This is a genomic window from Mucilaginibacter sp. P25 (assembly GCF_050859465.1).
In the GTDB taxonomy this organism is placed as follows: domain Bacteria; phylum Bacteroidota; class Bacteroidia; order Sphingobacteriales; family Sphingobacteriaceae; genus Mucilaginibacter; species Mucilaginibacter gossypii.
Genome location: NZ_CP193937.1, coordinates 6,718,369 through 6,830,674, shown reverse-complemented (window position 1 = coordinate 6,830,674; position 112,306 = coordinate 6,718,369). Strand labels below are relative to the sequence as shown.

134 protein-coding genes and 3 pseudogenes (2 of these 137 running past the window's edge) are annotated in these 112,306 nt (G+C 44.9%); 107 read left to right on the top strand and 30 right to left on the bottom strand.

Features of this window, described 5'->3' with window-relative positions:
* The 15 genes from ACRQ5D_RS34525 to ACRQ5D_RS34455 form a co-directional block, all read left to right on the top strand.
* Positions 1-1,913, top strand: the 3' portion of a protein-coding gene (locus tag ACRQ5D_RS34525; protein ID WP_432329964.1) for a non-ribosomal peptide synthetase. 1,378 nt of this gene lie to the left of the window's left edge; the window shows 1,913 of its 3,291 coding nt (coding positions 1,379-3,291); its start codon lies beyond the left edge, outside the window; its stop codon occupies positions 1,911-1,913.
* Between the two features lie 123 nt (positions 1,914-2,036).
* The gene (locus ACRQ5D_RS34520; RefSeq protein WP_432328219.1) at positions 2,037-7,574 is read left to right on the top strand and encodes an amino acid adenylation domain-containing protein; all 5,538 of its coding nucleotides are present in this window, start codon (positions 2,037-2,039) and stop codon (positions 7,572-7,574) included.
* Positions 7,571-8,503 carry a phosphopantetheine-binding protein gene (locus ACRQ5D_RS34515; protein ID WP_432329962.1) on the top strand — a complete coding sequence of 311 codons (933 nt, stop codon included), beginning with the start codon at positions 7,571-7,573 and terminating at the stop codon, positions 8,501-8,503. The genes ACRQ5D_RS34520 and ACRQ5D_RS34515 overlap by 4 nt, the downstream gene beginning before the upstream one ends.
* A 50-nt stretch (positions 8,504-8,553) precedes the next feature.
* Complete coding sequence (locus ACRQ5D_RS34510; protein ID WP_432328218.1) at positions 8,554-9,114, top strand: aspartyl/asparaginyl beta-hydroxylase domain-containing protein; 561 nt, start codon at positions 8,554-8,556, stop codon at positions 9,112-9,114.
* Positions 9,115-9,138: 24 nt separating this feature from the next.
* Complete coding sequence (locus ACRQ5D_RS34505; protein ID WP_432328217.1) at positions 9,139-9,675, top strand: TauD/TfdA family dioxygenase; 537 nt, start codon at positions 9,139-9,141, stop codon at positions 9,673-9,675.
* A 213-nt stretch (positions 9,676-9,888) separates the two neighbouring features.
* On the top strand, positions 9,889-10,149 hold the full coding sequence (locus tag ACRQ5D_RS34500; RefSeq protein ID WP_432328215.1) for a TauD/TfdA family dioxygenase: 261 nt from the start codon (positions 9,889-9,891) through the stop codon (positions 10,147-10,149).
* A gap of 601 nt (positions 10,150-10,750) precedes the next feature.
* On the top strand, positions 10,751-11,587 hold the full coding sequence (locus ACRQ5D_RS34495) for a glycosyltransferase family 2 protein (protein WP_432328213.1): 837 nt from the start codon (positions 10,751-10,753) through the stop codon (positions 11,585-11,587).
* Between the two features lie 287 nt (positions 11,588-11,874).
* Positions 11,875-12,720, top strand: a complete 846-nt coding sequence (locus tag ACRQ5D_RS34490) for an ATP-binding cassette domain-containing protein (protein ID WP_432328212.1) — start codon at positions 11,875-11,877, stop codon at positions 12,718-12,720.
* A 790-nt stretch (positions 12,721-13,510) separates the two neighbouring features.
* Entirely contained in the window at positions 13,511-13,903 is a 393-nt protein-coding gene (locus ACRQ5D_RS34485) for a GntR family transcriptional regulator (RefSeq protein ID WP_432328211.1), read from the top strand.
* Entirely contained in the window at positions 13,900-14,637 is a 738-nt protein-coding gene (locus tag ACRQ5D_RS34480) for a hypothetical protein (RefSeq protein WP_432328209.1), read from the top strand. The genes ACRQ5D_RS34485 and ACRQ5D_RS34480 overlap by 4 nt, the downstream gene beginning before the upstream one ends.
* A gap of 21 nt (positions 14,638-14,658) precedes the next feature.
* Positions 14,659-15,546: an ABC transporter ATP-binding protein gene (locus tag ACRQ5D_RS34475; RefSeq protein WP_432328207.1), complete on the top strand. Its 888-nt coding sequence runs from the start codon at positions 14,659-14,661 to the stop codon at positions 15,544-15,546.
* 11 nt (positions 15,547-15,557) lie between these two features.
* Positions 15,558-16,079 (top strand): hypothetical protein, encoded by a 522-nt coding sequence (locus ACRQ5D_RS34470; RefSeq protein ID WP_432328205.1) that lies wholly within the window; start codon positions 15,558-15,560, stop codon positions 16,077-16,079.
* 486 nt (positions 16,080-16,565) lie between these two features.
* Positions 16,566-17,225 carry a hypothetical protein gene (locus ACRQ5D_RS34465; RefSeq protein WP_432328204.1) on the top strand — a complete coding sequence of 220 codons (660 nt, stop codon included), beginning with the start codon at positions 16,566-16,568 and terminating at the stop codon, positions 17,223-17,225.
* 122 nt (positions 17,226-17,347) lie between these two features.
* Positions 17,348-19,192, top strand: coding sequence for a hypothetical protein (locus tag ACRQ5D_RS34460; RefSeq protein WP_432328202.1), 1,845 nt, complete (start codon positions 17,348-17,350; stop codon positions 19,190-19,192).
* A 56-nt stretch (positions 19,193-19,248) separates the two neighbouring features.
* On the top strand, positions 19,249-19,692 hold the full coding sequence (locus tag ACRQ5D_RS34455; RefSeq protein ID WP_432328201.1) for a hypothetical protein: 444 nt from the start codon (positions 19,249-19,251) through the stop codon (positions 19,690-19,692).
* Here ACRQ5D_RS34455 and ACRQ5D_RS34450 read toward each other — a convergent pair whose 3' ends face one another.
* On the bottom strand, positions 19,693-20,556 hold the full coding sequence (locus ACRQ5D_RS34450) for a hypothetical protein (RefSeq protein WP_432328200.1): 864 nt from the start codon (positions 20,554-20,556) through the stop codon (positions 19,693-19,695).
* Positions 20,557-21,354: 798 nt separating this feature from the next.
* On the opposite strand from ACRQ5D_RS34450, the gene ACRQ5D_RS34445 reads away from it, so the two are divergent.
* The 11 genes from ACRQ5D_RS34445 to ACRQ5D_RS34395 are packed head-to-tail and all read left to right on the top strand — an operon-like array spanning position 21,355 to position 27,127.
* Positions 21,355-21,768 (top strand): single-stranded DNA-binding protein, encoded by a 414-nt coding sequence (locus ACRQ5D_RS34445; protein ID WP_432328198.1) that lies wholly within the window; start codon positions 21,355-21,357, stop codon positions 21,766-21,768.
* A gap of 16 nt (positions 21,769-21,784) precedes the next feature.
* On the top strand, positions 21,785-22,348 hold the full coding sequence (locus tag ACRQ5D_RS34440; RefSeq protein ID WP_432328196.1) for a hypothetical protein: 564 nt from the start codon (positions 21,785-21,787) through the stop codon (positions 22,346-22,348).
* 15 nt (positions 22,349-22,363) lie between these two features.
* Positions 22,364-22,582: a PRTRC system protein C gene (locus ACRQ5D_RS34435; RefSeq protein ID WP_432328195.1), complete on the top strand. Its 219-nt coding sequence runs from the start codon at positions 22,364-22,366 to the stop codon at positions 22,580-22,582.
* A gap of 2 nt (positions 22,583-22,584) precedes the next feature.
* Entirely contained in the window at positions 22,585-22,761 is a 177-nt protein-coding gene (locus ACRQ5D_RS34430; protein WP_432328193.1) for a hypothetical protein, read from the top strand.
* Complete coding sequence (locus tag ACRQ5D_RS34425) at positions 22,725-23,192, top strand: hypothetical protein (RefSeq protein ID WP_432328191.1); 468 nt, start codon at positions 22,725-22,727, stop codon at positions 23,190-23,192. Before ACRQ5D_RS34430 ends, ACRQ5D_RS34425 begins: the two co-directional genes overlap by 37 nt.
* 16 nt (positions 23,193-23,208) lie before the next feature.
* Positions 23,209-23,733 (top strand): hypothetical protein, encoded by a 525-nt coding sequence (locus ACRQ5D_RS34420; RefSeq protein WP_432328190.1) that lies wholly within the window; start codon positions 23,209-23,211, stop codon positions 23,731-23,733.
* Positions 23,714-24,454 carry a PRTRC system protein B gene (locus ACRQ5D_RS34415; protein WP_432328188.1) on the top strand — a complete coding sequence of 247 codons (741 nt, stop codon included), beginning with the start codon at positions 23,714-23,716 and terminating at the stop codon, positions 24,452-24,454. The genes ACRQ5D_RS34420 and ACRQ5D_RS34415 overlap by 20 nt, the downstream gene beginning before the upstream one ends.
* Before the next feature lie 37 nt (positions 24,455-24,491).
* Positions 24,492-25,271 carry a PRTRC system ThiF family protein gene (locus tag ACRQ5D_RS34410; protein WP_432328186.1) on the top strand — a complete coding sequence of 260 codons (780 nt, stop codon included), beginning with the start codon at positions 24,492-24,494 and terminating at the stop codon, positions 25,269-25,271.
* An 11-nt stretch (positions 25,272-25,282) separates the two neighbouring features.
* A complete protein-coding gene (locus tag ACRQ5D_RS34405) occupies positions 25,283-25,507 on the top strand; it encodes a hypothetical protein (RefSeq protein ID WP_432328185.1) in 225 nt (74 codons plus the stop codon).
* A complete protein-coding gene (locus tag ACRQ5D_RS34400) occupies positions 25,494-25,943 on the top strand; it encodes a macro domain-containing protein (protein ID WP_432328183.1) in 450 nt (149 codons plus the stop codon). Before ACRQ5D_RS34405 ends, ACRQ5D_RS34400 begins: the two co-directional genes overlap by 14 nt.
* A gap of 17 nt (positions 25,944-25,960) precedes the next feature.
* Positions 25,961-27,127, top strand: coding sequence for a hypothetical protein (locus ACRQ5D_RS34395; RefSeq protein ID WP_432328181.1), 1,167 nt, complete (start codon positions 25,961-25,963; stop codon positions 27,125-27,127).
* 425 nt (positions 27,128-27,552) lie between these two features.
* On the opposite strand, the gene ACRQ5D_RS34390 is transcribed toward ACRQ5D_RS34395, so the two are convergent.
* A complete protein-coding gene (locus tag ACRQ5D_RS34390) occupies positions 27,553-27,762 on the bottom strand; it encodes a hypothetical protein (protein ID WP_432328179.1) in 210 nt (69 codons plus the stop codon).
* Positions 27,763-27,839: 77 nt separating this feature from the next.
* On the opposite strand from ACRQ5D_RS34390, the pseudogene ACRQ5D_RS34385 reads away from it, so the two are divergent.
* The 8 genes and pseudogenes from ACRQ5D_RS34385 to ACRQ5D_RS34350 all read left to right on the top strand — a co-directional run.
* Positions 27,840-28,016 (top strand): annotated as a pseudogene (locus tag ACRQ5D_RS34385) (AlbA family DNA-binding domain-containing protein); the annotation flags it as partial.
* Between the two features lie 71 nt (positions 28,017-28,087).
* A complete protein-coding gene (locus tag ACRQ5D_RS34380) occupies positions 28,088-29,170 on the top strand; it encodes an ATP-binding protein (protein ID WP_432328177.1) in 1,083 nt (360 codons plus the stop codon).
* Between the two features lie 238 nt (positions 29,171-29,408).
* Positions 29,409-29,693, top strand: a complete 285-nt coding sequence (locus ACRQ5D_RS34375; RefSeq protein ID WP_432328175.1) for a hypothetical protein — start codon at positions 29,409-29,411, stop codon at positions 29,691-29,693.
* Positions 29,642-30,523 carry a FecR family protein gene (locus ACRQ5D_RS34370; protein ID WP_432328174.1) on the top strand — a complete coding sequence of 294 codons (882 nt, stop codon included), beginning with the start codon at positions 29,642-29,644 and terminating at the stop codon, positions 30,521-30,523. The genes ACRQ5D_RS34375 and ACRQ5D_RS34370 overlap by 52 nt, the downstream gene beginning before the upstream one ends.
* A 166-nt stretch (positions 30,524-30,689) precedes the next feature.
* Complete coding sequence (locus ACRQ5D_RS34365; protein ID WP_432328172.1) at positions 30,690-34,250, top strand: SusC/RagA family TonB-linked outer membrane protein; 3,561 nt, start codon at positions 30,690-30,692, stop codon at positions 34,248-34,250.
* A gap of 2 nt (positions 34,251-34,252) precedes the next feature.
* A complete protein-coding gene (locus tag ACRQ5D_RS34360) occupies positions 34,253-35,653 on the top strand; it encodes a RagB/SusD family nutrient uptake outer membrane protein (protein ID WP_432328170.1) in 1,401 nt (466 codons plus the stop codon).
* Between the two features lie 16 nt (positions 35,654-35,669).
* Complete coding sequence (locus ACRQ5D_RS34355; RefSeq protein ID WP_432328168.1) at positions 35,670-35,948, top strand: hypothetical protein; 279 nt, start codon at positions 35,670-35,672, stop codon at positions 35,946-35,948.
* Positions 35,890-37,077, top strand: a complete 1,188-nt coding sequence (locus tag ACRQ5D_RS34350; RefSeq protein ID WP_432328167.1) for a TlpA family protein disulfide reductase — start codon at positions 35,890-35,892, stop codon at positions 37,075-37,077. Before ACRQ5D_RS34355 ends, ACRQ5D_RS34350 begins: the two co-directional genes overlap by 59 nt.
* 42 nt (positions 37,078-37,119) lie before the next feature.
* On the opposite strand, the gene ACRQ5D_RS34345 is transcribed toward ACRQ5D_RS34350, so the two are convergent.
* The 3 genes from ACRQ5D_RS34345 to ACRQ5D_RS34335 form a co-directional block, all read right to left on the bottom strand.
* On the bottom strand, positions 37,120-37,395 hold the full coding sequence (locus ACRQ5D_RS34345; protein WP_432328165.1) for a DUF6520 family protein: 276 nt from the start codon (positions 37,393-37,395) through the stop codon (positions 37,120-37,122).
* A 77-nt stretch (positions 37,396-37,472) separates the two neighbouring features.
* A complete protein-coding gene (locus tag ACRQ5D_RS34340) occupies positions 37,473-37,904 on the bottom strand; it encodes a MauE/DoxX family redox-associated membrane protein (RefSeq protein ID WP_432329960.1) in 432 nt (143 codons plus the stop codon).
* A 13-nt stretch (positions 37,905-37,917) separates the two neighbouring features.
* A complete protein-coding gene (locus ACRQ5D_RS34335) occupies positions 37,918-39,768 on the bottom strand; it encodes a lanthionine synthetase LanC family protein (RefSeq protein WP_432328163.1) in 1,851 nt (616 codons plus the stop codon).
* Positions 39,769-39,911: 143 nt separating this feature from the next.
* Between ACRQ5D_RS34335 and ACRQ5D_RS34330 the strand changes: the two genes are divergently transcribed.
* Positions 39,912-40,178: a hypothetical protein gene (locus ACRQ5D_RS34330; RefSeq protein ID WP_432328162.1), complete on the top strand. Its 267-nt coding sequence runs from the start codon at positions 39,912-39,914 to the stop codon at positions 40,176-40,178.
* Positions 40,175-40,390 carry a hypothetical protein gene (locus ACRQ5D_RS34325; RefSeq protein WP_432328160.1) on the top strand — a complete coding sequence of 72 codons (216 nt, stop codon included), beginning with the start codon at positions 40,175-40,177 and terminating at the stop codon, positions 40,388-40,390. The genes ACRQ5D_RS34330 and ACRQ5D_RS34325 overlap by 4 nt, the downstream gene beginning before the upstream one ends.
* Before the next feature lie 169 nt (positions 40,391-40,559).
* Here ACRQ5D_RS34325 and ACRQ5D_RS34320 read toward each other — a convergent pair whose 3' ends face one another.
* From ACRQ5D_RS34320 to ACRQ5D_RS34305, 4 genes are all read right to left on the bottom strand, one after another.
* Entirely contained in the window at positions 40,560-41,957 is a 1,398-nt protein-coding gene (locus tag ACRQ5D_RS34320) for a serine hydrolase domain-containing protein (protein ID WP_432328158.1), read from the bottom strand.
* 792 nt (positions 41,958-42,749) lie between these two features.
* Positions 42,750-43,841, bottom strand: coding sequence for a hypothetical protein (locus ACRQ5D_RS34315; RefSeq protein WP_432328157.1), 1,092 nt, complete (start codon positions 43,839-43,841; stop codon positions 42,750-42,752).
* An 18-nt stretch (positions 43,842-43,859) separates the two neighbouring features.
* Entirely contained in the window at positions 43,860-45,107 is a 1,248-nt protein-coding gene (locus ACRQ5D_RS34310; RefSeq protein ID WP_432328154.1) for a hypothetical protein, read from the bottom strand.
* Between the two features lie 28 nt (positions 45,108-45,135).
* A complete protein-coding gene (locus tag ACRQ5D_RS34305; protein ID WP_432328152.1) occupies positions 45,136-46,641 on the bottom strand; it encodes a M6 family metalloprotease domain-containing protein in 1,506 nt (501 codons plus the stop codon).
* A gap of 220 nt (positions 46,642-46,861) precedes the next feature.
* Between ACRQ5D_RS34305 and ACRQ5D_RS34300 the strand changes: the two genes are divergently transcribed.
* From ACRQ5D_RS34300 to ACRQ5D_RS34280, 5 genes are read left to right on the top strand one after another with little or no spacing between them, the layout of a single operon-like run.
* Positions 46,862-47,431, top strand: a complete 570-nt coding sequence (locus ACRQ5D_RS34300) for a hypothetical protein (protein ID WP_432328149.1) — start codon at positions 46,862-46,864, stop codon at positions 47,429-47,431.
* Positions 47,424-47,570, top strand: a complete 147-nt coding sequence (locus ACRQ5D_RS34295) for a hypothetical protein (protein WP_432328147.1) — start codon at positions 47,424-47,426, stop codon at positions 47,568-47,570. The genes ACRQ5D_RS34300 and ACRQ5D_RS34295 overlap by 8 nt, the downstream gene beginning before the upstream one ends.
* Positions 47,570-47,953, top strand: coding sequence for a hypothetical protein (locus ACRQ5D_RS34290; protein WP_432328145.1), 384 nt, complete (start codon positions 47,570-47,572; stop codon positions 47,951-47,953). The genes ACRQ5D_RS34295 and ACRQ5D_RS34290 overlap by 1 nt, the downstream gene beginning before the upstream one ends.
* Positions 47,935-48,717 (top strand): sensor histidine kinase, encoded by a 783-nt coding sequence (locus ACRQ5D_RS34285; protein WP_432328144.1) that lies wholly within the window; start codon positions 47,935-47,937, stop codon positions 48,715-48,717. Before ACRQ5D_RS34290 ends, ACRQ5D_RS34285 begins: the two co-directional genes overlap by 19 nt.
* Entirely contained in the window at positions 48,710-49,369 is a 660-nt protein-coding gene (locus tag ACRQ5D_RS34280) for a response regulator (RefSeq protein WP_432328142.1), read from the top strand. The genes ACRQ5D_RS34285 and ACRQ5D_RS34280 overlap by 8 nt, the downstream gene beginning before the upstream one ends.
* A 600-nt stretch (positions 49,370-49,969) precedes the next feature.
* On the opposite strand, the gene ACRQ5D_RS34275 is transcribed toward ACRQ5D_RS34280, so the two are convergent.
* On the bottom strand, positions 49,970-50,500 hold the full coding sequence (locus ACRQ5D_RS34275) for a hypothetical protein (protein ID WP_432328141.1): 531 nt from the start codon (positions 50,498-50,500) through the stop codon (positions 49,970-49,972).
* 856 nt (positions 50,501-51,356) lie between these two features.
* On the opposite strand from ACRQ5D_RS34275, the gene ACRQ5D_RS34270 reads away from it, so the two are divergent.
* The 4 genes and pseudogenes from ACRQ5D_RS34270 (at position 51,357) to ACRQ5D_RS34255 (ending at position 55,293) form a co-directional block, all read left to right on the top strand.
* Positions 51,357-51,956 (top strand): RNA polymerase sigma factor, encoded by a 600-nt coding sequence (locus ACRQ5D_RS34270; RefSeq protein WP_432328140.1) that lies wholly within the window; start codon positions 51,357-51,359, stop codon positions 51,954-51,956.
* A 74-nt stretch (positions 51,957-52,030) separates the two neighbouring features.
* Complete coding sequence (locus ACRQ5D_RS34265) at positions 52,031-52,258, top strand: hypothetical protein (protein WP_432328138.1); 228 nt, start codon at positions 52,031-52,033, stop codon at positions 52,256-52,258.
* A 325-nt stretch (positions 52,259-52,583) separates the two neighbouring features.
* On the top strand, positions 52,584-53,444 hold the full coding sequence (locus ACRQ5D_RS34260; RefSeq protein ID WP_432328136.1) for a lantibiotic dehydratase: 861 nt from the start codon (positions 52,584-52,586) through the stop codon (positions 53,442-53,444).
* A pseudogene (locus ACRQ5D_RS34255) lies at positions 53,444-55,293 on the top strand (thiopeptide-type bacteriocin biosynthesis protein). Before ACRQ5D_RS34260 ends, ACRQ5D_RS34255 begins: the two are co-directional and overlap by 1 nt.
* Here ACRQ5D_RS34255 and ACRQ5D_RS34250 read toward each other — a convergent pair.
* From ACRQ5D_RS34250 to ACRQ5D_RS34240, 3 genes are read right to left on the bottom strand one after another with little or no spacing between them, the layout of a single operon-like run.
* Positions 55,277-55,516 (bottom strand): LytR/AlgR family response regulator transcription factor, encoded by a 240-nt coding sequence (locus ACRQ5D_RS34250; RefSeq protein WP_432329958.1) that lies wholly within the window; start codon positions 55,514-55,516, stop codon positions 55,277-55,279. The pseudogene ACRQ5D_RS34255 and the gene ACRQ5D_RS34250 sit on opposite strands and share 17 nt — an antisense overlap.
* A 5-nt stretch (positions 55,517-55,521) precedes the next feature.
* The gene (locus tag ACRQ5D_RS34245) at positions 55,522-55,980 is read right to left on the bottom strand and encodes a LytR/AlgR family response regulator transcription factor (protein WP_432328134.1); all 459 of its coding nucleotides are present in this window, start codon (positions 55,978-55,980) and stop codon (positions 55,522-55,524) included.
* Positions 55,961-56,758: a sensor histidine kinase gene (locus ACRQ5D_RS34240; protein WP_432328132.1), complete on the bottom strand. Its 798-nt coding sequence runs from the start codon at positions 56,756-56,758 to the stop codon at positions 55,961-55,963. Before ACRQ5D_RS34240 ends, ACRQ5D_RS34245 begins: the two co-directional genes overlap by 20 nt.
* Before the next feature lie 381 nt (positions 56,759-57,139).
* On the opposite strand from ACRQ5D_RS34240, the gene ACRQ5D_RS34235 reads away from it, so the two are divergent.
* On the top strand, positions 57,140-57,298 hold the full coding sequence (locus ACRQ5D_RS34235) for a hypothetical protein (RefSeq protein WP_432328131.1): 159 nt from the start codon (positions 57,140-57,142) through the stop codon (positions 57,296-57,298).
* 515 nt (positions 57,299-57,813) lie between these two features.
* A complete protein-coding gene (locus ACRQ5D_RS34230) occupies positions 57,814-58,926 on the top strand; it encodes a hypothetical protein (RefSeq protein ID WP_432328129.1) in 1,113 nt (370 codons plus the stop codon).
* Here ACRQ5D_RS34230 and ACRQ5D_RS34225 read toward each other — a convergent pair.
* On the bottom strand, positions 58,901-59,143 hold the full coding sequence (locus ACRQ5D_RS34225) for a hypothetical protein (protein WP_432328127.1): 243 nt from the start codon (positions 59,141-59,143) through the stop codon (positions 58,901-58,903). The genes ACRQ5D_RS34230 and ACRQ5D_RS34225 overlap by 26 nt on opposite strands.
* 183 nt (positions 59,144-59,326) lie before the next feature.
* Here ACRQ5D_RS34225 and ACRQ5D_RS34220 point away from each other — a divergent pair, with 183 nt between their 5' ends.
* Complete coding sequence (locus ACRQ5D_RS34220; protein ID WP_432328125.1) at positions 59,327-59,641, top strand: helix-turn-helix domain-containing protein; 315 nt, start codon at positions 59,327-59,329, stop codon at positions 59,639-59,641.
* 455 nt (positions 59,642-60,096) lie between these two features.
* On the top strand, positions 60,097-61,200 hold the full coding sequence (locus tag ACRQ5D_RS34215) for a hypothetical protein (RefSeq protein WP_432328123.1): 1,104 nt from the start codon (positions 60,097-60,099) through the stop codon (positions 61,198-61,200).
* Positions 61,201-61,255: 55 nt separating this feature from the next.
* Here the strand turns inward: ACRQ5D_RS34215 and ACRQ5D_RS34210 are convergent, their stop codons facing one another.
* Both ACRQ5D_RS34210 and ACRQ5D_RS34205 read right to left on the bottom strand, forming a co-directional pair.
* Positions 61,256-61,483 (bottom strand): hypothetical protein, encoded by a 228-nt coding sequence (locus ACRQ5D_RS34210; protein ID WP_432328120.1) that lies wholly within the window; start codon positions 61,481-61,483, stop codon positions 61,256-61,258.
* Positions 61,484-62,153: 670 nt separating this feature from the next.
* Positions 62,154-62,297, bottom strand: a complete 144-nt coding sequence (locus ACRQ5D_RS34205; RefSeq protein WP_432328118.1) for a hypothetical protein — start codon at positions 62,295-62,297, stop codon at positions 62,154-62,156.
* A gap of 232 nt (positions 62,298-62,529) precedes the next feature.
* Between ACRQ5D_RS34205 and ACRQ5D_RS34200 the strand changes: the two genes are divergently transcribed.
* From ACRQ5D_RS34200 to ACRQ5D_RS33990, 43 genes and pseudogenes are all read left to right on the top strand, one after another.
* Positions 62,530-62,808, top strand: coding sequence for a hypothetical protein (locus ACRQ5D_RS34200; RefSeq protein WP_432328116.1), 279 nt, complete (start codon positions 62,530-62,532; stop codon positions 62,806-62,808).
* Positions 62,809-63,024: 216 nt separating this feature from the next.
* Positions 63,025-63,300, top strand: coding sequence for a hypothetical protein (locus ACRQ5D_RS34195; protein WP_432328114.1), 276 nt, complete (start codon positions 63,025-63,027; stop codon positions 63,298-63,300).
* Positions 63,301-63,311: 11 nt separating this feature from the next.
* On the top strand, positions 63,312-64,274 hold the full coding sequence (locus ACRQ5D_RS34190) for a toprim domain-containing protein (RefSeq protein WP_432328112.1): 963 nt from the start codon (positions 63,312-63,314) through the stop codon (positions 64,272-64,274).
* 162 nt (positions 64,275-64,436) lie between these two features.
* Positions 64,437-64,847, top strand: a complete 411-nt coding sequence (locus ACRQ5D_RS34185; protein WP_432328110.1) for a plasmid mobilization protein — start codon at positions 64,437-64,439, stop codon at positions 64,845-64,847.
* Positions 64,848-65,336: 489 nt separating this feature from the next.
* The gene (locus tag ACRQ5D_RS34180) at positions 65,337-65,696 is read left to right on the top strand and encodes a hypothetical protein (RefSeq protein WP_432328109.1); all 360 of its coding nucleotides are present in this window, start codon (positions 65,337-65,339) and stop codon (positions 65,694-65,696) included.
* A gap of 43 nt (positions 65,697-65,739) precedes the next feature.
* Positions 65,740-66,693, top strand: a complete 954-nt coding sequence (locus tag ACRQ5D_RS34175) for a relaxase/mobilization nuclease domain-containing protein (protein WP_432328107.1) — start codon at positions 65,740-65,742, stop codon at positions 66,691-66,693.
* Positions 66,694-66,709: 16 nt separating this feature from the next.
* The gene (locus tag ACRQ5D_RS34170) at positions 66,710-67,360 is read left to right on the top strand and encodes a ParA family protein (RefSeq protein WP_432328105.1); all 651 of its coding nucleotides are present in this window, start codon (positions 66,710-66,712) and stop codon (positions 67,358-67,360) included.
* Entirely contained in the window at positions 67,326-67,652 is a 327-nt protein-coding gene (locus ACRQ5D_RS34165) for a hypothetical protein (RefSeq protein WP_432328103.1), read from the top strand. The genes ACRQ5D_RS34170 and ACRQ5D_RS34165 overlap by 35 nt, the downstream gene beginning before the upstream one ends.
* Positions 67,649-67,933: a hypothetical protein gene (locus tag ACRQ5D_RS34160; RefSeq protein ID WP_432328102.1), complete on the top strand. Its 285-nt coding sequence runs from the start codon at positions 67,649-67,651 to the stop codon at positions 67,931-67,933. Before ACRQ5D_RS34165 ends, ACRQ5D_RS34160 begins: the two co-directional genes overlap by 4 nt.
* A complete protein-coding gene (locus tag ACRQ5D_RS34155) occupies positions 67,930-68,223 on the top strand; it encodes a DUF4134 family protein (protein ID WP_432328100.1) in 294 nt (97 codons plus the stop codon). Before ACRQ5D_RS34160 ends, ACRQ5D_RS34155 begins: the two co-directional genes overlap by 4 nt.
* Before the next feature lie 232 nt (positions 68,224-68,455).
* Entirely contained in the window at positions 68,456-68,761 is a 306-nt protein-coding gene (locus ACRQ5D_RS34150) for a DUF4134 domain-containing protein (RefSeq protein ID WP_432328098.1), read from the top strand.
* Positions 68,762-69,049: a plasmid transfer protein gene (locus ACRQ5D_RS34145; protein WP_432328096.1), complete on the top strand. Its 288-nt coding sequence runs from the start codon at positions 68,762-68,764 to the stop codon at positions 69,047-69,049. It begins immediately after the preceding gene.
* Complete coding sequence (locus ACRQ5D_RS34140) at positions 69,027-69,830, top strand: hypothetical protein (protein WP_432328094.1); 804 nt, start codon at positions 69,027-69,029, stop codon at positions 69,828-69,830. Before ACRQ5D_RS34145 ends, ACRQ5D_RS34140 begins: the two co-directional genes overlap by 23 nt.
* Positions 69,831-69,879: 49 nt before the next feature.
* A pseudogene (locus tag ACRQ5D_RS34135) lies at positions 69,880-71,450 on the top strand (TraG family conjugative transposon ATPase).
* Between the two features lie 60 nt (positions 71,451-71,510).
* A complete protein-coding gene (locus ACRQ5D_RS34130; RefSeq protein WP_432328093.1) occupies positions 71,511-72,173 on the top strand; it encodes a hypothetical protein in 663 nt (220 codons plus the stop codon).
* 128 nt (positions 72,174-72,301) lie between these two features.
* Positions 72,302-72,871: a hypothetical protein gene (locus ACRQ5D_RS34125; protein ID WP_432328091.1), complete on the top strand. Its 570-nt coding sequence runs from the start codon at positions 72,302-72,304 to the stop codon at positions 72,869-72,871.
* Positions 72,868-73,533, top strand: coding sequence for a hypothetical protein (locus ACRQ5D_RS34120; protein WP_432328090.1), 666 nt, complete (start codon positions 72,868-72,870; stop codon positions 73,531-73,533). Before ACRQ5D_RS34125 ends, ACRQ5D_RS34120 begins: the two co-directional genes overlap by 4 nt.
* Positions 73,530-74,327, top strand: a complete 798-nt coding sequence (locus ACRQ5D_RS34115; protein ID WP_432328088.1) for a hypothetical protein — start codon at positions 73,530-73,532, stop codon at positions 74,325-74,327. Before ACRQ5D_RS34120 ends, ACRQ5D_RS34115 begins: the two co-directional genes overlap by 4 nt.
* Positions 74,324-75,481 carry a plasmid transfer protein gene (locus ACRQ5D_RS34110; protein WP_432328087.1) on the top strand — a complete coding sequence of 386 codons (1,158 nt, stop codon included), beginning with the start codon at positions 74,324-74,326 and terminating at the stop codon, positions 75,479-75,481. Before ACRQ5D_RS34115 ends, ACRQ5D_RS34110 begins: the two co-directional genes overlap by 4 nt.
* A 52-nt stretch (positions 75,482-75,533) precedes the next feature.
* On the top strand, positions 75,534-76,148 hold the full coding sequence (traK, locus tag ACRQ5D_RS34105; RefSeq protein ID WP_432328085.1) for a conjugative transposon protein TraK: 615 nt from the start codon (positions 75,534-75,536) through the stop codon (positions 76,146-76,148).
* Positions 76,126-76,539, top strand: a complete 414-nt coding sequence (locus ACRQ5D_RS34100; RefSeq protein WP_432328084.1) for a hypothetical protein — start codon at positions 76,126-76,128, stop codon at positions 76,537-76,539. Before traK ends, ACRQ5D_RS34100 begins: the two co-directional genes overlap by 23 nt.
* Before the next feature lie 11 nt (positions 76,540-76,550).
* Positions 76,551-76,796, top strand: coding sequence for a hypothetical protein (locus ACRQ5D_RS34095; RefSeq protein ID WP_432328082.1), 246 nt, complete (start codon positions 76,551-76,553; stop codon positions 76,794-76,796).
* The gene (locus ACRQ5D_RS34090) at positions 76,793-77,692 is read left to right on the top strand and encodes a conjugative transposon protein TraM (RefSeq protein WP_432328080.1); all 900 of its coding nucleotides are present in this window, start codon (positions 76,793-76,795) and stop codon (positions 77,690-77,692) included. Before ACRQ5D_RS34095 ends, ACRQ5D_RS34090 begins: the two co-directional genes overlap by 4 nt.
* 1 nt (position 77,693) lies before the next feature.
* Positions 77,694-78,491: a DUF4138 domain-containing protein gene (locus ACRQ5D_RS34085; RefSeq protein WP_432328078.1), complete on the top strand. Its 798-nt coding sequence runs from the start codon at positions 77,694-77,696 to the stop codon at positions 78,489-78,491.
* 4 nt (positions 78,492-78,495) lie between these two features.
* Complete coding sequence (locus tag ACRQ5D_RS34080) at positions 78,496-78,711, top strand: hypothetical protein (RefSeq protein ID WP_432328076.1); 216 nt, start codon at positions 78,496-78,498, stop codon at positions 78,709-78,711.
* 2 nt (positions 78,712-78,713) lie between these two features.
* The gene (locus tag ACRQ5D_RS34075; protein ID WP_432328075.1) at positions 78,714-79,736 is read left to right on the top strand and encodes an N-6 DNA methylase; all 1,023 of its coding nucleotides are present in this window, start codon (positions 78,714-78,716) and stop codon (positions 79,734-79,736) included.
* 31 nt (positions 79,737-79,767) lie between these two features.
* A complete protein-coding gene (locus tag ACRQ5D_RS34070) occupies positions 79,768-79,947 on the top strand; it encodes a hypothetical protein (protein ID WP_432328073.1) in 180 nt (59 codons plus the stop codon).
* Positions 79,944-83,387: a helicase-related protein gene (locus ACRQ5D_RS34065; RefSeq protein ID WP_432328071.1), complete on the top strand. Its 3,444-nt coding sequence runs from the start codon at positions 79,944-79,946 to the stop codon at positions 83,385-83,387. The genes ACRQ5D_RS34070 and ACRQ5D_RS34065 overlap by 4 nt, the downstream gene beginning before the upstream one ends.
* A complete protein-coding gene (locus tag ACRQ5D_RS34060) occupies positions 83,302-84,141 on the top strand; it encodes a hypothetical protein (RefSeq protein ID WP_432328070.1) in 840 nt (279 codons plus the stop codon). The genes ACRQ5D_RS34065 and ACRQ5D_RS34060 overlap by 86 nt, the downstream gene beginning before the upstream one ends.
* Positions 84,142-84,175: 34 nt before the next feature.
* Positions 84,176-84,535: a hypothetical protein gene (locus ACRQ5D_RS34055; protein ID WP_432328068.1), complete on the top strand. Its 360-nt coding sequence runs from the start codon at positions 84,176-84,178 to the stop codon at positions 84,533-84,535.
* On the top strand, positions 84,510-85,412 hold the full coding sequence (locus ACRQ5D_RS34050; RefSeq protein ID WP_432328066.1) for a type IV secretory system conjugative DNA transfer family protein: 903 nt from the start codon (positions 84,510-84,512) through the stop codon (positions 85,410-85,412). The genes ACRQ5D_RS34055 and ACRQ5D_RS34050 overlap by 26 nt, the downstream gene beginning before the upstream one ends.
* On the top strand, positions 85,390-86,193 hold the full coding sequence (locus ACRQ5D_RS34045; protein WP_432328063.1) for a type IV secretory system conjugative DNA transfer family protein: 804 nt from the start codon (positions 85,390-85,392) through the stop codon (positions 86,191-86,193). The genes ACRQ5D_RS34050 and ACRQ5D_RS34045 overlap by 23 nt, the downstream gene beginning before the upstream one ends.
* A complete protein-coding gene (locus ACRQ5D_RS34040) occupies positions 86,190-86,600 on the top strand; it encodes a hypothetical protein (RefSeq protein WP_432328061.1) in 411 nt (136 codons plus the stop codon). The genes ACRQ5D_RS34045 and ACRQ5D_RS34040 overlap by 4 nt, the downstream gene beginning before the upstream one ends.
* A gap of 41 nt (positions 86,601-86,641) precedes the next feature.
* Positions 86,642-87,052: a hypothetical protein gene (locus tag ACRQ5D_RS34035; RefSeq protein ID WP_432328059.1), complete on the top strand. Its 411-nt coding sequence runs from the start codon at positions 86,642-86,644 to the stop codon at positions 87,050-87,052.
* Complete coding sequence (locus ACRQ5D_RS34030) at positions 87,049-88,644, top strand: zincin-like metallopeptidase domain-containing protein (RefSeq protein WP_432328057.1); 1,596 nt, start codon at positions 87,049-87,051, stop codon at positions 88,642-88,644. Before ACRQ5D_RS34035 ends, ACRQ5D_RS34030 begins: the two co-directional genes overlap by 4 nt.
* Positions 88,645-88,646: 2 nt before the next feature.
* The gene (locus ACRQ5D_RS34025; protein ID WP_432328055.1) at positions 88,647-89,087 is read left to right on the top strand and encodes a DUF4099 domain-containing protein; all 441 of its coding nucleotides are present in this window, start codon (positions 88,647-88,649) and stop codon (positions 89,085-89,087) included.
* Positions 89,081-89,422 (top strand): hypothetical protein, encoded by a 342-nt coding sequence (locus ACRQ5D_RS34020; RefSeq protein ID WP_432328052.1) that lies wholly within the window; start codon positions 89,081-89,083, stop codon positions 89,420-89,422. The genes ACRQ5D_RS34025 and ACRQ5D_RS34020 overlap by 7 nt, the downstream gene beginning before the upstream one ends.
* Positions 89,422-90,030 (top strand): hypothetical protein, encoded by a 609-nt coding sequence (locus tag ACRQ5D_RS34015; protein WP_432328051.1) that lies wholly within the window; start codon positions 89,422-89,424, stop codon positions 90,028-90,030. The genes ACRQ5D_RS34020 and ACRQ5D_RS34015 overlap by 1 nt, the downstream gene beginning before the upstream one ends.
* Before the next feature lie 9 nt (positions 90,031-90,039).
* Complete coding sequence (locus ACRQ5D_RS34010) at positions 90,040-90,519, top strand: hypothetical protein (protein ID WP_432328049.1); 480 nt, start codon at positions 90,040-90,042, stop codon at positions 90,517-90,519.
* A gap of 101 nt (positions 90,520-90,620) precedes the next feature.
* A complete protein-coding gene (locus ACRQ5D_RS34005; RefSeq protein WP_432328047.1) occupies positions 90,621-90,854 on the top strand; it encodes a hypothetical protein in 234 nt (77 codons plus the stop codon).
* Between the two features lie 153 nt (positions 90,855-91,007).
* A complete protein-coding gene (locus ACRQ5D_RS34000; RefSeq protein ID WP_432328046.1) occupies positions 91,008-91,595 on the top strand; it encodes a hypothetical protein in 588 nt (195 codons plus the stop codon).
* 48 nt (positions 91,596-91,643) lie between these two features.
* Complete coding sequence (locus ACRQ5D_RS33995; RefSeq protein WP_432328044.1) at positions 91,644-91,799, top strand: hypothetical protein; 156 nt, start codon at positions 91,644-91,646, stop codon at positions 91,797-91,799.
* A gap of 25 nt (positions 91,800-91,824) precedes the next feature.
* Positions 91,825-92,604, top strand: a complete 780-nt coding sequence (locus tag ACRQ5D_RS33990) for a hypothetical protein (protein WP_432328041.1) — start codon at positions 91,825-91,827, stop codon at positions 92,602-92,604.
* Positions 92,605-92,699: 95 nt separating this feature from the next.
* Here the strand turns inward: ACRQ5D_RS33990 and ACRQ5D_RS33985 are convergent, their stop codons facing one another.
* A complete protein-coding gene (locus ACRQ5D_RS33985; RefSeq protein ID WP_432328039.1) occupies positions 92,700-92,939 on the bottom strand; it encodes a hypothetical protein in 240 nt (79 codons plus the stop codon).
* On the opposite strand from ACRQ5D_RS33985, the gene ACRQ5D_RS33980 reads away from it, so the two are divergent.
* On the top strand, positions 92,835-93,407 hold the full coding sequence (locus ACRQ5D_RS33980) for a glycoside hydrolase domain-containing protein (RefSeq protein WP_432329957.1): 573 nt from the start codon (positions 92,835-92,837) through the stop codon (positions 93,405-93,407). The two genes, ACRQ5D_RS33985 and ACRQ5D_RS33980, sit on opposite strands and share 105 nt — an antisense overlap.
* Before the next feature lie 27 nt (positions 93,408-93,434).
* Here ACRQ5D_RS33980 and ACRQ5D_RS33975 read toward each other — a convergent pair whose 3' ends face one another.
* Positions 93,435-94,568, bottom strand: coding sequence for a S1/P1 nuclease (locus tag ACRQ5D_RS33975; protein ID WP_432328037.1), 1,134 nt, complete (start codon positions 94,566-94,568; stop codon positions 93,435-93,437).
* A 139-nt stretch (positions 94,569-94,707) separates the two neighbouring features.
* Here ACRQ5D_RS33975 and ACRQ5D_RS33970 point away from each other — a divergent pair, with 139 nt between their 5' ends.
* On the top strand, positions 94,708-94,962 hold the full coding sequence (locus ACRQ5D_RS33970; protein WP_432328036.1) for a helix-turn-helix domain-containing protein: 255 nt from the start codon (positions 94,708-94,710) through the stop codon (positions 94,960-94,962).
* 38 nt (positions 94,963-95,000) lie between these two features.
* Here ACRQ5D_RS33970 and ACRQ5D_RS33965 read toward each other — a convergent pair whose 3' ends face one another.
* Together ACRQ5D_RS33965 and ACRQ5D_RS33960 are read right to left on the bottom strand one after the other, a co-directional pair.
* The gene (locus ACRQ5D_RS33965; RefSeq protein ID WP_432328034.1) at positions 95,001-95,225 is read right to left on the bottom strand and encodes a hypothetical protein; all 225 of its coding nucleotides are present in this window, start codon (positions 95,223-95,225) and stop codon (positions 95,001-95,003) included.
* Between the two features lie 68 nt (positions 95,226-95,293).
* Positions 95,294-95,917: a hypothetical protein gene (locus tag ACRQ5D_RS33960; RefSeq protein ID WP_432328032.1), complete on the bottom strand. Its 624-nt coding sequence runs from the start codon at positions 95,915-95,917 to the stop codon at positions 95,294-95,296.
* 302 nt (positions 95,918-96,219) lie between these two features.
* Between ACRQ5D_RS33960 and ACRQ5D_RS33955 the strand changes: the two genes are divergently transcribed.
* The 4 genes from ACRQ5D_RS33955 (at position 96,220) to ACRQ5D_RS33940 (ending at position 97,615) form a co-directional block, all read left to right on the top strand.
* A complete protein-coding gene (locus tag ACRQ5D_RS33955) occupies positions 96,220-96,399 on the top strand; it encodes a histone H1 (protein ID WP_432328031.1) in 180 nt (59 codons plus the stop codon).
* 134 nt (positions 96,400-96,533) lie between these two features.
* Positions 96,534-96,902, top strand: coding sequence for a hypothetical protein (locus ACRQ5D_RS33950; RefSeq protein WP_432328029.1), 369 nt, complete (start codon positions 96,534-96,536; stop codon positions 96,900-96,902).
* On the top strand, positions 96,902-97,114 hold the full coding sequence (locus tag ACRQ5D_RS33945; protein WP_432328027.1) for a hypothetical protein: 213 nt from the start codon (positions 96,902-96,904) through the stop codon (positions 97,112-97,114). Before ACRQ5D_RS33950 ends, ACRQ5D_RS33945 begins: the two co-directional genes overlap by 1 nt.
* Before the next feature lie 60 nt (positions 97,115-97,174).
* The gene (locus tag ACRQ5D_RS33940) at positions 97,175-97,615 is read left to right on the top strand and encodes a hypothetical protein (RefSeq protein WP_432328025.1); all 441 of its coding nucleotides are present in this window, start codon (positions 97,175-97,177) and stop codon (positions 97,613-97,615) included.
* Between the two features lie 103 nt (positions 97,616-97,718).
* On the opposite strand, the gene ACRQ5D_RS33935 is transcribed toward ACRQ5D_RS33940, so the two are convergent.
* Positions 97,719-97,985 carry a hypothetical protein gene (locus ACRQ5D_RS33935; protein WP_432328024.1) on the bottom strand — a complete coding sequence of 89 codons (267 nt, stop codon included), beginning with the start codon at positions 97,983-97,985 and terminating at the stop codon, positions 97,719-97,721.
* A gap of 90 nt (positions 97,986-98,075) precedes the next feature.
* On the opposite strand from ACRQ5D_RS33935, the gene ACRQ5D_RS33930 reads away from it, so the two are divergent.
* The 5 genes from ACRQ5D_RS33930 to ACRQ5D_RS33910 all read left to right on the top strand — a co-directional run bounded on the left by ACRQ5D_RS33930 (position 98,076) and on the right by ACRQ5D_RS33910 (position 103,499).
* Positions 98,076-98,366 carry a hypothetical protein gene (locus ACRQ5D_RS33930; RefSeq protein ID WP_432328023.1) on the top strand — a complete coding sequence of 97 codons (291 nt, stop codon included), beginning with the start codon at positions 98,076-98,078 and terminating at the stop codon, positions 98,364-98,366.
* Between the two features lie 137 nt (positions 98,367-98,503).
* Positions 98,504-98,797: a hypothetical protein gene (locus ACRQ5D_RS33925; protein WP_432328021.1), complete on the top strand. Its 294-nt coding sequence runs from the start codon at positions 98,504-98,506 to the stop codon at positions 98,795-98,797.
* Positions 98,790-100,292, top strand: a complete 1,503-nt coding sequence (locus ACRQ5D_RS33920; protein WP_432328019.1) for a Y-family DNA polymerase — start codon at positions 98,790-98,792, stop codon at positions 100,290-100,292. The genes ACRQ5D_RS33925 and ACRQ5D_RS33920 overlap by 8 nt, the downstream gene beginning before the upstream one ends.
* The gene (locus ACRQ5D_RS33915) at positions 100,289-101,908 is read left to right on the top strand and encodes a PHP domain-containing protein (protein WP_432328017.1); all 1,620 of its coding nucleotides are present in this window, start codon (positions 100,289-100,291) and stop codon (positions 101,906-101,908) included. The genes ACRQ5D_RS33920 and ACRQ5D_RS33915 overlap by 4 nt, the downstream gene beginning before the upstream one ends.
* A complete protein-coding gene (locus ACRQ5D_RS33910; RefSeq protein ID WP_432328015.1) occupies positions 101,853-103,499 on the top strand; it encodes an OB-fold nucleic acid binding domain-containing protein in 1,647 nt (548 codons plus the stop codon). The genes ACRQ5D_RS33915 and ACRQ5D_RS33910 overlap by 56 nt, the downstream gene beginning before the upstream one ends.
* 5 nt (positions 103,500-103,504) lie before the next feature.
* On the opposite strand, the gene ACRQ5D_RS33905 is transcribed toward ACRQ5D_RS33910, so the two are convergent.
* The 3 genes from ACRQ5D_RS33905 to ACRQ5D_RS33895 form a co-directional block, all read right to left on the bottom strand.
* The gene (locus tag ACRQ5D_RS33905) at positions 103,505-104,437 is read right to left on the bottom strand and encodes an SOS response-associated peptidase (protein ID WP_432328012.1); all 933 of its coding nucleotides are present in this window, start codon (positions 104,435-104,437) and stop codon (positions 103,505-103,507) included.
* A complete protein-coding gene (locus tag ACRQ5D_RS33900; protein WP_432328010.1) occupies positions 104,386-104,703 on the bottom strand; it encodes a hypothetical protein in 318 nt (105 codons plus the stop codon). Before ACRQ5D_RS33900 ends, ACRQ5D_RS33905 begins: the two co-directional genes overlap by 52 nt.
* Before the next feature lie 574 nt (positions 104,704-105,277).
* Positions 105,278-105,748, bottom strand: a complete 471-nt coding sequence (locus ACRQ5D_RS33895; protein WP_432328009.1) for a hypothetical protein — start codon at positions 105,746-105,748, stop codon at positions 105,278-105,280.
* Between the two features lie 176 nt (positions 105,749-105,924).
* Between ACRQ5D_RS33895 and ACRQ5D_RS33890 the strand changes: the two genes are divergently transcribed.
* The 4 genes from ACRQ5D_RS33890 (at position 105,925) to ACRQ5D_RS33875 (ending at position 108,441) form a co-directional block, all read left to right on the top strand.
* Positions 105,925-106,818: a DUF72 domain-containing protein gene (locus tag ACRQ5D_RS33890; protein WP_432328007.1), complete on the top strand. Its 894-nt coding sequence runs from the start codon at positions 105,925-105,927 to the stop codon at positions 106,816-106,818.
* Between the two features lie 6 nt (positions 106,819-106,824).
* Positions 106,825-107,052, top strand: coding sequence for a hypothetical protein (locus tag ACRQ5D_RS33885; RefSeq protein WP_432328005.1), 228 nt, complete (start codon positions 106,825-106,827; stop codon positions 107,050-107,052).
* On the top strand, positions 107,039-107,842 hold the full coding sequence (locus tag ACRQ5D_RS33880; protein WP_432328004.1) for a DNA-formamidopyrimidine glycosylase family protein: 804 nt from the start codon (positions 107,039-107,041) through the stop codon (positions 107,840-107,842). The genes ACRQ5D_RS33885 and ACRQ5D_RS33880 overlap by 14 nt, the downstream gene beginning before the upstream one ends.
* A gap of 149 nt (positions 107,843-107,991) precedes the next feature.
* Entirely contained in the window at positions 107,992-108,441 is a 450-nt protein-coding gene (locus ACRQ5D_RS33875; RefSeq protein WP_432328002.1) for a hypothetical protein, read from the top strand.
* A 66-nt stretch (positions 108,442-108,507) separates the two neighbouring features.
* On the opposite strand, the gene ACRQ5D_RS33870 is transcribed toward ACRQ5D_RS33875, so the two are convergent.
* From ACRQ5D_RS33870 to ACRQ5D_RS33845, 6 genes are all read right to left on the bottom strand, one after another.
* A complete protein-coding gene (locus ACRQ5D_RS33870) occupies positions 108,508-108,885 on the bottom strand; it encodes a hypothetical protein (protein WP_432328001.1) in 378 nt (125 codons plus the stop codon).
* Entirely contained in the window at positions 108,879-110,024 is a 1,146-nt protein-coding gene (locus tag ACRQ5D_RS33865; RefSeq protein ID WP_432327999.1) for a hypothetical protein, read from the bottom strand. The genes ACRQ5D_RS33870 and ACRQ5D_RS33865 overlap by 7 nt, the downstream gene beginning before the upstream one ends.
* A gap of 12 nt (positions 110,025-110,036) precedes the next feature.
* Positions 110,037-110,414, bottom strand: coding sequence for a DUF6904 family protein (locus ACRQ5D_RS33860; RefSeq protein ID WP_432327996.1), 378 nt, complete (start codon positions 110,412-110,414; stop codon positions 110,037-110,039).
* Positions 110,415-110,446: 32 nt separating this feature from the next.
* The gene (locus ACRQ5D_RS33855) at positions 110,447-110,704 is read right to left on the bottom strand and encodes a DUF6904 family protein (protein WP_432327994.1); all 258 of its coding nucleotides are present in this window, start codon (positions 110,702-110,704) and stop codon (positions 110,447-110,449) included.
* Between the two features lie 159 nt (positions 110,705-110,863).
* Complete coding sequence (locus tag ACRQ5D_RS33850) at positions 110,864-111,766, bottom strand: hypothetical protein (protein ID WP_432327993.1); 903 nt, start codon at positions 111,764-111,766, stop codon at positions 110,864-110,866.
* 67 nt (positions 111,767-111,833) lie between these two features.
* Positions 111,834-112,306, bottom strand: the 3' portion of a protein-coding gene (locus tag ACRQ5D_RS33845; RefSeq protein ID WP_432327992.1) for a hypothetical protein. 325 nt of this gene lie beyond the right edge of the window; only the last 473 of its 798 coding nucleotides appear in the window; the start codon falls outside the window, past its right edge; the stop codon is at positions 111,834-111,836.

Here is a 112,306-nt window from a genome sequence, read left to right as displayed (position 1 = left end):
ATGCGCGGCTGGCGGGTTTACTGGTGAGTTCACCGGATGTAGCGGTAGGGACATTGGAAATGCTGTCTGCCCCGGAGCTGGGTATGATCGTGGAGGAATTCAATTCGACGGCCACAGTTTATCCTTCCGACGTGACGGTAGTAGACCTGTTCGAGTCGCAGGTGTTATTGAGCGGATCATCGGTGGCTGTAGTTTATGAGGGCGAGAGCCTGAGTTACTCGGAGCTTGATGCGCGTTCGAATGCGCTGGGGCATTACCTCCGTTCTCGGGGAGTTCGTGAAGATACGCTGGTTGGGATCTGTATAGACCGAAGCCTGGAGATGATCGTCGGACTTCTGGGGATCCTGAAGGCAGGCGGAGCCTATGTACCGATCGACCCGGATTATCCTCAGGACCGGATCGCATACATGCTTGAGGATACCGGCAGCCGGCTCCTGCTGAGCAGCAGCCGTGTCAGCGCAGGACTGTCCATGGTAACGGAGGCGGAAGTTGTGGAACTGGACCGTGACTGGGCGAAGATCGCATCTTACGGATCGTTGCCGGTAGAGCGGTCATTGCAGCCAACACACCTGGCGTATGTGATCTATACCTCGGGCTCAACGGGCACCCCTAAAGGCGTGATGGTGGAACACCGGAATGCGGTGAACCTGGTATATTGGCACAATGAAAATTATGAAGTATCGGCATTAAGTATCGGAACTTCCCTGGCAGGGTTTGGCTTTGATGCTTTTGGATGGGAAATATGGCCTTATTTAGCAAAAGGCGCAAGCATTCACATGATATCGAAAGAGGTGCTCTTGTCTATGCCAACGTTACTGAATTTATATATTAAACAAAACATTACACATAGTTTTGTTAATACTTCGCTAATTCCAGAATTCATAAAACACTTAAAGGGCAAAAAAACTAAACTAAAGTATTTATTAACAGGAGGGGGGCAATTATTCCCTATTGGCGATCACGGTTTAGAATGTGTGCTGGTAAATAATTATGGCCCAACTGAGAATACCGTAGTGGCCACTAGTTATAAACTGGCTAACCCGAACGGATTAAGTATGATCCCGATCGGTCGTCCGATCTCAAATACGGAGATCTACATACTGGACAAGGCTGGCCGAGTTCAGCCGGTAGGGGTTCCGGGAGAGCTTTATATCGGGGGAGCAGGAGTAGCCCGTGGTTACCTGAACCGTCCTGAACTGACCTCAGAGCGTTTCGTGCCGAACCCTTACAGTAAAGATAGGGGGAGCCGTCTTTACCGGACAGGCGACCAGGGCCGCTGGCTGGCAGACGGTAACATCGAGTACCTGGGGCGTCTTGACGACCAGGTTAAGATCCGTGGTTACCGGATCGAGCTGGGAGAGATCGAGAGTGTCCTTCAGCAGTGTCCGGGTGTACAGCAGGGAGTAGTGCTTGCACGGCCAGATGCGCAGGGCAACCGCCGGCTGGTGGGCTATGTAGTAGCCGGGGAAGGCTATGACCAGGAAGTATTACGTACTTACCTACAGTCGAAGCTTCCGGAGTATATGGTGCCGTCGCTGTGGGTAGAGCTAGCCTCGCTTCCGCTGACGTCGAACGGGAAGACGGACCGCCGTTCACTTCCAGACCCTGACCTGTCGTTGGTTCGCGGGAACTACGAGGCGCCTGTAACGGAGCTGGAGGAACAGCTGGCACAGATCTGGCAGGAGCTGCTGGGTGTAGAGCGAGTAGGTGTACATGATAACTTTTTTGAGCTGGGCGGTCATTCGCTGCTGGCGACCAGATTAATATCTCGTATGCGCACTGAATTAGGAATCGAATATTCAATCAAGGCTTTTTTTAAATGTCCTAACATTAAGCAAATGGTACGAGCAATTAGCATTCATAGCGCGAATACACTAATAAAAACAGAAAAATATTTAACTATAAAACTATAGATGATTTTCATCTTATTGCCAATAATTTAAATCAACCTAAAGATAAAACAGAATTTAATGTCAGCTTATAATTTAAACCTCACAATAGACTTAATTGAGCGCGCAAATAGATTAGGAATTAAGTTGTCAAGTGAAAGTGACGAGTTAATCGTCAATATTCCAAATGGAAATGAAGTCGACTGGACGTTTTTAAATGAACTCAAACAAAGTAAAACTGATTTACTGGAATATTTCAAAGAGAATTCATTTGACAAAAGTACTTTACTTCCGGTCATCAGTTCTCAAGGCGGTGGTACAGTGCGTATTCCGTTATCGTATAGCCAGGAGCGTTTATGGTTCATAGACCAGTTGGGCGGGAGTATCCAGTACCATTCATCGAATGCGCTTCGTTTACGAGGGGCGGTGAATATAGATTTTTTAGCGGATTCACTTCGGACAATTGTAAACCGGCATGAGGTCTTGCGGGCGGTTATAGAGCAGGACGAAGATGGCCAGGCTTATCAGCGAATCCTGGCAGCGGATCAGTGGGATCTGGGTATTCATAATATTTCAGGGATGAATAGTGAAGAAATCGCATCATTTATCCAAGAGTTGTCGTTGTCGCCCTTTGACCTGTCGTCGTCGCATAAGCTTCGCGGGGACCTGCTGCGAATAGGAGCAGAGGAACATATTCTTGTTGTAACGTTACACCACATAGCCTCAGACGGCTGGTCAACACCGATCCTTGTAGGGGAACTTCTGGAGTTGTATAATTCATCAGTAGCCGGTCGTCCGGCGCAGCTTCCATCGCTTCCTGTACAATATTCGGATTATGCGATCTGGCAGCGTGAATACCTGTCCGGAGACCGTCTGGAATTGAAACTGGGTTACTGGAAGGCGCGCTTGGATGGGTTGCAGCCGTTGGTGCTGCCCACGGATTACGTCCGTCCGGCAGTTCAGGGCATTGCCGGAGGTATGGTACACCGTTTTATTGATGAGGATACACGAAATAAACTTGTTGCCCTTTCCCATAAGGAAGGATTAACGCTTTATATGGTTCTGTTAAGCGCATTCAAGATATTATTACAGCGCTACAGCGGCCAGGAAGATATCTGTATCGGAAGTTCAATAGCGGGCAGACAGCAACAGGAAATAGAGGGGTTGATCGGATTTTTTGCGAATACATTAGCCTTGCGGAATCATGTTGATCCCAGGATGACTGTAAGGGCGTTATTCCAGGAGGTAAAGCAAACCACGCTGGATGCATATGCGCACCAGGAAGTTCCATTTGAGAAAGTAGTAGAGGTATTGGGAGTAGAAAGAGATCTGAGCCGTAATCCGGTATTTCAGGTGATGTTTGTTTTAGAAAATACCTCGGCCGCTGCGGAATTGAGTTTGGCCAATATAAAGCTGACAATGGAAGCTTCGGGACCGGTGAGTTCCAAATTCGACCTTACGCTGCATATCGTAGAAACCTCAGGAGGGTTGCAATTATCCATAATTTACAACAGTGCATTATATGATCGGGAAACGGCAGAGCGAATGGGCGACCATTATGCGCGGCTGGCGGGTTTACTGGTGAGTTCACCGGATGTAGCGGTAGGGACATTGGAAATGCTGTCTGCCCCGGAGCTGGGTATGATCGTGGAGGAATTCAATTCGACGGCCACAGTTTATCCTTCCGACGTGACGGTAGTAGACCTGTTCGAGTCGCAGGTGTTATTGAGCGGATCATCGGTGGCTGTAGTTTATGAGGGCGAGAGCCTGAGTTACTCGGAGCTTGATGCGCGTTCGAATGCGCTGGGGCATTACCTCCGTTCTCGGGGAGTTCGTGAAGATACGCTGGTTGGGATCTGTATAGACCGAAGCCTGGAGATGATCGTCGGACTTCTGGGGATCCTGAAGGCAGGCGGAGCCTATGTACCGATCGACCCGGATTATCCTCAGGACCGGATCGCATACATGCTTGAGGATACCGGCAGCCGGCTCCTGCTGAGCAGCAGCCGTGTCAGCGCAGGACTGTCCATGGTAACGGAGGCGGAAGTTGTGGAACTGGACCGTGACTGGGCGAAGATCGCATCCTACGGATCGTTGCCGGTAGAGCGGTCATTGCAGCCAACACACCTGGCGTATGTGATCTATACCTCGGGCTCAACGGGCACCCCTAAAGGTGTGATGGTGGAACACCGCGGGTTGGTGAATTATTTTTATGGTTTGGAGGAAAGAACAGCGTTAAGCGGATGCACTTCTTTTGGCCTGGTATCAACCCTTGCAGCAGATCTTGGAAATACAGTTATATATGGTGCGTTGCTATCTGGAGGAAACCTGCATATATTGTCAAAAGATAGGATCAATGATGCAGGAAGATTATATGAGTACTTTCAGGAGCATACCATTGATTGTTTGAAGATCGTTCCATCGCATTGGAAAGCAGTAAGTCAGGAAAATCAACTAGTACTGCCAACCAAGTTGCTTGTATTTGGCGGTGAGGTTCTGACTAAGGAGATACTGAATGAGATCAGTCTGTCAGGATACCGTGGTGAAGTGTATAACCACTACGGTCCGACAGAAACAACAATAGGGAAATGTATACACAGGATAGATCTTAACAGGAATTATCAAATAGTCCCGATCGGTCGTCCGATCTCAAATACGGAGATCTACATATTGGACAAGGCTGGCCGAGTTCAGCCTGTAGGGGTTCCGGGAGAGCTTTATATCGGAGGAGCAGGAGTAGCCCGTGGTTACCTGAACCGTCCTGAACTGACCTCAGAGCGTTTTGTGCCGAACCCCTACAGTAAAGATAGGGGGAGCCGTCTTTACCGGACAGGCGACCAGGGCCGCTGGCTGGCAGACGGTAACATCGAGTACCTGGGGCGTCTTGACGACCAGGTTAAGATCCGTGGTTACCGGATCGAGCTGGGAGAGATCGAGAGTGTCCTTCAGCAGTGTCCAGGTGTACAGCAGGGAGTAGTGCTTGCACGGCCAGATGCGCAGGGCAACCGCCGGCTGGTGGGCTATGTAGTAGCCGGGGAAGGCTATGACCAGGAAGTATTACGTACTTACCTACAGTCGAAGCTTCCGGAGTATATGGTACCGTCGCTGTGGGTAGAGCTAGCCTCGCTTCCGCTGACGTCGAACGGGAAGACGGACCGCCGTTCACTTCCAGACCCTGACCTGTCGTTGGTTCGCGGGAACTACGAGGCGCCTGTAACGGAGCTGGAGGAACAGCTGGCACAGATCTGGCAGGAGCTGCTGGGCGTAGAGCGAGTAGGTGCACATGATAACTTTTTTGAGCTGGGCGGTCATTCGCTGCTGGCGATCCGGCTGGTATCCGCGATCCGGAAAAGATTAGGCCGGGAAATAAATATTGGAGATGTGTTTGATTATCCTACACCGGCAGAATTGTCAGGCCATATGGTAGCTGGTGCCGGAGACCGCATACATCCGGAAACAGTAATAAAAATAGGCGTTCAGAGCCCGCGTCCGGATCGGATCCCATTATCTTACAGCCAGGAGCGTTTATGGTTCATAGACCAGCTTGAGGGAAGTGTCCAGTACCATATACCCTGGGTACTTCGCTTACATGGGATTGTAGAAGCGGCATCATTGGAGAAATCGCTTCGTACGGTTGTAAACCGTCATGAGGTTTTACGTACGGTGATAGAGCAGGACGAAGAAGGGCATGCTTACCAGCGAGTGCTGGCGGGGGATCAGTGGGAACTTGGGGTTCATGATATGCGGGGGCTGAGCGAGGATGAGATTCGTAGGGTGGTTTCGGGGCTGACCTCTTCGCCCTTTGAGCTGTCGTCGTCGCATAAGCTTCGCGGGGACCTGCTGCGAATAGGAGCAGAAGAACATATTCTAGTTTTAACGTTACACCATATAGCCTCGGACGGGTGGTCAACGCCTATCCTGATAAGGGAGCTTGTGGAGCTTTATAATTCATCAGTAGGTGGCCGTCCGGCGCAGCTTCCTCCGCTTCCGGTACAGTATTCGGATTATGCGATCTGGCAGCGTGAATACCTGTCAGGGGATCGTCTGGAATTGAAACTGGGTTACTGGAAGGAACGTCTGAATGGGGTTTCGCCCTTGCTTTTACCGACGGATTACGTGCGTCCTGCAGTTCAGAGCAGCCGTGGCCGTTCTTTAAGTTTCGACCTTGGGGCATCGTTATCGTCGGATCTTCGCCAGCTGTGCCAGGAAACTGGAACGACGTTGTTTATGAGCCTTCTTTCGGTATTCAATGTGCTGTTATCGCGTTACAGCGGTCAGGATGATATCTGCGTAGGCAGTGTGATCGCCAACCGTGGGCAGTCGGAGGTAGAAGGGCTGATCGGGTTCTTTGTCAATACGCTGGCGCTTCGGACAGACCTGAGCGGGAGCCCGAGTTTCCGGGAAGTTCTGGGCCGTGTTCGGGAGGTAACCTTAGGAGCGTATGAGCACCAGGATGTACCCTTTGAGCGCGTAGTAGAGCAGGTAGTGCATGAGCGGGATATGAGCCGTAGCCCATTATTCCAGGTGATGTTCGTATTACAGAACAATGAGCGGGAGGGATCATCGGAGAGCCTGTCTGGGCTGGAGATAGTGAGCGGCCCTTCAGAGCATACGACCTCGAAGTATGACCTGACGTTTACGCTGACAGAAGAAGGCGGGCAGATCCGTGGTACAATAGAATACTGTACGGATCTTTATACCGCAGAAACGGCAGAGCGAATGGGCGACCATTATGCGCGGCTGGCGGGTTTACTGGTGAGTTCACCGGATGTAGCGGTAGGGACATTGGAAATGCTGTCTGCCCCGGAGCTGGGTATGATCGTGGAGGAATTCAATTCGACGGCCACAGTTTATCCTTCCGACGTGACGGTAGTAGACCTGTTCGAGTCGCAGGTGTTATTGAGCGGATCATCGGTGGCTGTAGTTTATGAGGGCGAGAGCCTGAGTTACTCGGAGCTTGATGCGCGTTCGAATGCGCTGGGGCATTACCTCCGTTCTCGGGGAGTTCGTGAAGATACGCTGGTTGGGATCTGTATAGACCGAAGCCTGGAGATGATCGTCGGACTTCTGGGGATCCTGAAGGCAGGCGGAGCCTATGTACCGATCGACCCGGATTATCCTCAGGACCGGATCGCATACATGCTTGAGGATACCGGCAGCCGGCTCCTGCTGAGCAGCAGCCGTGTCAGCGCAGGACTGTCCATGGTAACGGAGGCGGAAGTTGTGGAACTGGACCGTGACTGGGCGAAGATCGCATCTTACGGATCGTTGCCGGTAGAGCGGTCATTGCAGCCAACACACCTGGCGTATGTGATCTATACCTCGGGCTCAACGGGCACCCCTAAAGGTGTGATGGTTGAGCACCGGTCAGTACTCAATTATATAAACTGGTCGATAAACAATTATGGTACAACAGTCCACAATTACGGTTTATTTACATCGTTGTCTTTTGACCTGACTGTTACGAGTATTTTTTCGCCGCTATTAAGCGGGAGTTTTATGCGTTTTTATGAACCTTCCGCAGATCTTTCTTCCGTTTTGAAATCTTACCTGGAGGATAATGGGGGATTAGAGATCATCAAGCTGACACCCTCTCATATTAACTTACTGGCAGAGCTGGATATCAGGTCGACAAATCTTAAGACTGTAATTGTGGGGGTGAGGAATTACAAAGCCGTCACATAGCGATATTAAAAAGAATCAATCCAGGCCTTGAGATCATTAATGAATACGGTCCGACAGAGTCGACAGTTGGCAGCACAACGTATAAGATCGCGGACAATGATACTGTTCATGAAACGACCATCCCGATCGGTCGTCCGATCTCAAATACGGAGATCTACATATTGGACAAGGCTGGCCGAGTTCAGCCTGTAGGGGTTCCGGGAGAGCTTTATATCGGGGGAGCGGGAGTAGCCCGTGGTTACCTGAACCGTCCTGAACTGACCTCAGAGCGTTTTGTGCCGAACCCCTACAGTAAAGATAGGGGGAGCCGTCTTTACCGGACAGGCGACCAGGGCCGCTGGCTGGCAGACGGTAACATCGAGTACCTGGGGCGTCTTGACGACCAGGTTAAGATCCGTGGTTACCGGATCGAGCTGGGAGAGATCGAGAGTGTCCTTCAGCAGTGTCCAGGTGTACAGCAGGGAGTAGTGCTTGCACGGCCAGATGCGCAGGGCAACCGCCGGCTGGTGGGCTATGTAGTAGCCGGGGAAGGCTATGACCAGGAAGTATTACGTACTTACCTACAGTCGAAGCTTCCGGAGTATATGGTACCGTCGCTGTGGGTAGAGCTAGCCTCGCTTCCGCTGACGTCGAACGGGAAGACGGACCGCCGTTCACTTCCAGACCCTGACCTGTCGTTGGTTCGCGGGAACTACGAGGCGCCTGTAACGGAGCTGGAGGAACAGCTGGCGCAGATCTGGCAGGAGCTGCTGGGTGTAGAGCGAGTAGGTGTACATGATGACTTCTTTGACCTGGGCGGTCATTCGCTGCTGGCGATCCGGCTGGTATCCGCGATCCGGAATGAATTAAGATTAGAAATAAGTATAACTGATTTGTTCAGTCATCCCACAATAACCGACCTGTTACAACATTATCAATCAATAAAATAAAACGACCAATAGTATTTTTTAAATTAAAAACGCAAAATTCTCAAAAAAATATGGAAAACAACAAACCAGCCTTTTACGAACCATCTGATTTTGATTTTATTAAAGACTTAGAAAAAAGTTATGAAAAAATAAAAGAAGAATTTTTCTCCGTTATTTCAACGGATGAATATAAGGAGTGGCCCCAAAAAGACATTTATAATTCCGGATGGGACATTTTTGATTTTAGATTTTTTAAGGAAGACAATAACTACGCGTTGACTAAATGTCCAGTATCTTCAGCCTTTATTAAACAACATAATGATTTAGTTATTACCGCCGGATTTTCCATCATGCGGCCCAATGCAATAATATATCCACATGTCGGCTATACCGATACGGTTCTTCGATGCCATCTTGGAATTAAAATTCCACCAGGTGATTGTCAAATTAAAGTTGGTGGTACGAGCAAAAAGTGGACTGAAGGAAAAGCCCTCCTGTTTGATGATACTTTTTTACATGAAGCATGGAACAAAACAGATGAAACAAGAATAGTGATGCTAATTGATTTGGACAAAAAACTGCTGTTGAATTCCGATCAACATCAAGCGATCTCCGAGAATAAAAGATTTTAATTTTTCATAAAATATTTAATTGAAATGAAACCAAGTAACGAAAATGAAACCCCAATTATAGACTATTTTAATAAACAAGGACATTCGGATAATCAACAATTACCGCTAATAATAAGACCTCAAGATGCCCAAATGGATTTATCGAAATGGGTTGTTGTCAATCATGAGAAATTTACTGCCGATCTCGTTAAGTATGGCGCAATACTATTTAGAAACTTTTCAATAAAAACGCCGGGGGATTTTAAGTTGTTTTTGGATAATTTTAATTCTGAGCCGTTGCCATATATGTTTAGATCGTCCCCAAGAGAACAGCTAAATCAATCTATTAAGAATATTTATTTATCCACCACGTATCCTAATAACAGGAAAATATATTTACACAATGAATCTTCTTATAGTAGGGTATGGGGAGGTAAAATTGTCTTTTGCTGCTTAAAGCCCGCTGATATTGGAGGGGAAACTCCATTAGCAGATTCCCGAAAAGTTCTTAAGAGTATTTCATCAGATTTAATTGATAAGTTTAAAAAAAGGTGTTCGATACAGAAGAAGTTTACTGCCTGACATGGGAATGCCTTGGCAGGAAGTATTTCAAACAGACGATTTAAATGTAGTAAGGGAAACATGTTTAAAATACAACATAGATTACAAGTTTACAAGTAATCGCGGAATGCAGATAGAGTGGAGTAAGCCGGCAATTTATATCCATCCTAAATCAAATGAGGAAACATGGTTTAATCACGTTTATTTCTTCCACAAATATTCCAGATATGAAGAATGTGGAATACCATTTGGGCACCCCTTTCCGGCCGAATATATAACATCGGAAGTTTTTTTGGCGATGGTTCGGAAATAAATGAGGATGAGTATTTAGAAATAAAAAAAGCCTACGCCGAAAACGTAACAACATTTCCCTATCAACAAGGTGATATTATTTTTGTTGATAATATGTTAGTTGCGCACGGTCGAAATCCGTATAAAGGCGACAGGGTAATTGCAACTGCCATTATCGACCCGGTTCACGACTCGGGATATTAACATTACAACCAGGAATGATCGCGAACCAAAAACAAGCGAATTCCATATAAAACGCCAATAGATGAAATAATATTAATTGACAAGTCAGTTGATAACTTACAATTACATAACTATCAAACTTTAGATATTAAGAATACGTAATTTCTCAAAACTGTCAAAGCTCAATAGTAATTTGCCAGCCAAGCAGATTATAATACCGCCGGCAAATATTTCTGGAGACCTACTATCTGTCATATTATGTTCTCTCAAGGGGAAGATCAATAACCGTCAAGTTTACAACTCGCATTTTAAATTTGCGAAGATTATATCTTCCTAATTCGCCATAAACCGACATTCCAAGTTTTTTGATACTACTGCTCGTTTACCCGAAAAAACATAATCTGAATTATGAAGTAATATGTGCGTCCAGGAAATTATACACAATTTCCTGGACGAGCATCAAGAAAATATGACTTCAGAAGCAAACCACATTTAAAAATAAATCAAGTTAAATAATCTAATTAAAGCCTGAAAAAGTATCTGTTGGCAATTAATTCGGATGAAGAACTGCTTACATCAAGTCCAGTAAAATTAGTTGCAACGATATGCAAATTAAAAAGTTATGAGTGAATGGAAACAGTGGGGGTCTTGGGAGATCTCCAATAAATTTATTGTAATAATTCCTGCGTTCAATGCTGAAACGTCAATTGACAAAGCAATCTTATCAGTTTTAAATCAAGATTTTGAAGACATTGGAATCGTTATTAGGGATGATATGTCTACCGATGCCACAGACCAGGTGGTAAGAAGTCTTTTTAGCATCGACTCATCGGAAACGGATTTTTCTGTTAAATCAAATAAGCGAAACGTTATATATGTTAAAAACAAGAAAAAATATTATGGCGCAGGAAATACTTTTGATAGTGTTTTAAAATATGTGTCTAATCCAAATTCTATAGTTGGCGTAGTGGATGGCGATGATTTTCTTTTAAAGTCAGATGCAATTTCTATTATATATAACGCATATCAAAGCGATCCCAATAAATGGCTAATTTGGTCACAGCACCAATCCTCTGTAAGAGGGAAGTTAGGAATGGAAGGTTACTCGGCTATTCTACCTTCTGATGAGGTGATATATTCTACAAGAAATTACTGGGCTGTATCACATTTTAGAACAAATAAGGCCGGATTGTATTCACTTATAAATCCGCTGGTATTAAATGATATCTTTGAGCCTGGTGAATATATGAAAGTTGCAGCTGACGCAGCACTTTTATATCCAATGATTGAAATGTGTGGGAATGAACGGTGCCAATTCATCGATCAGTCTTTATACCATTATAATGATGGCACTCCAACAAATGATTTAAGTTTATATCCCGAACAAGTAGAAATTTACTCCGAATACATCAGAAAACAAAAGCAGTATTCAAAACTTGACTCGAATTTTAGGTTTTAAGTTTTGATTAATATTCAGCCAATGTCGATGAAACGCGGCGCCCATAAGACCGCTCAAAAACTACTGTTCTTCCTTGAATTTATCGCTTCACGAAATAACCGGCAGTTTTTATTTAAGAAAAGTATTTTGAAGTACGCTTAATGGTTCTTGGTGTAAATGTTAAATAGACTTCTTAATATAATTTAGCTTGTAAATTTAAATAATAAGTTTTTAGAATTCGAATATTTGTTTCATATTTGTAGTGTACTATGTATCTATAACACTATCTATCTATTTATCTGTTAAACATGGTTGAAATTAAAAACTTGCATTTTGGATATCGTGAAAATAAGCAGGTAATCAAATGTCTTGACTTGAACTTGGAAAGTGGGCACATCTATGGTTTGCTCGGAAAAAATGGTGCCGGAAAGTCTACTTTGCTAAAGAATATAACTGGTTTCTCATTTCCCCAACAAGGGGCTTGTCTATTTAAAGGCGTGAGCGTTTCTAAAAGATCGGTTGCGGTATTGGAAGACATTTATTTTTTACCTGAAGATATATTTGTTCCAAATCTGACTCCTAGACAATTTGAAGCAGGCACTGGATATTTCTATCCGAAATTTAATCAGGCTGAATTCTACAATAATTTGAAAGTTTTAGATGTTGATGCAGACGAAGTAATGGATAAGCAATCTTTCGGTCAGCAGAAGAAGGCCATGATAGCATTTGGATTGGCTGCAGGTACCAGTCTTTTGGTAATGGATGAACCCACTAATGGATTGGATATCCCTTCCAAAGTGCAATTTAGAAAACTGATTGCTTCGATTCTGACAATTGACCGATGTGTTGTAATTGCAACGCATCAGGTAAGAGACCTCGACAGTTTGATCGATACATTACTTGTATTACATAACGGTGAAATAAAGATTAATCAATCAATAGATGTAATTCAAGAAAAGCTGCTTTTTGAAAACTATAATGATACCGAAGATTTGGATATTTTATACGAGGAAAGTAGCCCGAAAGGTAAAAACGTCATTGTGAAAAATACTTCTGGTGAATACAGTAAGATTGATCTGGAACTTCTTTTTAATGCTATTATCGTAGACAACGAAGCTGTCTTGGAAAAATTAATATCGTCCAACAATGATTAATATTTTTAAACTGAGTCGTTTTGCCAAGCTATTCATAAAGTTCACAACTGAACATTACAAAAAGTATTTAATGGCATTAGCGGTAACAATGAGTATTTTGATTGTTGCTGGGATCTTTCTTGTTTATTTGCTAAACGTACGGTTACAAGTCGATATTCAATTAATATTACTTTGTTGGGTGGTCTTTTTTCCGGGACAATATTTACCTGCACTATTTTTTCCGCGTTGGGTGACAACAAAAAGGCCATTTATGCCCTTTCCCTGCCGGCTTCCCAATTTGAAAAATTCCTTGTTGCCTGGATTTACACATTTGCTGTTTTCTTGATAGTTGTCGTATCGTGTTTTTATCTCGTGATACTGGTTCTCCTGAATTTAAGCAAAGCAAGTGCACCTGAACTAACCATACTAAACCTATTCGATAATGTTGACAATACAGGGAGCAGCTCATTTTTTGCAATACTTACACTGTACAGTGTTTTTCATGCTTTAGCGTTATATGCTGCTATTTATTTTAGAAATTTACATTTCGTGAAAACCGCTTTGCTATATTTTCTAATTATTTCAATTTTAATTATTGCGAATAATACTTATGTCCGATTTATAACAGGAATGAATATCGTGGCGGCGGTGCCCTATACCACGACTGTTTTTTTGATAAACGAATTGAAATATCCATAAATCCTGGGAATTTTTTTGGATTAGACACTCGGTTTTTATTTTGCTGTCTTTTCTACTTTGGATTGCAGCATATTTTAAGCTTACAGAAAAACAGGTATGAAAAATACTCATTATGGAATTTAAAGACAAGGATGCAATCTATCTGCAGATTGCTGCTTATGTTAGCGAGAGTATCCTTTTAAAGAGATGCCTTCCAGATGAGAAGATTCCATCTACGAAAGATCTCGCCGTTGAATTAGAAGTGAATCCTAACACCGTAATACGTGCTTACGAATTTTTGCAAAGCATAGGTGTGGTTGTTTATAAAAGGGGGCTAGGCTTGTTTGTTGCTCCAGATGGCCTACAAAAAATTAAAGCATATCGTAAAGAGCGTTTTTTGAAACATCAATTACCGGATTTTTTCAGAAATATTTATTTGCTGGATATCGACTTTGGAGATTTGGAGAACAGGTATGTCGCATATAAAGAAAATATTATGCAGTCAGTAACAAAGAACAAAAAATGAAAACAAGTACCATGTTTTGCATTGCTGCAGCTAGCGTTTTAATCATGTCACTAATGATTTATGACAACGTTCTTAAAGCAGCACTTCTGAATCGCAATTATACTGATGAATACGCATGCTATAAGAATCTAAGTTTTAAAAACTTTGACGCTTTTGAAATCCCTGCATCCCAAATTGCAAATATCAAATTCATACAAGGACCATATGGTATTAAAATCGCACCTGGTGCCATTAAGCATGTGCAAATTCAACAGAACGGCACCCAACTGCAAATTGGTGTAAAGAAAGGCTCCCCGATTTTTTTAAATAATGATTCATTTTTGTTGATCATATCTTGTCCTCGAATTATTTCAATTAATATCAGCTCCATGTCAGTCCGCGATGGTCAGTTAATTATCGACACTACTGCCGATGAAAGCCCAAAGGGGCATTATTCATTGATAAAAGGATTTAAGCAGGACTCAATTACAATTCTTCAAAACTATGGAAGTCAGGTCGTCCTAGCCGGAAATCATATAAGTTTTGTAAAAGCGGTCGTTGGGCAAAGTTTTAGAAGTGCTTCAAAGATCACAATATTAGAAGACAATCATTTTGAATACGCAAATCTTCAAATTCTTAACAGAAGTAAGTTGGTATTGCGCAATGCCGAAATAACAGACCTCAATTATCATTTGGCTGATAGTAGCCAGTTAGTTGTGAACGGAGCTGCAAATAATTCGCTTATTAAACCATAATACTACAAATTCGATTTTCTAATGCAATTAGTCATCAATTCACTTTCTAAAACCTATTCGAACGGAGTTCAGGCATTGAATAATGTTTCCTTAACATTGAGCAATGGTATGTTTGGCTTATTAGGACCAAATGGCGCGGGCAAATCATCATTGATGCGGACACTCGCAACTCTGCAGGAAGCAGATGAAGGGTCTGTGTTTCTGGACGATATAGATGTATTAAACCAGAAAACAAAGGTGAGGCAATTATTGGGCTATTTACCACAAGAATTTGGTGTATATCCAAAAATCTCGGCAGAGCGGATGCTTGATCATATCGCTCAACTGAAAGGGGTTATTAATAGAAATGAACGGAAGGAACTTGTGAGGGCAATTCTCGATAAAGTAAACCTGAGTAATGATAAAGCTAAAAACCTTGGAACTTATTCTGGTGGTATGAAACAACGATTTGGTATTGCCCAGGCCTTAATTGGCAATCCGAAATTGATTATCGTGGATGAACCGACTGCAGGCCTCGATCCGGCTGAACGTAATCGGTTCTACAATTTATTGAGTCAGCTCGGGGAAAATACGATTGTAATCTTGTCAACTCACATCGTTGAAGATGTGAGTACACTATGTTCTGATTTTGCTATAATTTGCCAAGGCGAGGTTTTATACTCCGGTAAACCTGAAACCGCTGTGTATGATATAGAAGGTAAAATATTCAGTAAAGCCATCGATAGAAATGAACTCCGTATTTACCAGGAAAATTTTACAGTTATCTCAAATCAGCTTAAAGCTGGAAAGTTACATATTCGCGTCGTAAACGACATTCATCCTCAAAATGGCTTTATTCCTGTATTACCTAATTTGGAGGACGTTTATTTTAGCAATATTCTAACACGCATGGATATTAATACAATATAAATCATATCATTATGTTCTGGAAAATATTTGTTTTTGAGGTGAAAATTCGCCTCAGTAGGCCCACTTTATACTTTTATTTTGCGGCAGTTTTTATTCTTGTAGCATTTGGCTTTTCAACAGGATCATTACCAGTTGGTGAAAAAGAACATTTTAATAGTCCAATGCTAATTGCACTTTCTTCGGCTTGGATTAGTATTTTCTTGATGCTAGTTACATCCTATATTATGGGCATGCCATTGTATCGCGACATAGAATACAATACCAAAGCGTATTATCTCACTTACCCTATTAGTAAGGCGGGATATTTTTGGGGTAGATATTGCAGTTCGCTGATGTTTGTGCTAATTATTGCTAGTGGAATTATCTTGGGAGCTTTTACCGGAACAGTTTTAGGCCCATTAATGGGGTGGAGTGAAACAGCAAGGTACGGTCCCAATCACCTCGAATACTATCTAAAACCATTTTTATTCATTATTATTCCTAATCTTTTTTTACATCGTCGTTTTTTTTGGCTTAGTTGCTATCACTCGTAATATTAAGGTAATTTACAGCAGTGGAATCGTCATGTTTGTGGGCTATCTTATCGGTAGTTTTTCTTTGGCTCACTTGCAAAATCAATTTGTCACAAATTTGGCTGATCCTTTCGCTTTTAATGGCATTCGTTCGCAGTTCGTCTTAGCCAATGATCAAGTTAGGAATACAAAAATGATTCAATTTGAAATTCCACTATTGATCAACCGCATTCTATGGACCTCGTTAGGCTTGCTAATTTTACTGTTCAGCTACTTGCGATTTAACTTTGAGGAGTTTTTTAGTGATGTTCGGAGCAAAAGGAATAACATAAACAATGATATCATAAACCGGGGGGGGATCCGAATGTTCAAGTTAGCTTTAATGGCCTTTATAATATAAAGACGTTATGCGTTCTAATTAAAACAGAGCTTTCTAATATTGTTAAAGATAATTACTTCTGGATTATCATAGGTTGTGGCCTTTTATTTTTGGGTTTTGCTTTCAACTTGGGCGACACATTTTATGATATCCCCAAATTTCCGAGGACAGTAGTTTTAATGCAAACTTTCTTTGATGTATTTATATTCTTCATATTCTTTATCATCATTTTCTATACAGGTGAAACTATACACCGCGACAGGCTAACTCGATATGCACATATAAACGATTCATTACCTACCCCTAATTGGGTATTAAATGGTTCACGCCTTCTTAGTTTGATTATATTAAGTTTATTTTTATCGATGATACCATTAATAATGGGTGTCGCAATTCAGGTAATTAAGGGGTATCTCCACTTTGAATTTTCTATTTATTTTATGGAAATTTTCACCCTGATATTACCACGTTTTTTGGAAATGGTAATTTTTTCTTATTTCATTCATGTTCTGATCAATAACAAATTTGCAGCGCATGCGATTGGTATTATTATCTGGGTGGTACTTTTCTTTTTACACATCTCTAAAGTATTTAATTATAATATCCTTCTATTTTCTTACACACCTGATTATATAGTTTCCGATATGAATGGTATCGGTCATATGTGGCGCCCAGTTTTTTGGTTTAATCTATATTGGTTGTTAGGGAGCGGACTGATGATTATTGCAGCTTCTTTGTTTTTCTATAGGGGGTATCAACAACGTTTAGAGAGCGACTGCAACTTTTAGCGCAGCGGTTTGATCGAAAAACAAAAAAAATAACTCTAATTGTTTCGGTTTGTTTTTTTTCAGTGGGCGGGTTTTTATATTATAATTTAAATTATTTAAACTCGTATCTGACGCAGCCAGAGTTGGATCAGCGAACAGCATTGTATGAAAAGGTTTTAAAACCATATGATAAAATTCCTCTACTCAAGGTAACTGCTATAAAATTATGGGTAGATCTTTTTCCCGATGAACAGCAAGCGAGGACTCATGGATTTTTTACATTAGTAAATAACGCGGGCAAACCTATCGATAAATTGCTTGTAGATGGCGACGGCCTAGATGATTACAGTTTGAAAATAAATAATATTGGAATACCTTTTTCAACACCTCTTTTATATCCCCGTGGAAAATTCAATTGGCTACGTCCTCAGACGGATACAGCAGATTATAGATTATTTCAATTTAAGAAACCGGTAAATCCCGGAGATTCGGTCGAAATTGAGTTTAGATCATCTGTTAATCATAGAGGGTTTACTAATAATGTTTATAGTACAGATATCGTAAATAACGGGACATTTTTTAATGGCGGTATACCAGGACTGGGATATAATGAAGATGAAGAATTAAAAAGTCCTTATGAGCGAAAACTAAGGGGATTGCCAGCTAGACCCGGTGAAGATGTTTTACTAAAAGACTCTGATCGCGTTAATGAGCTTGTTTTTGGGAAGGCAGCAAACTTGTTTTCTTTAGATGTTATAATTAGCACTTCCGGAGACCAAACAGCATTGACAAATGGTGATCTCAAAAGTCGATGGACGGCAAATGGTCGAAACTATTTTCATTATGTCCAGAATAATCCCGGAATATATCCTGCTTTTTCTATTCTCTCTGCAAAGTATTGTATTTCGAGAGGTGTCGTTAATGTACCGAATGGGAAAAATGTTATGACGGAAGTATACTATCATTCAGATCATTTCCAAAATGTCCAACGTTATCAGGATGCTATAAAGGCGGGATTAAATTATTATTCTCTCGCGTATGGAGAATATCCGTTCAGATATATGAGACTTGCTGAAACAAATGTATACACTCGGAAATTAACATCGTCAGCCAACCTTAATACTTATAATGAAAATGGTGGCTGGAATGCAGATTTCAATAATCGCGGTGGCCAGGATTTTCCCTATGATTATTGCTATTATGAAAGTTTAAAGACATTGGCCCAACAATGGTGGATGTTTCAGGTAGCTCCGAATAAATCACCCGGTTCTCAAGTAGTATCTGATGGCTTGCCGGTTTATGATGTATTAGTAATGATGGAGAAAAAATATGGAAAATTCAACATGCAAGGAATTTTACGTAGGCAGCTTTGGCTCTATAATTTATTACATAATAAAGGCGAATTCATTGAGCAGCCATTAATAACAAGCAATGGTCGTTTTATGCCCGATAAGGCAGGCGTGGTATTATATGGATTAAGAGACCTTATTGGAGAACGGAATATCAATTCAGCATTACGTGAGTTTAAAGAAGAATATAAATTTAGAACTATTCCACCTTTTGCAGGAAGTAACGATTTGTATCGTTATCTTAAAAAGTACACACCAGATTCTCTTAGTTACTATTTGAAAGATACATGGGAAAATATTACTTTTTATAACAATAAAGTGCTCAATACTAAAATAATACCACTTGCCGGAAATAAATTTAAAGTAATTTTTCAAGTTAGTACATCTAAGGTTCATGTTGACCGCAAAGGAAACGATTTACCTGTGGAAATGAACGATTTTATAGATATTGGAATCTTCGGGCAAAAAATCAAAAATGAAACCTCGCCTAATAATATTTTATATTTAAAAAGGATGAAATTAAAAAGTGGTAATCATACAATCTCAGTTATTGTGCAAGGAAAGCCTGAAAGTGTTGGGATCGATCCATTTAATAAATTGATTGATCGCGTCCCCTTAGATAATGTAAGAGTAATGTGATAAAAGGTGAATGTAAAAGAAATGATTGTATTGATAATGAATTCCAGCACCACAAAATGTATAAGGCATTTGAATTGTGCGGTTTTCCCACCGATGAGTTTTATGCAGATTCGGACACTTCTTTAGATGGGTATTTGGAAAAGCTTTTACATACATCGAATTTGCCTATCCAGGTTTTGGCTGTTGATTTTCTGTCCCTAATTGTACCTGGAGGCTCTGTTAGTGTAGAACGGAAGGAATATTTACAGAACTTGTTTTACAACTATGACAATAAAAAGTACGACAATGAATTTAAAGCCATCGAAACAATTGTCACAGAGTGGGCCGAATGCAATCATTATGACGCTGAAGAATATATCAAGCGTTTTTTGCTTGCAATAAATGTCGGACCAACCTGGATTACTTATCGGGATAACGCAGTTGATTTCCCCAAATCCGGTTACTTTACCGATACGCCCTTTACAATAGAGGAATTGCAAAAAGTTTTTGATGCGTCATGATTAACGCCGCATAGGAAACATGCTTTTATAGAGATCGGGCCAGTCCAAAATAAAGTTCAATCCACTGTAATGGCCTTCAGGCAGGTGGTACCCTTCCAAACATTTTGTGTAAATGGTACTGCCAATATTGGTAGGCACCATGCCTGGTTGAACTTTATATCGTTTATCTTGTTCCACCACCGATACGATAACTACTTCCCCCTTTTTAAAAGTGGCACTCGCTTTTAGGGACGTGAGATCGCTAATCGATAAATTTAAACGGGTTTGCAAGCTCCATTTTGCTAATACCTGCTGAAAAATTGGTCGTAAGATACTTTCATAGAGTATATCCAGTTTGTCGAAATGCAACTTTGTCGAATCGCCAATAGAAATGTTAGGCATTAAATCCAAACCCGGAATAGAAAACCTGAATAGATTGGCTACTTCAATAAATAAAAGCGCAGCCTGCATAACATCGACCTGGTTACATTGCTGTGGAATTACGGAGAAATGCGTGTTTTTAAAAATGATCATCTTGCCCACATGCCGATCATGAAAAATCTCGTTTCTGAATTTTCGGAATTCATTGATGCGCCCATACAACCCGCTTTTTTTAACAGGGAAATTGTCGTACCCGAGTTTAGTTATTAAAAAACTTAGCCTCTGCTGGATTTCTTGCTGAATAATGGGTTCTGGATCAATATCATCTAAGAGCAGAGTTATTTTAATGATGCTATTGATATAGGCTTCTAAAGCCAAGTACCACTGCGCTATGCTAACGGATGCTCTTCGCCCATTATTGATATAATTAAGGGTATTTTCTAAATCTTTTAGATCATCAATGGTGCTATAAAACCCATGGATAGCATAACCATTGTAGGTCATTTCTATTTTGGGTGCATTTCTGACACTCAATAACCCTAAAAAGACGGACAGGTAATTATCATCCCGGTAATCTTCGAGAAAATTTTCTGTGTTCATTAATTAACAAGTTGTAATCGAAATTAAGCAAATGTGATAAAACTTTTCACACCATCCCATCACCGTGTTAAACCGTCCCCCAATTCCTACCCAACTTTGGCTTGCTAACAACTATCCCTAACGGTGCCTTTGTCCGGCTGACGCTTCGACGTTTCACTGCACGCCGCTTACTCAGATCTTCGAACGCTTTGTTCCGTTCAACTTACTCAGCAGCAGCCTGACCGCGCGTGAACAGCCTGCCATTGGTTTTTAGGCTCTATGCAGGCACTTCACTTTTTTCCATAGTAGAAATAGTTTACATGTTGGTGGGCTGAAAGTTTAAATCCTGACCGGGGCCCTTCGGGTACTGCGGCCGGTACCGAAACCGGCAGGCAGTCATGATTTGAACTTTTCTTAGTGGATATTGGGCGCAATTATTTTGTTATACGGGCTGTTTGCTCTCCGCGCAAGTCCTTTTTCCAATGGCATTTTTATTTAGTGAGCTTCATTTAGCCTTTGCTGAGGCAAATCTACACCTCTTCGGCGGTCAAGGCCAGGCTGCGTTCCGCTAAAAAAATCTCCACACCTCCGCTGCGCTCCGGGTAGTATTTTTTGCGTCAGCCTTGACCCGCCAGCCCCCGCGCAAGTGTATTGCCTCTATCAAAGGCCAAATGAGGTACCGCCCAATGGACCGGAGAACGATCTAAAACATTAAAAAATAAAATGATGCTATTCACTGGAAGAATTACCGCTGATGCTGTCGTTAGGGCAGTAGGGGACAGTAAAAAGGTTACAGGTTTTACTGTGGCCATCAATGACCGGTTCACCGCTAAGGGTGAAAAAAGAGAGGTAACCTCTTTTGTCGAATGTTCCTATTGGGTCAACCCCGGACTTGCTATGTACCTCACCAAGGGTGCTGTTGTCGAAATATTTGGCAGGGTCGAAGCCAAAGCATGGTTGAACAAAGAAAACAAGCCACAGCCATACCTGACCTGCAACGTAAGTGAAATCCGGCTGTTCGGCGCTGCCCAACCTAAAGACCTGATGAAAAGCGGGAAGCCAAAAGACGGTGCTAAAGCTAAAGTTGCTGCAACGTCAGGTGCAAATGCTTCAGGACATGATGATTTACCATTTTAATTAAAAGGCTAAGTTTATGAAAACCAACTTTTTTAACAACATAGCGGCGATGGGCTGTCCGGGCAGGTGGCAAATCGTTATTCAGCATAACGAAAACGGGAATTTTACTGTCTCTACCCATTTCTCGGTTGCGGCCACAGGGGACACGGCCTCAAAGAACCTTATCCCTTTTGTTTCAACGGGGACTGCAGCCGATTTTGATGATGGCTACTTTTCGGAGATCGAAAAGCCGGTCAGGGAAACGTCCGGCCTGCTCAATAACATGGAGGATTACGTGAAAGCCCTTGCAAAAACTAAGGAGCAATCCCGGATGTCGCAGGATGCAAAATCGAAGAACAAGGCGAATGGTGTTGCAGGCAAAGAGCAGACTGCTACAGAAACGGCTAATACCGACGAGAAGCTAAAAGCATATACGGATACACTTAGAAAAGTGATTGAACTGGACAGCCACTGCAAGTATGAGGAAGCTATAGCGGCTTTGCCGCTTGTTTCCGAATACCCCGATAAGGAAACAGAAATCACTAAGCGAAAAGCAGAGCTTGAACGCAAGCGTGAACAAAAAGCCAACCTTTTATTTTAACCTAATTCTTCAGTCATGTTAAGGACAAACGTATTATCACGAGTATTTATACACAAGGACAACGGTCAGGAAATAACCCTAACCGATCCGAACCCGGCATTCAGCCCGGAAGCAGTCATGAACTTCTATGCGGGAACCTACCCAATCCTAACCAATGCGCGGCTATCCGGCCCCGAAATCAAAAAAGATCGCATCCAGTATCGTTTTGAAAGCACACTGGGCACAAAAGGTTAATCATGGAAAATAAGAATATCAAACGCAAAATCAGCATCGGCAGGGAGGGCAAACAATGGAAACTATATCAGGAATTCGGAAAGTTCATCAAAAAACTGGATCAATTGCCCGATGCGGCAGAAGTGATCAACAATCCCGGCAGATGCGCACCGCAGGGGTTGACGGATATGGTTTTCTGAATCATACGTTTTCGCCTTTTACCGGCTATCATTTTCGTAGTCGGGTGCAGGCCGAAACAGAGTTTTTCAGATCAGCGGCTAACCTGTGCGCGCTTTATAATATGGAGCTGCCGGATGTGTCCGGTCTGCCATTTCCGGAGAACATGAGTAAGGCACATGCGATGATCGACAAGCAGCTTGATAATAAAAAGGGCATATCGTGTTATATCATGCAGGACAAAAAACGCATGGCGGCTATAGCAACTGCCCGGGCGTATGATACGGGACACAGCCTTTATTACATTCCTGTTAACCCACTGGCAAGGATTGGCGAAAGACCGGAACTGAAACCCCTATCCAAGCTTTTAATGGGTATCTGCCACTATTTGTATAAGGTAACCAAAATCGATTATTACAGGGACGAGACATACCTATATACGTGCGGTCTATGACACAATCGAGTACTGGATGAATGAGGATGAGGATGGCGAATCCTACGAGAACGAACTATCCGAACTGCAGGAAATGAAAAACTTCGGGAATGCTTATCTCTCCAGTCTAAAAGTCCCGTTCCGCAGGGCTGCCTTTGAAAAATCCATTAACGCGTTCAGGAAAAGTAAATGCTTCGAAGCGCGGCCGCTTGAGATCGCAATGGAATTTGCCAAACTGATGACTGACTACCCAAACCGCACGGTGTATGGTGCGATACCCAAGGGTATTTATAAGGACAGCGAAAATGGGAATGTGGAAATCAGCCATTACCTGGCTTTTTACTGGAGCGGGTCTGAAAATCTCAATGAGCAGTTTTTCAATTATGTAGACAACGATTTACAGGAACGGGGGCAAATTATCGAACCGCTTGCCCTCCAATGGTTCGACACGCCGCAGGTTGCAGAACAATTCAATTTTAATTATGAGGCACGGCTATTCCCCCTGCTCACTGAACTCAATAACTTTTTATACGGATACGATTATGCAAACAAACATCACTGACCAGATCAGCCATACTTATACCCCGGTTAAAGCCATGCTTATTTACCTGAAAGGCAGGTCGGACGTGGATGATGACTATGGTACAGAGGAAATGTATGTAGAAAGCTATGACATCGGGCGCAACGGCAGGCCTGTCAACGCCCATCCGCTTTCAGCCACGGAATGCGGGCGCTTCGCCGAAATGCTGCGCTCACAGCAACGGAAAGGCAACAGCTTTTTACGATGCAGGGGCGTATTGCCTGAAAACCTGCTTTACCTGAACATGGAAAACGAGGGTTTTGCTATCTGGCATACGCCCCCGATGCAAAGAAACCTGTTCTTTTCAGAAGCCCTCGGAATCCCTTCCGGTAACGCCCGCATCCCTGCGCTGTTATGGCAGGGAAGCCGGGACACACTATCCGTGTTCGCTCTTAAAGGAAACCGCAAGCCACAAAGCCAGACAGCGCTCTATCATGCCCCGTTTTTCAATATGTACGAGGATGGAAAGGTTTGTATGGGGACGGTCAAACGTAAAATCAAGGCGGATACCTGTCTTGAGGACTTTATCAGCCTTTGGGAAAATTATTTCTTCAATAGTTATTTCAGTCATACCATCGCCGGGGGCAGCATTGCAGGGAAAAATATCGTACAGCTTTGGGGGGATCAGCTTACCAACGGCAATCGGTTCCCAGAAAACGAGTTGCGCAAAACAGGAAAAACATTAGCAGACTTATTATCATGAAAAAAAGATCAATTCACATCCTGTCATCGCCCACATTGTGGACAATGAACTGTTACAGCCTGCCAACCCGGTTGTTGTCAACCTGATCGGGGCAGGGGGAACGGGAAGCCATGTCCTGACAGCCCTCGCAAGGCTTAGCCACATGCTTAATGAGCTGCAACATCCGGGCCTGCATGTCCGGTTATTTGACGATGATCTGATTGAAGACAAAAACCGCTTGCGCATGCTTTTTACTGGCGCAGAAGTTGGCTTGCAAAAATCTGCCGTTTTGATCAACCGCATTAACCGGGCATTCGGCCTCAACTGGAAAGCGGTAACAGAAAGATTTGACAGCAAATTGATCAAGGAAACGCCCGAACTGGCCATGGCCATGATTACCGTCACTGCCGTAGATTCGGTCGATGCAAGGTTTGAAATTGCTGACATCCTGATCAATACCCGTAATAAGTCTCATTACCTGCGGAATTGCCCCAAATACTGGCTCGACTTTGGGAACGGAAGGGAGTCGGGGCAGGTTGTCCTTTCAACGGTCGGCGATATTAAACAGCCGGAATCCAAAAGATTTTCTACACGGGCATCGCTTCGCATGATTACAGATGAATTTCCTGACCTCCTGCGGGCAGGAGAGGTTAAAGATGCAGGGCATAATTGTTCAACTTCGGCTGCGCTCGATGAGCAGGATTTGTTTATCAACGCATCTCTGGCTTATCCAGGTGTCGAGATATTGAAAAAAATGTTCCGGGAGGGCTTATTATTTGACCGGGGATTTTTTTACAATCTTAAAGATTACCGTGTGCAGCCTTTAAAAATTATTTAAATACCGGGATTATGTTTATCAAAGATTTAAATGGAAAACGCATCGAAGTGACCGATCTGCAACTGGCGATCCTGCAGGCCGACGATTACCGTCATTACCGCCTCTCGGGATTTGCGCACGAGGAATTCAACCGGGAGCAAAATGCTTATTGGGAAGATGTCTATATCAAATTATTAATTTTAGAAAGGGAGCAGCCCATTGCTGCCGATAACCACGAAATCTATGATAACCTATAAAAAAGGAAACCTGCTGGAAGATGACGCAAAGGCTTTGGTTAATACCGTCAACTGTGTCGGCTTCATGGGCAAGGGCATCGCCCTGGCCGTCAGGAAAATTTTCCCTGATAACTACACGCTTTACCGCGCGGCCTGCGTAGCCGGCCAGGTCAAAATCGGAGAGCTGTTCATCGTTCCCGATGCCAGTCTGCTTACCGGGGAAAAGCTGATCATCAATTTTCCGACAAAAACACATTGGCGTTACCCCTCCGAATATGCCTATATCGAAAAAGGATTAACCGCGTTGCGGATTTATCTCGAAGTAAATGACCTGCCAGGTTTAGCCATGCCTGCCCCCGGATGCGGAAGCGGCGGGCTTGACTGGAATATCGTGCGGCGGATGATCGAAATGGAGCTGTCAGGCTTACGAGCAGATATCCGGGTTTATGAACCTTAATACGATGGGAGGCAGTGATGGTCAGGATCAAAGAGGAATATGTGATGTCGGCAGCGGAAAATGCCGAGTATGAGCGGCAGGATGCTCTGCCACGGAAAACTTATGGTAAGGTAGATTATTACAAACCTCCTACCAAGTACCCGGCACGGATATATGTATTTATGCAGGCGGAGTTGTGGTGTGACCGTAACCGTCGGCCAATGGGCTTATATCAGGCTTTGCCTTTTCTTTCACGCGAGATAAACCGGGAAGAACTGGAATATCACCATTTTAACTGGGGCTTATGTTATCACCAGTACGAGCGGTGGGACAAACTTTTATCGGCGGAGGCCAAAGAAGCTGAACAGCTCGACCGGGAAATGCCGGGAAGCGGGACGGAATTTCTGAGGAGACTTGCGGAGTTTCGGGGTAAATACCTGCTTTCTGATGGCTTTGCTGTAAGAAAAGCAGCGGAAACATCGGACAATTCGCCGCCACCACCGATTGTCAGCCTTGATGAGCAACCGGAAAAGATAATCGAAATGTTAATAAATTCCGGCCATTTGCTCCCCAGTACTGAGATCGGCCGTTTGCTCGGTTTGGAACAGGCAGGAGGGAAACGCCGGGAGGTCATCATCGCCCTTCGTTTTTTGTACCGGCAGTCAGCAGGTGAGATCAACCCCGGAAAAAGGCTTGATCTGGTTACGATCCGCAGGAAAGCAGCAGCCGCTGACCTGACATCAAGGCGCAATTTTGTGCGGCGTATTTATCACCAAAACCCATTGTTTGCGTTATTGGAAATCCAAAACCGGTACCCCGGTTATTCGGAATCGCTCCTGCGGCAAGACCTGCGCCGTAAGGGTAATTCAAAGAAAGGTAAAATAAAGAGAGGCAAACCAATTACCGATCTGCGCCGTTGCCAGCTAATCAAACTCGCTGCAATCCTTCGCAATGGCAACCTTCCTGACAATGAATACGACCAGACCTGCCACCGGATCGCCCTTACCGAACAGGCGCACCGTGGACGGTTGCCCATACGGATCGCGGTCAATGTTGCGGGGCAAAAACGTTCCTATGATTTCCCGTGGCGCAGCAGGGAGAACGTGGTCAAATCATTTGTTGCGATGGCCAATACGGCGGGTATCACTCATGAGCAGCTTGCAGCCAGGTTCAGGGAAATATTATCATCAAATTATAGCTTTTGAAAGGGCGGGTCGGCCCCGGCATTCCCGGGGCCGCTTTTGGGTCGTTCGCCTTTAATGGCTGTTGACTTGCAGGTATTTCTCTTTTAGTCGCAGCAGGCACTTTTTTTAGCTGTAAAGGAACATTAAAAGGGGTATAAAAAAATAGCCACGCTTTTTCTGAAGCGTGACCTTAATGTGTGTTATTTAATACCCCTATTAAAATAACCTTTGGCTAAAAATATATGATAAAGGGTAATTGTTTGTATTGTAATATAAAAAATACAAAGCCCGTTCGGATCGGGCTTCGTTTCACAGGATATCTGTAGGGGTATAAATATTTGTGGGGGAACCCAAAGTTATATTAATAAGTCTTTAATGTGGCGCTAAAACAAATGAAATATTTGTAAAAATTCCATGTTTTTTTAAGGTTTTCTTAAAGGGGCGGATTAAACGATCCCAACCGCCACCATGACGGCCGCTACCAGGCCTTTTTTCATTTCCATCTGGTTCGATGGACTGTTGACCCAGGCTTCTCCGCTTCTTAAAAGCGAATACGGCGTGCCGTACATGTTTATTTTAACTTCATTGTCTTTAATGGATTCCACGAAAAAGTAGTAAATGCGGTTTTCGTGGTGAGCGGCTAAACGATCTGACATGCCGCAAAATTATAAAATTACGGCGCAACCGAGCTGCGATTGCAGTTATATTTGCATGCCCTTAAAGGACTTGCCGCATGCCTGAACAACAAAATATCGAATACAAACAATCCTGGAGAGATGAGTTCCTGAAATGGATCTGTGGTTTTGCGAATGCGCAGGGTGGCAGGATTTTTATTGGTATTGATGACAAAGGTATTGTTTCCGGCCTGAGCGACTATAAAAAATTATTGGAGGACATTCCCAACAAGATCGTTAACCATCTCGGACTCGTGGTGGATGTCAATCTGCGTGAGTCCGGGGGCTTCATTATATCGAAATCAATGTGCCGCCAAGCCAGGTGCCTATTTCTTACCAGGGGATCTTTCATTACCGCAGCGGGAGTACCAAGCAGGAACTCAAGGGGATTGCACTTCAGAATTGGTTGCTGGAAAAGAATGGCAAGCGCTGGGAAGATATCCCTGTCCCGGGTTCGACACTTAATGACCTGGAGGAAACAAGTATCCGGTCATTTGTAGGCAGAGCCGTTCAGAAAGGCAGGATCCCTTCAGGTGCTGAAAACGATCCGCCCGAAGTATTGCTGGAAAACCTGAACCTGAAACCCGGTGGTGAGTTATCCAATGCCGCTGTATTGCTGTTCGGAAAGAAACCTTCCCGGATCAATGCTACCTGCAGTTTCAAGATCGGGCGCTTCGGTAAAAGTTCAGATGACCTGTTGTTTCAGGATGTCATCGAAACAAACCTTTTTGACATGCCGGAAAAAGTAATGGAAGTATTGAAATCCAAATATTTGGTCCGGCCGGTGGGGTATGAAGGTATTGAACGTACCGAATACCTGGAATATCCTGAGGATGCCCTGCGCGAGTCCGTCCTTAATGCGATCATTCATAAAGATTATTCGGGAACGTTTACTTTTCTGCGGGTGTATGACGACAGGCTGGAGATCTGGAACCCCGGAACCTTGCCTGACGGATTGACCATCGAAAAGCTGAAAGGAAGTCACCCATCTGTTCCGCGGAACGCGAATATGGCCAATGTTTTCTTTATGGCGGGTTACGTCGAAACCTGGGGGCGCGGTACAACGAAGATGATCAGCAGCTGCCTGGCCGCAGGCCTGCCGGAACCTTTGATCGAGGAAGATCACGGAGGTTTCCGGGTCGTGTTCCGGAAGGATAAATTCAATGCGAAAGAGCTTGCTGCGCTTGGCCTCAGCGAACGGCAGATCAGGGCAGCTCTGTTTGTGAAGGAAAAGGGGCAGATCACTAATGCCGAATATCAAATGCTGAATGCTATCGGCAGGTCCGTTGCGGCTACCGATCTCCAGGACCTCGTGGAGCGTAAGGTGCTTTCCAGGATCGGCGCTACCGGAAGGGGAGCGAAATATGTAATTTTTAGGGAAAACGCTTAAACGTCCGAAAAACGTCCGAAACGTCCGGCCAATTTCCGATTACCACAATCATTCACCATAATGGCCCGGAACGTCCGGAAAACATCCGAAACGTCTGGTAAACATCCGTCCAAAAAAATTGACCCGCCGGGACCGCAAGCCCCGGCGGGCTTACTTTTAAAAAAATGAAAATTTTTATTCAGGTAAGGAGGAGGTTAACTGTCTTGTCTTGTAAGCCGGGCAAAGCCGGCTGTTGGATATGGACGAAAACGAAATAAAGAATCAGTCTCAAAGGAACATTAAGGGAGAGTTAACTGAAAAAGAGAAAGAAGCCCTCGAAGCCCGGTATTTTGAAATCGGATTGGATGCGCCTCTGCTGTCGGATGAAACGATCGCTAAGCATCGTGAAGCTATTTTTAAGAAAGTGACCGGTGATCGGGCAAAAAAATTCCTTATGGTTTTCTGCTGGCGGCTGCCGTTATTGCGACTGTCATGGTTTCTCTTATTCTCCTGCTCGTATTTCATAAAAGTGATCTTGTTGTAGAAAATATACAAAAGGATGTACCCCCGGGTGGTCATCGCGCGATCCTAACGCTCGCAAACGGACAGCGAATCGACCTAGCCAAAGCTGCAAAAGGAAATCTTGCCATTCAGGGTAATTCAAACATTATTAAAAATGGATCAGGTCAGGTTATTTATCTGCACGGACCAATTAAAAGCCGGGACGGGCAACCGGGGAACAACAAGGTTTCGACACCTGATGGCGGAACCTGGCAGGTCTGTTTGCCCGATGGCACCATGGTTTGGCTTAATAATTCCAGCTCATTGACCTACCCCACGACTTTTGAAGGCAGAAAACAAAGAGGTGTAGAGTTATATGGTGAAGCCTATTTTGAGGTTGCCAAAGATAAAAGGTATCCCTTTGTTGTCAAAAGCCCAGGACAGGAAGTTACAGTTCTTGGAACTCACTTTAACATTCGGGTATTTAAGGATGATGGGGTAGGCCGGACAACACTTCTTGAGGGAAAAGTTTCAATCACCAGTTACGATAAACAAGACGCTCAGATTTTGAAACCCGGCGAACAGGCCCGAATCTCCAATGGATCAATGACAATTGGCAAGGTAAACATAAACGACGCTATAGCCTGGAAAGACGGTTATTTTCGGTTTACAAATACCCCGATAGAGCAGGTTATGCGTGAGCTTTCCCGGTGGTACGGGATCGAAGTACACTACGATGGTCCTATACCTATGGAAAATTTTAATGGAAAAATATCCCGCCTAAAAAATATCAGCAAGGTACTGGTAGCCCTGGAAGCAACAAAAACAGTTCATTTTAAAGTTGAAGGAAGGAGGGTAACCGTAATGAAGTAAACCTGCATAATAAGAATCAGTTAGTTAAAAGCCAGGAAACCGGATCCGACCCCGGTGACCTGGCTTAAAGCTGGCATCCTAAAAATTAATAACTATTAACTCAAAGCGCTGCCGCCGCCACGTTTTCCAAATGCACGGTTGCAACGCTGCCAAACTTCAACAACGAATGTACAGATTTTATAAAGAAAAATTGGCGCGCCCGCACCGCCGTGCCTCATTGGTACTGAAAGCCTTCCGGCTTGCGGCCATGCTAATGGTGATCCTGAACATGCAGGTCAGTGCCTGGACTTTGACCCAAAAAGTAACATTGACGGAAAAAAACAGCACCCTGCTCTCTGTCATGGAAAAGATCAGTAATCAGACCGGGATTGATTTTGTCCTGCCCGAGGGTGTCATACCTTACGCAAAACCGGTGACTATCGCCGTTCAACAAGAGGAGCTTTCACAAGTGCTGAAAAAAATATTTGACGAACAACCGCTTAACTATGAAATGCAGGATAAGATCATCGTGATCAGCCGCAAGATTCCTGCAGTAACACAAAAACATCCGCCCGTACCTAAGGCTCCTGAAAAAATCACAGGTGAAGTCCTTGATTCAGCGGGCAAAGGTTTGAACTCGGCAACAGTACAGGTAAAAACCCGTAACATCATAAGCTATTCTGACGAGCTGGGACATTTTACCATCATAGCCGAGCCGGGAGACCAGGTATCTGTTTCCTTTATCGGTTACCAGCCTTTTGTCTTTACTGTAAGGGAAGGTATGCCTTTTCAAACTATCCGGCTGAAACCGGTGACTGCAACTATCGCTGAGGTGGCCATTGTTTCAACCGGTTACCAGAACCTGCCGAAAGAACGCGCTACCGGGTCATTCGGCCAGTTGAATAATGAACTCGTTAACCGCCGGGTAAGTACCGATATCGTTAGCAGGCTTGAAGGTGTCACACCAGGATTATTATTTAACCGCAATACCAGCGGAGCTTCGAGGGGGAATAATGATGTCAGCATCAGGGGAACAAACACCCTTTTCTCCAACAACCAGCCGCTGATCGTTCTGGATGGATTCCCGTTCGACGGAGATATCAGTAATATCAATCCCAACGATATCGAAAACATCACTATCTTAAAAGATGCGGCAGCCGCAAGTATATGGGGGGTACGATCGGGGAACGGCGTGATCGTATTAAACAGCAAGAAGGGGAAACGCAACGAACAAATGTCCGTAGAACTTAATGCGAATGTGACCGCATCCGCAAAACCTGACCTGTTCTATAACCCGGCATACCTCAACAGTTCGGATTATATCGGCATCGAGCAAAGGCTTTTCAAATCCGGTTTCTATGACGCGCAGATCGGTGATCCTTTGCAAATCACTTCTCCTGTGGTAGACCCGCTGGCCGCACAGCGCGCAGGTACGCTCACTGCTGACGCGGTCAGCAAACAGATCGATCAGCTCCGTAACCAGGATACCAGGCGCGGGCTGGATAAATATTTCTACAAGCACGGATTGCTACAGCAATACAGCCTGAATTTCAGGGGCGGGGGAGATAAAAGCGATTACTATTTTTCTGCAGGTGAGGACCATAATAACACACAGCTCATCGGCAACCGCAACAACCGCGTCACCCTGAGCGGAAACTACAATTTTTACCCGGTAAAAAATCTGCAATTATCAGTGGGGATCAACTACATCCAAACGAATACCGTAATCAATAACATCGTAAATAATATCAGACCCGGTGGGCGGTACTTTACGGTTTTTCCATACGATACTTTTGCTGATGCTTCCGGGAACGCGCTTTCAATCGTCAAGGGACTTAATTACGATTTTGCGAAAGAAGCGCAGCAACAGGGATATCTTGACTGGCAATACCGGCCGTTGGATGAATTAAATAATGCTGATAACCGTATCCGCACGACTGAAAACCGCATCAATACCAGTGCCAGATACCGTTTATTACCAGGTCTGGATATCTCACTTAAATACCAGTATGAAAATCAGGCGACAAACGGGAACAACTATTTCAGTACGGCAACTTTTTATACGCGGAACCTGGTCAATCAGTATGCTCAACCCGCTACGTCGGGCGGTTTTACATATCCCGTACCAAACGAGGGAATTCTTCAACAGACTGATGGAAAACTGAGCTCCCACAGGGCCCGGGCACAGCTAAGTTATGATCAGGTCATCGCCGGTCCGCACCGGATAAACGCAGTTGCAGGCGCGGAGATAAGTTCTGCTATCACCGAAAATCACAATGGTACAGTTTATGGCTATGATAAGGATACGCAGACCAGCTTCGCCCAGATCGATTTCCTGAGTTATTTTCCCTTAAACCCGAGCGGCAGCAATGCCCAGGTACCCACTACCCTCGGTTTTGAAAAGTTTACCGATCATTACCTTTCTTATTTCGGTAATGCTTCTTATACCTACCTTGACCGTTATACTTTATCTTTGAGCGGAAGGATCGATCGTTCCAACCTTTTCGGTGTTGCAACCAATCATAAGTCGGTTCCATTGTATTCCGCCGGTCTCGCCTGGGATCTCAGCAAAGAACATTTTTATGATTTGAGCTGGCTTCCTTACCTGAAAGCCAGGGCGACTTATGGCTACAACGCGAATGTCAATAAAACGGCGTCAGCGGTCACAACCCTCATGCAGCAAAGTAATTCTTATTACTCCGGCGTCCCGTATAACGTCATCAATAGTCCCGGAAACCCCGAATTGCGCTGGGAAAAAGTACGTATAACTAATATCGGGCTCGACTTCGCCCTGAAGAACAATGTGATTTCCGGAAGCATCGAATATTACCTGAAGAAGGGGATCGATCTTTTTGGCAGTTCGCCACTGCCGCCGTCGACAGGCTTTATTGTTTTTTACGGCAACTCGGCCAATACTTCCGGGCATGGATTTGACCTGTCCATCAATTCACGAAATATCTATAAAGAGGATTTCAGGTGGACAACAAATCTTTTGCTGACCCACGTCATCGACCGGGTGACGGTTTATGACAGCCCGAGTGCAGTCATAACTTATCTTGCTGCAGGGGATGGAAACGGCGGTTCGGTCACTCCACTTGCCGGTCAGCCTGTTTATGGTATTTATAGTTTTAAATCAGGTCCGCTTACACACGAAACAGGTGACCCTCAGGGTTATCGCCACGGCGTTCTGAGTACGGATTATAATGAGATCATTTCTGGGACTTCTGTCGAAGACCTTTATTTCAACGGGCCGGCACGACCGACCACCTTCGGTTCGCTACGGAATACCTTCAGCTTTAAAAACTGGACATTGTCCGCCAACCTGATCTTTAAACTTAATTATTATTTCAGGAGGACCTCAACCGCTTTGTCCTATGACCAGATTGCCTACGGAGGTGTCAACAGGGATTATGCTGACAGGTGGCAAAAGCCCGGGGATGAATTAAAGACCACTGTTCCTGCTATTTTGATGCCCCCTGCAAATACGGACCGACAGACTTTTTATCAATATTCACAGGCATTGGTAGATGAAGGTGATCATATCCGGCTTCAGGATATCCGGCTTTCCTACGCCTTCAAACCTTTTGGAAGTCAAACCCCGGTATTTAAAAGGCTGGAGGTTTTCAGTTACCTGAATAATGTCGGCATCCTCTGGCGGGCGAACAAGCACCATCTCGACCCTGACCTGTACTCCGGCGCTTACCCGCTTCCGCGAACACTTTCAATAGGCCTTAATTCCAGATTTTAAACATGAGAAAAAGAATCACCGGCCCTTTGTTCGGCTGCATCGTCTGCATCATGGGCATTTTTTCGAACAGCTGCAAGAAACAGGATAACTTCTTAGACACCAAACCCAATCAATCCCTGAATATCCCAACGACGCTTGAAGATCTGCAACGGCTTCTTCAGAACGAGGATGTATTCAACAGCCAGCCGGACCCCGGCCTGGGACAAATCTCTTCCGACGATTTCGTGGTCCAGGATGAGGTTTTACCGGATTTGTCATCACCGGAACGAAATGCTTATCTCTGGTCAAAAGAGATTTTTGACGCATCGGTAACCCAGTCGGTAGACTGGAATTTCCCGTATCAGATAGTTTATTACGCCAATGTCGTTCTGGATGCGCTTCCGGGTATTCAGGTGCCGGACAACCAAAAGGCCAGTTATGAGCAGGTAAAAGCAACCGCGCTGTTTTATCGGGCCTGGGCTTTTTACGCGCTCGTACAAACTTTTGCCATGCCTTATGATAAGGACAAGGCGGCCAGTTTGCCTGGAATCCCGCTCCGCCTGACATCTGATCTGAACTCACATCCAGGCCGGGGAAGCGTTGCCGAGTGTTATGCCCAAATCCTTTCGGATTTGAAAACAGCACAGCCCGCATTACCTGAAATGGCATCCCCACCCGTAAAACCTTCACAAATCGCGGTGAGCGCGTTGCTGGCTCGTATTTACCTGGCCATGGGAGATTACCCCAATGCCCTGGCCTATGCAAACGCCTGTCTTGCGAAGTTTTCTACGCTGACGGATTATAATACACTGAACAGCCCTGGCACGACAAATATCGACAAAGGATTTTTATCCGAGGATATTTATCATTCATGTCTTATCGGCTATTCTGTTTACAGTATCCGCCGGGATATGTATATCGCCCCGGCTTTCTATAACAGCTACGATCCGAACGACCTCCGGAAATCGAAGTTTTTTACGATCCTGGATAAACTTCCGCAATTTCCGCGGTTTGTCGGTTCCTACGACTATATGGGCCAGAAATATGATGGCCTTGCCACGGACGAAATCTACCTGATCAAGGCCGAATGTATAGCCAGGGCAGGAGATGGCGCGGGCGCGATGGACCTTTTGAATACATTACTGAAAAACCGCTGGAAAACAGGGACTTTTGTGCCTTTCACCGCCAGTGGTGCCGATGAGGCGCTGTTAATTGTTCTGAAAGAGCGTAAAAAAGAATTATTGCTTCGTGGCCTGGGCTGGACGGATCTCAGGAGATTGAACAAAGAACCCCGATTTGCGGTTACTCTGCGCCGGACGGTTGCTGGCGTCACCTACACGTTACCGCCAAACGACCCGCGCTATGCCTTCCCGATTCCCGACATCGAGATCAAATTAGGTGGTCTGACCCAGAACCCGAGATAAGCTAATCAACAACATTATGAAGAAATTACTTTTTGTGGTACTGTTATTATCGGCCTGTTCTGTTCAACTACTTGCCCAGATGAAGACCAGCCGGATCAGCGTCGCCACTGATTTTAGCAGGAATGGCGACAGTCTTACAGTGAGGGTGAGCAGGTACACCGGCAGACTTGACGAAATTGCCCGAAACTTTAAAGCCGTTTTCAAAGCAGGAAAGTTTGGGCTTGCGATCCCGGCGCATGAATATGCTCAATATATCCAGATACAATTCTTTCTGTCCGGAACAAAAAATTCTTGAACAGGTTTTGCTCTTTCCCGGAGATGATATGGCGGTATCGGTCAAAAATGGGAAGATCAGTTTTACAGGACGTTCAGCCATGAGGTTTATTGCGCAGCAAAATCTTCAGGCTATTGCGGACCGGTCTTTGCGACGAGACCGGTTACGGTTTACGCCTGCGACATTACCGCGTATTTTTGCACACACGGACTCCGCTGCAATAGCATCTTTGGAATATCTGGATAAAATAAAAGAGCAAATCGGACCAACTGCCTGGCGTTTGCTGGGAGATAATGTCAAAGCATCAGCGGCTTGTACCAAACTAGGCTATTTTAATTATGCAGGCATGAACAGGGCAGAAGATGTTCAGGAGAACTTCAAATCTGCAATGTTACAATATGGAAAGCCTTTTAACAGCTTCACTTCCTTTTCAGCGGCGAATGATTCAGGCATTGTGCTATCAAATTATTCAATCGAATATATTTACCAAAAATACCTCGCGGATTCCTGTGTGTTTAGGCACAAAAAATTTAACATACACGAATTCTATTTGTATACATTGACGAATTTCAAGGGAGAGATCCGAGAACAATTGATGACACACCTGTTTATCACGAAAAGAAATAGCCCGGAATTTAATGTTGCAGACATAATCGGTGCTCTTGCCTATGTAAAAGATAATAATTTACACAGTGTGCTTGATAAAATCAGGGCAACAAATACAGTAGGAGCGATTGCCCCAACTTTCACGCTTTTGGACAAGAACAACAGGCCGATTAATTTAATCGATTTCAGAGGGAAATTGATCATGCTTGATTTCTGGTTCACTGGATGCGGGGCTTGTAAAGATATGGCTCCCAGAATGCTTTATCTTGAAAAGAAATACGCTGAAAAACCAATTGTTTTTATTACAATCTGTGTCGATAGAAAGCGGGAGCAATGGCTGGCAACTTTGAATACCAATGAATATACTTCTCCCCTCAGTGTAAATTTATACACCGAAGGCAAAGGCCAAACACATTCCGTAATGCGGGACTTTGATGTCCGGGGTTTCCCGACTTTTATTTTAATTGACAAGGAGGGCAGGTTTTGCCCTAAACCAGTGTTGGAAGTTGAGGAAATGTCGCGGCTGATCGATCGTTATCTTTAATAGAAAAAAGCACCTGCCGGTTAATGCGACAGGTGCTTTTTGTTACTTGGTTTTATAAACCTGATTAGTCGGCGTATGACCGGCGGGAACCACGTTATCGGTTGGTGCAACATTGGTAGAAATCTGGCAGATTTCGTTTGCCTGTGGCGAACATGTTGCGGTGCTCGGGTTTGGAACTGTTTGCGTCCAATGGAAATTGCTGCCGGTGGTTTGCCTTGCGTAATAAGTAGTCGCGTTTGATTTAGGGCTTAATGCGAAAGCACTACCTACGCCTGAAAGGGCGGCTACGGCCATGAGGGCCATTCTGATCTTTTTCATGTTTTTTGTTATTTAGAGATGTTCACGGGTTTTACCACAGGACCCGTATTAACCTGATTTCGCGCGCGAGAAATATCTTATACCGTAATAGTTTTGGAATGTCGTTTTGGTTGTTGCTTCCGGTAATGTCGAAGGGCGATCCATCCCAGGGCAACAAATACCAGGTTCAATAAAAAATGCGAACCCCAGCCCAGTGATTTGATGATACCGCCACAGGCACACGGTGCTTTTGGGAACAGGTGAAGCAGTGCAGCCCCGATATATAAAGTAAACCCGGTCATCATTGTGAAGAATGCATACAAGCCCGCCACGCGGCTTTTATCGCTGATCAGTAAAACGGCAACTATGATTTCAGAAGCCGGCAGGGAGTAGGTCATAATCGACGTTAACCAATTGGGCATGTGCTGAAATAGCATAGAGACCTCGAAGTTTTTGAAGTCCAGTATTTTGCTGAAACCGGTGTAAAGGAACAACAGCACCATTAATCCAATGATCAATTCGTAAAAAATTCTTTTTTCATGTTTAAGCTATTAGATGAATAGGAAATGAAACTTCGTTGGGACGTGTGACCCGGAGCAGAAAATGCAGAATTCCCATATTGCCTGACCAGAAATCCGCCGTTGGGTTAAGCTGTGTACCGTCAAGCCAATAGCACTGTCCCTTTGCCCGGTAACAACTGTTCAGCAATGCGCCCTGTATCGCATTGGCACGATCAAGCCAGGCCCGGTCTCCGAAAACACGGAACGCTTCAAGATAGATCTCACCAAGACCGGCAAGACCATTGCCAAACGCGCAGTTATTGCTGGTAATATATAAAGGATGGTAAGACAGGACTTCCGAAGCAATTCGTTTATATCCCTCATCCCCCAATACCTCAAACGCTTTAATGTAAGTAAGTGCGACTCCCGAAAAACCGTGTTCAAGCCAGGGATCGACGATTTTGTTGCCAACACTTACCGTCCAGGTCAACCGGCCATTTTCCTGTTTGCGTTGCTGTGTAAGCCAATCCAGCGCTGCAACGATCCGTTCTTTGAGATCCTGAGTGCCATACCGCCCATAATAGCTTAACAGAAAGTAAACGATCCCTGAAACACCGTGTGAAAAGCCTGTGACCTTATCTCCCCTGTTGTTATCTGCCGATCGTGTCGTTACCCAGGAGCCATCTCTTTCCTGATAGGCCACGATCCGGTTTACGATCTCGGCAAGGTCAAATGGATTGGTTTCAAATAAGGTTTGTCCCATCAGGTAGAATAGCGATAATCCCTTTCCTGAAAACCCGTTGCAAACGGATAAGCTAATGATTGAACCATCGTCTGTTGGAACCGCCTTGCTCATAAAGTTGAGGAGAAGGACCGTACTGTCAGTCTGTTTAGATAGCTCGACCGCTAGTATCTGCAGGTCGCGTTCGGAGAGTTCGATCTTTGCAGAACCATTTGGCAATGCATCGGTATGAACTATAAAGAGCTTTTGTTCTTCATCAGGAAAATATTTGTTAAACAACAATAGGGTCACAATTTCAGCCTTACCGGCTTTTGCCAGTAGCAGATAAACGGTTCTAAAACCTTCGGTCAATATTGCTTCAACCGATTTGAGCTGCATGTTGAGAGGATAGTCAGGAGTTTTATGCGATGTAGTGGTCAAAACAGTATCGTATAATTCCAAAACATGTCGGATCTCGCTTAAGGATGGTCGCGATGCCGGATCTTCGCTGAGACATAATGTGATCAGTGAGACTAACGACCGGGATTCTATAAACCAGGAAAGGCTTTTTTCCAGTAATTCCATTTCCACATGGTTCAACCGGTTTGGCAGGAGACCTGTCAGCACCGAGATGAGCAATGCTCCTAAGCTATAGATATCATCAGCGAAAGCGGGTTCTGAACATGCGGTCTGCGCAGGCGACATATAGCCGGGCGTGCCCAAAGTAAATGCAGCAGTTCTTGCCGGGCTCCCTAAATCATAAGACAGTTCGATATCAATGGCAAACACCTGCCCGGTCCGCGTTACGATAAAGTTTGTCGCGGTCACATCACGGTGTACTATTTTTTCTTCATGAAATATGCCCAGGATCTTCACAATCTGTAACAGGTAGGCGATCATCGCCCTTTTTCTTTCGACCAGTACAAAACGCCATGTATGCCCCTCCGATAATTCAGCCGCTTTCTCCGTAAGTGAAACGCATTCTTTGTATTCCATAGAAAAGAAAGCATCACCGTTCAGCTCAAAATAGGCTATGGGTTTCGGGAGTATGCCCTTACTTTCAAATTTTCGATGTATATCGTATTGCTTATAGGTAAAGCCTAAAGTTAATCGTCTGCTGTCCGTGTTAGTCCTATCCTGACAGTTATAGCTCTGATAACGATGATTAATCATAAAGTCGTACCTGAATCTTATTAGATCGAGTACATTTTTCTCGATGCCTTTTGTTGTATCACAAATAAATTATACATGTATCTGAACTTCATCGACGGATATTTTTTATATAGTTGATTTATAGTTAACTTCAATAATTAATTATGGAAACTCCTATAGATGATCTCAAACACTGGTTCCTCGCACTTGCTCCGACAGAGCAGAACAACTTGGGGGTAATAGATCATTTTGCTCATAGTAGATCGAAACCTTCCATTGAACAACACGAGTACGCTTTTGGTTTTTTAACCCAACTTGGCTCTTTCAATTTGGAACCTAAAGAAACTATTCATAAGACTTTGTTTTTTTCTAATTCATTGATTTTAAGATATATGCATTTAATAAGCGAGAGACATGGCAAACATGGATGAGTATTCTGCTTGATACTCATGATGAATATACGAAGAAAGGCATGCCCGAAATTTCTTTGGAAATGCTTGATCAATTTAATAAGCTCAAAGAAAGTTGGGTTGCAATTTCTGAACGCTGGCTTGGCCTTACTACAGGTAAATCGAGCAATGAATCTATTAATAAGTGGTATTTACAGGAACTACTTAAAGAAGTACGTCGTGAACGCGATTGATTTAATTATGTCAAAGAGCCCTAAGCAGATTTGAACTGAAAATGACTGGTTCGAAAAGCTCACGTTTAAGGGTTAATGAAAATGCTCCATTTCATTTAAAATGCGCTTTTGTTCAATTAAGGGATTCGAATTTTGCCCAGTTAGGTGATGTAGAAACGATGGCGCTTGTTTACTTGGGCAATTTATTGAATAATACATTGTGAACTCTCGGTGTGGTAAAGGAGAGCATTTTCACTTTGTGGTTTAATCCCCGTTCAAAATTCACAGTCACTTTAGAATCGCTAATCTGGAACTTATCCGGTTCCGTTCTTACAAGAGTGAAGGTAGATTTATTCTTTCGAGTAATTATTAGTTTCCCTTCGACAAGGCTAATAAATAATCCCGATTCAACCTCATTAGAGTAGTATTCGCCTATATAGTCCGATAATTTACCAGGTATTCGATGAACATATGTAAGTTTTGCAGTAGGTGCACTAATACTTGCAGTCAGATCTTTCGATGTTTTAAATAACAAGTAGTGTAATGCTGCAAAGTCATTGGTGAATTTGTCTGATTCTGCATTGTTGCTAAGCCAAGCTATTGACACATCTTCATCGGGGTAATACTCAAGTAAAGCACGGTAGGCCGCTGTGGCCCCGTCGTGACTAATTACTTTTCGGCCTTTGACGAAATCTATACGCAAGCCGGCGGCATAATTATTTTGTTGGCCATTATTTAGATTTACCAGATGCAACTGTTCTGGAAACAACGACGGCATGCCCAGTTTTCCGCTTGTATAGAAGATATTCCAACGTAAAAGATCCTCAGCGGTAGTCAAAAGCCCGCCATTCCCATAAACATCTTCGTTGGGCATATCTGTATAAAAACCATTTTCACCCTTTGCATAGGCAATAGCGCGGTTTGGCACAATCGTCCTGATATCCGTTCTCCATTGGGTATGATTCATGCCCGCTGGAATAAAAATCCGCTTTCGTGTAAAATCTGCGAGGCTTTCCCCGCTTGTTCGCTCGACGATAGTCGCCAACATTACATAATTAGTATTGCTGTAAGCATATACAGTTCCTGGCTCCTGGTTTAATGATCCTTGTTTGGTCATGATGGAAAGCACTTCCGCATTAGTATATACTTTTGTACCGCGTGGCCAGTCGGATAAACTCATCAAGCTACCCCAGTCTTTTAGCCCGCTTGTATGGTGCATCATTTGTGATAGGGTAATTGTGTTTCTGTACCTGGGCAGTTCCGGAATATATTTGCGGACATCATCATCGAGTGACAACTTGCCTTCCTGTTGTAAAAGTAAAATAGCAGCTGCCGTAAATTGTTTAGATACAGATCCCGCTTCGATAAGCGAAATCTTGCTGAGTGGAGTAAAGCGTTCCATGTCAGCCATGCCTTGCGCTCTTGAGTAAATTATTTGACCATGACGGCTGATAGCGAGTTGGTAGCCGGGATTATCAGAACTGTAGTGATCAAACAGTTGATCGATTTGCCCGATCGTATCCTGCCAACTCTGACCCCGAGCGATTTCGCCAAAGAAAATGGAACAGATCAAAACCAATATAAACATTCTCATCGAAGCCTTTAATATTAAGACATATGAACTGATAATATTGTTACTGGGATTTGTGTTTTTAACCTGTAATGGGCTTGACGTCAGAACAGCCGTTTATGAACGCTCTACCTATGTTTAACTTGCAATGTTTTCGAATTTATTTAGAGAATAATGCGTCCACCAAATCGGATTCAAACCGAAATAATTGGTTCGAAAAACGCACACTAAGGGTTCATCAAAAGTGCTCTAGTTTGTTTAAGACATACATTTGATCTAAAAGTTGGTTCGAATTCCGCCCAGTTAGGGGATCATTAAAAATGCTCTAATCCCTTTAAAATGCGTATTTGGTCTAAGGAATGGTTCTAATTCCGCTCAGTTAGGGGATTGAGAAACGATTATCTTAGCCCAATTAGGGCTCAAATTATATTATTTAAGTGCTTAAAAACCTCATAGTTCTATTAGCGTTCCAAGCTCATTTGCAGAATTCTCCAAATAAAGCCTTACAACTATCTCAAGTTGAGATGAAGCAAGTGGCCGCAAGTCATCCAAAATGGGGAGAAAAGCTCCCTATTAGCTAGTCGGCGGAGTTAAGCCACAGCATTTAAATCATACAAGCCTCGCCTGGCTCAGAAGCAAGTTCCTGCTAATCGATGAGAAAAAACATCCGAACTCCGCTACTAGGCGGACGGTCTCTTTACGAAAGTATCCAGATGCAGACCACCCACCATTTGGAAAAGCATGAGCTTCTGATCACCGATAACCTGGACTGGATCAGATAGCCCCCGCTATTGCGGAGGGCGAATGCTGTCAGGGGTGAATGCCGGGTCCTTTGGTCTGACCGGCCAGAATTTCTTTTTGCAGATCCTGTAACTGCTTTTGCAGGGTCAACTCAGCAATCTCTCCCTGGTATTTATGCTGCACCCGGAAGTTGAAGAGCTGGGAAGGGATCGAAAACACTGCCTTTAAAATATTGACCGGGATGCTCAATCCGGCTTCGATCTCGCTGGGTTTACTTATATCCTGCTCAATGAGCATGCCGCTGGCAAATTTCGGAATGTTGACCCGTTTGACCAGTGGCGTCCTTTTCAAAGGTACGATCAGCAAACGGCTGCAATCAGGCACCTGGATATCGGTAGTAGCCACGCCCTGAACGCCGGGTGTGCTGGGATCGATGCTCACGCTCAACGTGGTCAGCGGCCGAGTAATGATGCCCGAAGCTACATTCATACTACCAGCTGCGATATCACCCCTGGTGTGGGCGGCGGTGAATTTAACCAGGAAGGAGGCGTCGATCGGCGTATCGGCGTCGGTGCGAAATTTCCAGTCAAAAGTCACATGCTTATTTTTCAGCTCCGCAGCGGTAACTACAAAAGTATTTTCATAGATTTTGATCAGGCTGCTGAGGTTTGCCTTGACGGCGGCGGGGCCAGCGGGCGGCGCTTTCAGGCTTAGGATCTTGGAAGGCGCATCGCTTAACTGGCCAATGATCGCGGCTAAGTGGTCATCGCTCGAACTATTGATGTTATTAAGTAATCCACTCGGACCGGTCACCAGCTTGAGCTCATCACTCATAAAAGGCGACGGCAGATAATCCAGCCCGATAAGAAAATCAGTATCCGGTATGATATTGACCAGCGTCTCGAAAGTAATCTCGATCAGCCGGGCGGACTGAAAGGCGCTGGAGCCATCGACTGCTATGGTGTTGATGATCTCTACACTGCAGCTTGCTTTGAGCTGTAGCGAGGCGGTAGGCAAATAATAAGCCATGGCTACGGTGGTCTGCGGCGCGGTCACCGGTATTGACTTTAAGATCTCCAGCGAGGAATGCCAGGCCAGGTAAATGTAGAGGAGGATCAGCACAGCGATTACGCCGGTGACGATCAGGATGGTTGCACTCATGATTATTTGCTTAACTATTTATTTACTGTGAAATATATCGTTGATCAGATCAGCGCGGATGCTAATACCGGCAGTGATCTGGAGCCCGCTCAACCCGTCCACAGATTCGCCGCTTTTCGGGAAAAGGTAATAGGCTTGCAAACCGGCAGTAATCTGGCCGAAGCTGAGCGAGAAGCCGCCTTCAAAGCCCAGGAAATGATCTCTTTTGGACGGGAAAACATTCAAATATTGTTTGGTGCCGTCTTCGGTTTGCAGCAGGTTCCTCACGTCACCTTCTATCCAGCGACCGGAAATACCCAATTCATAGCCACCTTCGACGCCGGTGTTACCGATGGTGCCATTGATGATCTGTCGGCGGTACAGCAAGGCCGCGCCAACGGTCGAGGCAGATTTTGCGGTGACCACTTTGGTTGTGGCGTCCTGGGCGATCTGCCAGGTGGAGGTGGCGCCGGTCACGTAAAAGTGCAGCCAAGACTGATCGTCCCAATCCAGTTTACGAAAAACTTCAAACAGGCCGGATTTCAGCGGACTGCCATTGCTGGGCGATAGTAAGAACGCCCCATAACCGGACTTAATGGTGTCCTGGGTGGAGGCGACCGCGATTTTGATTGTATAAATGGTTTTTGGGCTGGCATAGGTAAAACCGATCGTACCGGTTCCGGTGGCTGCTGTCGGATCGGTGGTTCCGGCGGCAACGCCCCTGACGTCGCCGGTGGCAAAAATTGCTAGCGAAGGAGAAGTGATCTGGCTGATGGCCCTTTTCAGGGCGGAGATCTCCTGCTGGATCGCAGTCACGTCAGCCGGCGCGGCGATGTTGTTATTGTTAAGGTAAGTCGCAATATTAGCGCTGGACTGGGAAGCCAGTATCGCATAGGCCACAGCAATATGGCTGGTTGGCTGACCGGCATTGCCATTGAATTGCACCAGGTCAGGATAAGCTTTATTTGCGCTTAAGAGCTTGGCAAAATCGTCTTTGTTATCCCGGGCGTAACGCGAAGCGGCCTGCCACTTGGCGATCTCGGTAGCAGCGCGGGTCGGCACCGGCGGGCCTCCGGGTGCGGGCGGAGCCGGCGCAGCGCGGGTAAAGGAGCCCAGGAAGGTCGGCGCGTCCGCAGTACTGACTTCCAGATCTGTGCTGTTTATCCGGCCTTTTAGGCTGTTCAGATTTGATAAGGTTTGAGCTGCAGCATTTTTTGGTAAAAGTGCGGCCAGCAGTGCCAGGCCTATCAGGAGTTTAAAAGTTGATTGGATAGTGATCTTTTTCATGATTAAAAGGTTGGGTGAATAGTTTGGATTAAACGATGGGGTTGAATTGTGCGCTGAAGTGCATGATGGGGGCCGCCGGGCCGATCCCCGTGATGGATAAACCGGAACCTGCGCCGTCCCACCAGGTAGCCGGCGGATTTCCGCCGGGCGTAAATGTGCTGAACCCGCTGGCATGGAAAAGATCAGTTTGATCGCCCTGGTTGGCATTGTGCTCCAGGTCATGATGCCCGTCGGCTTGAATAAGCGAGCATTCGTAATGCTGCGCCTCGGTCATCTGCTGGTTCTCCTGGTTACCGGCCTCATCAATATGCCAAATCGCCAGCCCGGCGGCGGGCAGTGCTTTATCCCTGCCACTTTGCTGGCGGTTCTCCATGAGGAAATACTCGGTCTCGGTTTTTTTGGCGATATAGAAATCATTCATACCGGCTTTGATCGGTACGGCGTTTTGCTGCGTGAGCGGCGTGAGTGAGGCTGCCCAACCTGCTTTATATTTCAGGTAAGCTGAGATATTGACCGGGTTGAATTTATCGGCATTGCCGCCGCCGCACATCAGGCAATACTCCCCGATACCTGCAGAATCTTGTCCATAGTCGTACAGATCAGGGAAATTGCAGACCATGTGGCCGTTCTCATGGCAAAATGTACCCAAGCTAAGCTGTGTACCCATATTGCTGATCTGGTAATCATAGGCGTTCCTGCCAGGGCCGAGCGGAACAGCAGCAGTCAGGTGGAAAGAATGCGGCCAAAGACCCTGCGACCAGTTGTTGACCACTTCGCCGGCGTAAAATACGTTGATGGCGTAGACATATTCCTGGTCGTCCGCGGATAAATCACTAAAATCAAAGCCGTTGTTGTTCAGGCTCTCGAGCGCTTCGGTAATGAGTTCGACTGCACGCAGAGGCTGCTCAAAAGATTCATCGGTATAATAGTCCCTGGGATTTTTAGCGGTATAATAGTCCGAAACGATATTGGTATACTGAAGCTTTCCTCCAGAATTCTCCAGGTAATAGTCATGTACCGAGCCGTTATTGCCATAACCTTTATAAACTTTTTGATTACAAAAGTCGCTGACATCCTTTTTGATGATGGTGCCAGCCACATCGGGAAACTGGATCAGCAGGCAAAGGCCGACATAAGTTCCGGTCGTTGGATGAGCGGGCGGCGCCGGCTGAAGGCCTTTAAAAAGTCTTCGGGCTTTTTCTGCTTCCCAACGCTGTTTCCAGCGCTGCCTGCCCGGCGGCAGGCCCGGCGATAAAAGCGCCAGCGAGCGAACAGCGCCGGGGATGTTGCGCAGCCCTTTTGTTATGGTCAGGGCACCCGGATCAGCTTTACCTGCTTGTATTCCCGAAGGAGTGAGCACGCCATTGGAAATGACAGCATAATGGTAGAACCTGGTCTTGGGGTCCCGGATCACGGTATAACCGTCCAGGGTTTCAAAATGCGCGTAGTGCTGGTCTCCCCAGCCGCGGACTTGCAGTAAACTGCCGTCCGGCTGCCGGAAGGTGAACTGCTGAGCGTAAAATGGTGCGGGCATTGTGCTAAGTATTTAATTATCTGTAAATTGACAACCAAATTTACCGGGGTGGCACGTGCGCTACAACCGTAGATCAGCGGAATAAATTACCGTATTTATACGGTAAGCGAATGCGCTAAAAATCCTTTGCTGGGAAACCCCGGATGTGCAACTTGCAGATGTATTCAGGAAGAATTACATTTAGATAATAAACATTATTCACAATTAAATCCTTAAAAAAATGCCTGTTAAATTAGACTTCGATCCCGATGGCAGCGCGCCGCTGCTCCCGATCATTTATGCAGAGATCGTAACGATGGTAAAAAATTACCATGACACGCCTGGCCGACCCGATGACACCAAATCCTGCTGGGTGAGTGTCAATGAACTGATGGAACTGATCAGCGCCAACAAGGCCAATGGTATCCGGATCTATTATGGCCGTCACAATCCTACGGACAAACTTTATCCAGGCCGTCACAATGTGATCTTGGTCTCGACTTTTGATGCCGAGAATCCACAGAACCCGACGTCGGAAACCAGTGTGGATCAACTGAACTACACCGCGCCGGCACTGATCAATTCGGTGTCTTATTCCGGCCAAGGTGGCGATGCGATACCGCTTTGCCCCCGCGTTGCCCGCCAGGCGCACAATTATAACACTCATCTAAAAAATTATGCTGGAAGGACTTCTTATTGGCTGTATACCGGCTGCCGTCGGTCTGATTATTGCCGCCTGCCGCTATCAAAAGCTGGAACCGCGTTGGTTTCGGCTTTTTCCCTGGTTCCTGCTGATCACGATCTTGTTTGAATTTGGCGGCTATGCCTATTCTTTTGTACTAAAGGCCGGCAGTAACCATTTTATTTATAACATGAACACCTTCATCGAATATAATTTCTATTTGCTGGTGTTTTACCTGGCGGTGAGCGGGCACCGGCAAAAAAGCTAATGCTTTTGCTGATCGGCTGTTTTCTGCTCAGCTACGTCATATTTGTGTTTATCACCGGTAGTTTCCAGGTCTATAACTCTCAGGCGATCAATACCGGTGAATTACTGACCCTGATCGCCTGCGTGATCTATCTGGCTGAGCTGCTGATGGCCGAACAACAAGTCAACTTCTTTTCGATCCCGATGTTCTGGATCACGACCGGTATCCTGATCGCAGTGGTGGGTGATTTTTTGTACATCGCGCTGTTCGATTATATCCTGAGTAATAAACTGGATCCAAATGGTGATATTTATGGGGTGATCTCGATCACACTGAGCGATATAGAATATAGTATGGTTAGTATAGGCTTGCTTTCAACTTTTCTATGGAAAAAACACAAATAATCTGGCTGGTCTGCTTTATTAGCCTCCTGCTGATTTTGCTGGTAGGCTTCCTGCTGTTTGTGCTGTTCTGGCAACGCGGCAGAAGCAACCGATATATCCGCGAGCGCGAGGCGCTGCAAGCGGCTTTTAACGAGCAATTGCTGCGCTCACAGCTGGAGATACAGGAACAAAGTTTTAATACGATCAGCATGGAGATCCATGACAATGTTGGCCAAACGCTGAGCCTGCTTAAAGTACAGCTCAATATTATTGAACAGGTCGATCAGCCGGAGAAAAAGCTGATCCGGGAAGCCAAGGAGAATGTCAGCAAAGCCATGGCCGATCTGCGGGATATTGCCAAGAGCATGAGTACCGAGCGCATCCGATCGGCTTCACTGGCGCAAATGACCGAGCATGAATTGAAAAGGATCAGCCAGACCGGCATACTTACGGTCGAATTTACCTGTAAAGGTGCCGAAACTAACCTGGACGTAGAGCGCAAGCTGATCCTGTTCCGTATTATCCAGGAATGCCTGCAAAATATCCTCAAGCATGCAGAGGCAAAACTGCTCACGCTGGGACTTTATTATGAAGAGGATCATTTACGGATACTAATCAAAGATGACGGTAAAGGCTTTGATCAGCAGATCGTGGATCAGCAGTTGACCACCGGGCTGGGCATCCGCCATGTGCTGAAACGGACAGCCATTATCGGCGGGGCCACCAAAATTGAAAGCAAACTGCAACAAGGAACTCAAATCACTTTATCTATCCCATATGCCTGATATCATTCATATCGCGATCGTGGACGACCATGCGCTTTTTCGCAAAAGCCTGAGTGTGCTGATCGGTCTTTTCCCCAAATACAAGGTGATCTGCAATGCCGCCAATGGTAAGGACTTTATTGGCCAGCTGCAGCCGCCAAATTTGCCGGACATCGTACTGATGGATATCAGTATGCCGGTCATGGATGGTTATGCCACCACCGCCTGGCTCAGGGCCAATTACCCGCAGATCAGCGTGCTGGCGCTGAGCACCATGGATAGCGAGACAGCGATTATCAAAATGATCAAAAACGGCGCGAAGGGTTATTTACTCAAAGATACCGAGCCGGAAGAGTTGAAAAGAGCGTTCGAGGATGTGATCGCGCGGGGTTACTTTTATAACGAGCTGATCTCACACAAGGTATTGAAGAATGTCAACCAGCTGACGGATGCCGGAAATACTATCTGCGGTTTTATCAAGTTATCGGAACGCGAGATCGAGTTCCTGAAACTGGCTTGCACGGAGCTTACCTATAAAGAGATAGCCGACAAATTTTTTGTCAGCGTGCGTACCGTTGAAGGTTATCGTGATATACTCTGCGACAAGCTAAGCCTTAAAACACGCGTTGGGCTGGCTATGTATGCAATCAAAAACGGGCTGGTGAACTTATAGATAGGATCTTTAAAAGCTGTGGCTCCGTCTTTCCTCCTTATCATCGGCAGAGTTACAATCGGAGTGAAAACAGGTTGCCGTTCGGTGGTCAATTGATTAGAAGGATTTTAGAAAACTAAAACCGGTTTTGTTTTTCAAAAAAGATTAAGGCGTAAGCCATTTACATTCGCATCCAGAAATTTAATGTGCATGAGTTTCAAAAAGTAGCCTATCTATTTATTTAGCAATCGAATAACAATAATATACCCAGCCCCAACAGGACTCGAACCATATAAGAGTGTCACTTCACAACGTATTTTTTGATAAACTCAGGTGTCCGCAAATGTTAATAATTGAAACCTTAATTTTTTTCTCCCTCAATTTTAATTCGCGTCACAAGTAACAAACGAGGGTCGCGTTTTAATAAATTAGAGACACGCACCGCATTTCATCCTATTTCTCTGACAGTCTTTAGTATCTGCGCAAAAATTTCCTTAGCTGTACGAGATTCTTTCAAAAAATCACCATCAGGAATTTTAACTAACGCGCCAACTACATCATCTTTTCATATTTTTAAGCTTTGTTCATTCCTAGTATTACATAATTCCGAAAAATGGTCACCTACTTGCCATGATTGCCTTTGCTTTTCTTCGAAACTGGTTTTATGTTTAAAATATTGTCTTTCGGCGCATATTCTCTCAGTTGAAACGTCAATTGATCGTCTTCAGAAATAATTGTTGCTACTAGCTTTTGTTTTTTTGGTTTTTGCATTAAATCGGTAACACGGTGATGTGATTTAATTTCGGTTTTAACATTTTCAGGTAATTGATCGAACATTTCCTGAGAAGTTCGAGGAACATGTAAAAATGAAGTCCCAATAATCGAATCAAGGTTCTTACCCAATTTGTGGTCACTGTATTTCTTGGGCTGTCCTTTTGATTCTCTAAGGCTTATAGCGATTTTAGTACTTTGGGGTAAGTCATCTTCTGTTGAAATTGGAAAATTGGGATTGCCAAGTTCGAAATATCTTCGACCAAAAACCTTGCTGATTTTTTCTGCGGTAAGCAAAACAATGCCCTTCTTGCCGTTAATAATATTAATTATGTCATTCGTGCTGAAATTGATAAGGGTTGCTAAATCACTCTCACTCAAATCAAATTTTTTAAATAAATGCTTAACTGATTGCCGAACTCCATAGGCACATCTAAATTTTCTCCGCTCACAATATTTGTATAAAAAAGTATTTGCTTTTTTCTTAATGTATTTGTATGTTTGAATTATAATAGAAGCGACAAACAGTTGAGACAGGATGACTGTCTCACGCAACGATGTCTCTCACACGAAAACCGCCAAGTTTACCCGTGAGATGAACCGTGAGTTCGCCCGTATGACTGAAATATTTTATCTTCGTAGATAATATATCGGTCGGGCGAGCCCTACGTCAGTCATTTCGGGGGAAGGCTTCATCTTCAATGGTGAAGTTTGGTTACTTGGCGGTACCACGTACGAAATGCAGTAGGGCTCGCCCGTTTGATATTAAACTCCCATTGCATTTGGCAAGAGACTCGTTTCAAACATAAAAAATGATGAAAACGAGAAAAAATAACCAATACCGATGCATGCCAAAAGCCGCCTGGTTCTTTGGTTTTTCTCCTGTTTTCTATTTTTCTGCTTTAACTGATCCGCATTGTCGGTCTGTAATAAAGAACGTACACAAACCCCCTGAGTAATCCTTTTTTGAATTACTTACCGTATGTTATTTTAGGTAATATGTCTTTCAAAAAAATGAAGGTTACATAGGACAGGGGAATGCTAATGTCTCAAAAATAGCCATAATCTTCCTCATTTGCTACCGGAACCGCTAAGTAAATTTAGCGGTACATCGAGAGTTATGTCCGATTGTAACTGGAGTTAATATCAGGCTCTTGGCCATATCACCTAATATCCCATCCGAAATGAACCGACCTTAAAACAAAGTTCCTGGATAATAGCGTGAAGTGGAGGAAAGATGGCCCATGTAAATTACAACTCATTATCAGATTCTGAAGTCTGCCAACGGATTAAACGTTCTGATCATTTCGCCTACACGGAAATTTACCATCGATATTTTGAAGCTGTTTTTCAGCATGCGTTCAGGAAACTGGGAGACGAAGACGTAGCCAGCGACATTGTCCAAGAGGTTTTTGTGAATTTATGGGCAAATCGGGATACTTATAACATTAACATAAATCCGAAAAGCTATTTGTTCACTTCAGTTCGAAACAGAATTTTCAACTTCTGGGCTAAAGAGAACGTCAGAAGCGCATACTGGGACACATTTCGGGAAAACCTGAAAATAGAAGAGCAAATGAATGCCTCTACAGACCATAAGGTCAGGGAGCAACAATTGAAAAACTATATTGAACAGCAGATCCAGGATTTTTCACCGCGGATGAAGGAGATTTTCCAATTAAGCCGCCATGATCAATTATCACATAAGGAAATCGCTGAAAAGTTGGATACCACTGAAGTAAATGTGTCGCGACAAATTAGCAATGCACTAAAAGTGTTGCGCGCCAAGCTTGGAATGATCGCCCTCGCGTGCCTGGCATTTTTAACCTTGTTTTAAGAAGTGGGAGTAGTAGTTCAGCTCAGAGATTTCGGATTGTAAAGCCCTGAGCAAGTGTTGCGTGTTTTTTTCGGTTGTTCGATTCTTCTGCGGTTGAGTTGCATTTATGGAAATCATTTGCCGCAATTGTCAAAGCCAATGACCTTATTGAAAGCGAGCGCCAAATCAACATCGATGAGATTGCATCGGTATTCGACGAACTCATCGCATTGACGAAAGCGGTCGAAGCATTGGTAAACGATCCACCGGGTAAATGCCCGATTTGTAAAAGATCGGAAGAAGTAAATGGTGAAGCGGGGTAATATGATCAATATAATTCTTGCCTACAGCATAGTTGGAAATAGCGATAAGCTGTAATCAAATAAATTTTTGTCCTAATCTTTAAAAATGAAATATGGTAAGTAGCAAGCAGATTGAATTTCTTGACAAAGTCTTTGTTCGGAGACCGTATTTCGAAACTTCATCTTACCGGGTTGATAACCTCAGGGATGTCTTAAAAAACAATGCTTTTAAAAATGCTATTTGGCTTGCATCACCAGAGTTTTTCAATGAGCTTGAAAAAAGAATTTCGACTATCAGTTGCTGAATCCAAAAGAACGGTTAACCGTGCTAAAGTTCTACAATCGGATGAGTTTTAGAGGAACCCCGTTTGGTGCCTTTTCAACTTTTGGGTTAACGAATTGGGATAATAAGGTAATATCTCGAAAAAATTATAGCCAGACTTATACGCTTCATTTGCTCCCGTCTGTACAGCGCGAATTAAAAGATTTGCAATCCAAACCGTTGACAGATGAAATATATATTGCGATTAACCCAACTTTATATAAATTAAGTTTAGGCTGGCGCTACTATCGCTATGAAGAGGATAATAAAGGAAAGCTTTCTTTTCCAGTTTATCTGCTTCAATATGATCCGGTCGATGAATTGTTACTAAATCACCTGAAAGATGGTTCTTTATCATTGGACATTTTGATTAAATACCTGGTTGAACTAACTGATTGTACCCGCGACGAAGGAGCAAATCACATAGCCAGGCTAATCGATGAACAGGTTCTGATGTCGTCAAATACTTTATCACTTTTAACTAATCGTGCTGCAATTAAACATCAGAAGCTAATTTTTGATAACGAACTACGATTATTTGACAAGGATGCTATTATCAAACTGGCGAAGGCCGAAAATGACAACGGTAAGTCGTTTTACGCTGGATTAGAGATGCACAATATCGCCGGCTTATCAGTTGAATGGAAACAAGATATCCTCGAAGCATTGCATATGCTCGACTGTATAGCGCCGATTCCCCCAAAGAATAACCTTGATAAATTCAGGGAGGCATTTGAACAGAAATTCGGTGATCGCAGCGTGCCGCTTTTGGAAGCCCTTGATCCCGACCTGGGGGTTGCTTTTGACAATGATCAGCAACAGGATGAGCACGAGCTGTTAAAAGGCGTGGTATTCAAAGAAGAGCCTAAAAAAATGACCAATTAATCTGGACCCCCGTACATCAGATGCTTACAAAAGTTTGGCTTCAAAATCATAATAGGAGTGCGTGGGAGCCAGTTGTAATAACTTCTTCAGACATTGCCAATCTGCCCGGAAATACATTGCCATTTCCGCCATCAACGAGTGTTTTTTGTTCTTTGTCAGGTGATAAAGTGATATTTCAAAATGTCGGCGGCTCAACCGCAAACGCGTTGACTGGCCGTTTTTCAGCTTTTAGCGAGACATTTGATAGTTTTTGTAAAGAAGTCGCGAGGCTTGAAAAAGAAGCCAATCCTCAAGTTTTGTTTGCAGAAATTGAACAGGTAAGCAACCGCAAGATTGATAACATAAACAGGAGGAAACAAATATACGACCATGTCATCGCGCTTAATACTTTTCCGTCGGAAACAGATATTCTGCCAAAAGATATCGACGTAAAGGTTAGAAAGGATGAAATCATACTGGTACACCGGCCAACGGCAAAGCGTTTAATTTCCCGTTTACCAACAGCGTTTAATTATCATCATAATGAAATGCCGTTATTCCGTTTCCTATGCGCTTTGCAGTATAAATCGATACGGGCCAATTTTGATTTTGATCCTGAAAAGATCTTCCCCGGTCTCAGTTTCTACCCGAGAATAGAATATGGCCGCTGTGTAATTAGTCTTGCCCGATGGTATTTAAAAGACCATGAAGTTACTGGTTTGGCCAAGAGGCCTTTCTCTATCAGCAAGCTGCATTTGTTCTGCCGCGAACGGGGAATTACACCAAAGATATCTGTTGGCAAAGAAGACCAACAGTTGTTCTTTGATCTGTCTAACGACGATGAGGCGGTATTCTTTTTGGAAACCTTAGTTGAACAAACCAATGTTGTATTGACGGAATCATTGGTGAACAATTGTAGGCTGGGAAATAAGGTCGATAAATTCAATTCCCAGTTCATAATATCATTACGCAACCTCGAACAGGTTTATGCACCGTTATCTTTATTGCCCCAGCCTAAGGCTTTGACGCGTGAATTTCTGCCTGGATCGGAATGGGTTTACATGAAAATTTATGCAACGAACCAGAGTGTGGCATACATTTTATCAGACGTTATTTTTCCATGGATCCAGCAAAATAAAAATCGCATTGAGCAGTGGTTCTTTGTTCGTTACTATGATACTGGAAATCATATCAGGCTTCGGTTAAAAACATATTTGACGGAAGTAAAGGATTTGCAATTTGAATTACAATCACTCCTCAACCCTTTTCATAAATCCGGATTGGTTCAAAAGCTACACTTTGATATTTATCAACGTGAGATTGAGCGTTACCATGGCGATTTGATCAGCTATGTTGAACAGGCTTTTTTTAAAGGAAGTGAGATGATAGCTTCGAGGCTTACCGGAAATATGCTGCAAAATCATGACGATACGGTATGGCCAATTGTTCATTGCTATCAAATAGTTTCGGCATTCTTCGATTTTGACTATGATCAAATAAATCAACTGTTTGCCTGGGCTGCAGAAGGTTTTTTAAAGAACATGGTGCCGATAAAGATTTAAAACGATCGATGGATGATCGTTATCGGGAATTACGACCAGATCTGTTTAAAGCCATTGGAGAAGGTCAGGATGAAGAATTCGGGGAGTTAAGCTTAGAAATAAGAAAACTTTCTAAAGAGTCGAAATTTCTAAGCAATCTGGAGCGCCAAAAATTAATTGCTGATATTATTCACATGCAGGTTAATCGAATGTTCACGTGTGATCAGCGCAGGTATGAGACGTTTATATGGCACTGCTTGTCAAAAATTGCGGTCACTATCATGAAAAAGCAGTTATCTATGGATGTTTCAATTATTGACGACCGTTAATGGTTAGTCGTTGCAGACTTGCCATAAAGTGCTCTTTGTATTGTCTGCCTATTGGAATAATCTTTTCGTTCTTTAAATAAACTTGTCCTTTTTCGACGGCCTGAACTTGTGCGAGGTTCACAATATAAGAACGATGAACCCTGGAGAATTGGTTAGCCGGTAACCAGGTCTCGATTTCAGCAAGCTTGTTCATCGCTGTGACCTTATTATTAAGGGTAGTGATATGAATTATGTTGTCATCGCTTTCGACGAAGGTAATATCACTAATGATGATCTGTGCATATTTCCCTTTCGGCTCTGTGCGGACAAAAAAGAAATCGATTGGAGTTTGAGAAGCCGGTTTGTTTGAAGCTTTTTGATTGCGTCAAGAAAACGCTCATAAGAAAAAGGTTTGACCAGGTAGTCCACCGCGGAAAGCTCAAAGGCCTCGGGACCGTAATCCCGGAAAGATGAAGTGATAATGATTTGTGTCTTTAATGTGATCAGCCTTGCAAAGTCCAATCCGTTCATCCCCGGCATTTCGATGTCAAGAAAAGTAACCTGGGGTGCATCGGCTGAATTGTAAATAGGCAAAGCGTCTATGGGATCTGTAAAAGTGGAATGCAGCTCCAAAAATTTCGTTCTTTGAATGTATGCAGAAAGTAAAGTTATAGCAGGTGGTTCGTCATCAATGATCGTTACGTTCATAGGCTAAGTTGATGTTAAGTTCAAGGCTAAACAAGTCATCTGACTCCGTTATGTGAAGCTCATAATTATTGGGGTAAGCGTAATCAAGGCGCCGCCTTGTATTGTCCAGTCCTACGTTGGTGCTTTTTTTATAAGAGTCTCGAGGTTTTGGCACGTTAGTACTTGCGTATTTCAATTTACCCTCCGGATTTACGCTAATCTCAAGGCTTCGGGGCGTTTGTCTAAGATCTCCATGCTTAAACATATTTTCAGTCAGTGTAATTAACACTAGCGGTATAATGGAAAACTCACCGGGTTCTCCGATAAGACTTAAATCCAATTGAACGTTTTTTTCATAGCGAAACGAGCTCAGTTCGATAAGATTTTTCAACTGCGCGATTTCCTTTTTTAAGGGAACCCGACCTTGGGGATCGGTATCCTCATAGCTGAAGTGCATAATATCGGAAAGTAACAGGACCAATTTTGAATCTTCGGGAGAATGGATGTAAACCGAGCTATAGATAGCATTTAACGTGTTAAACAACAAATGAGGATTAATTTGTTGTTTAAGGAAAGCGTTTTGGGCCTCCGCAAATTGAAATTTCAATTCAGTATTATGTTTTTCGATTACAGCATTTTTTAATAAAGCATCAATCGTGTTACGACGAAACCTGCCAAAGTTTATCGCCGACCATAATATTGTTGAAGAGTAAACATACAATAAGGTTCGTTGAAAGTCCAATGCAGCTAATAGCTTCAATTTTTTCCATAGATCTTGTGGCGGAGTGTTGCGATCCATCGTGAAATAATCGAATAATATTTTAAGGGCCGAAACGGTAACTATTTCAAACAAAACCATTATTGCCATCACGAAGTAGCGAAATTCTACCCCATTAAGATATCGATTGAGAATGTAAAAATGCCAGTAAAAAAGACCGATGTTGCATGAATAAAAAAATAAAAACGCGGTAAACGTAGATTTTTGGTGATATATAACTACAACAAAGAAGAGCTCATATATTATGTAAATCAGCCATGATATTAAGTGTAAGAAAAAGTTCCTCCTCATGGTTAAATGGCCTGATTTCTTCATTCCGTTCGTTTTTAATTCATGCGAATAGCCATAGATATTTATTATTCTGAAATTATCAAATCTTTATTAATATTAAAATAAACAATTATGAAAACTGAAAAATTAAAACTGACATCTCCAAAATTTCGCAAAGTGTTTGGCTCAGGTAAGCCACATTTTGGACTATCAACAGAAACTTCTAATACCACTGACCCAACAACTAGCTGTACAACCGTTGGTACTTCAACACACGTTTTTCAAGTCTAAGTAATTACAGAACCAAAATAAGATTGAAAAAACGCACGTCCTGTTGTGTGCATTGCCGGTAAAAACGACATTTTAACGTAGTCAAAATCTTTTACGGTAATTATAAGAGCGGATGAGCTAAGGAAACTTTGCACACCGCTCTTTTCTTATTGTTGTGTATTTGGCAATTAGCTAATTACTCGCAATTTGATATTTTGATGCCGATATATAGAGAATCTCTGATTAGAATAAGCTTCAATGAGTAGCAGTTTATTGGGCAGATATTGAGTAGGTATGGTCTGTTTTCTATGATTTAACAGGTTGTTCACTGTTCCAGAAATGTCTTTTACTTATTAATTAAGCACATCTATCGAATTTGTACTAATATTAAGATAATTATGGAAGCAAATAAGATTAGGTAGCAATGCGTAGGAGTACCCAAGTTACTATGTGTAGCAAATTAACTTAGGTTACCAATAATATTGCTTCCTAGTGGATTGATGATTCTGCCTGTCTTGCTTAATATTATTTCATTTATGCTAAAAAATGAACTTGCAATATTATCACCTACTTTAACCGAAATTCACAATGGAATATCCGGTGCTAATCGCAAGTTTTCAGCGGACTTTAGCAGATTCCTTTCGGAAATTTGTACTCAAACCAGAGAGGCCTGGTCAACTGCAATTTTTTCCGACCACTCGCAAGAAGTGCTCATCCGTTATTTCAATTATCATTTTCGCTTCCTGAACGATTTAATTACTGAAAAAAGCCCAGTATATAATTCAATAGATTTATACGAATTATTTTTATTGTTGGAGCACTTAATGCACCATTACGGCAAATTTTTAGAAAGAACACAGCTCATTGCTATCAGTTTTATTGAGTTTCGAATGAGGTCCGTTCAAACGAAATATGACCAGTTCATCAATCAACTTCATGTTTCGAGAATCGATGAATCTTTTAAGAAGTGTTTGATCGAGTGTCTGTCTCCAATTTATACTGGTTTGCCTGTTGAAGCCTTGAAGTTGTCAGACTTACTGTACCGCGAAGAACTTATTGCTGAACTTAACAGTAAACGTGGCCATTCTGAATTAATGAGCATTGGAAGTTTAATTTCAACCCTAATCTCATATAATTTTAACCACATGAACTTTCTCAAGTACTTAAGAAAAAGTGCTATTGATGAACTTCAAAACCTGCCTCCAGCAGGATTTTCAAAATATTTTGCCGAACTAATATCCCGCGTTCCGGAAGTTAATTTAAATGATACATTTTGTTTTGATGCTAAGTGGCCTCACATTAGTTCTATGTACAAAGATTGGTTAAGTGATTATGGAAAACTTTTGAATCTGACAATGCCACGGGAAGGAGGGAGCACCCCTACGATTAAAGCTCCTTTAACCATTTCCGTAAAACAGCTGGCGTGCATGATCCGAACGTTCTACGCGTCCGGTTTCTATGGTCATATTAGTTTGACAGCAATATTCGATCACGCTGCAACTGTTTTCACTACAAAAAGACAGGAACATATTTCAGCAGAAAGCATAGCAAACGCTTATTACAGCATTTCCCAATCTTCAGCTATAAAAGTAACCCGGATGTTAGGCAGTGGGATTGAATTTCTTAAACCCTACTGTTTCCCTGGGTAGGTTGCAACAAGTCCAAGATACCTTGTTCGGTCAAAAAATCTACTAACTCCCCCAACCAAACATAATTGAAATTTTTATTGGCCAGCAACTCACCAGGTTCTTCATCTATAATATCCTGTAAGGTCGTGAAGCCCATAATTTTGCTACCCTCTTTAAAAAAGATACTTGCAGGTAGATCAATTATTGGCGTTAATAATATCTCTGGTTTTGGGATCATCAATGATTGATTTTGGACTAAAAAGATAAAAATACCGAGCTTCTCGATTTCTCTAGGCTTCTATTACAGTCTGTTACAGGTTTTTTTTGATTCTAGATACATTATTATCAAATATAAGATTTATTTAAAAATATGCCAAATTTGGAATAGAAATTTAACTCGAATTGATTTCTTTTTGTTTTTATGCCTGCCCAGTATAAAGACAAGGAAGCATTAGCGTTGATAAGAGAAAAGCTTTGGGAAAAGGCTAAGGCCAATCGTATTACCTTGGCGGACGTTGAAGATCGCACTGAATTTAGTTATAGCCAGGTTTATCGGATTCTTCGCGGCAAAAACAATTTCTCATACAGCCACCTCATCGCGATCTGTAAAGCTCTTGGGATACAGCCCCGCGATATCTTCGATTTTGACATCTTATTACCAGATTATCCGCCTGTTCGAAAAGATCGCAAAAAAAATCTAGAAGGTAAAATGCTGCGCTCAAAAATCCTGCAATAAAATTTCATTGTCAGATTTGAATAAAGCGTTTGAATTCAAGATCGGAAGTTCTTTTTGAATTCCTTGGAAATTAAATTATAGAATTTTCGCTAAAAGTTCTAAAGAATTCCCAAATTTCGGGTAAGACGCACTTTCTTTCCATTGCATCAATCAAGAAAATAATCTACAGTAAATAGTATTGTTTTTATTGAAGTACTACTTTTTAAGTATCGTGATATTCTGTAAATAAAATTACTCTTCGTTAAATTATTCCAAATTTGGCATATTATTTCAAATAAATCTATTTTTTTAAGAAATAATAATTAATCATGGCTAAACATTTATTTCGTTTGCTTATTATTGTGTTAACTGTTTGTTAAAATAGATATTATTTAGATCGGAATGACAAATTAAATCATGATGGCATGTCTGATTGAACGATAGCTAATTGTACTTAAACCTTTAATAGAGTGTAGATGGTAAAGGAACTTTCGCAGCTCAATAAGTTTATAATAGAATCAGTTAATCCAGACCGACTGGCGAAAATAGAGCTTACAGAAAACGATTTTAAAAGGTGGTCGGAATTTGTCTCCAACATAACTCAAGTTCTAAATGGGTATATTTATTACGAGGTAAATATTCAAAGCGGAAAGATATCCCGTAAACTTCTACCTGTGTTGAACGGGTTAATAGACCTGATCAACAAAACTTGGTCATATTCGCAAAGAAAGAATTTGAAGCGAAACCAAGCTTCACAAAAAGTCATTTCTTTTTATAAATATACGTGTGAACGTCTGGAGAGCCTTTTGTTTAGCTTGCGTAGTCACACGCTATTCAAGCGTTTGCGCGTAACGAATTTCATGCGCGCTGAAGTAAAAATGCGACTTAAAACAATTCACAAGGCCCTGGTTGCAAAGCTGGAAAATATGAGTGATCAAAGTGAGTTGTACTTAATGGTACCCGATTTATACCTTCGACAAATAATCAAAAAGGAATTAACCTGGATTGATGTAAACAATATCACCTATGGTATTACATATCTCTTAAATGCCCGGTTTATCGATCCCGATGGCTTATTTGAAGCACTGATTGCTATTGACTTTGATTTCGTAGAAGTGTTACATTATAGGGTGGGCCTCTGGCGTGCAAGTTTGCTTGACATAATTGATATAAGGAAGCAAATCGAATACCTTGTAACGGAAAGACATAAAATTACCGAAATTGTATTGTTATCAAAGACTGCAGATACGGGAAAAAGCAACCAGTTAGCTGATGACCTCAGTGGTTATCTAAGTGAGCTTGAGCAATTCCTAAAACAAATACTTTCGCTTCAAATATCAGCTGCAAAGGATGTCGCAAATATAAGATCTGCAAGGCGTTTTCCGATTGGGCTTTCTGTACCGCAATTTGGTTTACTTATCAGGTTACAAATAGAACGCGGAATTCTACCCAAAGAAAACCTTTCACAACTGTTCAAATTTTTCACCGATCATTTTTATACGGATAATGCGCCATTTATTTCACCGGAAAGTTTGCAAAAAAATCCACTGACGTTGAATTTTCCACCGCCCAAAAAATGAAAGCGCAGTTGATCGGAATGATCAATTGGCTAAATGCTACCTACAATTTAGCGAATTATAGTTGATTGTCCTGGAATTGTCTGAGCAAGTGGTGTTCTTTAAGAAGGTCAAGCATGCTTACATACCATAGATAAGAGAAGGCCGGATTCTTTTTTAAAGCACGCAGGTTAATAACCATCATATCAGCAATCGTCCGCAAGCCAAGCCGGTCTGCCTGTTCGATAAAAGCAGAGTCCATTCCCAGTTCAGCAAATGTGCTGTTCAATTTGGTAGCTTCAACCATATACTTATCGGAAATAACAGGTTTAATTTCAAAGCAAAAATATAAACAAACAAGTTAACTTTAAGGCTTTTTTTAAAGTGTATAATGAAAGTTTAAAACCGCTAAACTATTGACGGTATATTTTGCACTGGATTTGCCGGTGTACTGGCCAAAGATTGCTTTCAATATCTTGCGCTATAATTGTTTTCTATACCCTTGAAACCTATTGTTTTTTTAACAACCGCACCCTTTTAACGCCACCCTACATTGATGTAAACCAGGAATGCGTCAAGGTGTTCAAGCGCACAATTGACCTTCTCCCTCCATTCTTTTTCATCATCAATTTCATCATAATCTGACCGGTAGTCAAAACCACCGCTGATATCAAACCGGTCAAGATCAATTTCCTACAGGAAGATGAGATCATCTTCTCGACGCTCTCCTTCTTTTGCTTCAGCAAAAATGAGCTTATGATTATCGACTGCGTGTCGGGTTCATTAGGATGAATTCCATTGGCTGTAGCCATTCCCACAAACGCTTTTCTTCATCGCTCATCTGTTGTGGTTCCGGTGGATTAATCAGGGATTGTTCAATGATAGGGGTGAGGATGCTTATTTCCGTTGCTGTGAGCAAACAATTTTGTAACGGATATCAGCCGCCCGAATACATGATTTCTCCCATCGCGATACCATCAATAAAGAACCGAGTTTTCGGCGGCATCTGGCATCATTCGGCAAAAAATATCTATTGCTTTCCGCGCGTCACCAAACGGCGCCCGTAAGGTTAATTGTTCCCTGCCATCCTTCGGGGTCATGAATTCTGGTGCTTCCATCATATAAATAAAGGTAAGGCTTTTTACCAGTTTTCACGCCAGCCAAGATCATACATTATAATTTTTTCATTTTTTTTTGATATAAAAATCAATGCTGATGTAACCTTTTATTAGTGTTATGTAGTTGAAAATAAGTTGTTTATTTGTTATAATAAGGGCCTGGCAGAAAGGGGTGAAATTTAATTTTCACCCCCTTTCCCTGTTTTGGAGTTGTTCATAAACCGTGCTTTGGATCATGAAGCAAACGGAATTAAGTCGTCTATTATCAATGCTTGCCACCCGGAGTGCCGATAGAGCGGTGTCTATGATCGGTGGATTTAAAGCAACGCTTACCCGCGCCGACGCTTATCGTCTTTATGGACGATCAAATGTCGATAGGTGGGTAACAGAAGGGCTTATTCAGACTGCCGGGACTTCTGGTAAATCTTCAAAACAGATTTTTTGCAGAACTGCTTTGGAGCGGGTAGCCGCTTCTAGTAACAGGGTGACTTATACACCTGTGGCGGAACGCTAAACCGGGGGAAAGCCCCGGGATTAAAGTTCTTTGACGTATGGGGATGAAGCATTATTCCGTACCTAACGGAAAATTTTGTGAAGGTGAGGTTGAAAGTATACCAATAACTGAAAGCACATTGGCAGGCGGAGCCCATATCGTAGGATATGACGCGAGTAATCCCAAATAAATAATCGGCACAAGTGAATTGACGGGGTCGTTACCCGGTGCCGGTTCATGGAAATCTCCAGGATACAGTTAGAAAAATTCATGCAGGATGTCGCAGAACTGGCTGCAATAACCACTTTAGTCAAGGCGGGCCTGCTCAAACCATACCTCAAGAAATCTGAAGCATTTAACATCTACGGGAGACGGAATGTTGACCGGTGGTTATCAAACGGGCTTCTGACACCAAGAAAAGACGGCGGTCATTCTGCCGCATGGCGACTCGACCGTGTGGAACTGGAAACTATCGCAAAAGCCACAGCCACCTATCACTATCTCCCGTCCTAAACATTTATATTATGACAGAATTTTTAAACGCAGCAGAGCTGAAAGACCGGGCCTCGCTGGTCGATTTGCTGGCCAGGCTCGGATTTAAGCCAGCACGAAGATCAGGTAAGGAGTATATGTATAAGAGCATGCTCAGGGATGATGATGACACCCCTTCCTTGAGTGTCGATGACAAAATCGGGGCCTGGTATGACCATGGAACCGGCGTTGGCGGTAACATTATTGACTTTGGCCTCAAATACTGGCCTGCCTTATCGTTTAAAAATGTTGTCGCCAAAATCAATGAATTGTTAACCGGCGCTATAGCACCAGCAGAACAGCACAGTGAACGCCGCAGGCGTGCGGATGTCAAGGTTCCCCATTTCGTTGTTGCCGAAGTCAAACCTTTGGGAACGCATCCCGCTATTACCAATTACCTAAAAACAAGGGGCGTATTTGATGCCGCGAAGGATTTAATGAGCGAGGTTTATTACCATGTACAGGGGGTAGTAAACCCAAAGACCTATTTTGCCGCAGGCTGGCAGAATGAAAACGGTAGTTGGGAGGTCCGGAATCGTTATTTTAAGCGTTGCATCGGGTTGAAGGGAATTACCTTTATTGTGGACAATCCCAAGAAACTGGCTGTTTTTGAAGGGGCCATGGATTATCTGACCTGGCGGATCGATAACAGCGAGGATGACCACAGCGCTTTGATATTAAACTCACTTTCACTCATTGGCGCCGGAATCGCCAAGGCAAAACAGTTTCCCCACATCGACATTTTCTTTGACCGGGACGGGCCAGGTTTAAAGGCCACTAAGGAAATGCTTTCCGAATTGCCTTACGCGGAAGACCGCTCCGAAGCCTATCGCGGGTTCAAAGACTACAACGCTATGCTGGTAGCCTTTATCCGCCAGGCGGATGCCATTGAAGCTGCGGAGCGCAGCAATAGTGCCGGAGCTGAGAGTACCCGAACGCAAGCCGTCAGCAGCTGACACAGTGCTAAAGCACTTTTTAAATTGCCCCGGTCAGTTTTGATTTTCTAACGGCAAGATGTCTTTTTGTCGGACAAAAATCCCGTTCCGGTCGATTTTTCTTCCTTCCATAAACATCTTGCCCTCCGGGGGAATGGCAAAACTTCGCAACTCGTTTTTCTTATGGATGATTCCGGAAAGCTTAAGGGGCGGCCCTTACTGGAAAATGGTAAACGGAATAAAAAAATTGATGTCAGGTTTTCCGAAACGGAATATGCCGAGATCCTTGCCATGGAAAAGGAATTTGGGATCGCAAGGGCGAAGCTCATCAGGATGCGGGTACTGAAAGATTCGGGTAAGGTCGTTATTAATTCAAAAGAACTCATCAGCAAACTCGATCAGGTCGCGGGTGAGATCGGGAGATGCGGCAATAACATTAACCAACTGGCGAGGTACAGCAATATTTTGCAGCTGAAAGAAATCCTTGATCCGGAGGTTAGCATTAAATTCAATGAGTTATTGGTTGAATATATCGGCATTCAGGCTTCAGTTGAAATAGCCTTGCGCAAAGTCATCCGGCTGATGGGAAAATGATGACCCTTGTTCGCTTAGCGTATTTTATTAGTGAGTTGATATAGATCTATAACGCTAACTATATAACACCATAGCTAAATGTGCCGGTTCTGCGGTTATAAAGTTATCCTGATTGATAGCGTCTCGATTATTCGTTTAGATTGTTATTGTGCTGCTGACGTATATTGAAACAGTGTTTCCACGCTACCGGGTGATTTGATTATATGGTTCCATTGCTCTGGGGTTATTCTGATAGCAGGTTGCATAGTTATGGTGTTATATAGAAAGATCGCCTGATCGTTATACAGCTCAGTGGCTGTTAAGATCCATAGTTGTATAATAATATAAATCTCAAGTTATTCCGAAACATTGCTATGGTGATATTCGAACATATCAAATGTCCCCTTCATCGTTATACCTTTCGCGCAGCACCAATCCGATCCTGGGTGGAGCGCCATTGCCAAGGCAGGGTGCTCAATTTATTTGCCGGCAAGACATTACTGAATGTGGATGAGGTACGATGACCTTGATCCGGATATGCCAGCAGAGTTCCATCTCGATGCCCTGCAATTCCTGAAAACCTGGAATGGCAAAAAGTTCGGAACCGTTGTTTTGGACCCGCCATATGCCTACCGCAAAAGCATGGAATTATATAATGGCCACATATGCAGTCCGTTCCGGCAATTGAAGGATGCCATTTGCCCGGTTATTGAACCGGGAGGCCTTGTGATCACCTTTGGCTATCATTCCATAGTGATGGGACAGGGCCGGAAATTTTACCTGGAACATGTAGCATTATTCAGCCACGGAGGTGCCATTCATGATACGATTGCCTGTGTCGAACGATATAATCCCGGGAGCCTTGGATGAAATTTAACGACAGTTTTGGATCCCTGGTGTTTTTTGAGCATTTATGATTGTCAAATTCTTAAAGCCTTCAACATCGTTTGCCGGTGTGTTCTATAATATGAATAAGGTAGATAAATCGCGTGCTGAATTGATGAAGGCGGCAAATTTTCGGGCCTTAGCTGTATTTACCTCGCCTAAGCTTCAGGACTATATCAACTACCTGGAAATGATAACCTCAGTAAACGAGCGGATAGAATATCCGCAATTGCATGTGACCATTTCAGGTAAAGGCAGGATGTATGATAAACAAGCCTTGACTGGAATAGCGGAAGGTTGGCTCCGGGAGATGGGCTATGCAGAACAACCTTTTTTACTTGTGTTTCATAAAGACACCAGTAACAACCACCTGCACATCGTAAGTACCAGGATCGACCGTAACGGCAAGAAGATCTCAAGCGCATTTGAACATCGACGTTCAATGACCGCAATCAATCAGGTGCTCGGCTATAGCACGGCCATGAAATACCATTTCAGCACCAAAGCGCAGTTCCTGATGGTGTTGGAGACGCTTGGCTTTCCGGGGAAGGATCCTGACAAGATAAAAGTGCTTGAACGCGCAGCAGGTTATAAGCGTGATCTGAAAAGGACCGCCACTATACGGGCGCTGCTCGAACAACATAAGGCTGATCCGCAGATGAAGCAAGTCATGAAAGAAGCGTATGGCATTGACATTTTATTTCATGCGGCCGAAGGCAAGCCAACATATGGGTACTCTATAGTTGACCATGAGCGAAAAATTGTTTTCAAAGGAAGTGAAGTGATGCCACTCCGTGAGCTGTTGTCAGTCAGTTCTGAAGCGACTCATGCATGGCTAAGCGATGAAATGCCAAATGAGGGCGGTGTGCTCGTTTCATCCGGCTATATTCCTCCAATAGCCATAGCCGATGATGTTGACGATCAGCAGGTCCATGGCATGCGGAGAAGGCGGCAAAAGAAAGCACGGACGAATACCCGTTAATTAAAATTCTATAGATATGACCATATTGATAGCCAACCAAAAAGGGGGCGCGGGGAAAAGTACGCTTGCACTCATCGCCGCCAATTACCTGACAACCGCTAAAAACTGCAATGTCACTGTTGTGGATATGGATTACCAACAGTCCATCTCACAGAAGTTTGATAAAGCTAAAATTTTGGAAAACGCGGAACCATACCAGGTAGTGGCCACAAGCCTTGAAGCCTATCCCGTTTTACGCGGGATCCTCGGTAAAAATAAGGATGAGATCGTGCTGATTGACCTGCCGGGAAAACTGGATGATGACGGCTTGATACCCGTTTTTCAGTCTGCGGACCTCGTGATCTGCCCCTTTTCTTATGATGAATTCAGCTTTACCTCAACCATTCTTTTTACCGTAGTCCTACGGAAGATCAACCCGAAAATTCCGATGGTGTTTATTCCCAACAGGGTCAAGGCTAATGCCAAATTCGAGATCATGCAGGAGGTGAACGAGCAGCTTGCCAAATTCGGGAGGATCAGCAGCATCCTCCCTGACAGGATAGATTTTCAACGTGTCAATACTTTTCAAACGCCTTTATCGCTGCTGCAGCTCATCGTCCCTGTTTTTGAACCCATATTTAACGAATATATCCATGGAAAACATGAAGTCGCTGGCCGACCAGCTTAGGGAAGAGTTAGGTAAACCTGGTGCCGGAAATACAAAAAAAGGCATGAAATCAAAACCTGCTCATTCAGTACCGGCGATCCTGCAGGCAATTATGGATTACGATAACAGTGATCATAAAAGTATGGTACATGCCCGTTTTACCACGGACCAGGTTGCGCTGATGGCCAGGTTTAAAATAGCTACAAACATCGATACCACGAAGCTCGTAGCGTTCGCGGTTAAATACCTGTTCGATCAGCATCCCGAACTCAAGAAAGCAATTACTCAATTTATGCAAAATTCAAATTTATGAGCTGGATCAAATTTACCTTATGGCTGATCGGAATCTATTCAGCCTATTATTCATCATTAATCTTCTGGGACAGTCGCCGCGGGAAAGAAGAAAGTAAGTCCGAAGCCGGCGACGAGCTAACATTTGTCGAGCATGCCGAACCTGTTAAACCTGAAGGTACAGACGTTCCGAAAGTCCCGCCATCACCGGTTGTTTCTTCCGGCGGCGTAACGATCAGGCAACTATTTAGCCTCGCCCAACAGGAAGCTATCGAGTTTACCCGGCCGGTCAGTTTCTCATGAGGCGCGTTTTCTGCCTTCTTTGCATTTGTCTGTTAACATTTTCTGCCCGCGCGCAGCCAGGAATTTCCGAAATGGAGCAGGCAAAGCATGACCTGGGTGCGGATTTTTACGCGGCAGTCGACCTCTCATTTGTAATTGCCGGCATCCTGGGCATTACGGCGGGTCTGAAGATCTACAAGCGGATCCAGGATGGCAACAAAGATATCACACCGGAGATATCAGCCTGGTTCTACGCAGCATTGTTCATGATGCTTTCCGGCCTTTTCCTCAAGGCGTTGTTCGGGATCTGAACGCCATTGACTAATAAAAAGCTGCCTCCCGGCAGCTTATAAAAGTTCCCCGTCCCTTTACCTCATTTTTTGGTCTCTGAATAGCCATAGCCGCTTTTATCGCGGTCCTTTTTTGCCCCCTTGGGTGTATTCGCAATGGCATTGCTCGTGATCTGAATGCCTGTTTACCATACCCGGCTGCCTTCCCGGGCAGTCCTAAAAGATCTCCGCATTAATCCTCATACCTCGATGAATGTTTACCAAAACAAAGAAGTTATGGGCAGCGGCGGTCCTGCTTGCCCTTTCAGTTCCTGCTTTTGCCCAAAATGGTGTTAATGGCCTGAATACTGCAACAACAACCCTCAAAACCTATATCGCACCGGTGACGAACATAACGCTCGTGATCGGCGGTATTGTCGGCATCGTCGGCGCCATCCGTGTGTACTCCAAATGGAATTCGGGAGACCAGGATATTAACAAAGAATTGATGGGATGGGGAGGAAGTTGCGTCTTTCTGGTCGTATCCGCGTTAGTGATCAAAGCTTTCTTCGGCCTGTAAATGCCGCCAAAGTTTGCTGTTTATAAGGGGCTTCAGAAGCCCCTTATTTTCAAAGGCTTCAAAGGAAAGTTCATTTACTGGGGCATCGGTTTCCTGTTGGTAGGCCTGGTATTGGGAGCGCTCACCATGTCGCTCATCAACATGTGGCTTGGCGCGATGGTGCTGATCGGATGCATCGTTGGCGGCCTGCTGTTCACCGCAACGAGGCAAAAGAAAGGCCTCCACTTGAAAACCCGCTCATCAGCCATTTATATCCTCAATCATTATGGGCGCAAAAAAATTATTTAATATACCTTACGCGGGAATCGACAAAAATGGCCCGTATCACATGCTGATCGGGGAAAGGGGAGAGTGCTCTGTCGTATTCCGAATGACCAACCCTGTCATACGTTTTTCTGCCGATGCCGCAGGATACGAAGAATTTCAACGCTTATTCATCAATATGATCTGCATTTTGGGGGACGGTTATATTGTCCAGAAACTGGATATCATCGGTAAGGTGGGGTATAAAGCAGGGCCCCATTCGGAATACCTGCAGCAAAAATACCATGAGCACTTCGATGGCAGGGAACGGTTCGTTGTCGAAACCTACCTGACGATAACACGGCCGCTGAAAAAAGGCAGGTTTTATGTGAAAAATCAGCAGACCCAGGATGAGTTTTTGCAGGCGATCACTAAAGTCGCCGGAATCATTCCCGGGGCATCTTTATTGCTGGAGCCGGATATCAATTATCTCGTATTGCGATTGCTGAGTATGGATTTTAAGAACGGAAAAGTAACACTTGATAATATTGCGGCGGCAGATGACAGGATCAGGATCGGTCAGCGCTATGTAAAGTCGATTTGCCTCGTTAATACAGATAGTGTTGATTTACCACCTGAAATCAGTCCGTATATTGAGCTTAATGATAGCGATAGCCTTCGGGGTTTCCCTGCTGACCTGATGTCCTTTTTGTTCAAAGTACCCGGTTTTGAAGTTATTGTCTTCAATCAATTGCTGGATTTGCTCGAACAGGTGATGACCCTGAGGGCGCTTGAAGCCAAGAAAAAAGCACAGTGGCATACCTGATCCGGTAAACCAGCTTTGTGTCGACGACATCGACCGCTTACTTGCTGACGTGGCGAGGGACAATCAGCCGCTGGTCAGGGCGCATTACAATATTCTTGTCGCCGCAAACGGAGAGAAGCTGACCGCAGCAACAAACTTTATAGAAAATGCCTTATTTCAGCATGGCATTATTTGCAGTGATAACGGCTATAACCAACTGGAGCTCTTCAGAACAACCTTGCCGGGAAACGGGGTAGAGGTAAAGCCCTATGATTGGTTTTTGACCACCGCGGCAGCGGCGACCTGTTTCTTTTTCAAAGAATCACTGCTCAATGATGAACCCTCGGAGTTCCTGATCCGGTTTACGGACCGCGACGGCATACCAGTCGGTATCGATCCGGCAGACTTACCGATGCGGACAGGCCGGATCAATAATCGCAATAAGTTTGTATTGGGGCCGAGCGGCTCCGGAAAGAGCTTTTTCATGAACGCGCTGATTGAACAGTACATGTTGTATAACATGGATGTGGTGATCGTGGATACAGGGCATTCTTACTCGGGCCTGTGTAAATACTACGAAGGAAAATACATCACCTATACAGACGAACGCCCCATCACGATGAACCCCTTTCGATTTACCAGGGCAGAATTCAATATTGAGAAAAAGGATTTCCTGTGCACATTGATCGGTGTTTGCTGGAAAGGCGCGGACGGCACCATCAGTACCGTGGAACGTGATGTGATCGCGGATGTTATTACTGCATATTATGATCAGGCATTTCTTGATGGCAGGGACCTCAGCTTTGACACTTTCTATGAATTTGCGCTGGCACTTATTCCCGATATCAGGTCGGCAGAAAAGATCTCCTTTGATTTTGACGAATTCAGATATGTGCTTAAAAAGTTTTACAAAGGCGGAGAGTTCGCGAGGATCCTGAATGAAGATGTTGACAGATCCCTGTTTTCTGAACGGTTTATTGTTTTCGAGATAGACCAATTAAAGGAAAACAAGGTATTGTTCCCCATAGTCACGTTGGTTATCATGGATGTCTTTATTCAAAAGATGCGTTATCGGAACAGCATGCGTAAAGCCCTGATCGTCGAGGAAGCCTGGAAAGCGATCGCAAGCCCGCTCATGGCTGGTTATTTGTTGTACCTCTATAAAACAGTTCGCAAATTCTGGGGGAAGCCATTGTCGTAACACAGGAATTGAATGATATCATCGGCAATGCAATTGTCAAGGATAGCATTATCAACAGTTCAAATACGGTTTGCCTGCTGGATCAATCTAATTTTCGCGACAATTTTGATGATATAGCGGCCTTGCTTTCTATCAGTGATACAGAAAGGAAAAAGATCTTTACGATCAACCAGTTTGAAAAAGCCCCCGGCAGGAAATTCAAGGAGGTCTACATTCGCAGGGGGACGATGGGCGAAGTGTATGGGGTAGAAGTTTCCCTGGCGCAATACCTGACTTACACGACGGAGAAACCGGAAAAATCAGCGGTCGAATATTATATCGGCAGGTTCGATTGCTACACAGCAGGGGTGGACGCCTTTATTAGCGATTTTGAACAGAGCGGTTTATTGCTCCATGAATTCGTTGCCAAGGTCAATGCGCGCACTTCTTTGCTGCAATAATCATTGACCTTTTCTTGCAGCAAAAGCCAATTTTTCATCCATTTAATTTCAATACCCATCATGAAAATCTCTTTGATTGTCGCGGGCATCTTTTTTGCCCGCACCCTATTCGCCCAGGAACTGGTCGTTGATCCGGCCACTTCCGCTGCTATTGCAGTAAACGCCGGCATGATCAATGGTCAACTCAATACGACCAATGACAAACTGAACCTCATCAGCCAGGGGCAACTTGCCGTGAGCAGCCAGCTTATACTGATCAACAACCTCCAAAACAAAATTTATAAAGGCCTGAGTGAAGTGGCCGCAGTAATTAACAACCTATATACCGTCAAAGATATCGCTGAATGTGGCAAAGATATCGTTAGTGATGTTAGCACTGCGGTAACAATGGCGCGGACAAATCCTGCCTTATTGCTATTCGCGGAACAGGGTGCCCGTGATTTTGAAACAAGGGCCACAATGCTGGCCGCCGACGTCAGCGCCTTTGTCCTGAAGCCGGGCGGGAATAACCTGATGGATTCCGGGGAACGGGGAAAGCTCCTGAACCATATCGCTGACAACATGCGCATCTTGCGGGGGATCGCCTTCGGCATGAACCGGGCCATCTACTGGGCGAAAATGAATGGCATTTTTCGATCCCTTAATCCCTGGTCGGAATGGCAAAGCCAGGACACGAGGATAGCCAATGAAGTGTTAAACAACGCCAAATATCTGCGAAAATGAGCTATTCAGGACTTGTAATCCGAAGATCGACCGTTTGGAGGTTGTTTTTCTGTTTGTTGTGTTTGGCAGTTCATGTTCATGTATCCGCTCAGCATAAACAATTGAACATTCCGGCAATTCACCAGCTTGTGGAAGAATCGAAGTCGGAAAATAAGCAACAGGTGACAGCTAAAGACAATCAAGCCAAAGCGCTTGCAAACGAACAGGCGAACCTGGCCCTTCTTGCGAAACTGAAGGTTACCTACCGCGATCTTCAACAACGATATAACTCCCTGGGAACCGCGATCAGTGCTGCAAATATCGGCGTATACGCTCTGCCAATGGTGGAAAGGATCGTCAGCAACCAGGGACAGATTATTAAGGCGGTGGAAAAGAACCCTGCGCTAATGGCTATCGGGTTCCAGTCAGCCTTAAGTTTTGCGCAACAGGCTAAAGCCTTATCAGGCTATGTCGCCGGGCTGGTTATTTCTATCGGCGATGTCAACCAGATGAAGCCTTCCGACAGGAAGCTGCTATTTGATTTTGTACTCTCTGAGTTGAGCAGTATACAGGACCTTTCAAATAATATGCTGGCCATGTTGCAATATTCGAGGTTATCGGACCTGCTAAAAGCCGCAAACCCTTTTCAGAATTTCATCGATGCCGACCGCGGGCTTGCATTGGATATCTTACGTAACGCCAAATATCTCCGCCAATGAAAAATCTGATCAGCATTTTGCTCGGAACGTTTTGCTTTACCGGCGTGCAGGCACAAAAAGCCGTTTTTGACTCCAAGCATTATCAGTCAGTCATAGCAAATGCCAGTGTCAGAAGCAGCGCTGAGATCACCCATGAGCAATATCTTTCAAAAATTAATACGGATATCGATGACCTGAATACCAATACGGGATCCGTTGTATTAGCGCAGGACATGATCTACCGGGGCCTTTCCAATGTAAATTCCGCTTTAAAAGATGGTATGCAGGTTAGATATATCGCGTCGGTTACTCTAGACATAACAGCTTACCTAAACGATTGCCTTGATTTGACGAAGGAAGATCCGTTTCTGCTCGTCTTCGCAAAACCGATGACCGCCGAACTGAGACAGCGGTGCGCTGCACTCCTTAGCGAAGTTTCTGGCTTTATATTGAAGGAGGGGGATAACGTACTCGCCGATTATAACGCCAGGGACCAGTTGCTGCAAAAGGTCGTCACTCAGTTACAGATCATTGATGGGCTTGCCTATGGTGCCTGGCGGGCTATGTATTGGGCAAAACAACAGGGACTTTTCAAGTCAATGAACCCTTTCAGAGATTTCATTAATCATGACCGCGATTACGTAACCCAGATTATCAGGAACGCAAAATACTTAAGACCATGAACAAAGAAAAACGAATGCTATCGGAACTCATTTTGTTATTATTCATGTTATTTTTCGCTGTCGGCAGTTATGCGCAGCAGAAAGTCAACGATGAAGCGCTGCGTTACCAGCAGCAGCGCATGGTATTCCAGCAATGGGACCAGAACAAGTTCAAACCTTCCTCGGGCTTCCTCGGCCTTAACCCATTTTACTGGCTGGTCTGGGGCTTCCCTTATCCGAACTATCATAAAAAGGACCTCCGGCCTTTGAGTGCCGCCGGTCCCCAAACCCAAAGGCTCGCACTCGTAGGGGCAATGCAGGCCAGCGACGATAAATATAAACTGCAATCCGACACGGTTAGGAACACGGCGATCTCCCAGATAGCTTCGCAATCGGGCTTATTTAGTGATGCGGACCCGCTTTGGCTACTGTATTACAATGATCAGTTTGATCCGGTATTGAATCATTCGATGGCTTCCATTCTTGCTGGTTTATCACCGGCGGTCAGCTCAAAATTGGTTTCCGAAGGATTGTATGATTGGTATTCCGCTGAACTTGACCGGCTGAAAGAACGGATCTATGGTGCCCATACGACCGACATGGACCGGGGTGCCCGGATCATGGCCTATTACCGGCTTTTGCTCGACTATCGAAAAATTGCCGGTGTTTGGGCTATAAGAACGGCTTCGGTGGAAGCATCCATCACAATGACCGCACAACAGCGACCTTTGCAGGCCGGGCATCAGGAGGTCATTAACTGGACGCCCCAAACTGACCTGGAGATCGCCCGTAAAGTTTTAAAACATATCCAATGAAAAAGATAATTCCCATTTGCATATTAGTTTTTTGCCTTTTTCTGATAACCACATCCGCGCAGGCGGCTGATGACGATCACACGAAAACGCTTGAGTTCCTGCAGGGGGACGGGGTTTACGAATCGGGTGTGATGGTGTTTTTGAAAGGCCTGAAAGATTCGATCTGGACCCATTTCGATTTATTTATTACTGACGCCAAAGCTCTGGCGGCGATTTTTATGATCATATTTTTCGCCATCAAATCTTATGAAATGATGGTGGGCGATAAACAATTGGAGATCATGCCACTCATGCGTCCCTTCGGGCTGGCGATGATCATTCTTTGGTGGGGGCCTTTCGCTAAAATGGTGGCTTTTCCTACTGATGTTGTAGCGGCACAAACCGAGCAAATGTTTAACAGCGAACAGGCTATTGTCAATAAACTACGGGTTCAGCGATCTGAATTAATGCTCTCCGTCGCCAACTCGCTTTATACCTACCAATCTCAAACTGAAGTGGCTGAAAAGGAAAGTGATACCTGGTACGGCGAAGCATGGGACTCGGTGACCAGTACTGTTAAAGAAGGGATAAGCACCGTCGTCGCTCCGCTGCTTGAGCTAAAGAACAGACTTGCGGTCGGCATGCAGTTGTTATTTACCCAGTTAATTGAATTGCTGGGTATCTGGTTATTGCGGATAGCAGTTTACGTCATATTCATGCTGCAGATCATTTATTCCTCGATACTGATCATACTCGGGCCATTTGCCGTTGCGGCAAGTATATTGCCGGCCTTCCGGGACAGTTTCAGCACCTGGATAGCTCGTTTTGTTTCCGTGAACCTTTATTCCGGGATTGCTTACCTGATCATGTACCTCACGGGACTGATGCAGGAATATGCATTGAGTTCAGAGATTAGTAAATATCAGGAACTGGTAGGAAAGGATGGGGCAACAGCGGATATGACCAAGTTTGCCGTATTCGCCGGAAACGGCCTGTTATCCTTTGGAACGGTCATCATCGTTTTCCTGATCGGCGCGATATGCATGTTCACCGTTCCCAGTATCTCTACCTGGATCATATCAACCTCCGGGATCAGTTCTGCCTCATCCACCTTTGGCAGAAGCGCAGGCACCGTCGGTGCTGCGGTTAAGAAGGCAGCGATCGCCGTGGTCTGATCAATAGTAATTTCATTAACGCTGGCCCTTCGGGGCCTTTTTTGTTTATTTTATGATCATTAAAAATATCGAAGATAAGATCAGGCTGGCAACGATAATTGCTATTGGCAGCCTGATTGCCAGTGTCACCATCGTAGCAATCACCAGCTTTTATGCCTACCGGCTGGTTGGCGCATCACAACGGAACATTTACATCCTGGACAATAACGTCCCCATCCTTGCCAAGCAAACCGATATGCAGATGAACCGACCGGCCGAGTACAGGGCGCATGTCGACCTATTCCATTCCCTGTTCTTTTCCCTGACACCGGATGACAAATACATGGAATACCAGATGAAGAAAGCGATGTACCTCATCGACGAAAGCGGTATGCAGCAATATAATGACCTCAAGGAAAAAGGATTTTTCAACTCCATATTGAGTTCAAGTTCCGTCTTAACGCTGCAAACTGATTCCATCGCACTGGATATCCCCAAACATTATTTCAGGTATTACGGCCGTTTGAAGATCGACCGGCGCAGTTCGACCGTGATCAGGTCACTGATTACAGAAGGTTATCTCAAAGATATCCCGCGAAGTGATAATAATCCACACGGTGTGCTGATCACTAATTGGAAGACCCTGGAAAATAAAGACCTCGAAGATGTTGAAAAAAATACGTTCTAACCGCGATCCCAGGGATACGCTGTTCAAAGAGGTCCGCAGGGAGTTCGGCCGCTATTTTTTATATGCGGAAAGGGCGCTTGAACGGAATACGTCGAAACATCCGCGCAGGTATTTCTATATGATGGTTTCCGCCATGTTCCTTTCCATGATCCTGTCATTTACCTTTTTCCGAAACCGCGAAAGACCACTGGCCATCCCCGTCGCTAAGATCATCGCTCCCGCATCGGACGGTTTTGAAAGGATCCTGCAGACCACCGGGGAAATCAGGCAAACATTGGCCCTGAAAAAAATCATTGACAGTATCACGTCGAAAAAAACTTTGTCATCCCGGGACAGCCTGCTGTTGGATAGCGCACTTAACCGGTTTAGGGAGATCCAACCCATTCATTAACTATAATCCTCATGAAAATAGATTTTAAACAGCCCAAATATGTGCTGCCTGCAATTGTTTTGCCTTTTCTGGTGCTCTTCTTTTATGCCTGGCAAAGCGGCTTCTCAAAAAAAGAACCGGCAACGAAACCATCAACGGATTTAAATGCCAATGTTGGTGATGTATCATCCTATGTCCGCAAAAAGATCTTGCGGATAAACTCGATGCTTACCGAAATACCTACAAGGATGCCGATGGGCCCTCCGCTGTCAACGTGATACCTAAAGAGCAATCGAGTAATGCAGGTTTTCATAATCTCTACACGAACAGTGAAAGATTTAAGCTCGATTCGGTTGAAAAGGCCATGAAAGCCAAATATGCCGGAACGGAGTTCCCGCAACATGCGCAGCAGGACCGCGAAATGTCGGCTGTCCTGAATAATTACAATTCAAGGCAGCGAGTCAGCAAGCCCGCGGCTCCTCCTAAGGAAATTGATCCGATGGATGTCTTTAAACAACAAATGGCCTATATGGACAGCATGAGCAAGTCGAATGATCCGGAATATAAGGCCGAAAAGAAGAAAATGCAGCTTGCGGAAAAAACGGCGCGTGAAAAAGCGGCTGTACCTATCCTTACTGTCTCTAAAAACGGTCTCCTGGATACTGACTTCAATAGCATCAGGCCTGAAAGCGAAAGTGCCTTTATCACCGCAATGATCGATGAGGGACTTACCGGGTATGCCGGTTCAAGGTTGCGCCTGAAATTACTGGAGGATATCCGTGTGGGCGATAAGCAGGTGGCGAAGGGGAGTTTGCTTTATGCGCAGGTCAGCGGCTTTTCGGAACAGCGGGTGGCATTGTCCATCAGCTCGGTTTTGTCGGATGGAAAGATCCTGCCGGTGAAGCTGGAGGTATATGACCTTGATGGATTACCCGGCCTTTATGTGCCGGCTTCCGCCTTTCGGGATTTCAGTAAAGACCTTGGCGGGAGCTCCGTTCAGGGCGTAACGCTCGACGGGACTTCCGGCAGCCAGTTCATCATGAGTTCTGTGAGTAAAATGTTCCAGTCTACGTCCTCCGCCATCGCTGAGCTGATCAGGAAAAACAAGGCCAGGTTCAAATACAATTCCTACCTGTACCTCATCGACCCTTCTGAAATCCAAAATAACAGATAATATGAAAACTTTATTATTCATGCTGTTGGCCATACTTATGGCCCCGGCACTTTACGCTCAGGATAAGTTGCCGCTTATCTGCCTCCCGCTTAACCAAACTATTCATTTTCTTTCCCCTGAACCTATCTGTTTCGTTGATATATCGAGTAAAGGAATGATCGGTGACCTTCCTTTGAAAAATGTATTTCGGATCAAGATGCGCGATTCGACTGTCAATTTTCAGGACGCCGTACTGACCATTATCGGTGAAACTTTTATTGCGCAGTACCGCATCGAGCCGGGTGGGGCAGGAGGCCCGTCCGAAGTGGAGATCGGCCCCGCCGATATGCGGCCGCTCGATATTTCGGGAGTCGGTTTTTCAGTAAATGAACTTAAAAAACTGGCACTGCAGGTATTTGCGGACAACAGGAAGCATCGTGTTGCCCGCGCTTCCGCTTTCGGGATAACAGGAAAACTCAACCAGGTATATACGGCAGGTGATTACATTTTTCTGGATTTAAGTTATCACAACGATTCCAATATTTCTTATGACATAGAGGACGTTCGGTTTCGCATCGACGATAAAAAGGTGACGAAAGCATCCAATGTCCAATCGGTTGAACTGAAGCCGGCATTTGTACTATTTGAGACGCGCAGTTTCGCAACTCGGTACCGGAATATTTTTGTCTTCAAAAAGATCAGTTTTCCGGGAAATAAAGTGCTGTCTGTTGAACTGTCGGAAAAACAGCCGTCTGGAAGGGTGCTCAACCTAAACATATCTTATAAAGATATCCTGAGAGCGGATATCATTTCCAACTAAACTTATGACCGAATCCATCGCCTACGATTATCTGAAAGCGGTACTGGAAGAGGAATTCCGGGAAACTTTTCTTCGGTTCAGCAACAATGGCATCCTTTACTATGAGCTGACCAATATCCTTGAATTGTGTAATCCGCTGATGGAAGGATTGGATGAGGATGACCGCTTTTTACGATACGAGGTGATCGGCACCATAGCCGAATACCTGACGGAGGAATAACCATGGCTTTTAATACTGCTCAAAAGCTGGCTGCCAACATTGCGGCCATTCGCATCGCCCTGGATTTTAACGGACAAACCCTTAAGCCCGCAGAAGTACAGCAATTGGGAAACTACGCAGGTTTCGGTGGTCTGAAAGCTATCTTAAACAGGCCTGGGACGTTGGACGACTGGAAAAAAGCAAACATTTCAGAAGCAGATCTCAAACTGTATCCGCAGGTCATGGAAATGCATGATCTGCTGAAAGAGAAATTTGAGGAACAACAATATAGGGAAACGATTAATTCTATAAAGAGTAGCAGGCTGACTGCATTTTACACACCTGCCTTTATCCCCGAAAGCATCTACTCCGCTTTGAAGAATAGCCATATCGTGCCCCGGCGATTGTATGAACCCAGTGCCGGAGCCGGCGTATTTATCGCAAAAGCTGCAGAAATATTTCCCGGAATTGCCGTCAACGCGGTTGAAAAGGACCTGATGACGGGGAAGGTGCTTGCTGCATATATGGCCGGTCTGGGTATTGCTGCCAACGTACAGATCAAAGGACTGGAAGAAACCGGTGCAGCGGAAAAAGGACAGTCAGACCTGGTGATCAGCAACATCCCCTTCGGTAATTTTGCGGTTTTCGATCCCGCATACCAGGGTAGTCCGGTTGCTTCGAAAATTCACACCTACTTTTTTGCTAAAGGGATCGATAAGCTTGCAGATGGCGGTATACTCGCGTACCTGGTAACGGACGCTTTTTTAAATAGTCCCTCCAACGCCACGGCGCGTAAGTTGCTGATGACGTCGGCCGCTCTGCTTAATGTATCGGTGTTACCTGCAAACCTGATGAAGGAAAATGCCGGGGTTGAAGTAGGTACGCACCTGATTTTAGTACAAAAGAACACGGCTAAAAAAGAAATGACATCGGCCGAAAGCCTGCTGATCGAAACTGTTGAACGCGAAAATGAATTTGGCAAATATTCAGTTAACGCCTATCTGAATGAACGGTTCAACCTGATCTTAGGCGACAGAACTCATTGAAGGTCGAAATGCCTACGGTGACGCCTGCCTGATGATATGGCAAAACGGCCGGATGGAAGCGATAGGCGATACCTTGCTGGAATTGCTCAGCAAAGATCTGCAGGAAAACTTTGACCGGCAGAAGTGGGAGGCCATTGTTTTTAATGAGGAAATCATAAAGGGTAAGGAGTTAACCTTTCTTCCGGTCCCGGAAGAAAAAAAGGTGAAGTGACTGGTCAGTTGGGCCTGTTCGACATGGCGCCAAAACATAACCGTGCCGCTGCCTATCTCAGTGATGTCGATAATGCATTAGTTGACAGTTCTTCTGCAAAGCAGGTTAGCGTAATCAGGACCACGCAGAATCCGCTGCATGATAGCCTGGTCCTGCTGACTGCACGTTCGAAGGCGAATGGCCGCTACTTGTATAAACTATTCAGTAACGTTAAGGAGCTTAAGTTTTCCAATAAATGGTTGAGCGGACAGGCGCTGGGCCAGGAACTCGATATCCTGTCAGCTAAATTGAAATATTATTCCCACGACTACCGGTATGCAGGTGACAGCAGTCTGGAACCTGCATTCAAGCTCATGCCTGACCGGCCAAAAGCATTTACCGATCTACGCTCTTTTTATATTGATGGTACGTTAGTGGTTTTTGGAGGCCGGGTTGGGAGGATCGGCAGCGTGCAAAACGGTGAGGCTCCCTTTGATCCCCTGGAAATACAGGAAGACGTGCCATTCTACCGTGACTATATCAGGTTACGGGATATTTATCTGCAATTGTCCGGCGATGAGGCGGAATACCTTGTCCAATATCCTGAATTGCGGAAAGATCTGAATTCCGGCTATGACCGGTTCGTTTCAAAATATGGGGAGCTCAATAAGACGGCAAACCGCAGCCGGATTTTTAATGATGCCGCTTTCGGTTTCAAGGTATTGTCCTCGCTGGAGCTTCGGTCGGATGAAAAGTACGTTCGATCGGACATATTCTACGGGCCGGTTTTTCCGCGGAAAGATTTGCTGCAAACCGATGATCCGGTGGAGGCGCTCGCAATTTGCCTCAATGAATTTGGCAGGGTAGACCTCCCTTATATCTCAGAAACAACCGGTCTTCAGGGAGCTGAAATAATCCTTCAGCTTGAAAAACAGATCCTTTTTAACCCGGGGAAGCGGACATGGGAAACAACGGATAAGTATCTTTCAGGCAATGTAGTCGATAAGCTGAAGCAAGCAGAACTAATGTTGCTTGAGGAGCCTGAAAATATCCAGATAGCCCGGAGCCTGGCCGCCTTGCAAAGGGTTCAGCCCGAAGTCATACCGTTTGAACTGCTGGACTTCAACCTTGGTGAGCGCTGGGTGCCGATGGGATTTTATAACCGTTTTGCGACAGCTTTCTTTAAGACCGAGGTGGATGTTAATTATTTCGCTTCAGTTGACACCTTCAAGGTTAGCCTCAAAAACCGGAAATCGGTTGTAGCCGAGGAATATACGGTAGTCCCAAGATCGGGGAACAAGATTTACGCCGCGACATTACTGGAGCACGCACTCGAAAATACCTCGCCCCAGATTACATATCCCGTCGAGCGCGATGGAAAGGTTGTCCGGCTTCCTGATACCGACGCGATACAGTCGGCGCACAGAAAGATCGAAACCATTCGTGAACGTTATGGGGAATGGCTGAAAGGGCTCGATGCCGGTGACAAAAAAGTATTGCAAACTACCTATAACGAACGCTTCAATTGCTACGTGCTCAGGGAATATGACGGAAGCCACCTGAAGTTTCCCGGCCTTGACAAAGCAGCGCTGAATATCGACAGCCTTTACCCTTCACAGGAAAATGCCGCCTGGCGAATTATCCAAAACCGTGGCGGTTTGATCGATCACGAGGTTGGCCTGGGCAAAACACTGACCATGATCGTCGCCGCCATGGAAATGAAAAGGCTTGGTGTCATCAACAAACCCATGATCCTCGCGTTAAAGGCGAATGTTGCCGATATCGCCGGTACGTTCAGAAAAGCTTATCCCAAAGCAAGGATCCTGGCCCCCGGAGAAAATGATTTTACGCCCGCGAAGCGCCTGCGGCTGTTCCACGAGATCAAAAATAATAACTGGGATTGTGTAATACTCACGCATGACCAGTTTGGAATGATCCCTCAGGCCCCGGAGATACAAAAGGAGATTCTTGGAATCGAATTGGAAAACCTGGAAAATGACCTCGAAACATTGCGCGATCTTGGCGGCGATATCAGCCAATCGATGCTGAAAGGGTTGGAGATCAGGAAACAAAACCTGGAAGTGAAACTCGAAGGTATTCTATATGCGATTGAACATAAGAAGGATACGGGTATTAATTTTCAGGAAATGAACGTCGACCATCTTTTTGTAGATGAATCACACAAGTTTAAGAACCTCACTTTTACGACAAGGCATACCAGGGTGGCAGGTCTCGGCAACATGGCCGGCAGTCAGAAATCGCTCAATATGCTTTTCGCAGTGCGAACTTTGCAGGAAAAATTTGATGCGGACCTCTGTGTAACCTTCCTTTCAGGCACACCTATTTCCAACAGTCTTACGGAAATGTACCTGGTCTTCAAATATCTCAGGCCCCGTGAACTTGAACGGCAGGGCATCAGCAACTTCGACGCCTGGGCCGCGGTTTATGCGAAGAAAACAGTTGACTTTGAATTCACAGTAACCAATGAGATCAAAGCGAAAGAGCGGTTCAGGCATTTTATCAAAGTACCGGAACTGGCTTTGTTTTACAACGAGATCACGGATTATAAAACCGCCAAACATATCAACCTTGACCGGCCGGAACTGGATGAGGAGCTTATTAATATTCCTCCGACCCCTGATCAGAGCGATTTCATAGACAGGTTGATGCAATTCGCAAAAAACGGTGACGCGACATTGCTTGGAAGAGCCCCGCTTTCAAGGGAAGAGGACATTGGGAGGATGTTGATTGCGACCAATTATGCCAAGAAAATGTCCCTGGATATGCGCCTCATTGATGAAAGCTTGTATGATGACCATCCCGGCAATAAAGTTAATACCTGTTGCCGCATGGTGTCAAAATATTACAAAGAAAGCATGGACCATCGTGGTACGCAATTGATATTTTCCGATCTGGGCACGCCCAAAACTGGCGCTTTTAATGTTTATGAGGAGATCAGGGACAAGCTCGTCAGGGGTTTTGATATTCCTCGTGCGGAAATATCTTTTATTCATGACTGGCCCGGAAAAAAGCGTGCGGAAATGTTCCGCCTGATGAACTCGGGTTCGCTTCGTGTCATGGTCGGCAGTACCGATATGCTCGGCACAGGTAACAACATACAGGAAAGGATCGTCGTTATGCACCACCTGGATACACCCTGGCGGCCAAGTGACCTGGATCAGCGTAACGGTCGCGGAGCCAGAAAAGGTAACTGGCTTGCCAAATTGTATTTTGACAACAAGGTAAAGGTTTTCATCTATGCGGTAGAAAAGTCACTCGACAACTATAAGTTTGGTTTACTCAAGAACAAGCAGACGTTTATAAGCCAGATGAAGAATAATGATCTGAGCGTCCGTACATTGGACAGAAGGCGGTATGGACGAACAGAGCGGCATGAATTTCTCGGAATACATCGCTATCCTTTCAGGCGACACCTCATTATTAGAAAAAGCAAAGCTTGATAAAAAGATCGCTGTGCTGGAAAGTGCCCGTTCGTCACATTACCGCGAAGTGGCGAGAGCACGGATGATCCTGGAAAGTCTGGAAGAGGAAAGTCAGGCAACGTCAAAGACGCTCGAACTGATGGCTACCGATGAAGTGGTCTATAAAAACGTGTTGCAGTATGATGAAGAAGGCGCAAAGAAAAATCTTCTCGTGCTGAGTGATTTTTCATCCGCGGATACTGTTGAGATCGGTAATTATTTCATCAACCTCTATCAGAAATGGCGGCCTGCCCGCGAGGAAAAGAATGAAATGCGCATCGGCAGCCTCTATGGATTCGATCTTTTTGTCCGGCATAAACTTAGCGGGATAGGTGATCCTACGGCAAAACTGGAATTTAGCACGAGCCTTTATGCGGAAAGCCCTCGTACCGGCGTCAAATACATGCTCAGTAACGGAGCACCGAATATTGATAATCCGAAAACGGCGGCACGTTACTTTTTAAATGCCATCGACCGGGTCGGGCAACTGGCAGAAAAATACCGGAAGACACTTGCCGGAATTTCCGAACGTTTACCGGCCCTGACCGAACTGTCGCAACGAAGCTTCGATCAGGAAGCTGAACTGATCGGTTTAAAACTGGAACAGGAAAAACTCGAAGCTGAGATCAATAAAAATATCGCCGAAAAACAGCAACCGGATTCCGACGAAGAAAATCCCGATCAGGATGAGGATTTGTCTCCCGGTTTAAATCCGGGTAGACCCAAACGCTGATTTAATATTTCCCACCATTTCTAATTATTATTCTATGGAAGAGACCCATGAACAGCAGAAGCTGCATGGCTTCCTCCGATGTGGTATATACCTCTCGGTACTTTTGGAAGCAGCAGTGTTTGTTTATATCGACGCCCCGTTCTGGGGCGTTTTTGCTTTGCCGCTTCACCGGCTTGCTGTACTCGCAATTTATCACAAACTTATTTACAGCAAGCTGGCCACGATGTTCCTGATCTGCCTCGTCAGTATCGGGACGCTGGCAAAAAAGAAAGAGAACTCGATCCGAAAAAGCACATTGTTTACCCGCTGGCGCTTGGCTTGCTGCTTTTTTTGGCTGTATGGTTTATATGGGGCGGGCTTCTCCGCCTTTGCTGCCCTTTACCACCGGGTTTAACCTGCTTTACCTGGTCTGCTCGCTTGCCGGGGCACTCATGATCAGCCTGGCGATGGACAATATTTCCAAAATGATCAGGACCGGTTTGGGGAAGGACAAATGGAATGTTGAGGCCGAAAGCTTTATGCAGCCGGTGAAACTGGAGGGAACACCCTACTCGGTCAATATCCCGATGCTGTTCTACCACGATAAGCGTATCTGGCGGGGATGGATCAACCTTTCCAATGTTTTCAGAGGCACCATCCTGATCGGGACACCAGGAAGTGGAAAATCCTTCAGTATCGTTAACCCCTTTATACGCCAGCTGATCGGCGACAAAAATTTCGCGGTATGCGTGTATGATTTCAAGTTTCCTGACCTTGGCAGGATCGCTTACTACCATTATCTGTTGGCGAAGCAGCGCGGAAAGATGCAAGATTTCCGCTTTCATGTGATCAACCTCGATGACATAGAAAAGAGCAGGCGCATCAACCCATGGCGGTCAGATTATATCAACACCCTTGCAGATGCCGCTGAAACGGCAGAGGCACTGGTTCTGGCACTCAAAAAAGGCGATAGTTCGGGTGGCAGCGATCAGTTCTTCACGCAGTCGGCAATCAACTTCCTGGCATCATGTATCTACTTCATGAGCAAACATGATGGTGGTAAATATTCAAGCCTGCCGCACGTACTCGCGCTGCTCAACCGCTCCTACGAGGAGATCTTCAACGCCTTGACTTCTGAGCCGGAACTAAAATCAATGATGTCACCCTTTATGACAGCCTACAATGCAAAGGCATTCGATCAGCTGGAAGGCCAGATCGGTACACTGAAGATTTTCATCAGCCGTTTGGCGACAGAAGGAAACATTTTGGGTGTTTTCAGGGGACGATTTTAATCTAAAGATCTCGTCAAAGGAAAACCCTGGCATACTCGTCCTGGCCAATGACCCCAACACCCAAAATATCAATTCGGCCTGCTATTCGATCGTGATCAACAGGCTTACCAAGCTGATCAATACCAAAGGAAACCTGCCTTCAGCCCTCATTGTGGATGAGGTCCCGACACTGTTTGTTCACAAAGTCGAGAACTTGATCGCTACTGCCAGAAGCAACAAGGTCGCTGTATTGCTGGGCCTGCAGGAGTTGCCGCAGTTTTCTCAGCAATACGGCAAGGATACGGCAGCGACGATCACTGCGGTAGTGGGGAATGTGCTTGCAGGGTCGGTGCGCAACAAGGAAACACTGGACTGGCTGGAACGGCTGTTCGGCAAATCCAAGCAGATCGGAGAAAGTCTGTCCATTGATCGCAATAAAACATCGACCTCACTAAATGAAAAACTGGAAGAACTCATTCCTGCTGGAAAAATAGCATCTCTCAATACGGGTGAGCTCGTCGGGATCATCGCCGCTGACGCTGAAGAGAAATTTACCGGTAAATATACAACCTCAGCCATCCATTGCCGGGTAAACCTCGACATGAAACAAATCGCCAGGGAGGAGCGGGAATATAAACCATTGCCGCAGTATTATGATTTTGGGGAAGCTAAGGAAGCCACGCTCACACAGAATTTTTTCCGTATTACCCAGGAGGTCCAGGAGATTGTACTCAAATTCAAATCTCCGTCAATCTCCCCTTCAGGTATAATCAAAGGCACCTTCAAATCTAAACAAACTTGAACAACGAAGAATTAATTGGCCAGCGTGTGTTGGTGCATCCGGTCCTGTGGGATGATCCTGCTGAAAAGAATGGTGAAATAGGAACAATAACTGAAGCCGATATTGCTGATGACCTCATCCGTGTGAAATTCGAGGACCAGAAATATGGTTTTTACGGCAGCGACAGCCTGCTTGTATTTCGTCCTTCCAACGATATCTACGAGCAACTGAAGCAAAATGCAGGTCAGCTCTCCGCTGAACAGTTTAAGGACCTTAAAAACATTGCGCTCCTGCTTGATTACGGAAAAGAACCGCAGCTGCTGAAGGCTATGGAGATGGTCCGTGAAAACCCCGAATCCCTGCACGGCAGCATGATATCGCTTGAGAATAAACTCAGAAACGCTGAAGTGCGTCAGGTTGGCCGCTAAAACTGATCATAATATCAACATCAAAAAACGAAAGGTATGACATGATGAACAATGAATTATTAGGCACGCTCGCACTCGTGCGCCCTGGTCTCGAAAATGACCCGGCAGAACGGCAGGGAAAGATCGGCATCATTACCTATGTGGACACGCTTAAAGAGCAGGTCTACCTGAGCTTTGAAGGCGGACAGGAGGGGCGCTACCAGGCGGATGAACTGCTACGCCTGAAGGAAAGGGATAAATTGTTCCCTGACCTGATGAAAAATGCCAGCAGCCTTGACCTGCACGATTTCAAAACCCTGTTTAAGATCAGTAACCTGCAGGATATGGGCAGGGGACAGGACCACTGGCAGGCATTGGAAATTGCCAGGGATAATCCGACAGTTTGGGAAGGCAGCCTGGTGAGCCTGGGTGATAGCGTGTCTCACAAACAGTCACAAGCTTTAGGCCGGTGAGGCCGATTTGGCTCTGCGCCCTCATCTGCCTGCCCCTGAAACACCTGCGTATCACTTCCGGATATGGTTACCGTATCCATCCGTTGTCCGGAAAATGTGCATTCCACGCCGGAATTGACTTACGCGCCCGCCGAGACACAGTATATGCGGTCATGGATGGCCGGGTCTGCAAAGGCGGCTACAATTCAACGATCGGTTACTATCTCCGAATCGATCATGGCGGAATCTATTCAACCTACGGTCACCTCAGCAAAATGCTGGTAATGGCCGATGATACGGTTACGGCAGGCCAACCGATAGCGGTTACCGGAGCGACCGGACGGGTTACAGGTGAACACCTTCATTTCTCCATTCGGCTGAACGGCCACAGCATTGACCCCCTCAAATTTCTTTATCAAATATTAATCAATAAAACTATGGCAAACAATTTTAAATCCTTACCTGAGCTTGTAGCCAACAAGCTCGCTTCTGATCTGAAGAACGGCACGTCTTTTCTTCAGAAACCTGTTAAAGACAATGGCAATCCGGCATTTGTGTTGCCTGTTAACGCCAATTCAGGAAAAGGCTACAGCGCCCTGAATGCCGTTAACCTGGCCATGCGCGGCCACGACGACCCGCGTTGGCTTTCTGCAAAAGAGGCCAGCTTCACCGGTTATGTTGTAAAAGCCGGGTCCAAGGCGACCATGATCAGCTTCCTGAAAGACAACGATATCCAGGCAATCCGCGATCATACCGGAGGCAAAATGCTGGATGAGGAAGGTAAGACACAGGTTCGGGTAGTGGAATATGAAAAACCCCGCAATGCTACCTTCTTCCTGTTCAATGCCGAACAGATCAACAGAATCCCGCCGCTGGAGGAGTTTCTTGAAAAAAATAAACCGGAAACAGATTTGTCGCCGGTTGAGAAAGTGGAGAAATTGATCGCGGAACGTAAAGCCGTGGTTGTGCATGGTGGCCAGGAAGCTTTTTATGATAAGGTAAAAGATGAGATCCACTTGCCGGAAAAAGATCAGTTTGAAAATGAAACGGCCTATGCCCGGGCGGCAGTTCATCAACTTGCACATTGGTCAGGTCACGAAAGCCGCCTGGACCGGCCAATGGAGGGGAACTTCGGATCGCTTGCCTACGCTAAGGAAGAAATAAGAGCAGCGATTGGCGCTGCCATGATCGGCGCGGAACTGGAGATCGGCCACAACTTCCCGCACCATGCCGCCTACGCCGGTACCTGGGCGAAAATGCTCAAGGATGAACCATTCGAGATGTTCAGGATCGCCAACGATGCACAAAGGATCAGCGACAAGGTGTTAGGCGTGAACAGGACCCGCGAACAGGAGCAGGCACCGGGTCCGGAGGAAAAGAAAGAATTCAAAAAGGGCGACGAAATAGGCTATAACGACATGATCTATAAAGTCCTTGAAGTGCATAAGAACAGTAACATTAAAGTTGAAGATCAGCAGGGATCGAAAAATGTATTTAAACCAACTGACGGCATTTACAACTCATTGCTGGAGGTGAAATACGCACCGAAGCAAATTGATTTGGATGCTTCGGAATCGCAGGAACAGGAACAAGGTGCTAAAATAGGGAGGTAAGTATGGACCTGGTGAGATTTAAAGAATCCGAGCTCCCTATGAAGGACCTCGAAACTATGGGGCTGGCCGCAGATGGCCGGCTCCTTTTAGAAGAAGTTGACCTGCGTGCTTTGCTGACGGGGCACCGAACCTCGCTGCTCCAGCTGGAAAACCTCAAGAACGATAAAATAGCCATTAAAGCGCTCGACGCTAAAGTTTCGCTACGGACCGCCGGTAACGGCAAAGCCGAATTGCTGATCCATCCTGTTTACCATAGACCCCCGACACCGGATTTCCTCGACAATGATGAAGCTGCCCAGCTCGAAAAAGGTGAGGTAGCCAATCTGCAGAAGATCGTGGATGACGGTAAAGGCGGAAAAAGGAAATGCTGGTCGAATATGACCCGGAAACACGGGAATTCATCGTTTCGGATACCGACAGGATCCTTGCTCCGGATATGGTGAACAGCGAGTACCTAACGCCGGCACAAAAAGAACGTTACCGAAAAGGCAAGGAAGTGGAGATTGATGACCGCACCAAATTCAGCTACTCTGCAGTTGATAAGCACGGGATCCGGGCCAATAAACTGGCGCTGATCGCTTCCATTCTCATGGATGGCGGAATGTCCTATGTTTTATATAAAGGGTTGAACGCGCTGTTTAACAGGAAACATGATCCCATAGATTCGGCGGAATTAAGTCCGGGTTATCACCAGGCATTAGAACAACTGCAGGCCGATAATCCAGTAATGAACAACAGCCATATTCGTTTCGGCGCGAAGCAAAGGTATTTCAGGTAATGAACAGGCTGTTGAATGGTTTGGGCATTCCAAGCGAAATTCAATCTTTTTTCGGCATTGAAAATCAACTGCAATTTGATTATGGTTCAGGAATTGAAACTTTTGATGCAGGTTTTCATTTTGTACCATCCGCACACACATACTACTTACGCGTCTCGCCTGTTTCCAGGAAGGTCGTCGTTACCTGTTCTGTTATGGAAGCGATAGCATGGTCGTTTTTTAACCTGCATGGCTACCCGGATATGGAACATTATGCTTTTATTGCACTGGGTAACCGACCTGATCTAATCAATTTTCAGGAGCTTACGGCATTGTTTCCCAAACGAAAATTTATCCTCGTTTTCGGAAGGGATGTCCTGGGTCTCGCAACTGATATTTTTGTCGCGGCCGCTTTGAATCGACATTTTCCAAGGCTTGTCATTATCGGCCGCGAAACCATCGAAATCAGATTGGGGGAAAGGGCCTTTCGTTTTGAGGAGGAACGTTTGTCATTGAACGCTTTCCAGAAATCTTTCGGAATAAGAACTGCTTGCCGGACATCGAAATCCAAAGCATATAACTCTTACCTGGATCAATTAATCGCGAGCTACTTTCCTCATGAACTATAATACTGAAAAATGAATGATTGGTATGGAAATAAGGTGTCTTTCGGTGGTAACGAAGAAAATATACTGGAGGTTCTCGCATTTTTTAAGGAGATCATCTATAATCATAGCGACGGGTTATCAGGCTATGGCGATTTCAGGAATTTTGGATTTTTGAACGACGGCAGGGTGGTATTTGAGAGTGACGGGAATTCAGGTATTAATGCGCTGAAGGACGTTGCCGAGCATTTCCGGGTTGATTTTCTATTGCGCTTTTCGAACCGATACAGTTATGGCGAAGCTGTTTTTACAGATGGGCAACTGGACGTGCTGGTACTTGATGAAGCCGAAATGCGGTTGCCAGCCTATAATCAGGAACTGAAAGCTTACACTTACGGCAATTTAAAATTTGCGACGCATCTCCAAACATTGCAATATATCCTGGACCAAAAAAGGTTGAAATTATCGGAAGATCGCCAGATAAATCAACCCCAAAGAGGCTTTAAACGATAGTTTTCCACGATTTCTTTTGCCAAATGTTAGTTTCTTTTCTGGTTTTATGTGCCTGTTTTCTTGATGCTTACTAAAGAATTTAGTACTTTTAAGGGTTGAATATGATGAAGATTATTTTTTATTTTATTGTAACATCCTGTATCTCAACGTTCGCGTTCTGGGGCGCTCTCGGTGCGAAAAATCCATTTCCGCTTTACGCGGTCGGCTTCGGGATCTGGGGGTTATTCCTATGGGGATACAACAACCGCATGAAAAAGGAAGCCGCCAGAAAATTCAGGGAACGCGCTTTCGAAAATTACATGCGTTCAAGGGGACGCGGGCGCTATCCCTTTTAGGAATTACGGCAGAAATATATTATATTACAATGTCCATTGGTGCAGGACTGATTGCACCTGTGATAAGGTTTAGGTTAAAATCCCCGGCGGCGAGCGCTTTGGGGATTTTTATTTAATACCCGGCTCCTTTCTTTTTTATCAATTCTGAGACTTATGGAAAAACCCGAGCATGCTTTCTTCAAATCGGAAAGCCATATTTCGCCTATGGATGTAGTCCTTCGATATGGTAAGATCAACCCCTGGGAACTCTACTTCAAACTTGCTGAACACAAGAACTTTGAGGCGGCAAAAGCAGTGTTTGACCGTTGGGACGATGATTTCGTTAAAGAATCAGACATGTACCTGATCACAAGGTTTGTTCATTCCGAATGGGCAAAAGAAGAAAGGCCGCTTTACATCGCCCATTGTTACCTGATGAAGCTGATCCGCGACAGGAACGTCCGCGATGAATGGGCAGTGGAAGAGGATGACGAAGAGGACGTAAAGACGCTGAGACGGCTTGCCGGTGTGCTGCCGCGTATCGACATCGATGGCCATGATTTTATTGTCGACTGGAAACTCCGCGAAATGAGGGAAGCAGCTAACCCTGCAAACAAGATTGACATCCGTCAAATGGAAGCAACACGGTTTAACGACGGCTACATGGGGTTCTATCATATGAAAGATAAGGCTTTGGTTACGATTCCAGGGGATATTACCGTGCTGCCGGAGAATGTTATGCTACTGCGGATCCCGCACTAACTCAAACTTGATCCGCTGGCAGCAGCGCTGGACCGCGGATTTGATGAGTTGGCCCTGTTGAATGGAAACCCGGTAAGGAAGTCGCTTAAAGCCGAGTTCTCGGAGCTAAAATATACTGATCTGCCGGAGATCATCGAACGGAACCTTCAGGTAATACGGGCAGGCGGTATCGAAACAGTGCCAGGAAGGAAACAAAGTATCTGACCAGACATTTAAAACTTTACAAATTATGGAACAGCCCGAAGACATCCTTTTCAGGACCACAAGCAACATTACCGTGGCTGAGCTCCAAGGGATCCATGGTGACCTGTTGCCGACAGACATCGTTCTCACCATGGCGGAAAATAAGAATTTCGATGCGGCAAAAGCGGAGTTTGAGACCTGGGACGATACGGCTGTATATGATATGCAGTATTTTCTTAATGTTGCATTTCCTCATAAAGAATGGCTCAATGGGTCCGCGGACACCTTTATCGCACGTGGTTTTGTAATGAAACTGATCGATGAACACAATGGGTGGCCGCGCGAAATACCGGGACAGCCGCTATCCGCAGATGTGTTAACACTTCGGAGGCTGGCCGGCTTTCTTCCTCATATCGACCTTGCCGGCGAAGACTTTACCATCGACTGGCGATTAAAGGAATTGCGTGAAACAGCAAAGCCGTGGAACAGCCTCCGGATCCGCGAAATGGAATTGTCTCCGGAAGGGGGTGCCTACCTGGCCTTTTACGACAAAAAGGATCATCGACTTTACAAAGGAGACCCTGCTTCACCGGAGGTTCAGGACAATATGGTCATCATCAAAATCCCCAATGAATTAACCCTCGACCCGGTCGCCGTTGGATGGGAATGTGGCCTTAATGACCTGTCGCTGCTTGCGGCGAACCCGATACGGGAGAAGCTCGTTGCCCAGGTCATACCAGTGAAAGCTTATTTATCTGCGGGTGATGCCGAAAATAAAATGCCGGATGAGAATGATCGAACAAATGGAGTTAGGCGCATGCGGTAAAAACGCTCGCCGTGGTAATAATATAGGTTAGAATATTTTGTATCTCATTGAAAATCATCGTAAATTGAGATGGTCATTTTGCCATTTACCTAAACTCAGCATAATATGCCAGTATCAATACTTCCGGGAATCATCGAGAAAGCACCCGCCGGAAAAAAGGGTTCGATGTTAATTCGCAGCTTTCCGCAATTCATGCCAACAACATTAAAAACGCCGGTTACGATTTCTGTATCCGCTACATCCCGCGAAAAGCCAGCCTGATCAAAGGCAACATCACCCACCAGGAAGCGCTGGACATTTTGAATGCAGGCCTGGCACTGATGGTCGTACAGCATGTGGACAATCCAGGATGGGTTGCAAGCGCTGATCTGGGTAAGGCCTATGGGGCTTACGCCGCCGAATACGCGCAGGAAATAGTTGGTTTACCGCCCGGAGTAATGATCTGGCTTGATCTGGAAGAAGTATCAGGATCCAGAGGAGATCAGGCGATCATCGATTATTGTAATACCTGGTACGAAGAAGTAAAAAATGCTGGATATGAGCCGGGCATCTATTGCGGTTTCGGCACCCAGTTATCCTCCATTCAACTGTACCAAAAGCTTAAATTCCAGCATTACTGGCGCGCCTACAACGGCCCCGACGTCGCTGTGAGAGGATATCAGCTACTGCAAAAAACGCAGAAACTCATCGATGGGTTTTGGATCGATCCTGATGAAACCAGGGATGATAACCTTGGCGGAAAAGTGCAATGGCTAACGCTAACGCCATTTAATCCGGTGCCGATTCCTCCGCCTGTTGTGTAACAAGCGGAGGACAATGGTTTTATGCGGTTAATGTCCTGGCGGAGGCATTAACAATTGTCCGGCTTCTTTGACCTCAATCTCAGGCTTCCCCTTGAAGTCAATCAGTTTGCCCAATACAATGAGCCTCGTACCTTTTTCTTTGATCTTTTCACCAAAAGCTTTGGCTTCACCCCTGAACAGAAGCGTAAGCTGCTGGTTAGGATATGCCGCGCCCAGGTTGACCAGTAATATTTCTCCCAGCTCCTTATAATCTGCTACGGTTGCAATGACATTGACCTCCTCTCCGATATGCTTGCTGACCTCATCCAGCTTAACGGGAGGGTAAGCCTTTGATCCCGGTTCGCTCTTTATTACAGGCGGCGGAATACTTTGACTTAAAGCAGCAACATAATCCTTGCTGAACAGTTCGTTCAACAGGCCGGCCAGCCTGATGCCGGCTTTCTCAATACGTTCGTCGATAATAGCGATGTGCGAACGATAATAATCTTCTTCCAGTTTACTGCCCGGCATGCTTTCCGGGTATAATTTCGAACTGATCTGGTAACTTTCCCAGATCCACACCATCAGGCTTTCGGCCTGCCATTGTTTGACTTGCTCAGCAGTCGCCTTGTCAAACTGTGCCGCAATCTCTTCCGCCTTCAATCCCTGCTTATCAATCATCCGGCTGTCCCACAGCGCATGCATATTGGTTCCTTTGTCCTCAAATTGCAGTTGGATCGTGTTTCCGCCCTGATCTTCCTTCCTTGAAACGTGCATCGGCTGATGCAGATCCCCCACGAAATGCACAATAAATTTCAATGCATTCTCTTTCTCCTGTTTACCGGACGCAGGGTTTTTCAGAATCGCTTCATTGGCCTGTATGGCTTTATACACGTTGTCCTGCGGCTGGTTTTTGACCTCGGTAATCAGCTGTTCATAGCTTAAACCAAGAGGGGCATTGATAAAATGCTCCGGGAACGTCTTTGCATCCCGGACCTCATCCGCCCAGCTCGCAATGTCGCCGAGCGATCGGCCACTTAGTAAAAGTTGTACCGCCTGCCTTGCTTCAGGCGTCAGGTGGTTCTCAGCGATAATACCTACGGCCTGGTGGCCGATATATCCCCATGAGGCCATTGTAACGATCACAACGGCTGATATCAATCCCAGAATACTCTTTTTCATAGAGCCGAAAATAAGCCTTGTATGTTAACTTAAAATAATCCGTAACGATTTTAAGTTTTATGGATTGATAGCCAGCGTATTTTATATGATACTGCTTTTATGCAGTTGAAAAGTTTCATTTTTTTGAATCCTTTGCCGGATGAAATTGAACGAATTTAATGAAATGACCGGGGACCCGGATAAAGACAGTTTGCTGATGCTGGCAAACCGGATGAAATATTTAAGGTTGAAGGGCGGTCACCTCAATTACGAGAGATTTGCTTTAAATAACGATATTTCCAGGGCCCAATACCGAAATTATGAGATGGGTAAAAATCTTACTTACAAATCTCTGCTAAGGGTCCTGAGCGCCCTTGATGTTACGCTCGAAGAGTTCTTTTCCGAGGGTTTTTAAGCCGGAATTTATGGGTGATGAACGGATACCGGAAACGATCAAAGATCCGGTATCCCTATCTTGGCCCAGAACTCGGGTGTACAGTTTGCTATTGTAAGTTCAGAGCCCAGGAGTTTTTCCAATGTAAATCCTCCCTGCTTTTTTCCTGTAGCCGCCTGGTTGCTGTTGTAATAATCGTATAATGCCCGGTCCCTTAGGGAAAGAGATTCCCGGTAAGCCTTGTCCTGATCGGACAGGGAATTCAGATGGTTATTATTGTTCATCAGGATTGCTTATTCCTCTTTAAATAAATAGGATTGATATGGTAACGCAGGCTGGTAATTATTGGTTCTCAACACCTGCGCAAAAAGAAATCGAGCGCGTCGAAGTATATTGGCTCCGCCCTCATGAAGCCGTTGATGTCCTGCGCACATTCCAGTATCGTAAACACATACCGTGCATTGATTTCCCAATCGTCATAATGAAAACGCAGCGGTTCTGCATCCACAAATGGCTGGAACAGCGTGGCCGTCAGGATGGGGCCACTTTCTCCATCAGCGAGCTCACGTTCTTCAATCTTCATCCTGAAACTGCCGTCCGGCAGGTAGATCACCTTTCGATCGCCCCCTTCAAAATATTTAAAATCATATTCCGCCTTTTCAGCGGGTTCTCCTATGCATTCGTCAAAAAGAGCTTCCAGGCTGTACAGGTCCAGGATTTGTAATTGCTCCCTTCTTGCCTTTAACCGGATTGTACAATAATATTCAATCGCCTCCCTGACCTGGGGGACGGCGGAAGCCTGGTTGATCCAGTCAGTATCCAGGATCAGGAAATCATAGATAACGGTTACGGGAAATAAGGTGTCCGGAAGCTGGAGGTCGCTGATGATCACACTGACACTGTTCCCGCTGAAAGTAGGACGTTCCCCTTCAGCGCGCTCCCTTGTGGCCCGTTGTGCAGGGGTAACGACCCGCATGATAATGCCGCCATCTCACGACGTAATCAAATCGTCGCCGTCCTGCCTGATGATCTCAAATTCCTTGTTCATGGTCAGAAAATTAATTTAAATTTCCTCCCGGTCAGATCCCGGTGTCTTCAGTATAGCCATAATGAAAGACCTGCTGTCGTTCGGAGCTAAGCATTCTACAAAGTTATACTAAAAATATTAGTAATGTCAAGTACAAATTTCGATCCGGCATTTGGTGAGCAATGACAAGTCCGTGCTTTACCTGCCGGTTAGTGGTCTAATTAGTATCTTGGCCCCCTTAAAATCATAAAATGGAAAAATTAGCAGAACTAAAGGCACTTGTAGAAACTGCCGAAAAAGAAGGACAGGCTTTCTATGAAAAAAACAACAAAGCAGCAGGCACACGTTTGCGTAATGCTTTACAACAAATCAAAGTGATAGCCACTGATTTGCGCAAAGATGTTACTGAAAAGAAAAATGCGGAAAAATAATTAACAACGTAGATTGTTTTGGGAAGGGTGCTGCGAAAATGCGGCACCCTTTATTTTTGAAAATGCTTTAAACAATTTAGGAATTTCATGCTTATTGAGTTGTAACAAAATACCATCACAATTATTTTCGCCCTATGTTAGTGCCGGTACACCTCGAAAAAGAAACGCTGATTATTCAATCCTTCGGCGCTGAAGACCTTCAGAAATGGCCGGCAATGGTTACTGATATTTATGCCTTGCTTTCAGATAACCAGACGCTTAAGTATTTGCCTTTCAAGCGGCTCAATTCCATCGATGATGCTGATGTCTTATTGAAAAACGCCCTTTTGAACCTGCATTGCGGGAGAAATTACCTGCATTTTATCCGTAAAAAAAGTGACGGACGTATCATCTGCTTTATAGATGTTATTTCGCCGGAAATGGCTAGGGAACATTACCGACTTCATCAATATCCTTATTTTATCGAGTTCTGTATCAAGACCGAATATTCGAAAAAAAGGTGATGTCCTCTTTGCTGCCCGAATTCCTGAATTTACTTCGAAGACAGCAGGTAGGAGATATCGCAGCGGTGATTAACCGCAAGAACATCGCTGCACGAAAAGTGCTTGACAGATCCGGTTTTAGTTACGACAGCCTGTTTGACGAGTACCAGGATATTTATCAATTTTCCGGTGAGCGGTCCGCGGTTGCCTGGTCGCCAGCCTTTAGCCGATAAACTTTGCTGTCGGATGAACGGGGTCAGGAGGATTACTTAATTTAAAGCAAAACAGATGCAATGGGAGTTATATCTTTTATAAAAAGAATGCTGAGCCGTACACCGAGGTGGAACGGGAGCCCTGAACAATATCTTGCGATGGTGCAATACATGGCCCAAAAGAATAACCCTCATTACGACCTTCGTGAGTTTTTACAATGGGGAGAGGTTATGCAAAAGGTCATGATCGTTAAGCTCGCACCTTATAACGACTTCAGGGACCTGTTGGAGCGCGGAACGCCTGACTATTCGGTTGTATCGCAACTGGATAAGAGGATGCAGGAGCTGAATAACCAGCGTGAATTGAAGGTAGCCATTTATGGACCTAAAGCCGATACCGATGTTGAGGATATCCTGAACGATGGTTCGGAAGGTTCCGAATCCGTGCGCAGTATGATTAAGGAACTATCAAAGCATGTCAGGTTCCCGGATGAAGACCAGCGCAAAATTGATCTTTTATAAGGCCAAAAGTAAATTTTAATGCCCCGTGCTTGTTTAGCCGCAGCTCCAACTGCTTCGCTTAAAATGATACAAGGGGGATATGTTTGAAACTATGTAAGTCCGACTACCCTAAAATGCTTTTTAATAATTCATCCATTTCCCGCCGACAGCCGGTGACCACCGCTGCAACATCTTCCTGCTCGCCGACATCCAGCAAATCCCCGTCGTAAATCCAGTGACCTTCCTGGTCGAATAACAATCTTCCCAATTTTCTTTCAGGTAAAGGCTCATAAAGCCAGTAACCACCTGTGGCATCCGGTACAAGCTGAACCCAGCGTCCCGAGGCGGTTTTGACGCTTTCTACCTTTTCTTCGAATAACTTGCTTCTCATTAAAAACAAAGGTGGATAAAAAATTGTAAAAAAGGATAGTGATTTGCTAAAAATATTAGCATAATTTTGTAGTCCCCAAATTGAAACGTTATGGCAGGCGAGAAACAGGCAATCATCAACAAGCTCAGGCAGGATATCCTGGCCTGGGAAGGCTTTAAGCCCGCAGCAACCGGGGGCGCTCATTTCGGCCTCGGTCCGCTCGAAGCGGCATTCCCCAATAAGGTTTTTCCGACAGGGGCGATTCATGAATTCATCAGCGGCCGGCCCGTGGAAACGGCGGCATGCGGTGGCATCATTGCAGGCATACTCCGTGTACTGCTGGAAAAAGGGGGATTTGTGTATGGGTTAGTTATACGAGGCGGATCTATCCGCCTGCGTTGAAACGGTTCGGACTGAACCCTGACCGCGTAATCTTTGTCGATGTGCCCTTGCAGAAAGATGTGTTATGGGTGATGGAAGAGGCGCTCAAATGCCAGGGGGTAGCGGCCGTGGTCTGCGAAACGCATAGCCTGAGTTTTATGGAATCCCGACGCCTGCAGCTCGCGGTAGAGCAAAGCCATGTAACGGGCTTTGTGCTTCGGAAAGATGTCAAAAAAGAAAATACGACAGCCTGCGTTTCACGCTGGCATGTCCAGCCTGTCCGGAGCCAGCTCAGGGCAGGAATGCCCGGCGTGGGTTTGCCCCGCTGGCAGGTTGAGCTCACAAAAATCAGGAACGGAACCCCTGGTACCTGGACACTGGAATGGTGCCAGCACCAGTTCCGCACAGTGACGCCGTTTACCGCACCTGAAAAATTGAACCGGTATGCCTAAGCGTTTTTTGTCCCTTTGGTTCCGTTATTTGCTGACGGATTGGAAAGCGGTCCGCCAGCCGGAGCTCAGGGGAAAGCCTTTTGTTTTTGCTGAGCCTGATCACGGACGGCTGATCATCAAAGCGGCGACTGCAGTTGCCCAGCAGTTCGGAATTGAAGAGGGCATGAACCTGGCAGATGCTAAGGTGATCACTCCTGAACTGGTCGTCTTTGACCATAAGAAAGGCAGGGAGCTGAAATTGTTGGGTGGTTTGGCAGACTGGTGCCTGCGCTATACGCCATTGATCATGCTGGACCCGCCGGACGGTTTGTTAATGGATATTACCGGCTGTGCCCACCTCCGGGGAGGAGAGCGCGAATTTTTAAAAGATATGATCGGGAGGCTTAAGGCGATCGGCTACGATGTTCGCCCGGGGATTGCCGATACAATCGGTTGCGCCTGGGGTGTTGCCCGCTGTGCGCAAAAAGGCCTGATCGTTCCCGAAGGAGGTCACCGTAATGCCTTAATGCCATTACCTCCATCGGCGCTGCGCTTACCAATGGACCTGTTAATGAAATTGGAGAACCTGGGGCTGGATAAGATCAGCAGTTTCGTGCATATGCCTCATTCGGTGCTCCGCAGGCGCTTTCAAAAAGAGCTGGTACTACGGCTTTTACAGGCGCTCGGTCAGGAGGAAGAATTTCTCATTCCGCTGAAGGAAGCGGTGCCTTATAGTGAACGGCTGGAATGCCTGGAACCTGTCCGTACCCGTGAAGCTATCGAGATCGCGGTTTTTAAATTATTGGACACACTCTGCAAACGCCTGTACGGTGAAGGCAAGGGCTTGCGGCAATCAGAACTGATCTGGTTTCGTATTGACGGTAAAAAGGGGCAAATAGCCATTGGTACCAGCCAGGCCAGCAACCGCACCGATCATCTTTTCAAACTTTTCTCATTGAAGTTTGATCTGATAGAACCGGCACTCGGAATAGAGCTTTTTGTACTGGAGGCCTCACTTGTGGAAGCTGTCAATGATAAGCAGGCAGGCCTTTGGGCCGGAAAGCCGGGGCTGGAAAGCGAAGAGATCGCTGAACTGATCGACAGGATTATGGGGCGTATCGGTAATGAGGGCATCAGGCGTTACCAACCTTCGGAACATTACTGGCCGGAGCGCGCCGCGGCCGCCGGCGACCACGAGGATAACCGCATCGATGGTGAATGGTGGAACGACCGGCCACGGCCTATCCAGTTATTGGAACAGCCCGAGCTGATCCAGGCGATGGCTTTGACACCCGATTATCCGCCCAAAATGTTTACGTACCGCGGTAAACGCCATGTGATCGTCGCTGCCGACGGACCGGAACGGATCGAGCGGGAGTGGTGGCTGGACCCAGGTGAACACCGTGATTATTATGTGGTCGAGGATGAAGAGGGTGGAAGGTATTGGCTGTTCCGTTCTGGCCATTATGATTCAAAAGAGTCGCAGTTGTGGTACTTACATGGTTATTTCGCATGAGCTACGTAGAATTACAGGTAACCAGCAATTTCAGTTTCCGGCGCGGCGGCAGCCACCCGGAAGAGCTTGTCGACCAGGCGGCCGATCTGGGTTATGATGCCATCGGCATTACGGACCGCAATACTTTTGCGGGCCTGGTGAGAGCCTACGTGGTCGCTAAGGACAGGAACATCCGCTTAATACCCGGTGTACGTTTAGATCTTGTCGACGGCCCTTCTTTATTGGCTTACCCGACTGATAAGGATGCCTATTCCCGAATTTCGGCCTTGCTGACCAAAGGTAACCTGAGGGCCGAAAAGGAAAAGTGTTTTATCTACAAAAAAGATGTTTACGAGCACAATGAAGGCAGTATTTTCATCATCATTCCCCCCGGCAAACTGACGGAGGATTTCGAGTTTGAACTGGTATTTAAAACCCATGTTCAGGAATACCGGGCTAACCTGAAAGAACTTTACCTGGCGGCGACGCGATCTTATCTTGGCGACGACCTGAAACGTCTTTTCCTCCTTTCGGAGCTAAACGTGCCGCTTGTAGCTACAAACGATGTGCATTATCATTCTCCTGAACGCCGCGAGCTGCAGGATGTGCTCACATGCGTTCGTGAGAAATGCACCATATTTAACGCCGGGTACCGGCTGCATCAGAATGCCGAACGTTTTCTTAAGCCCGCAGCCGAAATTTACCGGCTCTTTAACCAGTACCCGGAGGCCGTAGCAAACGCCCGTAAGATCGCGGACGCCTGCACATTCGATCTCAGATCCTTAAAATATCAATACCCGCATGAATTGACTACGGATGGCAGGACTCCCCAGGAACAATTGGAATGGCTGACCTGGAGAGGAGCGGAGGAAGTATATCCGGACGGTGTACCGGCGAAGGTGCGCGCATCTCTGCTCGATGAATTGAACATTATCCATGAAACAGAGACCGCGAATTATTTTCTAACCGTAGAAGATTATGTCCGCTGGGCGAGGAGCAGGCGCATACTATGCCAGGGGCGCGGATCTGCAGCTAACTCGGCAGTGTGTTTCGTGCTCGGTATTACGTCCGTCGCTCCGGATAAATTCAACCTGCTTTTTGCGCGGTTTTTGTCCAAGGAGCGTAATGAGCCTCCTGATATAGATGTTGATTTTGAGCACGAACGTAGGGAAGAGGTTATCCAGTATGTGTTTGAACGGTTCGGACGGGACCGGGCTGCGATTCTTCCAACGGTGACGATGCTGCATTTCAAAGGTGCCGTCCGAGATGTTGGGCGTGCGATGGGTTTGTCTTCAGATGTGGTCGGCAAACTATCTGATGCTTTTGGCGATTTCTCCGAGGAAGATATGGATTCAGATCAGCTGAGGTCGTTTGGCCTCAATGCTAAGGAACCCTTACTCCTGAAAGTGATGCAACTGACTTCCCAGATGATCGGATTTCCGCGTCAGTTAGGCCAGCATACCGGGGGCTTTGTGATCACCGATGGTAAACTCAGTGACCTGTGCCCCATCTTTCATGCCCGCATGGTAAACCGGACGAGACATAGAATGGAACAAGGACGATATCGACGCGCTAGGGTTCATGAAGGTGGACATCCTGGCTTTAGGCATGCTCACCTGTATCCGAAAAGCATTTGACCTGATTGAAAGTCACTACGGGAAGCTGTGTACACTCGCAAGTATTCCTCAGGACGACCCTGCTGTTTATGAGATGATCACCGAAGCCGATACACTGGGAGTATTTCAGATCGAAAGCCGTGCGCAGATGTCTATGCTGCCAAGAATGAAACCAACCTGCTTTTATGATCTGGTGATTGAGGTTGCTATTGTCAGGCCAGGACCCATTCAGGGAGATATGGTACATCCCTATATCCGAAGGAGAAATGGGGAGGAAGCGGTCGATTATCCTTCCGATGAAATTAAATCGATTTTGGAACGTACCCTTGGTGTTCCGCTTTTTCAGGAGCAGGCCATGGAGCTTGCCATTGTAGCTGCTGGTTTTACACCCGGTGAAGCGGATCTGCTCAGGCGCAGTATGGCAACGTTTAAATTCAACGGGTTGGTCACCAAATTTGAACACAAGCTGATCAACGGCATGACTTCCCGTGGTTACAGCAAGGACTTTGCACAGCGCATTTTCAAGCAATTGGAAGGTTTCGGCAGCTATGGTTTCCCAGAAAGCCACGCTGCAAGTTTCGCTCTTCTGGTCTATGTTTCCTGCTGGCTTAAACATTATTATCCGGACGTTTTCGCGGCTGCACTGTTAAATAGTCAGCCTATGGGATTTTATCAGCCCGCGCAGATCGTACGCAACGCGCAGGAACACGAAGTGAAAATATTGGAGATTGATGTTAACCATTCAGAATGGAACAACACACTGGAAGAAAAAAGCGGGCGCTATTGCCAGTTACGTCTCGGCTTCAGGCAGATCAAAGGTATCCGTGAGGAAGAAATGGAAAGGCTGGTTGCGGGCCGCCTGAAACATTATACGGAAGTACATCAGCTTTGCGACGCCGGTGTCACTGTCGCAACCATGGAGAAACTTGCTAACGCTGATGCATTTCGTTCGATGGGCTTGGATAGGAGAAAGGCCCTTTGGGAGGTCTCCGCTTTGCACGACCGCCCGATAGCCATCTATGAAGGGCAGCCTTCAGAAAGTAATTATGAGCCACAGGTAGATCTCCCCCTTTTGCGTCAGTCAGAGCATGTTGTACAGGATTACGCTACAACCGGATTATCAGTCAAAGGTCATCCCCTTAGTTTTGTCCGGGATAAGCTGGAATTACTGCACATTATCACCGCCAGGCAAGCAAACGCTGCAGTAAATAAAAAAGTAATTAAAACTGCAGGTTTGATCCTGATCCGTCAGCGGCCTGGTACGGCGAAAGGTGTTTGCTTCATCACGCTCGAAGATGAAACAGGTACGGCAAACTTGGTTGTATTCCCGAAACTTTTTGATAAATATCGCAAAGAGATCCTGCACGCGCGGCTGCTGATGGTAGAAGGGGTGGTCGAACGTACTGAAGTAACCCATATCATCGTCAGGCGGATTTTCGATATCACCAAGCTGTTGGGCGACCTGACCGCTATCAGGAATGAAAAACAACCGGTGTTGACCTTATCGAGGGCTGATGAAAAAGCAAGCCCGTTCATCCCTATTGAAAAGCCACTTAAGCCCGCCGATACTGAACCTGCAAATTATTTACATAAAGGCAGAAACTTTAAATAAGAAAATCAACTGAAAAGGTCACCCTGTTCCGCCATGCGAGGCGGATAGTAAGTCCTGACTATACTTTCAACAACAATAGTTTCAGGCTGTGGTATACCTGTGACAGGTTCAAGATCATCCGGCCAGGCATTGAACTCCAGTTCTTCAGCGACATCCAGGTAAGTAGTATTCAGAGGTGCGAGCTCGGGAAATTCTCTTGGCGTCGCTTCATTCGCCGTACGGTAGTTCGGATCGATCGTACAAAATTCCATCAAGCGGGAGGGAATCTGGGTTCTGGCGATGGTACCCAAGCGATCTTTCTCCGGATTTCCTAATAACCATTCATAAGCCAGGTCTTCCGTTAGAATGGTGGGCATTCGTAATTTGGAATTGTGAATTTGTCGCATAAGCGCGTTTGCCTGGGTAATTCCTATGGCCACGGTATTTACAAACTGACTTGTTTCAGGATCTAACCATTCATTATAAAGTCCGGGCATATAAAAATATTCCTGGCCTTTCAGCCCAATATGATATGGATACTTGATGGTTTCTTTTAATTGCTGGCCTTTCTTACCGATCTTTGGAACGTGACGGCTTTCGACAATGCCGGTAGAAAGCACCAGGCAGCGCCGGTTTTTCGCTGCGTCGGCCCACATGGACCGTTTTCCGGATTCATTTATGAACAGATTCTCTGACTTGAAGTTTAAGGTGGTAAATTTTGCCCGGAATAAATTAGCCTCTGCTCTTGTTTTAACAAATCCCGGTACATAGCCCCATTCAGCCTGCACGATCTCAAAATCCTTGCCGTCTTCAGTAGCGACAAGAATGGCACAGGGCGCGTAGTTGAAACCGTTGTGAACACCTGTAGTAAGAAAATTATATCTTCTTACCTCTTTTTCCAGGTTCTTCAGTCGAATAAACTCGGAACGGGTGACTTTTTGGCCGTTGTAGTAACACATATTTCTTTTTTCTTATTTCTGATATAAGCAGCAACAAGCTTGCCGACCTGTTCTGCCATTTCCTGGCGACCTTCCGGCACTGATGTCCAGAACTTTTTATCATCAGCGTCGTAAGCAACGGTTATGATCAACGGCTTAATGCCTCGTTCTGCAAAGTCAATATGAAATACCCTGCCGTTTTTGAAGCTATGCTCTGCCACGTTCGCTGCTGAACCTAAATAGGTGATTTCAAATTCCTGTATTGCCGCCATGTTAAAATTACTCATTAACGCGAAAAAAAACAACAATGCTAAATTAATTAGTATTATTGTATATTCAAAGTATTGTAGCGAAATTAATGTTGATGTCGTAATTAAAGTTAGCTATTCTATCTTTTTGAACTGTTTATAATGGAAATGAAACCTGCCCCTGAAACAAACATTACAGCAAAACCCCGTTGCCCAAGCTGTGGCACATCACTTGTTTATGAAGTAAAATTAGGTTGGTTTCACAGGCTGATCAACAGAATTTTCCCTGTCCGCAAATTTTTTTGTGTAAGCTGCATGTCTGGTAAATATATCTGGGGCTGATAATTCGAAAAATATTCGCGACTATTTAATTAAAAGCTGCTCAATTCGGCATCAATCTGTTCTCCTATTGCGTGGATGTCATCCCTGGTCAGATCAGATTGACCAATGACAATATAAATTCCTTCGACTGTTTTACAGATTTTTCCTAAAACGGTGCTATCCCGCTCCTGTTTAAAACAGGGACCGTTATGTCCGGAACATTCTATTTCGCTCGCTTCTATATCGCATTGTTGCGACCCTAACTGGCAATTAATCATAATCGGATCCATAATTAATCGTGACTTGCTTCAACCTTTGATATGATTTTAGCGAACAGCTCATCGCCTAAAGGTTTACCCTCGGTCTGCTGCCAATCTTCGAGATGTTCGATAACCGCAATAAATATCCCATCCTTTTCAATCCCAAAATGTCCTTCGTTGTCTGTGATCCGGAAATGGCTCGTTACCCCATTTATTGTTTCCGTGAACGTAATGGAACCAAACGGTTCATTTTCTCTGATGAAGTTAACGATCTGTTCCTGTTCTTCTATGCTGAACATGTCGCCTGTAAACTCCCAAATCTGGTTGTCATCCAGGTTGAAGGCGACTTCTCCAAGTTCCTCTCCGGTCATATCAGTTTCCAGTATACGGTAAACACCTGAAAAGAAACGGGCTTCGGGCAGGCTAATAAAGATGGGTTCCAGCGTGACGTTAATCCGGGTGCCGTCATCCTTGGATAAAGTAAGCGATGAAATTTCGATCATAACAGCGTTTTAAAATGTAAAGGTTTGAGCATCCAAAATGTTTCACTACAGCCATTTGCCGTTCAAGCCGGCATCGACAGGAGATTATGATAATACATCTTAAACAATGATGCCGATCCGGTTCAGAATATCCATATTTGTCTGCGATAACATTCAAAACGCCATTTGAGCTGCTTATGCATTTTGGAAGAAACGAAACAGATATATCAAATTTTGATTATCATTTGCCGGTTGATGCTCCCATGACTAAATCTATCCTGCGAGGCAGCCAGCCAGCAAATGGGTTTCAAGCATATATAGGTGCTCCAAAGTGGGGATATAAAAGCTGGATTGGTAAATTATTTCCGACGGGAACCAAGGAAGTGAACTTCTTAGGCAAATATGCCAGCCATTTTAACTCAGTTGAGTTCAATGCGACATTTTATCAGATCCATTCTCCGGAACGGATTTTTGCCTGGAAACAATTGGTGCAAGATGTTCCAAGTTTTAAATTCTGCCCGAAATTTCCGCAAGCCATCTCTCATATAAGAAGGTTGCGAAATGTGGAAACCCAGACCAATGAATTTTATACCAGCATATCAGTTCTTGGTACGCACCTCGGGCCATTATTCCTGCAATTGCCGGATAACTTTTCACCCAAAGGTTTACACGACCTAAAGGCTTACTTGATGACTTTACCGACAGAGGTCCCGGTATTTGTAGAAGCACGGCACAAGAATTGGTTTGCCGATAAAGCGGAACGCGACGCGCTGTTTAATTGCCTCAGAGAATTAAACATCGGTGCAGTAATCTCAGATACTTCCGGCCGAAGAGATTGTCTTCATATGGAATTGACTATACCACACGCCTTTATCCGCTTTGTCGATTCCGGGAATGAGCAAACGGACTTGCTGAGGTTGGGAGAGTGGGTAAAACGACTCAAGGAGTGGAAAGAGCATGGCCTGCAATCGCTATACTTTTTTATCCATGCCGGGGACACCCCATCGTTATCATTGTATAACTATTTTATAGCTAAACTTAATCAGAAACTTGATTTAAATATTCAGATCCCCGGAGAAACACTTAATTAATCCATCATGGAAGACCAAAATCCGGTATTTAGTTTTGAAATGGAATATGCAGGCGATATCGTAATTTGTAAGATTATTATGCAGGCGCAATCCTATGATATACTGTTTGATAATCGGTTTATGACCTCGATAGCCCATACCGGAGAATGGACATGGATCCAGGAGTCCGGTGTCATACTTCCGGATTCCATAATTGATGAAATCGGTTGCCGGATAGAAAGTGAATACAGATAACCTAAAAATTAAAAAGATGCCAGAAATTCCAGACCTTAATATATTCAGCGGTAACCTTGCTAAGAGATTAGTCGGCAAATCATTAGCCGCAGTTAATATTCTTATCACAAGGCAACTCAAAGTCCCGGAGAATACAATACAAGCGGCACTGGAAGGCCAAGCTTTAATGTCGATTACCAGGATTGGCAAAGAATTACATTTCTTGTTTCAAAACGGACATGTGTTGGGCGTTCACTTGATGCTCCATGGTACCATGTACTGGTATGAAGGCAAGAACGAAAACCGGTTTACTATTGCAGAATTGTTATTTGCTGATGGCACGGGCCTCGCGATTACCGATTGGCAAAAAGCTGTTATTTTAACACTAGATCCGGCACCGTCTTCCGTACCAGATGCCATGAATATGCAGGCAGGCTACCTGTTGAACGCATTGAAAAAACTTAATAAGCCGATTAAGACCGTATTAACTGCCGGGAAGGTCGTTCAGGGTATCGGAAATGCCTATGTGGATGAAATTCTTTATGCCGCTAAAATATCACCGCTATCTATAGCAAACAAGATTCCTGAAGCCAACGTTGAAATCCTGGTCGAGGCGATCAGCGCTGTATTAATGGATGCGGAAAATCATATCCGTCAGCATTTTCCGGATACGATCACAGAAAAGGAAAGGGATTTTCTGCAAGTACACCGTCCCAAACAATCCATTACGCTTCGCGGTGAGCCGATCCTCAAAGTAGAAATAGATAAGCGAAAAACCTATTATACCGAAGACCAGCAACTGTTCGAATAAGTTATATTTTCCACATTAGGTTGCCTGCATATTTTCTATAGGCAGCTTTTTTGGAAGGTTTTTTAAATTTATGATGCAGAATGGAGACCCGGAACCTGCGATGTTTCAGCGCAGGGAAACAACGGTGTAGAATGGACTGGCTGGATCCAATGCCGAAACCTAGAATGATAGCAGAACTGGCGGAGAAAGGGATCTCTGCCGAGCTCGCTACCTGCGATTCACCGCAATGGAAGCATACCGAAATGTATAACCGTGCTTTGGCGTTTAAACGCGAATTGCATTATGAGTTTACACAATGGAAATCAAAGGATGATGTTGAGGATCCCGATGTTCACGGTTATCTCTTTACCCATGGAGATGGCGCAATTGTTGGTGCCTGTGCCTTTCGAAACCGCACCTGCAACCCTGGTGAGATCCGGTGGGGGCTGCAATGGATTTGGATTTGCCCCCGCGAACGTCGCAATGGCTACCTTGCCCGGCGCTGGAAGGCCTTCCGCGAGAAGTTTAGTAGCTTTATCGTCGAGGCCCCGGTTTCGGAGGAAATGAAGGCCTTTCTTCGTAAACATGGCGATGATGACCTGATGCGCTATGACCAATAACCCCCGTATATTTGCAGGACATAGAAATGGAACATCCATAAGATCATCATAGCTAATTCGTTAACTTTAACGCCCAATCAAGTTTTTGTCAATCGCTAAGGACGGATGTCCAAGAGCACTGTAATCTATATATTCGCCGTCATAACCGAGGCTTTTAAGCAAAACGCGGTTGAAAAGTGATTCATAGGCATGCGTCAAAATGATATAGCGGCGAACCTCGTCATCGCTACTCCCCAGGGCACCATGCGTCATTGCATTACGGGCCTGCAAAGCTTGCCGCTCCAGATCTTTGTTTCCAAAAGCGAATCCGAGGTGCTGGAAAAATAGTACGAGTTTTTCTCCCACTCCGATGTTGAAAGGGTTCTCCATCTTATCAATCACCCGTTTGCCATAATCAAACACCTTCAACTTCATTTTTATAGCACTCAACTCTTCCGTTACCAAATTCCGGTAATGCTTTTTTCCTCCTTATTATATTCACGGTTCAGGCCATTGGATTTAACGTAGGACTCTGCGAGGGTCTCGAGGCCACTTGATAACACGGGAAGGTTCGTGCCAATTGGCAATTCCCTTGCAATCCAGCTTTTCCAAAGTACATCCGTCAGATGATAGGCCTCACGTTTCTCAAGGTAAGCTGGCAGTAACTGATTTATTAAAATTTCTATTTTGCCCCAATCCTCATAGTAACCGATACTGACCGGAGGCCGCGACTGAGAACTGCACCTCGAAATAACATTGTCCCCCCAGGGACTATAGGCATTTTTCTTGATGACGATGTCCGAATCATCCAGGTGTGACTCCCCTATTTTTAATAGTTGACTTCCTATCAGAAAACCTACGAGTTCTGAAATGGCTTTGCGTTCTTCTTCAACTGGTATCGGCGCATCTTTGCGTCTATACTCAATCTGTATGCCCTTGCTCCATTCCGGCAGATAGGACTTGTCAACCTCCTGTACGAATATGTAGTGAGTAAGGGTGTTAATCAGCAGGTAGTCATTACTGATCCCGCCGAGCTGACGGCAGGTTTGAACCGGCTCGTTTATCTCTTCATCTACACCTGACCTTACTTTAGCAATTTTGGTTACCTCTTTTCGTTCCGTGCCGCGTGGCCAGTGTAAATGAGTCTGTCCGCATAAATAGAACTCGAGCAGTTTCTCCGTCCTGTCTTCGGCATAATCGGGACCTGTAAATTCAATACCCGTTAGCCTTACAGCCGCCTCAAATGAATAAGATGTCCCGGGTTTTGCGATCAATCCGCGGATCTGATGTGCACCCAGAACTACTCCGGTGAGTAACACTTCTTCCCTCGACGTTTTCCTTGCCTGGACCCTTTCAGTTTCCATGAATTCGCCTGGGACGGGCTCGTTTTCGCCACCACCCTTATATGCTATGGAAGCCCTGTCGAAAATTTGACCGCTGAGCCGTCCCGTTAGTTTATAACTATCATTACGGGTAATGGTCAGCTGGCAATCCGGCGGTAACTCATAAATACCGTCAAGGCATTTCAGGCCGGAAACAGTAAGCGGCCATTCGAAGTTTTCCCATTCAAGGACGGCCATAGGATCTAAATTTTTATTTTTCATATTCGAATAGGATTACCATTTGATATCTGGGAAATCATTAAACTCAAGGTCGGTTACAGCACAGTTGCTGCTTGCTGCAGTGCGTTCAAATGACGCGATCAACTCTTTATAATGATCGGACCAAGTATTAAAATAGCTGCCGATCATTTTGGGTATTCGCCGGAAGCGTGTTTTGCCGGGTTTGGCTGAAATGAACTCGATGTGAATGGCCTGATAAATAATGAATGCGTATGGAGTACCTACGGCGATACCATTCGTAATGTATGGGGCAATCTCCGTTGCACCTGCCGGATCATATTGATGTAACGCCCGCTCAACCACATATTCAAGCAGGTATATACATGCCTGATAAAGACGACCGGTTTGGATATACCCGGCATGATGTCGCATCGTAGCTATGAAAATCAAAATATCTGTCCAGACTAACTGGAAACCGTAATAATGCAGAAGATGTTCTTCCCCGGGAACCGCATTTCTTCGGTAAGCTGTTGCCCCTGGTAGGCCTTGCGGATTTCGTACGCAAAGTTCATCAGCAACTGGTTTTGACCCTTTTGCGTGGGGATATCGGCGTTAATGGAGACTGCGATCCCGTGGACTACTTCATAGAGACTTTTAAGGTCTCCGTAATCGCCGAAAATAGAAACACCTGTGCCGTTTTTTGTTGGGTAAGCCTGTAGCATATAATGATAATTTTAAAGGTTAAATGTTTTAAAGTTCTTGCTTTGGTTGTGTTTCTTTTAGGCAAGCTTGCAGCAACGGTATTGGAATAATTAGTCCTGTAAAGCAGTAAGGAATTATATGGGATAATGCACTCAGCGATCCCTCATCATCTTATTCTGTTAATCGTGGGGGAGCCAGTCACTAACCATCAGAGTCAGGGTTTTTACTAAACGCTCCCAGAAATCGAATATCAATTCCGGTAAGAGTTCGTTCAGCTTGACTTCGTCGTCAAAAAAACGTTTTCTGTTCTTAACCGTCTTGATAATGCCGTTTTCAAAATCAGGCAGGAAGATGAATTTTTCGATAATATGGTTCTCTCTGAATTCGAGGAACACTTTAGGGATATTCTCGAAAGAACCGTTGTGAACAATTTCGTTACGCAAAGTTTGGATCAGCCGCAAGTTGTCAGTGTCTTCGAATAAAGTACCCTTTTCTCCATGAAGTTTCAGCCTTTTTGAATCGCCATAGAGGATTTTGGAGGACTTTAATTTCGGATAGCTGCTGAAGTCGGTTTGCAGGTTTTCCAATTCGAAACAAATTTTACTAATGAAGTCAAGCTGGCTGTAAAGCGTAATAAAAAGGTGATTGGTAAAACTGAAGATACTGGTAACCATCAGGCCGGAAGCTATCATCGTCATGTCCGGTTCAAATGGTTCAGGGCTGAGCATAAAACTATTTCTGTTCAGTTCACGGTAGAATTCACCCATCAGGTGTTTTGCCTGCTGTACTGCATTTTGCATGGAGCCGATCAGTGAAACCAGGTCATGATAATACAAAAGCTGATTTTCGGCCTCATCTGTTTCTCTGATCAGTTTATCGAATTCATCCCTAGAAATTTTAATGTCGGAATCTATACCGCCATAAGTAATCCAGGACGGTGTGAATGGAATTTGGTCATGATATTCTTTTAAGCTACCGAAGATCTTTTCGGCCGCCATTTCCCGCAGATGAAAAGCGAGTGTTTCAATATCGTTGGTCAGGTCATTTCCGGACAAAACAAAAGAATGTCCGTTCCAGCACATCCAAAATATTCCCTCCGGCACTGTCGCCGCCGGGATTCCGTTTTTTATAAAACATAGCAGCCATAAATCAGATGGTCCTTTTCAATATTTCCACCGTGCTCATAAAACACAGGTCTGCCTTCGTCCGATCAATTGCGTCGCCTAACTCTTTTCCCGGGTGTACGTAATTGCGGTAGATCCTTGAAAGGTTAGTCAAGTGACCAAAATCCTTTCCAAATGCTTTAATTTGTTCAACATACGTGATTAACTCGATAAGTACACAGGAATAGAGTGGCTTATTTTTGGTTTTGCTTCCTTCTGTTACAGCGATTGTCGCGACGCCTGCCTTGTCACAGTAAAATATCAATGCCAATTCAACAAGCGAACCGGCGAGGACTATCGTCGTTTTTTGATGACCCATCAGGTAATTGAAAAACAATTCGTTGATGTCGCGCTGGAAGATCAGCCGGAACTTATCCCCAAGTAATTCCGTACGGTTGATAAGGTCAAAGTAGCCTTTGTTTTCCAGACCATCAGCCGTGATCTGCATGAAGCCTCCGA

Coding starts and splice junctions, on each gene's coding strand:
- ACRQ5D_RS34510 (WP_432328218.1), top strand. CDS start 8,554: ATGGAAAACAACAAACCAGCCTTTTACGAACCATCTGATTTTGATTTT.
- ACRQ5D_RS34505 (WP_432328217.1), top strand. CDS start 9,139: ATGAAACCAAGTAACGAAAATGAAACCCCAATTATAGACTATTTTAAT.
- ACRQ5D_RS34500 (WP_432328215.1), top strand. CDS start 9,889: ATGTGGAATACCATTTGGGCACCCCTTTCCGGCCGAATATATAACATC.
- ACRQ5D_RS34495 (WP_432328213.1), top strand. CDS start 10,751: ATGAGTGAATGGAAACAGTGGGGGTCTTGGGAGATCTCCAATAAATTT.
- ACRQ5D_RS34490 (WP_432328212.1), top strand. CDS start 11,875: ATGGTTGAAATTAAAAACTTGCATTTTGGATATCGTGAAAATAAGCAG.
- ACRQ5D_RS34485 (WP_432328211.1), top strand. CDS start 13,511: ATGGAATTTAAAGACAAGGATGCAATCTATCTGCAGATTGCTGCTTAT.
- ACRQ5D_RS34480 (WP_432328209.1), top strand. CDS start 13,900: ATGAAAACAAGTACCATGTTTTGCATTGCTGCAGCTAGCGTTTTAATC.
- ACRQ5D_RS34475 (WP_432328207.1), top strand. CDS start 14,659: ATGCAATTAGTCATCAATTCACTTTCTAAAACCTATTCGAACGGAGTT.
- ACRQ5D_RS34470 (WP_432328205.1), top strand. CDS start 15,558: ATGTTCTGGAAAATATTTGTTTTTGAGGTGAAAATTCGCCTCAGTAGG.
- ACRQ5D_RS34455 (WP_432328201.1), top strand. CDS start 19,249: ATGTATAAGGCATTTGAATTGTGCGGTTTTCCCACCGATGAGTTTTAT.
- ACRQ5D_RS34450 (WP_432328200.1), bottom strand. CDS start 20,556: ATGACCTACAATGGTTATGCTATCCATGGGTTTTATAGCACCATTGAT.
- ACRQ5D_RS34445 (WP_432328198.1), top strand. CDS start 21,355: ATGATGCTATTCACTGGAAGAATTACCGCTGATGCTGTCGTTAGGGCA.
- ACRQ5D_RS34440 (WP_432328196.1), top strand. CDS start 21,785: ATGAAAACCAACTTTTTTAACAACATAGCGGCGATGGGCTGTCCGGGC.
- ACRQ5D_RS34435 (WP_432328195.1), top strand. CDS start 22,364: ATGTTAAGGACAAACGTATTATCACGAGTATTTATACACAAGGACAAC.
- ACRQ5D_RS34430 (WP_432328193.1), top strand. CDS start 22,585: ATGGAAAATAAGAATATCAAACGCAAAATCAGCATCGGCAGGGAGGGC.
- ACRQ5D_RS34425 (WP_432328191.1), top strand. CDS start 22,725: ATGCGCACCGCAGGGGTTGACGGATATGGTTTTCTGAATCATACGTTT.
- ACRQ5D_RS34420 (WP_432328190.1), top strand. CDS start 23,209: ATGAATGAGGATGAGGATGGCGAATCCTACGAGAACGAACTATCCGAA.
- ACRQ5D_RS34415 (WP_432328188.1), top strand. CDS start 23,714: ATGCAAACAAACATCACTGACCAGATCAGCCATACTTATACCCCGGTT.
- ACRQ5D_RS34405 (WP_432328185.1), top strand. CDS start 25,283: ATGTTTATCAAAGATTTAAATGGAAAACGCATCGAAGTGACCGATCTG.
- ACRQ5D_RS34400 (WP_432328183.1), top strand. CDS start 25,494: ATGATAACCTATAAAAAAGGAAACCTGCTGGAAGATGACGCAAAGGCT.
- ACRQ5D_RS34395 (WP_432328181.1), top strand. CDS start 25,961: ATGGTCAGGATCAAAGAGGAATATGTGATGTCGGCAGCGGAAAATGCC.
- ACRQ5D_RS34390 (WP_432328179.1), bottom strand. CDS start 27,762: ATGTCAGATCGTTTAGCCGCTCACCACGAAAACCGCATTTACTACTTT.
- ACRQ5D_RS34375 (WP_432328175.1), top strand. CDS start 29,409: ATGGACGAAAACGAAATAAAGAATCAGTCTCAAAGGAACATTAAGGGA.
- ACRQ5D_RS34370 (WP_432328174.1), top strand. CDS start 29,642: ATGGTTTCTCTTATTCTCCTGCTCGTATTTCATAAAAGTGATCTTGTT.
- ACRQ5D_RS34365 (WP_432328172.1), top strand. CDS start 30,690: ATGTACAGATTTTATAAAGAAAAATTGGCGCGCCCGCACCGCCGTGCC.
- ACRQ5D_RS34360 (WP_432328170.1), top strand. CDS start 34,253: ATGAGAAAAAGAATCACCGGCCCTTTGTTCGGCTGCATCGTCTGCATC.
- ACRQ5D_RS34355 (WP_432328168.1), top strand. CDS start 35,670: ATGAAGAAATTACTTTTTGTGGTACTGTTATTATCGGCCTGTTCTGTT.
- ACRQ5D_RS34350 (WP_432328167.1), top strand. CDS start 35,890: ATGAATATGCTCAATATATCCAGATACAATTCTTTCTGTCCGGAACAA.
- ACRQ5D_RS34345 (WP_432328165.1), bottom strand. CDS start 37,395: ATGAAAAAGATCAGAATGGCCCTCATGGCCGTAGCCGCCCTTTCAGGC.
- ACRQ5D_RS34335 (WP_432328163.1), bottom strand. CDS start 39,768: ATGATTAATCATCGTTATCAGAGCTATAACTGTCAGGATAGGACTAAC.
- ACRQ5D_RS34330 (WP_432328162.1), top strand. CDS start 39,912: ATGGAAACTCCTATAGATGATCTCAAACACTGGTTCCTCGCACTTGCT.
- ACRQ5D_RS34325 (WP_432328160.1), top strand. CDS start 40,175: ATGAGTATTCTGCTTGATACTCATGATGAATATACGAAGAAAGGCATG.
- ACRQ5D_RS34320 (WP_432328158.1), bottom strand. CDS start 41,957: ATGTTTATATTGGTTTTGATCTGTTCCATTTTCTTTGGCGAAATCGCT.
- ACRQ5D_RS34315 (WP_432328157.1), bottom strand. CDS start 43,841: ATGAGTGCAACCATCCTGATCGTCACCGGCGTAATCGCTGTGCTGATC.
- ACRQ5D_RS34310 (WP_432328154.1), bottom strand. CDS start 45,107: ATGAAAAAGATCACTATCCAATCAACTTTTAAACTCCTGATAGGCCTG.
- ACRQ5D_RS34305 (WP_432328152.1), bottom strand. CDS start 46,641: ATGCCCGCACCATTTTACGCTCAGCAGTTCACCTTCCGGCAGCCGGAC.
- ACRQ5D_RS34300 (WP_432328149.1), top strand. CDS start 46,862: ATGCCTGTTAAATTAGACTTCGATCCCGATGGCAGCGCGCCGCTGCTC.
- ACRQ5D_RS34290 (WP_432328145.1), top strand. CDS start 47,570: ATGCTTTTGCTGATCGGCTGTTTTCTGCTCAGCTACGTCATATTTGTG.
- ACRQ5D_RS34285 (WP_432328144.1), top strand. CDS start 47,935: ATGGAAAAAACACAAATAATCTGGCTGGTCTGCTTTATTAGCCTCCTG.
- ACRQ5D_RS34280 (WP_432328142.1), top strand. CDS start 48,710: ATGCCTGATATCATTCATATCGCGATCGTGGACGACCATGCGCTTTTT.
- ACRQ5D_RS34270 (WP_432328140.1), top strand. CDS start 51,357: ATGGCCCATGTAAATTACAACTCATTATCAGATTCTGAAGTCTGCCAA.
- ACRQ5D_RS34260 (WP_432328136.1), top strand. CDS start 52,584: ATGAGTTTTAGAGGAACCCCGTTTGGTGCCTTTTCAACTTTTGGGTTA.
- ACRQ5D_RS34245 (WP_432328134.1), bottom strand. CDS start 55,980: ATGAACGTAACGATCATTGATGACGAACCACCTGCTATAACTTTACTT.
- ACRQ5D_RS34240 (WP_432328132.1), bottom strand. CDS start 56,758: ATGGATCGCAACACTCCGCCACAAGATCTATGGAAAAAATTGAAGCTA.
- ACRQ5D_RS34235 (WP_432328131.1), top strand. CDS start 57,140: ATGAAAACTGAAAAATTAAAACTGACATCTCCAAAATTTCGCAAAGTG.
- ACRQ5D_RS34230 (WP_432328129.1), top strand. CDS start 57,814: ATGCTAAAAAATGAACTTGCAATATTATCACCTACTTTAACCGAAATT.
- ACRQ5D_RS34225 (WP_432328127.1), bottom strand. CDS start 59,143: ATGATCCCAAAACCAGAGATATTATTAACGCCAATAATTGATCTACCT.
- ACRQ5D_RS34220 (WP_432328125.1), top strand. CDS start 59,327: ATGCCTGCCCAGTATAAAGACAAGGAAGCATTAGCGTTGATAAGAGAA.
- ACRQ5D_RS34215 (WP_432328123.1), top strand. CDS start 60,097: ATGGTAAAGGAACTTTCGCAGCTCAATAAGTTTATAATAGAATCAGTT.
- ACRQ5D_RS34210 (WP_432328120.1), bottom strand. CDS start 61,483: ATGGTTGAAGCTACCAAATTGAACAGCACATTTGCTGAACTGGGAATG.
- ACRQ5D_RS34205 (WP_432328118.1), bottom strand. CDS start 62,297: ATGATGGAAGCACCAGAATTCATGACCCCGAAGGATGGCAGGGAACAA.
- ACRQ5D_RS34200 (WP_432328116.1), top strand. CDS start 62,530: ATGAAGCAAACGGAATTAAGTCGTCTATTATCAATGCTTGCCACCCGG.
- ACRQ5D_RS34195 (WP_432328114.1), top strand. CDS start 63,025: ATGGAAATCTCCAGGATACAGTTAGAAAAATTCATGCAGGATGTCGCA.
- ACRQ5D_RS34190 (WP_432328112.1), top strand. CDS start 63,312: ATGACAGAATTTTTAAACGCAGCAGAGCTGAAAGACCGGGCCTCGCTG.
- ACRQ5D_RS34185 (WP_432328110.1), top strand. CDS start 64,437: ATGGATGATTCCGGAAAGCTTAAGGGGCGGCCCTTACTGGAAAATGGT.
- ACRQ5D_RS34180 (WP_432328109.1), top strand. CDS start 65,337: ATGAGGTACGATGACCTTGATCCGGATATGCCAGCAGAGTTCCATCTC.
- ACRQ5D_RS34175 (WP_432328107.1), top strand. CDS start 65,740: ATGATTGTCAAATTCTTAAAGCCTTCAACATCGTTTGCCGGTGTGTTC.
- ACRQ5D_RS34170 (WP_432328105.1), top strand. CDS start 66,710: ATGACCATATTGATAGCCAACCAAAAAGGGGGCGCGGGGAAAAGTACG.
- ACRQ5D_RS34165 (WP_432328103.1), top strand. CDS start 67,326: ATGGAAAACATGAAGTCGCTGGCCGACCAGCTTAGGGAAGAGTTAGGT.
- ACRQ5D_RS34160 (WP_432328102.1), top strand. CDS start 67,649: ATGAGCTGGATCAAATTTACCTTATGGCTGATCGGAATCTATTCAGCC.
- ACRQ5D_RS34155 (WP_432328100.1), top strand. CDS start 67,930: ATGAGGCGCGTTTTCTGCCTTCTTTGCATTTGTCTGTTAACATTTTCT.
- ACRQ5D_RS34150 (WP_432328098.1), top strand. CDS start 68,456: ATGTTTACCAAAACAAAGAAGTTATGGGCAGCGGCGGTCCTGCTTGCC.
- ACRQ5D_RS34145 (WP_432328096.1), top strand. CDS start 68,762: ATGCCGCCAAAGTTTGCTGTTTATAAGGGGCTTCAGAAGCCCCTTATT.
- ACRQ5D_RS34140 (WP_432328094.1), top strand. CDS start 69,027: ATGGGCGCAAAAAAATTATTTAATATACCTTACGCGGGAATCGACAAA.
- ACRQ5D_RS34130 (WP_432328093.1), top strand. CDS start 71,511: ATGAAAATCTCTTTGATTGTCGCGGGCATCTTTTTTGCCCGCACCCTA.
- ACRQ5D_RS34120 (WP_432328090.1), top strand. CDS start 72,868: ATGAAAAATCTGATCAGCATTTTGCTCGGAACGTTTTGCTTTACCGGC.
- ACRQ5D_RS34115 (WP_432328088.1), top strand. CDS start 73,530: ATGAACAAAGAAAAACGAATGCTATCGGAACTCATTTTGTTATTATTC.
- ACRQ5D_RS34110 (WP_432328087.1), top strand. CDS start 74,324: ATGAAAAAGATAATTCCCATTTGCATATTAGTTTTTTGCCTTTTTCTG.
- traK (WP_432328085.1), top strand. CDS start 75,534: ATGATCATTAAAAATATCGAAGATAAGATCAGGCTGGCAACGATAATT.
- ACRQ5D_RS34100 (WP_432328084.1), top strand. CDS start 76,126: ATGTTGAAAAAAATACGTTCTAACCGCGATCCCAGGGATACGCTGTTC.
- ACRQ5D_RS34095 (WP_432328082.1), top strand. CDS start 76,551: ATGAAAATAGATTTTAAACAGCCCAAATATGTGCTGCCTGCAATTGTT.
- ACRQ5D_RS34085 (WP_432328078.1), top strand. CDS start 77,694: ATGAAAACTTTATTATTCATGCTGTTGGCCATACTTATGGCCCCGGCA.
- ACRQ5D_RS34080 (WP_432328076.1), top strand. CDS start 78,496: ATGACCGAATCCATCGCCTACGATTATCTGAAAGCGGTACTGGAAGAG.
- ACRQ5D_RS34075 (WP_432328075.1), top strand. CDS start 78,714: ATGGCTTTTAATACTGCTCAAAAGCTGGCTGCCAACATTGCGGCCATT.
- ACRQ5D_RS34070 (WP_432328073.1), top strand. CDS start 79,768: ATGATATGGCAAAACGGCCGGATGGAAGCGATAGGCGATACCTTGCTG.
- ACRQ5D_RS34060 (WP_432328070.1), top strand. CDS start 83,302: ATGGACGAACAGAGCGGCATGAATTTCTCGGAATACATCGCTATCCTT.
- ACRQ5D_RS34055 (WP_432328068.1), top strand. CDS start 84,176: ATGGAAGAGACCCATGAACAGCAGAAGCTGCATGGCTTCCTCCGATGT.
- ACRQ5D_RS34035 (WP_432328059.1), top strand. CDS start 86,642: ATGATGAACAATGAATTATTAGGCACGCTCGCACTCGTGCGCCCTGGT.
- ACRQ5D_RS34025 (WP_432328055.1), top strand. CDS start 88,647: ATGGACCTGGTGAGATTTAAAGAATCCGAGCTCCCTATGAAGGACCTC.
- ACRQ5D_RS34020 (WP_432328052.1), top strand. CDS start 89,081: ATGGTGAACAGCGAGTACCTAACGCCGGCACAAAAAGAACGTTACCGA.
- ACRQ5D_RS34015 (WP_432328051.1), top strand. CDS start 89,422: ATGAACAGGCTGTTGAATGGTTTGGGCATTCCAAGCGAAATTCAATCT.
- ACRQ5D_RS34010 (WP_432328049.1), top strand. CDS start 90,040: ATGAATGATTGGTATGGAAATAAGGTGTCTTTCGGTGGTAACGAAGAA.
- ACRQ5D_RS34005 (WP_432328047.1), top strand. CDS start 90,621: ATGATGAAGATTATTTTTTATTTTATTGTAACATCCTGTATCTCAACG.
- ACRQ5D_RS34000 (WP_432328046.1), top strand. CDS start 91,008: ATGGAAAAACCCGAGCATGCTTTCTTCAAATCGGAAAGCCATATTTCG.
- ACRQ5D_RS33990 (WP_432328041.1), top strand. CDS start 91,825: ATGGAACAGCCCGAAGACATCCTTTTCAGGACCACAAGCAACATTACC.
- ACRQ5D_RS33985 (WP_432328039.1), bottom strand. CDS start 92,939: ATGCTGTACGACCATCAGTGCCAGGCCTGCATTCAAAATGTCCAGCGC.
- ACRQ5D_RS33975 (WP_432328037.1), bottom strand. CDS start 94,568: ATGAAAAAGAGTATTCTGGGATTGATATCAGCCGTTGTGATCGTTACA.
- ACRQ5D_RS33970 (WP_432328036.1), top strand. CDS start 94,708: ATGAAATTGAACGAATTTAATGAAATGACCGGGGACCCGGATAAAGAC.
- ACRQ5D_RS33965 (WP_432328034.1), bottom strand. CDS start 95,225: ATGAACAATAATAACCATCTGAATTCCCTGTCCGATCAGGACAAGGCT.
- ACRQ5D_RS33960 (WP_432328032.1), bottom strand. CDS start 95,917: ATGCGGGTCGTTACCCCTGCACAACGGGCCACAAGGGAGCGCGCTGAA.
- ACRQ5D_RS33955 (WP_432328031.1), top strand. CDS start 96,220: ATGGAAAAATTAGCAGAACTAAAGGCACTTGTAGAAACTGCCGAAAAA.
- ACRQ5D_RS33950 (WP_432328029.1), top strand. CDS start 96,534: ATGTTAGTGCCGGTACACCTCGAAAAAGAAACGCTGATTATTCAATCC.
- ACRQ5D_RS33945 (WP_432328027.1), top strand. CDS start 96,902: ATGTCCTCTTTGCTGCCCGAATTCCTGAATTTACTTCGAAGACAGCAG.
- ACRQ5D_RS33940 (WP_432328025.1), top strand. CDS start 97,175: ATGGGAGTTATATCTTTTATAAAAAGAATGCTGAGCCGTACACCGAGG.
- ACRQ5D_RS33935 (WP_432328024.1), bottom strand. CDS start 97,985: ATGAGAAGCAAGTTATTCGAAGAAAAGGTAGAAAGCGTCAAAACCGCC.
- ACRQ5D_RS33930 (WP_432328023.1), top strand. CDS start 98,076: ATGGCAGGCGAGAAACAGGCAATCATCAACAAGCTCAGGCAGGATATC.
- ACRQ5D_RS33925 (WP_432328021.1), top strand. CDS start 98,504: ATGGAATCCCGACGCCTGCAGCTCGCGGTAGAGCAAAGCCATGTAACG.
- ACRQ5D_RS33920 (WP_432328019.1), top strand. CDS start 98,790: ATGCCTAAGCGTTTTTTGTCCCTTTGGTTCCGTTATTTGCTGACGGAT.
- ACRQ5D_RS33915 (WP_432328017.1), top strand. CDS start 100,289: ATGAGCTACGTAGAATTACAGGTAACCAGCAATTTCAGTTTCCGGCGC.
- ACRQ5D_RS33910 (WP_432328015.1), top strand. CDS start 101,853: ATGAAGGTGGACATCCTGGCTTTAGGCATGCTCACCTGTATCCGAAAA.
- ACRQ5D_RS33905 (WP_432328012.1), bottom strand. CDS start 104,437: ATGTGTTACTACAACGGCCAAAAAGTCACCCGTTCCGAGTTTATTCGA.
- ACRQ5D_RS33900 (WP_432328010.1), bottom strand. CDS start 104,703: ATGAGTAATTTTAACATGGCGGCAATACAGGAATTTGAAATCACCTAT.
- ACRQ5D_RS33895 (WP_432328009.1), bottom strand. CDS start 105,748: ATGATCGAAATTTCATCGCTTACTTTATCCAAGGATGACGGCACCCGG.
- ACRQ5D_RS33890 (WP_432328007.1), top strand. CDS start 105,925: ATGCATTTTGGAAGAAACGAAACAGATATATCAAATTTTGATTATCAT.
- ACRQ5D_RS33885 (WP_432328005.1), top strand. CDS start 106,825: ATGGAAGACCAAAATCCGGTATTTAGTTTTGAAATGGAATATGCAGGC.
- ACRQ5D_RS33875 (WP_432328002.1), top strand. CDS start 107,992: ATGCCGAAACCTAGAATGATAGCAGAACTGGCGGAGAAAGGGATCTCT.
- ACRQ5D_RS33865 (WP_432327999.1), bottom strand. CDS start 110,024: ATGAAAAATAAAAATTTAGATCCTATGGCCGTCCTTGAATGGGAAAAC.
- ACRQ5D_RS33860 (WP_432327996.1), bottom strand. CDS start 110,414: ATGCGACATCATGCCGGGTATATCCAAACCGGTCGTCTTTATCAGGCA.
- ACRQ5D_RS33855 (WP_432327994.1), bottom strand. CDS start 110,704: ATGCTACAGGCTTACCCAACAAAAAACGGCACAGGTGTTTCTATTTTC.
- ACRQ5D_RS33850 (WP_432327993.1), bottom strand. CDS start 111,766: ATGTGCTGGAACGGACATTCTTTTGTTTTGTCCGGAAATGACCTGACC.